Annotated in this window: 108 protein-coding genes and 1 riboswitch (2 of these 109 running past the window's edge); of the genes, 98 read left to right on the plus strand and 10 right to left on the minus strand. The window is 39.5% G+C overall.

Going from position 1 to position 115,343, the window contains the following annotated elements:
* From GN217_RS00510 to GN217_RS00630, 25 genes are all read left to right on the plus strand, one after another.
* Window positions 1-493: the 3' portion of a methyl-accepting chemotaxis protein gene (locus GN217_RS00510; RefSeq protein ID WP_156854249.1), read on the plus strand. 797 nt of this gene lie to the left of the window's left edge; 493 of the gene's 1,290 nt are visible here — the last part of the coding sequence; its start codon lies beyond the left edge, outside the window; its stop codon occupies window positions 491-493.
* A gap of 21 nt (window positions 494-514) precedes the next feature.
* Window positions 515-955, plus strand: coding sequence for a ribose 5-phosphate isomerase B (gene rpiB / locus GN217_RS00515; RefSeq protein WP_156854251.1), 441 nt, complete (start codon window positions 515-517; stop codon window positions 953-955).
* Between the two features lie 43 nt (window positions 956-998).
* Entirely contained in the window at window positions 999-1,571 is a 573-nt protein-coding gene (locus GN217_RS00520) for a TIGR01440 family protein (RefSeq protein WP_156854253.1), read from the plus strand.
* 66 nt (window positions 1,572-1,637) lie between these two features.
* Window positions 1,638-2,891 carry a serine hydroxymethyltransferase gene (locus GN217_RS00525; RefSeq protein ID WP_156854255.1) on the plus strand — a complete coding sequence of 418 codons (1,254 nt, stop codon included), beginning with the start codon at window positions 1,638-1,640 and terminating at the stop codon, window positions 2,889-2,891.
* A gap of 176 nt (window positions 2,892-3,067) precedes the next feature.
* Complete coding sequence (upp, locus tag GN217_RS00530) at window positions 3,068-3,697, plus strand: uracil phosphoribosyltransferase (protein WP_156854257.1); 630 nt, start codon at window positions 3,068-3,070, stop codon at window positions 3,695-3,697.
* 430 nt (window positions 3,698-4,127) lie between these two features.
* The gene (locus GN217_RS00535) at window positions 4,128-6,272 is read left to right on the plus strand and encodes a S8 family serine peptidase (RefSeq protein ID WP_156854259.1); all 2,145 of its coding nucleotides are present in this window, start codon (window positions 4,128-4,130) and stop codon (window positions 6,270-6,272) included.
* A 570-nt stretch (window positions 6,273-6,842) separates the two neighbouring features.
* A complete protein-coding gene (locus tag GN217_RS00540; RefSeq protein ID WP_156854261.1) occupies window positions 6,843-7,226 on the plus strand; it encodes an ATP synthase subunit I in 384 nt (127 codons plus the stop codon).
* Window positions 7,227-7,368: 142 nt separating this feature from the next.
* Entirely contained in the window at window positions 7,369-8,118 is a 750-nt protein-coding gene (gene atpB / locus GN217_RS00545) for a F0F1 ATP synthase subunit A (RefSeq protein WP_156854263.1), read from the plus strand.
* Window positions 8,119-8,162: 44 nt separating this feature from the next.
* Window positions 8,163-8,375: a F0F1 ATP synthase subunit C gene (gene atpE / locus GN217_RS00550; RefSeq protein ID WP_156854265.1), complete on the plus strand. Its 213-nt coding sequence runs from the start codon at window positions 8,163-8,165 to the stop codon at window positions 8,373-8,375.
* Window positions 8,376-8,670: 295 nt separating this feature from the next.
* The gene (gene atpF / locus GN217_RS00555) at window positions 8,671-9,198 is read left to right on the plus strand and encodes a F0F1 ATP synthase subunit B (protein WP_156854267.1); all 528 of its coding nucleotides are present in this window, start codon (window positions 8,671-8,673) and stop codon (window positions 9,196-9,198) included.
* On the plus strand, window positions 9,195-9,740 hold the full coding sequence (locus tag GN217_RS00560) for a F0F1 ATP synthase subunit delta (protein WP_156854269.1): 546 nt from the start codon (window positions 9,195-9,197) through the stop codon (window positions 9,738-9,740). The genes atpF and GN217_RS00560 overlap by 4 nt, the downstream gene beginning before the upstream one ends.
* Before the next feature lie 18 nt (window positions 9,741-9,758).
* Window positions 9,759-11,270 (plus strand): F0F1 ATP synthase subunit alpha, encoded by a 1,512-nt coding sequence (gene atpA / locus GN217_RS00565; RefSeq protein ID WP_156854271.1) that lies wholly within the window; start codon window positions 9,759-9,761, stop codon window positions 11,268-11,270.
* 81 nt (window positions 11,271-11,351) lie between these two features.
* A complete protein-coding gene (gene atpG, locus GN217_RS00570; protein ID WP_156854273.1) occupies window positions 11,352-12,212 on the plus strand; it encodes an ATP synthase F1 subunit gamma in 861 nt (286 codons plus the stop codon).
* 32 nt (window positions 12,213-12,244) lie between these two features.
* Window positions 12,245-13,648 carry a F0F1 ATP synthase subunit beta gene (gene atpD, locus GN217_RS00575; RefSeq protein ID WP_156854274.1) on the plus strand — a complete coding sequence of 468 codons (1,404 nt, stop codon included), beginning with the start codon at window positions 12,245-12,247 and terminating at the stop codon, window positions 13,646-13,648.
* Between the two features lie 69 nt (window positions 13,649-13,717).
* A complete protein-coding gene (locus tag GN217_RS00580; protein WP_156854276.1) occupies window positions 13,718-14,116 on the plus strand; it encodes a F0F1 ATP synthase subunit epsilon in 399 nt (132 codons plus the stop codon).
* A 174-nt stretch (window positions 14,117-14,290) separates the two neighbouring features.
* Window positions 14,291-14,521 (plus strand): DUF1146 family protein, encoded by a 231-nt coding sequence (locus GN217_RS00585; RefSeq protein WP_156854278.1) that lies wholly within the window; start codon window positions 14,291-14,293, stop codon window positions 14,519-14,521.
* 420 nt (window positions 14,522-14,941) lie between these two features.
* Entirely contained in the window at window positions 14,942-15,658 is a 717-nt protein-coding gene (locus tag GN217_RS00590) for a YwmB family TATA-box binding protein (protein WP_156854279.1), read from the plus strand.
* Window positions 15,659-15,694: 36 nt separating this feature from the next.
* Window positions 15,695-17,029: a UDP-N-acetylglucosamine 1-carboxyvinyltransferase gene (gene murA, locus GN217_RS00595; RefSeq protein WP_156854281.1), complete on the plus strand. Its 1,335-nt coding sequence runs from the start codon at window positions 15,695-15,697 to the stop codon at window positions 17,027-17,029.
* Between the two features lie 250 nt (window positions 17,030-17,279).
* Complete coding sequence (spoIID, locus tag GN217_RS00600; protein WP_232334280.1) at window positions 17,280-18,431, plus strand: stage II sporulation protein D; 1,152 nt, start codon at window positions 17,280-17,282, stop codon at window positions 18,429-18,431.
* 152 nt (window positions 18,432-18,583) lie between these two features.
* Window positions 18,584-19,504 carry a stage II sporulation protein SpoIIQ gene (gene spoIIQ / locus GN217_RS00605; RefSeq protein WP_156854283.1) on the plus strand — a complete coding sequence of 307 codons (921 nt, stop codon included), beginning with the start codon at window positions 18,584-18,586 and terminating at the stop codon, window positions 19,502-19,504.
* A gap of 381 nt (window positions 19,505-19,885) precedes the next feature.
* Entirely contained in the window at window positions 19,886-20,164 is a 279-nt protein-coding gene (gene spoIIID / locus GN217_RS00610; protein WP_156854285.1) for a sporulation transcriptional regulator SpoIIID, read from the plus strand.
* Window positions 20,165-20,389: 225 nt separating this feature from the next.
* Window positions 20,390-21,391 carry a rod shape-determining protein gene (gene mreB / locus GN217_RS00615; RefSeq protein WP_156854287.1) on the plus strand — a complete coding sequence of 334 codons (1,002 nt, stop codon included), beginning with the start codon at window positions 20,390-20,392 and terminating at the stop codon, window positions 21,389-21,391.
* A gap of 364 nt (window positions 21,392-21,755) precedes the next feature.
* Window positions 21,756-22,559 (plus strand): flagellar hook-basal body protein, encoded by an 804-nt coding sequence (locus tag GN217_RS00620; protein ID WP_156854289.1) that lies wholly within the window; start codon window positions 21,756-21,758, stop codon window positions 22,557-22,559.
* A gap of 26 nt (window positions 22,560-22,585) precedes the next feature.
* The gene (locus GN217_RS00625) at window positions 22,586-23,425 is read left to right on the plus strand and encodes a flagellar hook-basal body protein (protein ID WP_156854291.1); all 840 of its coding nucleotides are present in this window, start codon (window positions 22,586-22,588) and stop codon (window positions 23,423-23,425) included.
* Between the two features lie 18 nt (window positions 23,426-23,443).
* The gene (locus GN217_RS00630; RefSeq protein WP_156854293.1) at window positions 23,444-23,806 is read left to right on the plus strand and encodes a DNA-directed RNA polymerase subunit beta; all 363 of its coding nucleotides are present in this window, start codon (window positions 23,444-23,446) and stop codon (window positions 23,804-23,806) included.
* 134 nt (window positions 23,807-23,940) lie between these two features.
* Here GN217_RS00630 and GN217_RS00635 read toward each other — a convergent pair whose 3' ends face one another.
* A complete protein-coding gene (locus GN217_RS00635) occupies window positions 23,941-24,087 on the minus strand; it encodes a lmo0937 family membrane protein (protein WP_156854295.1) in 147 nt (48 codons plus the stop codon).
* A gap of 182 nt (window positions 24,088-24,269) precedes the next feature.
* On the opposite strand from GN217_RS00635, the gene fabZ reads away from it, so the two are divergent.
* Window positions 24,270-24,689 (plus strand): 3-hydroxyacyl-ACP dehydratase FabZ, encoded by a 420-nt coding sequence (gene fabZ / locus GN217_RS00640; protein WP_156854297.1) that lies wholly within the window; start codon window positions 24,270-24,272, stop codon window positions 24,687-24,689.
* 114 nt (window positions 24,690-24,803) lie between these two features.
* Window positions 24,804-25,082, plus strand: a complete 279-nt coding sequence (locus GN217_RS00645; RefSeq protein WP_156854299.1) for a hypothetical protein — start codon at window positions 24,804-24,806, stop codon at window positions 25,080-25,082.
* Window positions 25,083-25,320: 238 nt separating this feature from the next.
* Here the strand turns inward: GN217_RS00645 and zwf are convergent, their stop codons facing one another.
* The 4 genes from zwf to GN217_RS00665 all read right to left on the minus strand — a co-directional run bounded on the left by zwf (window position 25,321) and on the right by GN217_RS00665 (window position 28,932).
* Complete coding sequence (gene zwf / locus GN217_RS00650; protein WP_156854301.1) at window positions 25,321-26,796, minus strand: glucose-6-phosphate dehydrogenase; 1,476 nt, start codon at window positions 26,794-26,796, stop codon at window positions 25,321-25,323.
* A 280-nt stretch (window positions 26,797-27,076) separates the two neighbouring features.
* On the minus strand, window positions 27,077-27,514 hold the full coding sequence (locus tag GN217_RS00655; RefSeq protein WP_156854303.1) for a threonine/serine exporter family protein: 438 nt from the start codon (window positions 27,512-27,514) through the stop codon (window positions 27,077-27,079).
* A 12-nt stretch (window positions 27,515-27,526) separates the two neighbouring features.
* Window positions 27,527-28,279 carry a threonine/serine exporter family protein gene (locus tag GN217_RS00660; protein WP_336251691.1) on the minus strand — a complete coding sequence of 251 codons (753 nt, stop codon included), beginning with the start codon at window positions 28,277-28,279 and terminating at the stop codon, window positions 27,527-27,529.
* Window positions 28,280-28,527: 248 nt separating this feature from the next.
* Window positions 28,528-28,932: a hypothetical protein gene (locus tag GN217_RS00665; protein ID WP_156854305.1), complete on the minus strand. Its 405-nt coding sequence runs from the start codon at window positions 28,930-28,932 to the stop codon at window positions 28,528-28,530.
* A gap of 277 nt (window positions 28,933-29,209) precedes the next feature.
* Between GN217_RS00665 and GN217_RS00670 the strand changes: the two genes are divergently transcribed.
* The 5 genes from GN217_RS00670 (at window position 29,210) to GN217_RS00690 (ending at window position 37,597) form a co-directional block, all read left to right on the plus strand.
* Window positions 29,210-30,331, plus strand: a complete 1,122-nt coding sequence (locus tag GN217_RS00670) for a glycosyltransferase family 4 protein (protein WP_156854307.1) — start codon at window positions 29,210-29,212, stop codon at window positions 30,329-30,331.
* Between the two features lie 189 nt (window positions 30,332-30,520).
* Complete coding sequence (locus GN217_RS19340; protein ID WP_156854531.1) at window positions 30,521-30,826, plus strand: cell wall-binding repeat-containing protein; 306 nt, start codon at window positions 30,521-30,523, stop codon at window positions 30,824-30,826.
* Window positions 30,827-31,001: 175 nt separating this feature from the next.
* Window positions 31,002-33,611 carry a cell wall-binding repeat-containing protein gene (locus GN217_RS00680; RefSeq protein ID WP_156854309.1) on the plus strand — a complete coding sequence of 870 codons (2,610 nt, stop codon included), beginning with the start codon at window positions 31,002-31,004 and terminating at the stop codon, window positions 33,609-33,611.
* A 264-nt stretch (window positions 33,612-33,875) separates the two neighbouring features.
* Window positions 33,876-35,666: a hypothetical protein gene (locus GN217_RS00685; RefSeq protein WP_156854311.1), complete on the plus strand. Its 1,791-nt coding sequence runs from the start codon at window positions 33,876-33,878 to the stop codon at window positions 35,664-35,666.
* The gene (locus tag GN217_RS00690) at window positions 35,663-37,597 is read left to right on the plus strand and encodes a glycosyltransferase family 4 protein (protein WP_156854313.1); all 1,935 of its coding nucleotides are present in this window, start codon (window positions 35,663-35,665) and stop codon (window positions 37,595-37,597) included. The genes GN217_RS00685 and GN217_RS00690 overlap by 4 nt, the downstream gene beginning before the upstream one ends.
* A 58-nt stretch (window positions 37,598-37,655) precedes the next feature.
* On the opposite strand, the gene GN217_RS00695 is transcribed toward GN217_RS00690, so the two are convergent.
* Window positions 37,656-37,934 carry a hypothetical protein gene (locus tag GN217_RS00695; protein WP_156854315.1) on the minus strand — a complete coding sequence of 93 codons (279 nt, stop codon included), beginning with the start codon at window positions 37,932-37,934 and terminating at the stop codon, window positions 37,656-37,658.
* 163 nt (window positions 37,935-38,097) lie between these two features.
* Here GN217_RS00695 and GN217_RS00700 point away from each other — a divergent pair, with 163 nt between their 5' ends.
* The 26 genes from GN217_RS00700 to GN217_RS00825 all read left to right on the plus strand — a co-directional run bounded on the left by GN217_RS00700 (window position 38,098) and on the right by GN217_RS00825 (window position 74,482).
* The gene (locus GN217_RS00700; protein WP_156854317.1) at window positions 38,098-38,817 is read left to right on the plus strand and encodes a glycerophosphodiester phosphodiesterase; all 720 of its coding nucleotides are present in this window, start codon (window positions 38,098-38,100) and stop codon (window positions 38,815-38,817) included.
* A gap of 647 nt (window positions 38,818-39,464) precedes the next feature.
* Window positions 39,465-40,484, plus strand: coding sequence for an Rpn family recombination-promoting nuclease/putative transposase (locus GN217_RS00705; protein ID WP_198042539.1), 1,020 nt, complete (start codon window positions 39,465-39,467; stop codon window positions 40,482-40,484).
* A gap of 300 nt (window positions 40,485-40,784) precedes the next feature.
* Window positions 40,785-41,573, plus strand: coding sequence for a carbon-nitrogen family hydrolase (locus tag GN217_RS00710; protein WP_370459682.1), 789 nt, complete (start codon window positions 40,785-40,787; stop codon window positions 41,571-41,573).
* 25 nt (window positions 41,574-41,598) lie between these two features.
* The gene (locus tag GN217_RS00715; protein WP_305080901.1) at window positions 41,599-42,765 is read left to right on the plus strand and encodes a pyridoxal phosphate-dependent aminotransferase; all 1,167 of its coding nucleotides are present in this window, start codon (window positions 41,599-41,601) and stop codon (window positions 42,763-42,765) included.
* 79 nt (window positions 42,766-42,844) lie between these two features.
* Window positions 42,845-42,956: riboswitch (SAM riboswitch) on the plus strand.
* Window positions 42,957-43,361: 405 nt separating this feature from the next.
* Window positions 43,362-44,378, plus strand: coding sequence for a methionine ABC transporter ATP-binding protein (locus GN217_RS00720; protein WP_156854323.1), 1,017 nt, complete (start codon window positions 43,362-43,364; stop codon window positions 44,376-44,378).
* A 5-nt stretch (window positions 44,379-44,383) separates the two neighbouring features.
* Complete coding sequence (locus GN217_RS00725; protein WP_156854325.1) at window positions 44,384-45,046, plus strand: methionine ABC transporter permease; 663 nt, start codon at window positions 44,384-44,386, stop codon at window positions 45,044-45,046.
* 33 nt (window positions 45,047-45,079) lie between these two features.
* Entirely contained in the window at window positions 45,080-46,222 is a 1,143-nt protein-coding gene (locus GN217_RS00730) for an alpha-hydroxy-acid oxidizing protein (protein WP_232334281.1), read from the plus strand.
* A 30-nt stretch (window positions 46,223-46,252) separates the two neighbouring features.
* Window positions 46,253-47,338, plus strand: coding sequence for an iron-containing alcohol dehydrogenase family protein (locus tag GN217_RS00735; RefSeq protein WP_156854327.1), 1,086 nt, complete (start codon window positions 46,253-46,255; stop codon window positions 47,336-47,338).
* An 18-nt stretch (window positions 47,339-47,356) separates the two neighbouring features.
* Window positions 47,357-48,169, plus strand: a complete 813-nt coding sequence (locus tag GN217_RS00740; protein ID WP_156854329.1) for a MetQ/NlpA family ABC transporter substrate-binding protein — start codon at window positions 47,357-47,359, stop codon at window positions 48,167-48,169.
* Between the two features lie 349 nt (window positions 48,170-48,518).
* Window positions 48,519-49,634: a glycosyltransferase gene (locus GN217_RS00745; protein WP_156854331.1), complete on the plus strand. Its 1,116-nt coding sequence runs from the start codon at window positions 48,519-48,521 to the stop codon at window positions 49,632-49,634.
* A gap of 32 nt (window positions 49,635-49,666) precedes the next feature.
* Window positions 49,667-50,821 (plus strand): glycosyltransferase, encoded by a 1,155-nt coding sequence (locus tag GN217_RS00750; RefSeq protein WP_156854333.1) that lies wholly within the window; start codon window positions 49,667-49,669, stop codon window positions 50,819-50,821.
* On the plus strand, window positions 50,822-51,595 hold the full coding sequence (locus GN217_RS00755) for a glycosyltransferase family 2 protein (protein WP_156854335.1): 774 nt from the start codon (window positions 50,822-50,824) through the stop codon (window positions 51,593-51,595). It abuts the gene before it with no gap.
* Between the two features lie 47 nt (window positions 51,596-51,642).
* Entirely contained in the window at window positions 51,643-52,437 is a 795-nt protein-coding gene (locus GN217_RS00760) for an ABC transporter permease (protein ID WP_156854337.1), read from the plus strand.
* A gap of 26 nt (window positions 52,438-52,463) precedes the next feature.
* The gene (locus tag GN217_RS00765) at window positions 52,464-54,035 is read left to right on the plus strand and encodes an ABC transporter ATP-binding protein (RefSeq protein WP_156854339.1); all 1,572 of its coding nucleotides are present in this window, start codon (window positions 52,464-52,466) and stop codon (window positions 54,033-54,035) included.
* A gap of 24 nt (window positions 54,036-54,059) precedes the next feature.
* Window positions 54,060-55,988, plus strand: a complete 1,929-nt coding sequence (locus GN217_RS00770; RefSeq protein ID WP_156854341.1) for a glycosyltransferase family 2 protein — start codon at window positions 54,060-54,062, stop codon at window positions 55,986-55,988.
* Window positions 55,978-58,134, plus strand: coding sequence for a glycosyltransferase family 2 protein (locus GN217_RS00775; protein WP_198042540.1), 2,157 nt, complete (start codon window positions 55,978-55,980; stop codon window positions 58,132-58,134). The genes GN217_RS00770 and GN217_RS00775 overlap by 11 nt, the downstream gene beginning before the upstream one ends.
* Window positions 58,124-59,539, plus strand: coding sequence for an ATP-grasp fold amidoligase family protein (locus tag GN217_RS00780; RefSeq protein ID WP_156854345.1), 1,416 nt, complete (start codon window positions 58,124-58,126; stop codon window positions 59,537-59,539). The genes GN217_RS00775 and GN217_RS00780 overlap by 11 nt, the downstream gene beginning before the upstream one ends.
* 35 nt (window positions 59,540-59,574) lie before the next feature.
* A complete protein-coding gene (locus GN217_RS00785; protein ID WP_156854347.1) occupies window positions 59,575-61,197 on the plus strand; it encodes an ATP-binding protein in 1,623 nt (540 codons plus the stop codon).
* A 66-nt stretch (window positions 61,198-61,263) separates the two neighbouring features.
* Window positions 61,264-62,877 (plus strand): acylphosphatase, encoded by a 1,614-nt coding sequence (locus GN217_RS00790; RefSeq protein WP_198042541.1) that lies wholly within the window; start codon window positions 61,264-61,266, stop codon window positions 62,875-62,877.
* 32 nt (window positions 62,878-62,909) lie between these two features.
* The gene (locus tag GN217_RS00795) at window positions 62,910-64,496 is read left to right on the plus strand and encodes an ATP-grasp domain-containing protein (protein WP_156854351.1); all 1,587 of its coding nucleotides are present in this window, start codon (window positions 62,910-62,912) and stop codon (window positions 64,494-64,496) included.
* A 61-nt stretch (window positions 64,497-64,557) separates the two neighbouring features.
* Complete coding sequence (locus tag GN217_RS00800) at window positions 64,558-66,135, plus strand: acylphosphatase (protein ID WP_156854353.1); 1,578 nt, start codon at window positions 64,558-64,560, stop codon at window positions 66,133-66,135.
* Window positions 66,136-66,189: 54 nt separating this feature from the next.
* Window positions 66,190-67,935 carry an ATP-grasp domain-containing protein gene (locus GN217_RS00805; protein ID WP_156854355.1) on the plus strand — a complete coding sequence of 582 codons (1,746 nt, stop codon included), beginning with the start codon at window positions 66,190-66,192 and terminating at the stop codon, window positions 67,933-67,935.
* A 146-nt stretch (window positions 67,936-68,081) separates the two neighbouring features.
* The gene (locus tag GN217_RS00810; protein ID WP_156854357.1) at window positions 68,082-70,313 is read left to right on the plus strand and encodes a peptidoglycan-binding protein; all 2,232 of its coding nucleotides are present in this window, start codon (window positions 68,082-68,084) and stop codon (window positions 70,311-70,313) included.
* A gap of 195 nt (window positions 70,314-70,508) precedes the next feature.
* Complete coding sequence (locus GN217_RS00815; RefSeq protein WP_198042542.1) at window positions 70,509-73,451, plus strand: peptidoglycan-binding protein; 2,943 nt, start codon at window positions 70,509-70,511, stop codon at window positions 73,449-73,451.
* A 304-nt stretch (window positions 73,452-73,755) separates the two neighbouring features.
* The gene (locus GN217_RS00820) at window positions 73,756-73,914 is read left to right on the plus strand and encodes a hypothetical protein (RefSeq protein WP_156854361.1); all 159 of its coding nucleotides are present in this window, start codon (window positions 73,756-73,758) and stop codon (window positions 73,912-73,914) included.
* Window position 73,915: 1 nt separating this feature from the next.
* On the plus strand, window positions 73,916-74,482 hold the full coding sequence (locus tag GN217_RS00825) for a hypothetical protein (RefSeq protein ID WP_156854363.1): 567 nt from the start codon (window positions 73,916-73,918) through the stop codon (window positions 74,480-74,482).
* A gap of 40 nt (window positions 74,483-74,522) precedes the next feature.
* Here the strand turns inward: GN217_RS00825 and GN217_RS00830 are convergent, their stop codons facing one another.
* On the minus strand, window positions 74,523-75,596 hold the full coding sequence (locus GN217_RS00830) for an LCP family protein (protein ID WP_156854365.1): 1,074 nt from the start codon (window positions 75,594-75,596) through the stop codon (window positions 74,523-74,525).
* A gap of 324 nt (window positions 75,597-75,920) precedes the next feature.
* Between GN217_RS00830 and GN217_RS00835 the strand changes: the two genes are divergently transcribed.
* Genes GN217_RS00835 through GN217_RS00855 form a run of 5 tightly spaced genes read left to right on the plus strand, consistent with a single transcriptional unit; the run spans window position 75,921 to window position 80,451 of the window.
* The gene (locus tag GN217_RS00835; protein WP_156854367.1) at window positions 75,921-77,147 is read left to right on the plus strand and encodes an NRAMP family divalent metal transporter; all 1,227 of its coding nucleotides are present in this window, start codon (window positions 75,921-75,923) and stop codon (window positions 77,145-77,147) included.
* Between the two features lie 47 nt (window positions 77,148-77,194).
* Window positions 77,195-77,926: a 5-oxoprolinase subunit PxpB gene (gene pxpB, locus GN217_RS00840; RefSeq protein WP_156854369.1), complete on the plus strand. Its 732-nt coding sequence runs from the start codon at window positions 77,195-77,197 to the stop codon at window positions 77,924-77,926.
* Window positions 77,923-78,690: a LamB/YcsF family protein gene (locus GN217_RS00845; protein WP_156854371.1), complete on the plus strand. Its 768-nt coding sequence runs from the start codon at window positions 77,923-77,925 to the stop codon at window positions 78,688-78,690. The genes pxpB and GN217_RS00845 overlap by 4 nt, the downstream gene beginning before the upstream one ends.
* On the plus strand, window positions 78,691-79,635 hold the full coding sequence (locus GN217_RS00850; protein WP_156854373.1) for a 5-oxoprolinase subunit C family protein: 945 nt from the start codon (window positions 78,691-78,693) through the stop codon (window positions 79,633-79,635).
* Window positions 79,636-79,674: 39 nt separating this feature from the next.
* Complete coding sequence (locus GN217_RS00855; protein ID WP_156854375.1) at window positions 79,675-80,451, plus strand: putative hydro-lyase; 777 nt, start codon at window positions 79,675-79,677, stop codon at window positions 80,449-80,451.
* 33 nt (window positions 80,452-80,484) lie between these two features.
* On the opposite strand, the gene GN217_RS00860 is transcribed toward GN217_RS00855, so the two are convergent.
* Window positions 80,485-81,798, minus strand: coding sequence for a nucleotide sugar dehydrogenase (locus GN217_RS00860; RefSeq protein WP_156854377.1), 1,314 nt, complete (start codon window positions 81,796-81,798; stop codon window positions 80,485-80,487).
* A gap of 602 nt (window positions 81,799-82,400) precedes the next feature.
* Between GN217_RS00860 and GN217_RS00865 the strand changes: the two genes are divergently transcribed.
* The 21 genes from GN217_RS00865 (at window position 82,401) to nagB (ending at window position 98,434) form a co-directional block, all read left to right on the plus strand.
* The gene (locus tag GN217_RS00865; protein ID WP_156854379.1) at window positions 82,401-82,772 is read left to right on the plus strand and encodes a hypothetical protein; all 372 of its coding nucleotides are present in this window, start codon (window positions 82,401-82,403) and stop codon (window positions 82,770-82,772) included.
* Between the two features lie 206 nt (window positions 82,773-82,978).
* The gene (locus GN217_RS00870; protein WP_156854381.1) at window positions 82,979-83,713 is read left to right on the plus strand and encodes an Ltp family lipoprotein; all 735 of its coding nucleotides are present in this window, start codon (window positions 82,979-82,981) and stop codon (window positions 83,711-83,713) included.
* A gap of 958 nt (window positions 83,714-84,671) precedes the next feature.
* Window positions 84,672-85,262, plus strand: a complete 591-nt coding sequence (locus tag GN217_RS00875; RefSeq protein WP_156854383.1) for a CalY family protein — start codon at window positions 84,672-84,674, stop codon at window positions 85,260-85,262.
* A gap of 63 nt (window positions 85,263-85,325) precedes the next feature.
* Window positions 85,326-86,924, plus strand: coding sequence for a M4 family metallopeptidase (locus tag GN217_RS00880; RefSeq protein WP_156854385.1), 1,599 nt, complete (start codon window positions 85,326-85,328; stop codon window positions 86,922-86,924).
* 370 nt (window positions 86,925-87,294) lie between these two features.
* Window positions 87,295-87,882, plus strand: a complete 588-nt coding sequence (locus GN217_RS00885) for a TasA family protein (RefSeq protein WP_198042543.1) — start codon at window positions 87,295-87,297, stop codon at window positions 87,880-87,882.
* Between the two features lie 59 nt (window positions 87,883-87,941).
* The gene (locus tag GN217_RS00890) at window positions 87,942-88,250 is read left to right on the plus strand and encodes a hypothetical protein (RefSeq protein ID WP_156854389.1); all 309 of its coding nucleotides are present in this window, start codon (window positions 87,942-87,944) and stop codon (window positions 88,248-88,250) included.
* Window positions 88,243-88,806: a signal peptidase I SipW gene (gene sipW, locus GN217_RS00895; protein WP_232334282.1), complete on the plus strand. Its 564-nt coding sequence runs from the start codon at window positions 88,243-88,245 to the stop codon at window positions 88,804-88,806. The genes GN217_RS00890 and sipW overlap by 8 nt, the downstream gene beginning before the upstream one ends.
* 449 nt (window positions 88,807-89,255) lie before the next feature.
* Entirely contained in the window at window positions 89,256-89,849 is a 594-nt protein-coding gene (locus GN217_RS00900) for a hypothetical protein (protein WP_156854391.1), read from the plus strand.
* A 5-nt stretch (window positions 89,850-89,854) separates the two neighbouring features.
* Window positions 89,855-91,708 (plus strand): DUF6792 domain-containing protein, encoded by a 1,854-nt coding sequence (locus tag GN217_RS00905; RefSeq protein ID WP_156854393.1) that lies wholly within the window; start codon window positions 89,855-89,857, stop codon window positions 91,706-91,708.
* 1 nt (window position 91,709) lies between these two features.
* The gene (locus GN217_RS00910; protein ID WP_156854395.1) at window positions 91,710-92,051 is read left to right on the plus strand and encodes a hypothetical protein; all 342 of its coding nucleotides are present in this window, start codon (window positions 91,710-91,712) and stop codon (window positions 92,049-92,051) included.
* A 510-nt stretch (window positions 92,052-92,561) separates the two neighbouring features.
* A complete protein-coding gene (locus GN217_RS00915; protein ID WP_156854397.1) occupies window positions 92,562-92,786 on the plus strand; it encodes a DUF1659 domain-containing protein in 225 nt (74 codons plus the stop codon).
* Window positions 92,787-92,840: 54 nt separating this feature from the next.
* On the plus strand, window positions 92,841-93,056 hold the full coding sequence (locus GN217_RS00920; protein WP_156854399.1) for a DUF2922 domain-containing protein: 216 nt from the start codon (window positions 92,841-92,843) through the stop codon (window positions 93,054-93,056).
* Window positions 93,057-93,155: 99 nt separating this feature from the next.
* Window positions 93,156-93,290: a YvrJ family protein gene (locus GN217_RS00925; protein WP_156854401.1), complete on the plus strand. Its 135-nt coding sequence runs from the start codon at window positions 93,156-93,158 to the stop codon at window positions 93,288-93,290.
* Window positions 93,291-93,911: 621 nt separating this feature from the next.
* Window positions 93,912-94,256 (plus strand): hypothetical protein, encoded by a 345-nt coding sequence (locus GN217_RS00930; protein WP_156854403.1) that lies wholly within the window; start codon window positions 93,912-93,914, stop codon window positions 94,254-94,256.
* On the plus strand, window positions 94,246-94,569 hold the full coding sequence (locus tag GN217_RS18810) for a DUF3885 domain-containing protein (protein ID WP_232334283.1): 324 nt from the start codon (window positions 94,246-94,248) through the stop codon (window positions 94,567-94,569). The genes GN217_RS00930 and GN217_RS18810 overlap by 11 nt, the downstream gene beginning before the upstream one ends.
* Window positions 94,566-94,775: a DUF3885 domain-containing protein gene (locus GN217_RS18815; RefSeq protein ID WP_232334284.1), complete on the plus strand. Its 210-nt coding sequence runs from the start codon at window positions 94,566-94,568 to the stop codon at window positions 94,773-94,775. Before GN217_RS18810 ends, GN217_RS18815 begins: the two co-directional genes overlap by 4 nt.
* Window positions 94,776-94,884: 109 nt before the next feature.
* Window positions 94,885-95,364, plus strand: coding sequence for a regulatory YrvL family protein (locus GN217_RS00940; protein ID WP_156854405.1), 480 nt, complete (start codon window positions 94,885-94,887; stop codon window positions 95,362-95,364).
* Window positions 95,365-95,390: 26 nt separating this feature from the next.
* The gene (locus GN217_RS00945) at window positions 95,391-95,705 is read left to right on the plus strand and encodes a hypothetical protein (RefSeq protein ID WP_156854407.1); all 315 of its coding nucleotides are present in this window, start codon (window positions 95,391-95,393) and stop codon (window positions 95,703-95,705) included.
* Window positions 95,706-96,065: 360 nt separating this feature from the next.
* Entirely contained in the window at window positions 96,066-96,518 is a 453-nt protein-coding gene (locus GN217_RS00950) for a hypothetical protein (RefSeq protein ID WP_156854409.1), read from the plus strand.
* A 37-nt stretch (window positions 96,519-96,555) separates the two neighbouring features.
* Window positions 96,556-97,455 (plus strand): hypothetical protein, encoded by a 900-nt coding sequence (locus tag GN217_RS00955; protein WP_156854411.1) that lies wholly within the window; start codon window positions 96,556-96,558, stop codon window positions 97,453-97,455.
* Between the two features lie 250 nt (window positions 97,456-97,705).
* Window positions 97,706-98,434 carry a glucosamine-6-phosphate deaminase gene (gene nagB, locus GN217_RS00960; RefSeq protein WP_156854413.1) on the plus strand — a complete coding sequence of 243 codons (729 nt, stop codon included), beginning with the start codon at window positions 97,706-97,708 and terminating at the stop codon, window positions 98,432-98,434.
* A gap of 62 nt (window positions 98,435-98,496) precedes the next feature.
* On the opposite strand, the gene GN217_RS00965 is transcribed toward nagB, so the two are convergent.
* Both GN217_RS00965 and GN217_RS00970 read right to left on the minus strand, forming a co-directional pair.
* On the minus strand, window positions 98,497-98,880 hold the full coding sequence (locus GN217_RS00965) for a hypothetical protein (RefSeq protein ID WP_156854415.1): 384 nt from the start codon (window positions 98,878-98,880) through the stop codon (window positions 98,497-98,499).
* An 85-nt stretch (window positions 98,881-98,965) separates the two neighbouring features.
* Entirely contained in the window at window positions 98,966-100,036 is a 1,071-nt protein-coding gene (locus GN217_RS00970; RefSeq protein ID WP_156854417.1) for a C40 family peptidase, read from the minus strand.
* A 486-nt stretch (window positions 100,037-100,522) separates the two neighbouring features.
* On the opposite strand from GN217_RS00970, the gene GN217_RS00975 reads away from it, so the two are divergent.
* The 14 genes from GN217_RS00975 to GN217_RS01040 all read left to right on the plus strand — a co-directional run.
* The gene (locus GN217_RS00975; protein WP_156854419.1) at window positions 100,523-101,287 is read left to right on the plus strand and encodes a YveK family protein; all 765 of its coding nucleotides are present in this window, start codon (window positions 100,523-100,525) and stop codon (window positions 101,285-101,287) included.
* Window positions 101,262-101,963, plus strand: coding sequence for a CpsD/CapB family tyrosine-protein kinase (locus GN217_RS00980; protein WP_156854421.1), 702 nt, complete (start codon window positions 101,262-101,264; stop codon window positions 101,961-101,963). Before GN217_RS00975 ends, GN217_RS00980 begins: the two co-directional genes overlap by 26 nt.
* Window positions 101,964-102,203: 240 nt before the next feature.
* On the plus strand, window positions 102,204-102,968 hold the full coding sequence (locus tag GN217_RS00985; protein ID WP_156854423.1) for a tyrosine-protein phosphatase: 765 nt from the start codon (window positions 102,204-102,206) through the stop codon (window positions 102,966-102,968).
* Between the two features lie 163 nt (window positions 102,969-103,131).
* The gene (locus GN217_RS00990; protein ID WP_156854425.1) at window positions 103,132-104,961 is read left to right on the plus strand and encodes a polysaccharide biosynthesis protein; all 1,830 of its coding nucleotides are present in this window, start codon (window positions 103,132-103,134) and stop codon (window positions 104,959-104,961) included.
* 45 nt (window positions 104,962-105,006) lie between these two features.
* On the plus strand, window positions 105,007-105,888 hold the full coding sequence (galU, locus tag GN217_RS00995; protein WP_156854426.1) for a UTP--glucose-1-phosphate uridylyltransferase GalU: 882 nt from the start codon (window positions 105,007-105,009) through the stop codon (window positions 105,886-105,888).
* A 27-nt stretch (window positions 105,889-105,915) separates the two neighbouring features.
* Window positions 105,916-106,548 (plus strand): sugar transferase, encoded by a 633-nt coding sequence (locus GN217_RS01000; RefSeq protein WP_156854427.1) that lies wholly within the window; start codon window positions 105,916-105,918, stop codon window positions 106,546-106,548.
* The gene (locus GN217_RS01005) at window positions 106,545-107,414 is read left to right on the plus strand and encodes an NAD-dependent epimerase/dehydratase family protein (RefSeq protein ID WP_156854428.1); all 870 of its coding nucleotides are present in this window, start codon (window positions 106,545-106,547) and stop codon (window positions 107,412-107,414) included. Before GN217_RS01000 ends, GN217_RS01005 begins: the two co-directional genes overlap by 4 nt.
* Window positions 107,414-108,508: a glycosyltransferase family 4 protein gene (locus GN217_RS01010; protein ID WP_156854429.1), complete on the plus strand. Its 1,095-nt coding sequence runs from the start codon at window positions 107,414-107,416 to the stop codon at window positions 108,506-108,508. Before GN217_RS01005 ends, GN217_RS01010 begins: the two co-directional genes overlap by 1 nt.
* Before the next feature lie 185 nt (window positions 108,509-108,693).
* The gene (locus GN217_RS01015) at window positions 108,694-110,025 is read left to right on the plus strand and encodes a lipopolysaccharide biosynthesis protein (protein ID WP_156854430.1); all 1,332 of its coding nucleotides are present in this window, start codon (window positions 108,694-108,696) and stop codon (window positions 110,023-110,025) included.
* A gap of 37 nt (window positions 110,026-110,062) precedes the next feature.
* A complete protein-coding gene (locus tag GN217_RS01020; RefSeq protein WP_156854431.1) occupies window positions 110,063-111,154 on the plus strand; it encodes a glycosyltransferase family 4 protein in 1,092 nt (363 codons plus the stop codon).
* A 46-nt stretch (window positions 111,155-111,200) separates the two neighbouring features.
* The gene (locus tag GN217_RS01025) at window positions 111,201-112,463 is read left to right on the plus strand and encodes a hypothetical protein (RefSeq protein WP_156854432.1); all 1,263 of its coding nucleotides are present in this window, start codon (window positions 111,201-111,203) and stop codon (window positions 112,461-112,463) included.
* A gap of 43 nt (window positions 112,464-112,506) precedes the next feature.
* On the plus strand, window positions 112,507-113,634 hold the full coding sequence (locus GN217_RS01030; protein ID WP_156854433.1) for a glycosyltransferase family 4 protein: 1,128 nt from the start codon (window positions 112,507-112,509) through the stop codon (window positions 113,632-113,634).
* Window positions 113,635-113,670: 36 nt separating this feature from the next.
* Complete coding sequence (locus GN217_RS01035) at window positions 113,671-114,774, plus strand: glycosyltransferase (protein WP_156854434.1); 1,104 nt, start codon at window positions 113,671-113,673, stop codon at window positions 114,772-114,774.
* A gap of 192 nt (window positions 114,775-114,966) precedes the next feature.
* Window positions 114,967-115,343, plus strand: partial view of an acyltransferase gene (locus GN217_RS01040; protein ID WP_156854435.1) — the 5' portion only. The gene runs 193 nt beyond the window's last position; 377 of the gene's 570 nt are visible here — the first part of the coding sequence; the start codon lies at window positions 114,967-114,969; its stop codon lies beyond the right edge, outside the window.

A 115,343-nucleotide genomic window follows, 5' to 3' on the forward strand; every position in this document is an offset into this window, starting at 1 on the left:
CTCTATTGAAGCAGCAAGGGCGGGAGAGCACGGGCAGGGATTTGCGGTTGTCGCAGAAGAAATTCGGAAACTCGCTGACCAAAGTGCCGGGGCTGTTCAGCAAATCTCTCGGCTTATCGGTTCCATCCAAGATGACGTGAAAAATGTTGTCGAAAATATTAATCAAAATGTCGTTTTTGCAAATAATGAAGCAAAGAATGGAAAACAGTCGAATGAGACGTTTGCAGAAATGTCCAATTCAGTCATGGAAGTAGCGTCCGAAATCGAAACAATCTCCGGCCTTGTTGATAAGCAATTACAGTCGATTCAAGATACGAGCCGTGAATCCCAGGAAGTTGCAGCAATTGCGGAAGAAACTTCAGCCGGTGCGGAAGAAGTGAACGCGGCAATTCAAGAACAGGTGGCTAGCATTGAAGATGTGGACCGCCTCGCAACAGAAATTGAAGAACATGCGAATCAATTGAAAAAACAAATACAGCAATTCCAACTTTAAAAAAGGAAAGGAAGAAACAACATGAAAGTTTTAATAACAGGCGACCATGCAGGCTTAACATTAAGGAATGAAGTGGCGGATTTAATGGATGAAATGGGAATTGAGTACGAAGATGCTGGAGCGAGTTGTGCAACCTCTGTCGATTATCCAGACTACGCCCTCCCAGCAGCAGAACGGATTGCAAACGGAGAGTTTGACCGGGGAATTTTCATCTGTGGAACAGGAATTGGCATGTCGATTGCTGCGAATAAAGTAAAAGGAATCCGCTGTGCTTTAGTGCATGACGTATTCAGTGCCCGGGCAACGAGAGAACATAACAACTCCAATGTTCTTGCGATGGGGGAGCGCGTTATCGGACCATCTCTAGGAAGAGAAATTGCCAAAGTTTGGCTTGAAACCGAGTTCCAAGGGGACCGTCATGCAAAAAGAATTGAAAAAATCCATTCCTATGAAGACAAATAAGTAGTATAGTAGAGGCATGGTTATTTTTCTGAAAAAATGTTTAATGGAGGGAAGCCAAGTGACGTTAATCGAACAAGTAAAAGTGGATTTGGAGAAAATCGTCGATGAATGGCTTGCGACTGATTATTTACGTGAAGATGAACTTTTCGTAATCGGTTGTTCCACAAGCGAGGTGGCAGGGAAGAAAATCGGTACAGCAGGTACAGAGGATATTGCCGCCCATATTTTCAGAGAACTGAACCGTTTAAAGCAAGAAGTGAATATCCAGCTTGCTTTCCAATGCTGTGAACATTTGAACCGTGCCCTCGTTGTCGAACAAAACGCAGCAAAAACTTTCGGCCTTGATGAGGTAACAGTCATTCCTGTTCCGGAAGCTGGCGGTTCGATGGCTTCTTTCGCCTACAAGCATATGGAAGAACCGGTGGTCGTTGAATCACTCGGGGCAAAAGCTCACGCCGGGTTGGATATTGGAGAAACAATGATTGCCATGCATTTAAAACCGGTTGTAGTCCCTTTGCGTTTCAGCAAGAAATATATCGGGGAAGCTCGGATTGGCCTCGCACGGACGAGACCGAAATTAATTGGCGGCGAACGAGCCGTTTATCAAGACACTTGAAGCAATTAAATAGAAGGATATATGTCCTTTTCATAATATTTAACAACTTACAGGGGGGACTCTACAATGGAACAAGTGAAGCAAACTGGATTAGAACAAACGGATCCGGAATTATATCAAGCAATTGAGGATGAAAAGAAACGTCAACAAGACAACATCGAACTGATTGCTTCCGAGAACTTCGTATCAGAGGCGGTGATGGAAGCGATGGGATCTGTCTTGACGAATAAATATGCGGAAGGTTACCCGGGAAAACGTTACTATGGTGGTTGTACATACGTTGATGTGGCGGAAGATCTGGCGCGTGACCGTGTGAAACAGCTTTTTGGTGCGGATCATGCGAACGTACAACCACACTCTGGAGCCCAAGCGAACATGGCTGTTTATTCAGCTATTTTACAGCCGGGGGACACTGTACTTGGAATGAACTTAAACCATGGTGGGCACCTTACCCACGGAAGTCCCGTTAACTTCAGCGGTAAACTGTATAACTTTGAAGAGTATGGGGTAGACGAAAAAAATGAACAGCTCGATTATGATGCTGTTTTAGCAAAAGCAAAAGAAGTAAAACCGAAGCTGATTGTAGCTGGTGCAAGTGCTTATTCCCGGACGATTGATTTTAAGAAATTCCGTGACATCGCGGATGCAGTCGATGCTTACTTGATGGTCGACATGGCTCATATCGCCGGCCTTGTTGCGGCAGGTGTTCATCCAAACCCGGTACCACATGCCCATTTTGTAACGACGACAACTCATAAAACGTTACGCGGCCCACGCGGTGGTGTTATCCTTTGTGAACAAGAATTCGCGAAGAAAATCGACAGCTCTGTATTCCCTGGGATGCAAGGCGGTCCACTCATGCACGTTATCGCTGCAAAAGCTACTGCGTTCAAAGAAGCATTATCTGATGACTTTAAAACATACGCAAAGCAAGTTGTTAAAAACGCTGCAGTCTTTGCAGAAGAATTATCGAAAGCAGGCATCCGCATCGTTTCCGGCGGTACAGATAACCACCTCTTGCTCCTTGACGTGAAGCCACTTGGATTCACTGGTAAGGATGCAGAAGAAGTGCTCGACAGTGTATTAATTACAACGAATAAAAACACGATTCCATTCGATACAGAAGGCCCGTTCATTACAAGCGGTGTCCGAATCGGAACAGCAGCTGTCACGACCCGTGGCTTCAAAGAAGAGGAAATCAAAGAAGTCGCAGAAATTATGGTTACTGCACTTAAAAACCACAAGAACAAAGACGTTCTTGAAGAATTAAAACAACGCGTCCTCAATTTGAACGCACGCTTTCCATTATATGCGAAATAATGAATAATCGAGGTTGGAATTTATCCCAGCCTCTTTTTTTCGTGTAATTAGCTGAGGGTTGTCACCACTAAAATGTAGTTCAACATTTTTTCAAAAATATATAATCCTGCTTGAATATCTTGTCGTTTTTCCGTATACTTTTAGGGATATGAAAATTTTAAAGGAGTGATCTGCAATTGAGTAGAGTATTCGTATTAGATCATCCGTTAATTCAACATAAATTAACGAAAATCCGTGATAAACACACAGGCACCAAAGAATTCCGTGAACTAGTTGATGAAGTGGCCATGTTAATGGCATTCGAAATCACAAGAGATCTTCCTTTAATGGACGTGGAAACAGAAACCCCTGTAACAGTTGCGAAAACAAAAGAACTCGTTGGGAAAAAAATCGGCCTTATTCCAATCCTTCGTGCCGGACTTGGAATGGTTGAAGGGGTACGCAAATTAATCCCAGCTGCAAAAGTAGGACATGTCGGACTATATCGTGATCCAGAAACGCTCAAGCCAGTCGAATATTACATTAAGCTTCCATCTGATATCTCAGATCGAGAACTGATCGTAATTGACCCGATGCTAGCAACAGGTGGTTCAGCAAACGATGCCATCCACTCACTAAAAAAACGCGGCGCAAAAAATATCAAACTCATGTGCCTAGTTGCTGCTCCAGAAGGTGTGGACGTCATCAAAGAAGACCATCCAGACGTTGATATTTATCTAGGTGCAATCGATGATGGTTTAGATGAGAACGGCTATATTATACCAGGTCTTGGTGACGCTGGTGACCGTTTATTCGGTACAAAATAAATAGGAAGTATGCAGTCTTTTTTGTAAAGAACTGCATACTTTTTTCTTTGGCTTTGGCTGCTTATGCCTGTAATCATTCGAATCCGGTTGTTTGTCGTTTCCTTGTGTGATGAGAGGGCTTGTAATCATTCGAATCCGTTTATTTGTCGTTTCCTTGTGTGATGAGAGGGCTTGTAATCATTCGAATCCGTTTATTTGTCGTTTCCTTATGTGATGAGAGGGCTTGTAATCGCTCGAACTCGAGTTTTTCTCGTACCTTCAAGTGATGAGGCCAGCTGTAATTCCTCGAACCGGAGCATCCCTGCGTTCCCTCGCATGATAAGACGTTGCAATTCTGCCCTAAACACTTACCCCCCACTCACAAAAAAACATACATATATTTACACTTTTATTAAAAACTAACCCTATCATGACAAAAGGAGCGGCCAACATGAGAGGATTTATTTTTTTCCTGATCGCGAGCTTCGTTTATTTTCCCGCCGTTCATGCGGAGGAAGTGGAAACGGTCATTATCGAAGTGGAGGGGAACGTGGAAGCGCACGCGGATTATATCAAAAACTATCATCCATTTATTGAAGTCGTCGCAACTTATTCGACTTTATTTAATGGTATCGCCCTACAAGGAAAACCAGAACAACTCGAGCGGCTGCACACAGCAGAATTCATAACAGGTATCCATGACGTCCAGACGTACAAAGCCGATCCGTTACATTCATCGGGACAACCGAAAACCGAGCCGCGAGACGCCCGGCAAAACTATACTGGGAAAAATATCAAAGTCGGAGTAATCGATACTGGGATTGACTACACCCATCCCGATTTAAAAAGTAACTTTGCTGGCGGGTACGATGTTTTTGATCTTGATGAAGACCCGATGGAAACAATACCGGAAGAAGGGATGCCGACGAGCCATGGAACTCATGTCGCAGGGATAATCGCGGCGAACGGAGAGTTGCAAGGAATAGCTCCTGAAGCCTCACTCTACGCTTATCGTGCTCTGGGCCCGGGTGGTTTTGGCTCGACAGTCCATGTGCTTGCCGCCCTTGAACAAGCGGTAAAAGACAAGATGGATGTCATCAATCTCTCCCTCGGTAATGAAGTCAATGGTCCCGACTATCCGACGAGTATTGCGGTTGATAAGGCAGTTGAGCTCGGTATTCCCGTCGTCATTGCCAATGGAAATAGCGGACCTGAGCCTTGGACGGTCGGGAGTCCAGCGACCGCAAAAAATGCTTTAGCTGTAGGGGCAGTTCAAGCACCTACTGAGGTGCCATATCTTTACCACGCGCCGGATAATAAAAAAATCTCCCTAGCTGCAATGCAGGGAGCGCCGGCCTGGGAGCTCACGAAGGATTATAAAATTGTAAACGCAGATGAAGACAGCACGAATCTTAACGGGAAAATTGCCCTGTTCGAGCGAGGGGAAGTAACCTTCCGAGACCTTGCACTGCAAGCGCAGGAAAAAGGTGCAGCAGCTGTTTTAATTTATAATAACGAACCTGGAGAACTCCATGGAGGCATCGAAAATGAAGAAGACGCGACAGTGGAAATCCCAGTTGCTGGAATTACAAAAGAGGACGGGGAATGGCTTATCGAACAGAATGTAACGTATCTCGATACCGTTTATGAATCCCTCGATACAACAATTGCTGCCTTCAGTTCCCGCGGACCTGTCACTGTCAATTGGCAGATCAAACCGAATGTAACGGCACCTGGAGCAGCAATCAACAGTACCGTTCCTGGAGGATATGAGCATTTGAGCGGAACAAGTATGGCAGCTCCATATGTCGCGGGTGCGGTTGCTTTACTAAAAGAAGCCCACCCGGACTGGGGTGTGGATACGATTTATCATGCATTAGAAACAACAGCAGTACCGCTACAGACAGAGAACGGTGATTTTCACGCACCATCGATTCAAGGACATGGCCTTATCCAACCAGAACAAGCAATCGAAACTCCGACTATTATAAAGAATGGAACACTTGAAGCAGGGAAAATTACAGAACGGCATGAAGCAGAGGAGTTTACCGTACAACTCGAAAATCGCTCATCTGATACCCAATCCTTTTCCTTTGACATTCCAAAGAGTGAACGGGGCATCGAATGGGAGCTTCCCTTATCGTTTGACGTCGCGCCGCACGAGACAGAAGAAATAAAAATCAAACTGAACATTACAAGCACGGAACTGGAAGAAGGGGTCCACGAAGGTTTCCTGACATTAAAGGAACAAACGGAAAATAAGACATATCATTTACCATATCTTTTCGTGAACCAATCGGCCGACCAGCCGAAAATTGCAGGGATAGAATTTAGTCTGAAACCATTTAGAGAAGATGTATACAGCTATAGTCTTTATTCAACAGAGGAATTGCAGCTCGTGTCAGTTGATTTATATGATCCCGACACCTTAACCTACCGTGGAAATTTACTGGAACTGGAAGAACCGACTGTCGGAATGAACGAAGGAGAAATCCCTAGTTACAAATTAACACCAGGCAACTATCTCGGTATCATCACCGCTATCAACAAAGACGAAAGAATAGAAACAACAGAAATCCCTCTCCACATCGAATAAAAACAGGACTTGGGGTCGAAGGCAATACTCTAATGGGACAACGCCTCTGACCCCGATGTCCCACCCTAATGGGACAACGCCTCTGACCCCAATGTCCCACCGAATATCCGGGATGTTTGAAAAACCGTTCACAGAAACGTCATATTTATGATGCTTGATTTCCTTTATAATAGTGGTGGATTAGAAGTGGTATGGTAGGTTTAACCTGTGATGAATTGATGGATAAAAGTGTTACGAAATGAATGTCATTTATCTATGGATTCTAATTGACAATGACCGTTCCAGTAAGGTACACTATCTTAGTGTGAGTATGGACATTTTTCGATAATTATTCGTTATTTATTCGAAAATTCGTCTGACTTTGTTAAAAAACATACAAATAGAGTAAACGATTCTGTTGGAGGTTTTTAGCAAGACTCATAAGTACATAAGTATAGGTCGCTGATTCTTGCAAGTTTCTGGCAACTGGAGGTACATCACCTTCTGCTATCGGGTAGAAGAACTGCGCCTCGCAAGTGGGAAGTTCATTGCCTGCCTGCGAATGTTTCACAGTAGGAGCGTAGAATACAAATGAACGAATTTGAAAGTATGATAACGCGCCAACGTAAATGGATGCTCTATTTACTGGCACTTATAGTGCTCGGAGTTGGGTTTCTTCCTTATACAAGGATTCTTAATGGACTCCTGTTAGGTGGAGCAATCAGTTTCTACAACCTATGGCTGCTCCAGCACAAGACAAAGCAGCTTGGTGATAGAGTAGCAGAATCAGGTGAGGCACGTGGAGGTTTGGGAACGTTCTCTAGAATGGCGGCAGCAGTATTAGGTGTGCTTATCGCAATTCGCTTTGAGGAAAACTTTCATATTATTGCTGTAGTAATTGGTTTGATGCTTTCTTACATCATACTCGGTCTTGATGGAATGTTTCGTTTTGTAATCAACAAAAAGTCAAGATGAATTCTGCACTACATACTACCTGCAGCTGTAATATGTAGGTTTTAAGGTGGGTATCTAAAATATCCACACAACCGCAATTTGACTGTTATCGTAGAAAAACAGTCAAATGTTCGAAAACCATCGATGTAAAGGGGTGATAATTTTGGATCATACAGCTCCAATAGTTGAAGATGTTTTTGGGATATCCTGGCTCGACTTTAACCTCGCAAACGTATTTATGATTGCAGTAATTTCCACACTTGTATTCATCGTCTGTGTATGGGCAAGTCGCAACCTCCAAATGAAGCCGACAGGAAAACAGAACGTCATGGAGTGGGCCATTGAATTTGTAAGAGGTATCATCAGCGACACGATGGACTGGAAGACAGGGAAACAATTCTTGCCACTCGGTCTCACACTCGCGCTCTACATTTTATTCAGTAACGTTGCAGGACTCGTCACCGTTGTTACAATTGGGGACGACCTCTGGTGGAAATCACCAACAGCTGACGCAACACTAACCTTAACATTGTCAACCATGGTTGTTGTGTTAACACACTATTACGGAATCAAACTACGCGGGACGAAACATTATCTCAAGACTTATGTCAGTCCAGTTCCTTTGATGCTACCGTTTAAGATTATTGAGGAATTTACCAACACCTTAACACTTGGTCTCCGTCTATTCGGTAACCTCTATGCAGGTGAAATTCTCTTAAGTCTACTTATTGGATTAACAGCTACAGGATTTGCAACTGGAATTGGTTCCGGGATCCTTAGTTTCGTACTATCAGCAGTTCCAACACTTGCCTGGATGGGCTTCAAGCTATTCATTGGTGCAATTCAGGTATACGTATTCGTTATGTTAACAATGGTGTACATGTCTCATAAAGTGAGCGTAGAAGACCATTAAATAAAAAAACAATAGCTTTAAGATAAAAAAGGAGGAAATTTTTAATGGAAGCTTTAGCAGCAGCAATCGCAATCGGACTTGCAGCATTAGGTGCGGGTCTAGGTAACGGAATGATCGTTAGTAAGGCACTGGAAGGTATTGCAAGACAGCCAGAACTCAAAGGTTCACTACAAGGTACAATGTTTATTGGGGTAGCACTAGTTGAGGCGATTCCAATCATCGCAGCGGTTATCGCATTCATGGCTATTTTCTTGTAAGAACACGTTCTTAAATAAGTTGAAAATGGCGAGGATCGATTTGTGGAATCTTCGCCATTCCTTTATTGCGGTGTAACTGGAGGCAGGACCTATATCAAGAATGGACGAAAAATGGAAGTTCTAAGTGGGATATCCTCGCGTCCAGTAACGGCCGATTGGTTTTACTAACATTTTTAGGGATGAAAAGAACACCCCTAAAATTAAGTTTTACTTTATGAAATGAAAAATCACTTGATTGTAGTATAAATGGAAGCGGGAAGCCGTTTCCGAAAGATCCGTGAAAGGAGTGAAAGCAGTGCATTCATACATCGACTTTATGTCTGTAGGTGCAGCTGTAGGAGGATTACGAGTGGGCGATATGCTTGTTCAATTAATCTTCTTCCTAATTCTACTTGCATTACTGAAAAAGTTCGCGTGGGGACCAGTCATGAACATGATGGAAAAGCGGGAAAACTATGTTGCTAATGAAATCGATGCAGCAGAAAAAAGCCGCGCGGAAGCTGAAAAGGCCGCAAAAGACGCAGCCGACCAGCTTAACAACGTAAGACAGGAAGCACAGAAAATTATTGAAGATGCAAAAACTGCCGGTGTAAGACAAGAGCAGGACATCATTGAATCTGCACGCGCGGAAGCTGAACGTATCAAAGAACAGGCGCAAGCGGATATCCAAAATGAAAAAGAACAGGCAATCCAAGCGCTTCAAGCACAAGTTGCTTCCCTATCTGTGTTAGTGGCAAGTAAAGTAATTGAGAAAGAAATCAATGAACAAGACCAAGCGGAATTCATTAATGACTACATTAAAGAGGTAGGAGAAGAGCGATGAGTGAAGTCGTAGTAGCCAAGCGTTATGCAGATGCTCTTTTTCAACTAGCTTTAGAAAAATCCACACTGGACCAATTTGTGGATGATTTAAAAGTCGTCCGTGACGTCTTTCAAACAAATGAAGATTTAAACGCATTCCTATTGCATCCAAGAGTGAATGGGGAACAAAAAGAACAGCTTGTAACAAAAAGCTTCAAAGGCTTACATACAGATGTCGTTAATACAGTAAAACTCCTTGTACAACGCCATCGTACAATGCTTATTCCATCCATTGTTGAAACGTTCATTAAACGGGTGAACGACGCAAAAGGAATTGAAGTTGCAACTGTTTATTCTGTTCGCGAACTGACCGCTGATGAGAAACATAATTTGAAGATATCTTTTGCCAAACGAATCGGTAAAACGACCCTCGAATTTGAGAATGTCATTGATCCGTCTCTTGTTGGCGGCATTAAAATTCGCGTCGGGAACACGATTTATGACGGTTCAGTCAGTGGGAAATTGCGCCGGATTGAGCGGAAAATTGCAGTAGCAAACAAATGATGATAGGGGTGAAATGGTATGAGCATTAATGCGGAAGAGATTAGTAAGCTGATAAAACAGCAAATCGAAAACTTTGAAACAGATATCGAAGTTTCGGATGTTGGAACAGTTATTGAAATCGGGGACGGGATTGCACGTGCACACGGCCTTGAGAATGCAATGGCTGGAGAACTACTCGAATTTGAAAATGGAGTCATGGGACTCGCACAGAACCTTGAAGAAAGTAACGTAGGTATCGTTATTCTTGGTGAGTTTACAGACATCAAAGAAGGCGATGAAGTTCGCCGTACAGGAAGAATCATGCAAGTACCAGTTGGAGAGGAGCTTCTGGGACGCGTTGTCAACACATTAGGTCAGCCGATTGATGGTCAGGGCCCAATTAACACAACGAAAACTCGTCCAATTGAAGCGGCTGCTCCAGGAGTAATGGACCGTCAATCGGTATTCGAACCATTACAGACAGGTATTAAAGCGATTGACGCGCTTGTACCAATTGGACGCGGACAGCGTGAATTAATCATCGGTGACCGTCAGACAGGTAAAACAACCGTAGCAATCGACACGATTATTAACCAAAAAGATCAAGATATGATCTGTATTTATGTTGCAATCGGACAAAAAGAATCCACTGTACGTTCTACAGTAGAAGTCCTTCGCCGTTACGGCGCATTAGACTATACAATTGTTGTATCTGCTGGTGCATCTGACCCGGCGCCATCCCTCTACCTTGCTCCATATGCAGGTGTAGCGATGGGTGAAGAATTCATGTACAACGGAAAACACGTACTCGTCGTTTATGATGACTTATCAAAACAAGCGACAGCATATCGTGAACTTTCCTTGCTATTACGCCGCCCGCCAGGACGTGAAGCTTTCCCAGGAGATGTATTCTACCTCCACTCACGTCTACTTGAGCGTGCAGCAAAACTGAGTGACGCAAAAGGCGGCGGATCTTTAACCGCACTGCCATTCGTTGAAACACAAGCAGGAGATATTTCTGCATATATTCCAACAAACGTAATCTCCATTACAGACGGACAAATTTTCTTACAGTCCGACCTCTTCTTCTCCGGCGTACGTCCGGCGATTAACCCAGGTCTATCTGTATCCCGTGTAGGTGGAGATGCACAAATTAAAGCGATGAAGAAAGTTGCAGGTACATTACGTCTTGACCTTGCTTCATTCCGTGAGCTTGAGGCCTTCTCCCAGTTCGGTTCCGACCTTGACGCAGCAACACAAGCCAAGCTGAACCGCGGGGAGCGAACAGTTGAAGTACTGAAACAAGGGCTGCATAAGCCACTCGCTGTAGAAAATCAAGTGATGATTATCTACGCACTTACGAAAGGCTTCCTCGATGATATTCCAGTGGAAGATATCGTCCGCTTTGAAGAGGAAATGAATATCTGGCTCGCTACAAACGAGAGCGAACTACTAGAAGAAATCCGCACAACCGGACAACTTCCAGATGCAGAGAAGATGGATGGAGCTGTAACAGCGTTTAAGAATACTTTCTTACCATCAAATGCGTAAAAATTAATTAAAAAACCCGAGGTCCGGTGTTCTTTTATACCGGTCCTCTCCCATATCACTGCGAAAGGGTGGTGAAATAGCTTGGCATCACTTAGAGATTTGAAAGCACGAATTGACTCTACAAAAAAGACGAAGCAAATTACTGGTGCGATGGAAATGGTATCTGCCTCTAAAATGGGAAGAGCAGAACGTAACGCAAAAGGTTTTGTCCCTTATAGCGACAAGATTCAGCAAGTTGTCGGCAGTATTGCTAACAGCCATACTGATGTCTCACACCCAATGCTGACAAAACGCAAGGTAAACAAGACTGGTTACCTGATTATCACATCAGATAAAGGACTTGTCGGAGCGTATAACAGTCATGTTTTGCGAGACCTCATGAAGACAATTGAAGAGCGTCATAACGACCCATCTGAATATACCCTCATCGTCATGGGATCAAAAGGCTTTGAGTATTGTAGAAGACGTAATTTACCAATTGCCAAAAGTATCCTTGGTGTAGCAGATCAACCGGAATATGCCGAAATTAGAGAACTGGCTTCCGAGACGGTGCAAATGTACACAGATGGAGAAATTGATGAATTAATCATTTTCCATAACCATTATGTCAGTGCAATTTCACAGGTCGTTACACAGAAGCAGTTACTACCGATAGAAGATATCGCAGATCTAGGAAATGCGAACAGTGAATACGAATATGAACCAAATGAACAGAAGATTTTAGATGTATTGCTCCCACAATATGCTGAGAGTCTAATTTTCGGTGCATTATTAGACGCAAAAGCGAGTGAACATGCGGCAAGTATGACTGCAATGAAGAGCGCTACTGATAATGCGAATGAATTGATCGATGACCTTTCACTTGCATATAACCGTGCACGTCAAGCAGCAATCACGCAAGAAATCACCGAAATTGTTGGTGGAGCGGCTGCACTTGAATAGCAGATTGGAGATTATTGTTAGGAGGGAAATCCATGAGTAAGGGACATGTTACACAAATAATGGGTCCTGTTGTCGACGTTAAGTTCGAAGACGGCCAACTTCCTGATATTTACAACGCTCTTGTAGTAGATATCAACGTAAATGGAGTGGAAAGCAAGCTTACATTGGAAGTTGCACTTCACCTTGGTGACAACAGTGTCCGTACGATTGCAATGTCATCCACGGATGGCGTTCAACGCGGCGCGCCTGCTACAGACCTAGGCAGACCAATCTCCGTACCAGTAGGAGATGTGACATTAGGAAGAGTATTTAACGTATTAGGTGAAAACATTGACCTGGACGAGCCACTCGCTTCAGACGTTCGTTTAGATCCAATTCACCGAAATGCTCCTGAATTTGAAGAACTGTCAACAGAAACAGAAATCTTGGAAACAGGAATTAAAGTTGTTGACTTGCTCGCACCTTATATTAAAGGTGGTAAAATTGGATTGTTCGGTGGTGCGGGTGTAGGTAAAACCGTACTGATCCAGGAACTAATCAACAACATCGCTCAAGAACACGGTGGTATTTCCGTATTTGCCGGAGTTGGAGAGCGTACACGTGAAGGTAATGACCTTTACTTTGAAATGAAAGACTCTGGAGTTATTGCTAAAACGGCAATGGTATTCGGTCAGATGAACGAACCGCCTGGAGCACGTATGCGTGTTGCTTTGACGGGTCTAACAATGGCTGAACATTTCCGTGATGAACAAGGCCAGGACGTTTTACTGTTCATCGACAACATTTTCCGTTTCACACAAGCAGGTTCCGAGGTTTCCGCGCTATTAGGCCGTATGCCTTCAGCGGTAGGTTACCAGCCGACGCTTGCGACTGAAATGGGACAGTTACAAGAACGAATTACATCAACGCAAAAAGGTTCCGTAACATCAATTCAAGCGATCTACGTACCTGCGGATGACTACACGGACCCGGCTCCGGCAACGACATTCGCACACCTTGACGCGACAACAAACCTTGACCGTAAACTTTCAGAGCAAGGTATCTACCCGGCGGTGGATCCACTAGCATCCACATCTCGTGCCCTTGACCCGGAAGTAGTAGGGGAAGAGCATTACCGCGTAGCAACGGAAGTACAACAAACACTTCAGAAATATCGTGAACTACAAGATATTATCGCAATTCTTGGTATGGATGAGTTGAGTGAAGAGGACAAACTGACGGTTTCTCGTGCACGTCGTATTCAGTTCTTCTTATCACAAAACTTCCACGTTGCTGAACAGTTCACTGGTCAGCCAGGTTCATATGTGCCTGTAAGCGAAACGGTAAAAGGATTTAAAGAAATTCTAGAAGGTAAATATGACGATCTTCCAGAGGATGCATTCCGTCTGGTAGGAAGCATTGAAGAAGTTGTGGAAAAAGCAAAACAATCACAATAAAAAATGGAAGAAGTGAGTAGAGATGAGGAATTTCTACTTGCTTCTTACCAATATTAGGAGGGGTTTATCCTGAAAACACTAAATGTGAGTGTTGTAACTCCTAGTGGTACAGTTCTGGAAGAGGATTATGAAATGATCGTCTGTATGACAGAAGATGGAGAATTAGGTATTCTACCAGGTCATATCCCTTTAGTAGCTCCATTAGCGATAGGTGTCGCTCGTTTAAAGAAAAATGACGAAACCTATAAAGTCGCAATAAGTGGCGGTTTCATGGAAGTGCGACCGGATAAAGTAACTATCTTAGCGCAAACTGCCGAAAAAGCAAGCGACATTGACGTCGCCCGCGCAAAAGAGGCGAAAGAACGGGCAGAACGTCGCTTACAAGCGAAACAAGACGATACCGACTTCCGGAGAGCTGAATTAGCACTCAAACGCGCAATGAATCGCCTCAGCGCAGGCGGAAAATAAAAAACAAAATCTCTTATGACACCACAGGTTATAAGAGATTTTTTTCATTGGGACAGGGGGTCAGAGCATCTGTCCCACTAAAAGTAGGACAATCGCTCTGACCCCCTGTCCCGGTTTCCGGAAATCATTTCCCGGGAAATATCGACAATAATATTCCTTATGGGAGGTCGTTTTATGTTTTCAATTGGACAGTTTGCGCTAATTGGAATGATTTCGCATATATTTTTCATTTGGCTCACATGGAGAGTCATGCTCAAGTTGAATTTTGATCCGATTATTCGAAAAGGTCATCCACAAGATGGCAGGATTTTCCTACTCTTCCTTGCCATCATGATTGGAACAGGAGTCAGCAGATTCGTCCTCGACATCTTACAATGGTCACAGGATCTGATCTATCTGTTTTAACGTTAACGAATGGAAAGGTTATTCAATGAAGGGGAGGAGCATATATACTAATATGGATTAAATCCGAACAAATTATCTTTATTAGCTCCGGGAATATACGCTAGACTTTAGACTTCATTGGTCCGGCAAGTACAGTCACGTCCTGTGACCAGCACCGGCACGAGAGCTTCTTATTCATCGGGATTTAGATGGGAAGCCTAGGTGAGAAGCGACAGAATGCTCTGTTCGTTGCGGCTCGCCAGTCGCCCACGGCTAAAGTGAAGTATTTTCAAGCTTTAATGCTCCATTTATAACTTGTTCGGATTTATTTCTCCACTCTTTACTTCAGAATCTTAGTCAATCTCTCATTCTACCAATCTATGAATAAATTTCTGCCTTCTGTCCATACTGGAAATAACCAAATGGAGAGGGGTAACGACTATGCAACAGTTCATTATATCTTTTCTAATCGCAACCTTTATAACGCTGACAGGATCAACTCCTGCACATACAGAAATAGACCCACTACACACGCTGACAGAAATTACAACTACGAACCAATTACCACTAACAGGCTGGGAAGTAACCCTGAAAGAAACAATCCACACAACTGACTTTGAACAAATTGTGAATGATAAAAAAAATAGTTATTTCGTATCTAGAACAGAAGATGAAAATAGTATAATATTTAACTTTGTTAGTGCCGATAAACCGGCATTAATTACAACCCAAAAACGAATGATTATAGCGAAGGAAAATCCAGGGCAAATAGAACTAATTGCCGTCCTAAAAGGAGACTCATGGAACGAATCAGTCCAGCAGGAATATGACGAGACACGTAAAAATCTTCTGAATAAACTTTTCCACGCAAATGTCAAATCATTTACTTGTATTGAAGTGATAGAAGATGATACAATAGGGAATAGGGCGATTATGGAGAATTTGACAGAATCGCTACAGCTGGTACATATAGAAGAACAGTATGATTCATACGAAATGTCCAAGCTTAAAAAGTTGATTTACGGGTATACACCACTATGGAATGACAAATTCATTCTGGAAGGTATACCTTATAATGTGCAAATTGCCACAGCCGAGAAGGAACCAGGAGAGCTTGTCTACACGATAGGAACACCTATCCTAATTACTGAATACTAATATCTAGAAATAAGGATTTGAAGGAGATTTATAAATATGGAAAAAATCATCGTAAGAGGTGGACAGCAACTACGCGGCACAGTAAAAGTAGAGGGTGCCAAAAATGCCGTATTGCCAGTTTTGGCTGCGAGCTTAATTGCCAGCGAAGGCAAGAGTGTCATAACAGACGTACCTGTTTTAGCTGATGTCTATACAATTAATGAAGTACTGAGAAATCTAAATGCCGATGTAGAATTTAATGCAAATACGAATACCGTGGAAATTGATGCTTCCAAGGAATTACTTACAGAAGCCCCATTTGAATATGTACGAAAAATGCGCGCATCTGTGCTTGTTCTGGGACCATTACTTGCCCGCTACGGCCATGCCAACGTCGCAATGCCAGGTGGATGTGCCATCGGATCCCGTCCCATCGACCTTCATCTGAAAGGCTTCGAAGCTATGGGAGCAGACATTCATGTCGGCAATGGGTTCGTTGAAGCACGAGTGGATGGTCGTCTTCAAGGTGCAAAAATTTATCTCGACATGCCAAGTGTTGGCGCAACCGAGAACATCATGATGGCAGCATCCCTTGCAGAAGGAACGACGATTATTGAAAATGCTGCGAAAGAACCTGAAATAGTTGATTTAGCCAATTATTTGAATAAAATGGGTGCTGATATCGTTGGAGCAGGTACAGAAACCATCCGTATTTACGGAGTGGAAAAGCTTTACGGCACAACGCATACGATTATTCCTGACCGGATTGAAGCAGGAACCTTCATGGCTGCAGCTGCAATTACAGGTGGAAATGTTTTAGTGGAAAATGTGGAAAGCGAACATCTCCGTTCCGTTATTTCCAAGATGGAAGAAATGGGTGTATCGATTGAAGAAGAAGGCACAGGACTCCGTGTGATCGGCCCGGAAACCTTTACATCAACCGATGTCAAAACACTTCCATATCCCGGATTCCCTACCGATATGCAATCCCAGATGATGGCTTTGATGCTGAAAGCAAATGGCACAAGTGTCCTCACCGAGACGGTTTTTGAAAATCGCTTCATGCATGTGGAAGAGTTCAGAAGAATGAACGCTAAAATCAAAATTGAAGGTCGCAGTGTGATCGTAGAAGGGCTAAATGATCTGCAAGGTGCTGAAGTTGCAGCAACCGATCTACGCGCTGCTGCTGCGCTTATTTTGGCTGGTCTTGTAGCAGAAGGACATACCCGCGTCACTCAATTAAAGCATCTTGACCGCGGCTATGTGAATATTGTTGGAAAGCTTGCTGCATTAGGTGCTGACATTGTCCGTGTTGATGAGTTCAACAATGTAATTGAAACAATTACAGAAACAAACGAATTAAGCGAAGAAGCAATTGCAAAGTTATTATAAAAAATAAACCGTCGGGCAGTTCGGACGCCCGGATACAAAATTAAACACCCCTATTTCAGAAAAAACAATTCTGGTAGGGGTTATTTGTATTTATAGCCTTTAAACCGTTATATTTTTTCCTATAAACTGCAATTCACAGGTCTATTTCTAACTTTTTCGTATAAATATAATAGTAGATTGCAATACTAGGCTGTGCATAAGGGGAAGTGAAACTCCTCTTCACGGCAAATCAGCGACGAGGAGGGAATTTGTGAAAAGTCCGAAGAAAAACGCCCATATCCAGAAACTACTCAAGAAAAAGACACAATTGAAATCAGTATCCAGCAAGCCGAAGTTTAAAACAATGAAACGAAAGCCACCCCCTTTCATTAAACGTAAGGGTTCTGCTTATTTCCAACATCACCAGCTCTCTTACCGGCTGCCGCTCATCCTGCTGGTTGCTTCCCTGTTTATCCTTATTATTGCCATTCCGAGCCTGATCGTGCTGCCACAGAACAAAAATAATGAAGCAACAGAGCCGGCGGATGATTTTACAATTATGAATGAACAACAACAGGAATCCATATCCGTCGCGGTCATGCGAACGAAAGCAGATGTCGTTGAAGATGTTTCTCTGGAGAATTATATTGTCGGTGTCGTTGCTGCGGAAATGCCTGTAACCTTCGAAATGGAGGCACTGAAGGCTCAAGCCATTGCAGCTCGGACGTATACAGTTAACCATCTCCTCACAAATGATGAGGATTCCTACGATATTACAGATACCGTGCAAGATCAGGTATATAAGAACAATGACGAATTAAAGCAGCTATGGGGCAGTGCCTATGAAGACAATATTAAAAAAATCAAAGCTGCGGTGGAATCGACGCGTGGAGAAATTTTAACGTATGAAGATGCTCCGATCATGCCTGCCTACTTTTCGATGAGTAATGGCTATACGGAAAACTCGGAGGACTATTGGGAAAAAGAGCTGCCCTATCTACGGAGCGTGCCAAGCCCATGGGATTTAGAAAACCCGAAGCTCGTTAATCAGGAAACATTTACGAAAGCCGAACTGGAAGAGCGTCTTGGTATTACGTTATCCAGTGATGCGGCTGATCATATTACGATTGCCCGCTCAGACAGTGGCCGCGTCAGTCAATTTACAATGGATGAAAACACATTCACAGGAAGGGAAATCCGCGATAAGCTTGAGCTCCGTTCCACGGATTTCTCCGTTAAACAAGCAAATGATCATTATATTTTCACGACGAAAGGAAATGGTCACGGCATCGGCATGAGTCAGTACGGTGCGGATAGTATGGCGAAGGAAGGAAAGAACTATGAAGATATCGTGAAGCATTACTATCAGGGAATAGATATAAGTACGCTTGATGAAGCAGCTCCGACCCTCGTCTCGAAATAGACGAGGGTTTTTCCTTGATTACTGATAATATTGGCAAGTAACAGCTTAATTTCCCCTTAGCAACCAAAATAATACATGTTTATGAAAAATATTTCCTTGCAGATGTATAGATTTTCTATTTTCTGAACAGAATGGTTGTTGAGGTGATGAAGATGAATGAGGAAAACAAATTCGGTCCAAAAAAAAGTTGGACACGCATTTTCCGTAAAAAGTGGTTCTTCCCTAGTCTTTATTTGGTTCTAGCAGCTCTATTAATCTCAGCAGTTGTCTGGTACCAAAATAATGGAGACGATCAGGAAATTGTCGAGGAGCGGGAACAGTCCGAAGAGTATTCCCCGGTTCTAAATGAAGAGGAAGCAGAGCCTGTCATGGAACAACAAGAAGTCGTACAATTACCGATCGAAAACAGTGAAGAAGCGCAGATTGTAACGAAATTTTTTGACTATAACGCAGACGAATCAGAGAAGGTAAATGCCCTAATCCATTACAACAATCGTTATTATCAAAGCACAGGTATTGATATTACAACAGAAGATGGGGAAGGCTTTGAAGTAGTCGCTGCGTTAAGTGGTACAGTCGCTGAAGTGAAAGAGGACCCGCTTTTAGGGAATGTTGTCGTAATCGATCATGGTGACGATGTGAAAACCTATTATGCGAGTCTTGGCGATGTGAAGGTTGAAGCAGATGCAAATGTAAAACAAGGAGAAGCAATTGGTACAGCCGGGAAAAATAAATTCGGAACAGAGCATGGCAACCATGTTCACTTCGAAGTCCGAAAAGGTGATACACCTGTGAACCCGGAAGCATTGCTGAACCAACCGCTTGCAAGCATTGATGAACTCATGGACTCAGCTGAATCAACTGAGGATGTAGCGGAGGATGCGGACGAATCAGAAGGTGTAACAGAAGAAGCGGAAGAAACAGAACCAACAGAAGAAACGGATGCAGTCGAGCAGCCAGAGGAAGCGGATGAACAGGATGAAGACGCTGATGCTGAACTAGATGAATCCGACGCTGACTTGGAAGTTGAAGATGAACAACCAGAAGAAACGGAAGACGACACAGAAGAATAAACACACAAGCAAACACCTTGGCATTTCAGGCCAAGGTGTTTTTGCGTGGTGGGACAGTGGGGTCAGAGGCATTTGTCCCACTGGGACATCGCCTCTGACCCCACTGTCCCACAAGCCGTCTCAAAAACTGGGACAAATGCTCTGACCCCTAGTCCCAAAAAGATTTATTCATATTCGGTTGGTGCTTGTAATAAAATGTTACAAACCAACCAAGATTTTAGTGCTGAGGTGAAGGAGCATAGTAGTGACTTTTTCCGTTCCCGCAATGATGCAAATTACATAGACTCACTTTTCGGTTCAGTTGACAGCATTAAATAATGAGCCCCGGTTGAAGAGATAAGAGATGACACCTCAGAACGATCAACTTAGGAGGCGAACGGTGTGCATGATTACATCAAAGAAAGAGCAATCCGTATTGGACAGCATGTGATTGAAACGAGAAAGACAGTCCGGAAAATTGCCAAAGAATTCGGGGTCTCCAAAAGTACTGTCCATAAAGATTTAACTGAACGTTTACCTGAGATCAATCCCGAACTTGCCGGACAGGTGAAAGAAGTGCTGGAATATCATAAAGCAATCAGACACCTGCGTGGCGGGGAAGCAACGAGACAGAAATATAAAAATGAAGGCCGCCTGAAGGTAAACCCCTCCCGGAATTAATACCCCCAAGCTACTAGTCGCCTCCCGGGATTAGTAGCCCATTTTTTTACAGAACTTCCCAGAATGAACCCGCATCCCTATCTGCCGTCAAGCACAACAAAAATTTCATAAAATAATTATCAATAAAAGAAGTTAAATGTGACAAACTGTGATAAAATATGTTAATAGTAGCATTGTGTCTAAATCACGATGTAAGACAAGTTAATTTGGGAGGACCTAGATAGAATGTTTTCTAGAGATATTGGAATAGACCTTGGAACCGCCAACGTTTTGATTCATGTAAAAGGAAAAGGAATTGTGTTGAATGAACCAGCTGTAGTAGCGATGGACCGAAATACTGGAAGAGTACTGGAAGTCGGAGAAGAAGCCCGTCGCATGGTTGGTCGGACACCTGGAAATATAGAAGCAATCCGCCCGCTTAAAGATGGGGTAATTGCTGATTTTGATGTGACTGAAGCGATGTTAAAGCATTTTATTAATAAAATCAATGTTAAAGGCCTGTTTACAAAACCGCGCATGCTCATTTGCTGCCCGACGAACATTACCAAAGTCGAGCAGAAAGCGATTAAAGAAGCGGCGGAAAAGTCAGGCGGAAAGAAAGTGTATCTGGAAGAAGAGCCCAAGGTCGCAGCAATCGGTGCTGGGATGGAAATTTACCAGCCGAGTGGAAACATGGTTGTCGATATCGGTGGAGGAACGACAGATGTAGCCGTTCTTTCTATGGGTGGCATTGTAACCTCTGAGTCCATTAAAATGGCAGGGGATAATTTTGATGCAGAAATTCTACAGTATATTAAGAAAAAATATAAGCTCCTAATCGGTGAACGGACTGCCGAAGAAATTAAAATCAATGTCGCAACCGTTTTTGAAGGTTCACGCGATGAATCCCTTGAGATTCGTGGTCGAGACATGGTGAGTGGCCTTCCGCAAACAATAACGGTAAACTCCAAGGAGATTGAAGAAGCGCTTCGTGAATATGTTTATGTAATTGTACAAGCTGCGAAAATGGTTCTTGAGCAGACTCCACCGGAACTATCTGCTGACATCATCGACCGTGGTGTCATTCTCACTGGCGGAGGGGCGCTCATCCACGGTATGGACCAATTGCTTGCTGAAGAGCTGAAGGTGCCTGTATTTGTGGCGGAAGAGCCAATGAGCTGTGTTGCTAAAGGAACCGGAATCATGCTTGAAAACATTGATAAGATCGAAGGTAAAAAGATTGGATAAGATTGAAAGGTGCTAAGCGACCCTTACAGTAAGTTGGGCGAATCGTTTCGCGGGCTTGGGACTGCTTTTACTTGTCCCACCGAAGAGCGTTTGTACCAGCACATAGCAGTAGTCGCGGCAACGCAACGTAGAAACTGTGTCTCCCAGGACGGGAAGCGGTTCTTCCGAGGTAGTTTTTCACGGTAGAGAAACATTCGTTGCAAAGTCGCAAGAAGCTTACTTAAGAAGAGAATTCATCTTGTTTGTGCTAGGTGCAGTACGGAAAAGGTTATTGCTAGCAACTTTCAGTTCATAATCCACAGATTTTTATTAGTAATTCAATAATTTTTCAAAATATCCTGAACGCTAAAAAGGAGGAAATCGCGTGTTACGAGGATTCTACACTGCTGCAAGTGGCATGATGACCCAGCAGCGTCATCAGGAAGCATTAGGGAATAATCTAGCAAATATAAATACACCAGGATACAAGGCGGATCAAGCAACAATCCGGTCATTTCCTGAAATGCTGATTCAAGCCCAAGGGAAGAAACAGTTACCGGTGAATCGGAACGTGCATCTCCCAATAAGTGAGACAATCGGTTCGCTTAATACCGGAGTCTATGTCCAGGAATTCGTACCTAATTTTGCGCAGGGCGGCATCCGCGAGACGAATATCGGAACAGATCTTGCTATAACGCAAGATGCAGTACCGGACGAGACAGGTGGCATCTTTTTCCGTGTACAAAATGAAGCAGGGGAAGAACGCCTCACTCGCAACGGAAATTTCACCATTGACGGGAACGGCTTTCTTGTGACGAATCAGGGCTATTACGTGTTAAATAACGCTGGTACACCGATTGAGACAGGTGGCAGAGATTTTACCGTGACGGATACGGGAATGCTTCAGACCGATACGGAAACGATTCCGCTAGGACTAGCCTACGTAAACGATGTGAATGAACTAACAAAAGAAGGCGATAACCTGTACGACGGCGAATCAATTGCGGTACCGGCTGATGCTGAATTTACTGTTTTGCAAGGCTTTCTAGAGCAGTCGAATGTGGACGCGCAGGCGACGATGACAGACCAGTTGAATGCTTACCGGATGTTTGAACTGAATCAGCGCGTGTTACGGGCTTATGATGAAAGTTTAGGAAAAGCAGTGTCAGATATCGGCCGCCTCGGTTAAACAAGATTTAGATTGGAGGTTTATAGATGTCACGGACGATGATTCAGGCAGCTGTGACGATGAATCAGCTGCAACAGAAATTGGACTTGATTGGACATAATATGGCGAACAGCCAAACACCTGGCTATAAAACACGAAACTCGGAATTTTCCTCCCTTTTAACCCAGCAAATCAATAATCTAAACACCCCGGAAAATGCGGTGAATCGACTAACGCCAGAAGGAATTCGTGTTGGGTCTGGAGCAAAGCTTGGAGCAATTAATAATGATTTTTCTATCGGATCTCTACAGACGACAAACCGGGCACTCGATCTTGCCCTTCGCAATGAAAGGCATTTTTTCCAGATTCAAACGGGGGAACCGGGAGCACTCGAGACGAATTACACACGCGATGGAAGTTTTTATTTACAGCCGACGAGTGCAGGGGCGGATGCAGTGATGCTGACAAATGGCGATGGCGAACCCGTCCTTGGGCAAAATGGTGAGCGAATTATAATTGCAAGTGGCTTCGAGGGAATCGAGGTTCGCGATAATGGGCAAATCGTCGTTGAACGGAATGGTGAGCTGCAGGTAGTTGGTGCAATTGGCATTGTCGAAATTACGCGGCCACATTTACTGGAAGCAGCTGGTGGCAATCTTTTCCGTCTGCCTGATGCTGGTGAGTTGGGCTATGTGATGGATGAAGTTGTGGAGCAAATCGGAGTTACCAATTTATTAGTTGAAAGTGGGATGTTGGAGCAGGCGAATGTTGATTTGGCAACTCAGATGTCAGAATTAATGGTGGCTCAGCGTGCCTACCAGTTTAATTCCCGGACGATTTCAACGACCGATCAGATGATGGGACTCATCAATCAACTGAGAAGTTAAGATTAAGGAGAACAAACGATGTCAACAAAGCAATTAAGACTAGCTGGAATAGGAAAGAAACAAGAAAAATCCAGCGAAGCAGAGGATAAAAAGCTAAATAAACGTGCAAAAAAAGCGGAACTTGCCGCCGAGAAAAAACAATCGAAGGCAAAAAGTCCTGAAACAAAAGAGCAGCAAAGGCGAAGTGAACAGCGGGACAAGCAATCGAGAGTACGGATTTTCCCGATTTGGCTGCGCATTATTATTGTTGCGATTCTCGCCGTATTTGCCCTTGTAGCAGGGCTTATGATCGGTTACGGAATCATTGGCGACGGAACCCCGACAGACGCACTTAAGGTGGAAACCTGGCAACATATCATCGACATCGTTACAAAAGAATAAAGTGGCACTTCTTCTCGTATAAGAGCCACACGTACAAGTTATATTGTGGTAAATGAAAAAGGACATAGGTGGAAATCCTATGTCCTTTTTGTGAGTGTATTAGCTTTTGTTAGGCTGCAATTTTTAATTAAAAGTTAATCGACTCGTCTTCCAGTTATTAAACGGAAAATAAGCACGATTAAGGCGATAACTAAAAGTATGTGGACAAGACCGCCGCCAACATCAAATGAAAAGCCTAATAGCCATAATACGAGCAATAGAACAATAATTGACCAGAGCATATTGTTTTCCTCCTAACTACTTCTAAGGTTGATTTTTGAGAAATGCACTTGCCTTTCTTTTTCCGTTTTCGATTGGAGTCAAACATGCAAACTTGATATAATCAAAACTAGCAAGCAAAAGGATATGGAAGCATCATTTTAAATATCCCTGCTTTATCATGGTGAAAAGAGGAGGTTAAAACATGAATACGGAAGAAATTAAAGCAATTATCCCGCACCGTTATCCATTTTTATTAGTCGATAAAATTGTAGAGATGGACGAAGCGAAACGCGTGGTAGGCATTAAAAATGTAACAATCAATGAACCGTTTTTCCAAGGACATTTTCCCGAATATCCGGTCATGCCAGGCGTGCTGATTGTTGAGGCAATGGCCCAAGTTGGTGCAATTGCAGTGCTGAATAAGGAAGAGAATAAAGGGAAAATCGGCTTCCTCGCAGGACTGGATAAATGTCGTTTTAAACGTCAAGTAAAACCAGGAGACCAACTGCGGCTTGAAGTGGAAATTACACGGATGAAAGGGCCAATCGGGAAAGGGAAAGGCCGGGCAACCGTCGATGGTGAGCTAGCTTGTGAAGCGGAGATTACATTTGCGATTCAGTAGGTGAGTGTGTTAGGAGGAGTGATATCGTCTTTTATGTGTATAATGTATGACTTTCGGGTAAAGTGGTTATGCTAAATTCGAGCAACTACTTTAAGGAAAAGGAGGCATACACAGATGATGAATAAATGGCTTCTCCGTATTGGTTCACTTGCATTAGCACTTACATTGATCACAGGGTGTGCGACAAATAACGACAACAATGACAATAATGATAACGAACCAATTGACGAAACACCACGTGACCAAAATGATGACAACCAAGGTAACATCGACGACGGAACCAATGGTAATAATGACGACAATGGCGACAACAACGACAACGAAGACATAATCGAAAGAGACGACACAGAAAGAGAAAAAGAACTCGACAGAGACGACACCCGCCAGAGATAATGAGCGCGGCGGGACATGGGGTCAGAGCAACTGTCCCAGATAGAACGCAGATGGCGGGACATTGGGGTCAGTGTAATTGTCCCACTTAATAAGAGTCCCATCGTCATCGCATATATAATAAAAAAAATGGGTCATTCAAGAAATCATCTTGAATGACCCATTTTTATAGTTGCGGGACAAAAGCTCTGACCCCGCGTCCCGCTAAATCTGGGACAAGGTCTCTGACCCCGTGTCCCAGCTAAACTTCCCACCAGTGGTTGCCGTCTTGGTTGAGGAGTTCGTCTGATTTTTTCGGTCCCATCGAGCCGGATTCATAGTTCGGGAAGTTCGGCTGTTCATCTTCCCAAACTTTTAAGATCGGGTCGATGTATTGCCAGGACAACGCAACTTCATCCCAATGTGTAAAGTTTGTCGCGTCACCAATCATGCAATCATATAGAAGTTTTTCATACGCTTCTGGCGTGTTTATTGCTGGCATCGCGCCTTGTTTATAACTAAGCTCAATCGGCTCCGCAAGTGCCTCAGAACCAGATTTTTTCGCATTCAGATAAAGGGCGATTCCTTCATCCGGCTGGATATTAATGACAAGCAAGTTCGGATGATGTTCCCGCTCACTCTTGAAATACAGGTTCATCGGGATATCTTTAAATTCAATGACAATCTTCGTCCGCTTTTCTGGCATTCGTTTTCCAGTTCGAATATAGAACGGAACCCCAGCCCAGCGGTAATTATCGATTAAAATTTTCCCAGCCACGAACGTCTCTGTATTGGAAAAGATGAGATCCTCCGATTCTTTTCGATAACCAGCGACCTCTTTATCATTTACAACACCGTGTCCATACTGCCCGCGGACATAATACTCATGAACCTGATCTAAGTCAAGTTCCCGAAGCGCACGCATTACTTTAATTTTCTCCGAACGAACTTCATCCGTTGTCAGACTGATCGGCGGTTCCATCGCAAGCAGCGCAACCATTTGCAGCATATGGTTCTGCACCATATCCCGGATCGCCCCTGAATCATCGTAATAGCGCGACCTGTCCTCCACCCCGAGCGTTTCACTCGACGTAATTTGGATATTGGAAATAAATCGGTTGTTCCACAAGTGTTCAAAAATTCCATTCGCAAACCGGATAACTTCAATGTTTTGTACCATCTGTTTTCCAAGATAATGGTCAATCCGATAGATTTGCTCCTCATCAAACGCTGCCCGAATTTGGTTATTCAACTCTTTTGCCGAATCCAAATCATGACCGAACGGCTTTTCAATAATCAAGCGTGTCCAGCCCGGCGTTTCTTTCAAGCCGTATTCCTGCAGGCTATTTGCAATCTGTCCGAAAAATTCCGGCGCCATAGCCAAATAGAATAACCGATTTCCTTCTGTGTCGTATTGTGATTCAAGCTGTTCCACTAATTCTTTCATGCGGTCGTAAGCTGTCTTATCCGTCACATCAAAGGATTGATAGTGGAAATGTGACGCGAAATCATCCAACTCCTCGCACTCACCAAATGCTTGTTCAACCGATTCCTTTACATTATCGCGGAACACCTCATTGGACCATCCTCTACGTGCAAGTCCAATTACGGCAAAATCTTTACTAATCGTATTATTCCGCAAAAGGCGGTATATGGAAGGGTATAGCTTACGTTTAGCTAAGTCACCTGTTGCTCCAAATATTGTAATTAAAACTTTTGGCTTTATTTGTTCACTCATCAAACTTCCCTCACTTTATTGGAATAAAAATTATCGCAGTGTAACTGGCTGTAAGACTCCTACTTCAAACTTTAAAGTGGGAGATCCGCCCTTCCAGTAACGGCTCGATTATTTTATTAAACATTCCGTTAGGTTAAAAAGTAAACCCCGCAGAATGAAGTTTTATTTTATTGTAATGGAGTTTAGAAATTTAGCAATAGATACGAACTGAAAGTCAGTGAATTGTTTAAAAGAAAAAATATTCAGAAGTGTGTACTGTTTCAAGCTGAAGTTATTTATCTTATTTATGAACCGACAGTTTCACGACAACTTGCCGGATGACCTCTGAAAACATTAATCCAATCGCAATTCCACCAGCAAGCAATGCAACCTCAACCGATAGCTCAATTGCTGTCGTATAATCATTTTCGACAAAATGACGCATCGCATTATATGCAAGCCCACCTGGCACGAGCGGGATGATTCCGGAAATATTGAAAATGATAATCGGCACTTTAAACAGGCGGGCACAGAAATAACTGAGCACCGATACAAGCATCGCTGCAAAAATCGTCGCTGGAACATTATTCATAACCGCTGGTGTCAGAAAATAATAAAGCATCCAGCCGGACATCCCAACGAATCCGCATTGAATGAGGGCTCTTTTCGGGGCGCTGAATAAAATTCCGAATCCGCTTGATGCAATGAAGCTTGTAATAAGTTGTGCAAGTATCGTCAAAAGAACCCCCTCCTAGACAAAAGCGAATAGCAGCGACACACCAGCACCGATCGAGAACGCGGTCAATGTCGCTTCGACACCTTTAGATATTCCAGAAAGCAGATGTCCCGCTACCATATCGCGAATGGCATTCGTAATATGGAGCCCAGGAACGAGCGGCATCACTGCTCCAATAATCACTTTATCGAGTTCCAAAGCAAATCCATAATGAATCAACAGATAAGAACTGATTCCAATGACGAAAGCACCGAAGAACTCCGCCAAATAACGGATTTCAAGAAGACGGTCCATCCCAGCCATTACCGCAAAGCCAAGCCCACCGGCAATACAGGCTGGAAGGAAATCAGTCCAGGTCCCCTGAAACATTATGACAAAACAGCCGCTCACGAGCGCAGCAATTATAATCTGCAGCCAAACCGTATAAACAGGAGGGGCCGCTTCAATTTTTAGCAGTTTGCGGTATGCCTTTTCCGGGCTTAATTCCCCGGCGATGATTTTCCGGGAAATACTATTCACTTCGGCTATTTTATGCAAATCAGTCGGGCGCTTTAAAATCCGCACAAAGTTATTCACTTCGGTCATCCCAGCTGAGAAATTAATCCCAGTAGGTGTAGCATGACTCTGCGCACTCTCGACGCCAAAGGCATGCGCCATCCGATTCATCGTATCCTCCACCCGATGCGTCTCCGCCCCGCTCATCAACATAATCTTCCCAGCAATCATACAAACCTTCACAACACTATCCCGATCACCCGAACCAACCACCAAACCACCCCCCCTCAAAAAAAACACCTATCCAAATCATACACCGGGACACAGGGTCAGAGCAACTGTCCCAGTTTGAGCGGGACATTGGGGTCAGAGGCACTGTCCCAGGGGGGATGCCTTTTTGGGTTCAGTGCTGTTGTCCCAAACTTCAGTGGGACACAGGGGTCAGGGCATCTGTCCCGCACAGAACAAAAAAGACACTCATCGGAACGAGTGTCTCCTTGTGTAGCCATCTATTCCACATATTATCCTTGTACCGACAAAAATAAAAACACAAGCGCAATAATAGGAATGGCATTCGACATCATGATCGCAATCATCGAAAAGCTAGTTACAACCTGTTTGCTGTCCTCATCCGTACCTACAGCTCGCTGCAAGAAGACAAAGAAGACCGAGAACGCGATTAGCATAATAACAATAATAACAGGTAGATAAATCTGATCGACCGGTACCGGTTCGACATTGACGAATCCTAGGATAAGTAAAACAATCGGTAATGCTTCAATGAGTGCCGTACTAATGAAGAAATTTTTATGTACTTCAGCAACTTGACTCGGATTTTCCTTGAGTCGTTCTACATTTTTCTTATACATCATTAAAATACCAAATACTGCAATAGCGGCTGCTATTACAAAAATATACAGTCCCATAGAAATCCCCCTATTTTTATGAATCGTTGTCTCCCATCCTTATTCTAACAAAGCGATTGCCCCAATAATAGTCCCCAAATTACTCAAAATTCAATTGAACTGGGTGATATACCGGGACAAGAGCTCTGACCCCATGTCCCGCTCCAAATCGGGACAACGCCTCCGTCCCCATGTCCCGGTATCCTCACGGTTAAATTTGCCCAATCAACCTTTCTTTCGTTATAATTTAATCGATACGTGTAAATTGTTTGTTGAATATGTTAATTAGGAGAATATTATGTTTAACTTTGTCGATCTAGCTATTGCTTTTACGATAGCACTTTTTTCGAGCTTCCTGCTTACTTACGCGGTAAAGAAGTTTGCCGTGAAGGTCGGAGCTGTGGACTTTCCGAACTATCGTAAAATCCATAAAGAAGTCAAACCCAGATTAGGGGGCATTGCCATATTTTTAGGTGCACTGCTTGGTATGGTATATTTACAGCCTCAGCATGAGCACCTGCCGGAAATATTCGCCGGAGCTCTCACTATCATTATAACTGGCGCACTAGACGACCGTTTCAGCATTAAACCAGTAGCAAAATTAACCGGCCAACTCATCGCCGCATCTTTTATCGTCTCATCCGGTCTTATTATCGAGCGGGTTACAATCCCCGGTATCGGAATGATCGATCTTGGCTTTTTCAGCGTTCTCATCACCGTCCTCTGGATTGTTGGGATTACGAACGCCATTAACCTCATTGACGGACTGGACGGGCTCGCAACCGGTGTAACGACGATTGCCTTAATCAGTATCTTTATTATGGCTGTCACGGATGCTCAGGTGATGGCAGCTTATCTTGCTATCGTACTGATCGGTGCGAACCTCGGATTCCTTTATCATAACTTTTACCCGGCGAAAATATATATGGGGGACACAGGCTCAAATTTTCTCGGTTTTATGATTGCCGTCGTCTCGATGCTTGGTCTATTTAAAAACATCGCATTCTTTAGTTTCATCGTACCAATCATCGTACTTGCTATACCAATATTCGACACACTCGTCGCCATCATCCGCCGTGCCTATAATAAGGAAAGCATCATGGCAGCTGATAACAAGCACATCCATTATCAGCTAATCAATGCCGGCTACAGTCACCGGAAAACTGTAATAATCATCTATTTGTTCAGCGCTGTATTTGGCGGCCTTGCGATTTTGTTTTCGGAAGCTAGTCTAAAATTTGCTCTCCTTATCAGCGTCTTCGTATTTTTTTTCTTGCATATCTTTGCCGAACTTGCAGGGATTGTTATGGGAGGAAAGCGTCCAGTAGTTGACCGTTTAAGGAAAATTCGCTGGAAATATAAAAAGCCAAAAGTAAAAACGAATAAAAAGAATGATAAGCAAGGTTATCAGGACAATTGACATGTTCAATTGTCCTTTTTAAATAGAAAAAAATGATAGTTAAAAACTCGCCGCGCGATGTAATAGTCCTGCCAATTAATAGTTCCAATTACTTGCATATATATAATATGAGCTAAAGGAATCGTAACGGAGTGATATTCCAACAAAAAAGGAGGAAGTTAAGCTTGCAAAAAGAAAACAACAAATAGCATTCATTGCAATTATTTTAGCAGCGACGGTACCGACCGTTATAAAACGAATATCTCCCATGCAGATCACTTCAATGTAAATAATAAACATCTCTATGGTGCAACAGGAACAGGCTTTGCTGATGCACGATCAGGAGCAGTTCTTACAGCGAATAACGACAGTGCGATTGTCGTCGTGCCCCACCGTGTGCCAGATGTGGTTCCCAACTACATCAAGAAAAATAAACACGAGGAAATCTCCATTATCGGTGGAACAGGTGCAGTCAGTGATTTAATCGTCAAAAATCTAAACAAAATAATAAAATAAAACTCCAATACAAAAAGGGAGACCCTTATGGATAAATTCATAAAGCCTCTTTTTTTACTTTGTAATCTATAATAATAGCATTATATTAAATGTTTTTAACAAAACCTTCCATCAAATGTAACACTCGTTTCGTATAGTAATAGTAGAGTTAAAAAGTTGAGGAGGAGAATGCATAATGTCTTTTAAAAGAAAAATGGTAGCAGGATTATCCGCAGCAGCAATCGTTGCTTCGGGAACAATGTCACTCAATGTGCTCGCAGACCCAATCCAACCCGAGCAACCCCGAGCCGAGGCCCAATATAAGGCAGAAATTATCGAACGAATTTACGGAGCTGATCGTTACCGCACCTCCATTGAAATTAGCCAAGCAGGCTGGGCAGATGGTTCAGCTGAAAAAGTGATTATCGCAAACGGTTTGGAATTTGCTGATGCACTTGCAGGTGTGCCACTTGCTTATGCTTGGGATGCACCGATTCTATTAACACCGAATGATTCTTTTCTAAATGACACTTTAGAAGAATTAGAGCGCTTAGGAGCCTCTGAAGTACATATTCTCGGAGGAAAAACAGCAGTAAGCGACGAAGCGGCTGAGGTAATCGAAAAAGCTGGATACAACGTTACCCGGATTGCTGGAGATACAAGATATGAAACCGCAGCTCAAATTGCAGCAGAACTGACTGACGGTAAAGCGGAAAAGGCAGTAGTCGCAAGCGGCCAGTCTTTTGCGGATGCATTGTCGATTGCTGGTATTGCAGCGCAAGAAGGAATCCCAGTTCTCCTAAGCCTTTCAGACCGTCTACCTGAAGCAACAAATGTAGAGTTGGAAAAACTTGGTGTTAACGAAACAATTATCATTGGTGGAGAAAATGTTATATCTAAAGATGTTGCAAACGAGCTTCCAAGACCAGAGAGAATTCGAGGAAAAGACCGTTATGAAACAAACATTGCCTTACTTGAAGCATTTAATGTAAACCCAGAAAATGTCTATGTTGCATCTGGTAAAGATTATGCCGATGCTCTCACTGGTGGAGTGCTTACAGCGAAAGAAGGCGCAGCATTAACACTGGTTCATGACCGGCTACCAGCATCCCTTGCAACTTATTTGGAAGAAAACGAACCAGAAGAAGTTTCTATCTTCGGTGGGCAAAGTGCAGTCAACTCATCTATCTACGAACAATTGCAAGGATACGTGAAACCAGAAGAAGAGAATTTCAACTTAACGATCATGCATACGAACGACACCCATGCTAATCTAGATGAAGTCGCAAAACGGGCAACTGCTGTAAATAATGTGCGGGCCGAAAATCCCGAAGCATTACTCCTTGATGCAGGAGATGTTTTCACAGGTACATTGTACTTTAATGAATTTCTTGGACAAGCAGACTTGGAATTCATGAATTATATGGAGTATGATGCGATGACATTCGGAAACCATGAGTTCGATCTTGGCTCATCACCAGAAGGTCACCAAGCGCTTGTTGACTTTGTAAAAGGTGCGATGTTCCCATTTGTCAGCAGTAATGTCGATTTCAGTAAGGATGAGAAATTCACTGGTCTTTTTAGTGATCTCCTGTCCTCTGATCCAGCCAACGGGAAAATTTACAATGGAATCATTAAAGAGGTTGAAGGAGAACAAGTTGGAATCTTCGGCTTGACAACTGTCGATACAGTCGGTATTTCAAGTCCAGTAGATATCGAATTTGAAGATTATCTGGAAGAGGCGGAAAAAGCGGTACAAGCATTTGAAGATCAAGGTGTCAATAAAATTGTTGCGATTACTCATATCGGTTTCGATGATAACCCTGCAGTGGACAATGATTTAGAATTAGCAAAGCAGATTGACGGCGTCGATGTCATCGTTGGTGGGCATAGCCACACCGTACTAGAGGAACCAGTCATCGTGGATACAGATGAATCTGGGGCAGCGAAAGACCCCACCATTATCGTACAGACAGGGAACGGCAATGCGAATCTTGGATTGCTTGACGTTGAATTTGACGAAAATGGGGTAGTCGTTACACAAACAGGTAAATTAATCCCAGTCAGCGAACAAGAAGAAGATCCGGAAGCAGCGCTCTTGCTTGAAAAATATAAAGAGCAAGTAGAAGAAGTTGCTCAGGAAGAAATTGGTGTAACTTTAGAAGAACCGCTAACAAACCCACGAACTGGGGACAAAGGCAGTGAAACAGGTGAAAGTGTACGTAAAAACGAAACGATTCTTGGAAACGTTATTACCGATGGCATGCTGCAAGCTGCAAAGGTTTATGATGAAAATGTAATAATGGCATTGCAAAATGGTGGCGGAATTCGAGCGCCAATCGATGCCGGTCCAGTTACAGTAGGGGAAGTCATCGCAGTTCTTCCATTTGGTAACACACTGGCAGTCATGGATGTAACAGGTGCTGAATTGAAGGAGGCCTTTGAAATAAGTGTAGGTAACTACCCAAGCGAGAATGGCGGGTTCCTGCATGTCGCCGGTGGTAAAGTTGAATTTGACGCATCTGAGCCAGCTGGAAGCCGCGTCATATCTCTCAAGTATGAAACAGCAGATGGCAGTTTCCTGGAAGTGGAAGATAAAGAAACCTACACGATTGCTACAAATGCATTCACTGCAAAAGGCGGAGACGGGTTCACTGTTTTTGAAGAGGCCTATGCGGAAGGCCGTGTAACGGACCTTGGACAATCGGATTGGGAAAATTTCAGAGACCAACTCGTACGCCTTGGCAGTGATAACATTCCAACTGAAAAGGAAGGAAGAATTACCGTAGTGTCGGAACAAGAATAAATGGAAAAACGGAAAAAAACTGATGGTAATGAAAAATGCCCTAGAAGAAGGGGAGAAATCACGCTCATAGAAAAAATCACCATCGAACTTATGAAGTAATAAAAATGGACCCCGAAATAAAAAGAGATGATCCAGTAGCATTCTGAATCATCTCTTTTCAATTCGTGAAAACCTCAAAAATACCTATCTTTTCCCTCTCATTAAATATATTTAAATCACATTTCGTGATATAATTTAAGTCAATATATAAGGTGAGGGATTGCTATGATGCTGTTTATCGAAAAGATTAAAAACAAACTGAAGAAACCAGAGTCGATACACATCGATTTTCTTCCGACCAAGTTATTTGACAGTAAAAATTGGTTCCATCAACCGTCACTCATCAATCTTTCTATTGAAAATCATACAATACATCTACAATCAAAAACAACAGAAAGTGCATATGTAAACTTTTGGGAATCAAGTTCCAGTTATTCCAGGCTGGGAGAACGTCATAATAAAATCATCCTTCATTCCCAAAACTCAATCTTCATCGAAGGTCATACGACAAACTCGCTCAACTATCAGATCTACCTAATTGAATACGATGAAGAAAATCAGCAGACGAAGAAACATACGATTCAGTTAAATCAATTACATCAAATTATTCCAAGCCCGTCAACAAAGGCTGCCCGTTTAGCCATACGTATCAATGGGGAAGGAGAAATGGAGATACACAATCTTTTCACGTCACCATTTTTACCGGTAGAGCGAACAGAGAAGACTTCTATTCGTCACTTGAATAATTTGAAATTCGCAGGCGCCCTGCCGCAAAGTGCTGTAACAAGCCTAAATGCTGTTACTCAAGTAACCCGCTTGTACGCACATAATTGGGGAAAAACACTCGCAAAAGCTGTCCCTGATTTTCTTTTAATGGAAGCAGGCGAACTGCATGAAGCTAAATGGGGCGACATACAAGACCGGACATCGCCAATCGGCAGGCTTATACTTTGGTGCCAGACGTCTGATATCCCGATGATTCTTTGGCACAAACAAACTGAGGCACCATGCGACAAACTACTGACGCGGCTTGCTGATTTCAAGTTCGTACTGACTCACGATCCCGTAGTCTTTAACATGTACAAACAAGCACCCGGAGAAACACCAGTATATCTCATCCCGTACACAACCGGTGTACCGTCCATCGATGTTTTTAAAAAACATCCCTCAGTAACGGTGCTAAGCGAGACTACAGCAGAAGCAAACGCAGAATCCAAAACGGAAACAGAAGCGCAACGAATACAGCAAAAGCCACCGAACAAGCAGCCAATCACCATTGAAACCATCCAAGCTGCAAATAATACGGAAAAACAAATCGAGGAGCTGCTTGCAGAAGGACATCTCGTAATCTGTGAAAAACTTGCCTTGGACGGTAGTATTTACCAGAGTTTAGTCCGAATCTATGAAACAGAATCAGAGCTCGAGCAAGTGATCCAAGCCTATCAAAACAATCCGGATCAAGCTGCGGACGATTACCGGTCGATTAGCCGCACGATTTATTGGAAGCATAACTATCGTGATTTCATGCATTTTATTACGAAAAGTCTCCATATTGAACATGCGACAAGGCTGCCGTCCGCTACAATTGTTTTCTCAATACGTACGGAACAAGAGTACCAAAATGTCATCCGCACAATTGAAAAACAGACAGCGAGTCGTGTTAACTGGATCGTATTCATTACACCGTACCCTTGCTTCGAGCAAGCAATGAACGCTCTCCTTGCCCGGGACAATATCCAGGTTTATATCGCTAGTTTTGCAGCTAAGAATTATGCGCTTGACCAGCTGACGAAAAGCACGTACGTTGGAGTTGTGGACAGCAGTAGGGAATACGACGCTTTTTACATCGAAGACTGCATCAACACGATGTATTATTTCCGAATGACTTCTTTTGTTGACCGTTCCATTACGAATAACAAACCTGTTATTGCCAGATTCTTTTTAACGACAAAATATAATCATCATTCGCTCGTCAGCTTGATGGAAGCTTTCATTCCAAAGGAGAAGGTTATGTGAAACGATTAAATATTCTAATCTATATCGCTGAAAGCATGCATACAGGCCATCACGATGCATTTCTTTCACTTTTGCAAATAACTTCCAATGATACAAGAATAAAAATCAACGTTCTGACCGAAACAACCGAGCTCTATGACGTGATCAAGGCATCGATTTCTAAAAATCAAGAAGTTAAACTATTTGCAGTGGAAAAACTTATGGAAGAAAAATCAGCCGCCATCAACACGAATGAAAAAGCGATCACTTACTTAAAAATCACCGAAAAATTCGATACGCTAATTTGGATGGGACCACTTGAGGAATTGGATAAGCTTACGAAACTACCGGCAGCAAGAGTCATCCCATTTCTGCCAGTCGAATCGAATCTGGTGCAAGACAGCCTGAAAGCTTATCCGTTCATCCTTACTGATTCGATGCAACAAAAGGAAAATATAAGACGCATCGAATCATTACAGGAAAAAATAATCTACCTTCCACCGTGGAAGGAGAAAGTCTCAGCCCAGATTCCTGTCATCGTCAACAGACGCGGAATTACAGAGGTTTACCCGAATTCAATTACAGAAGCGGACGACACGCTCACGGAAATCATGGAAACAATCAAACGTGAAACTCCGAGCTTCGATTGGCGTTACAAGGACAATGAAACGGATTATTATAGTTTAGACACAGAAACTGATATTGCAGTAGTATTGGAAGCGGATTTCCGTTCCTACCTCCACTATGCAAAAGCAGGAAAGCCGGTTATCTTGCCGGAAAATGAGCAATTCAGCGATCTGCTTGGAAGGGATTACCCATTATTCATCCAACAACCAGATGATTTAATAACTCTCCTTCCAGAACTACTCGCGAACGAGGAGATGTACTACACAGCAGCGAAAAAATGCTATGTCTTAGCGAGGGAATTTGATTACGAAAAAAACGAACAGCAATTGCTTGATGCACTAAGATCATTTAACGCCAAACAAGAAACAATTTTATTTGCCGGTCATGATTTCAAATTTCTTTACCCGTTCATCGAGCGTTGTGCGCGGACCGGGAAAAAAGTATTGCTTGATAACTGGAAGGGGCATACAAAGCATAATAAAGAAAAAAGCCTGAAGCTATTGCAAAAAGCAGATATTATATTCTGTGAGTGGGGACTCGGCAACTCAGCTTTCTATCAAAATTATGTAAAGCAAGGTCAGAAGCTGTTCATTCGTGTTCATCGTCAGGAATTGCAGACGAAGTTTTTGAAAAAGGTGGACTTTAAAAAGGTTAAGAGCGTCATCACGATCAGCCCGCAAATGCTCGAGGAATTCCACCGAGTTCACCGGATACCGCGCAAAAAGCTGAAGTTAATCCCAAATATGGTTGATACAAGAGCGTTCCAACACCCGAAGAAGGAGCATGCCAAATTTCATCTCGGAATCATTGGAATTATTCCGAAGTTAAAGCGAATTGACCGCGCAGTCGAAATTTTTGAGAAACTATGGCAAGAGGACGAACGTTACGAGCTCCACATTAAAGGGAAAATGCCACAAGACTTTCCGTGGCTGCAGGATAGGAAAAAGGAAATCACCTATTTCGAAGGGGTATTTGAAAAAATTAATAATGCACCATGGAAAGAAAATGTCGTCTTTTCCCAATTTGGCTCCGATATCCCGGAATGGCTGACAAACATTGGAGTCATTCTTTCCACGAGTGATCTCGAGGCATTTCACCTTGCACCAATGGAAGGAATGGCAAGCGGAGCAACGCCGATTGTGTTCAATTGGGAAGGGGCAGATCTTATCTATCCACATGAATTCATCGTCTCAAGCGTTGATGAGGCGGTGGAAAAAATTAAAAACCTGGAAAAGAGTGGGCAGCTATCAGAGTATCAACACATCTATGAACGCTATGACACCGGGAAAATCACAACTGAACTCATGCGACTCGTTTTCGATTAAAAAAGAGTGTATGTAGCCTAGTGTGGCTACATACACTCTTTCTTTATGCAAAATTCACCTAAGACCACGCAAGATATATAATTACACCAATATTAAGTAACGTGATAATGAGCGCTATACTAGGAATCAATTTCTTTTCCCGCTTCGAGACAAACGTAACAATGCTCATCACAATAGACACGATTAGTCCAACAATAATAAAAACTGCGATGATATCTGTCACCGTTTCACTCGTAGATTGCGCAACCGGACCAAGCAAGATCATGGACAAACTTGTTACGATGCTCGCAATCAGGAAAATATAACTTTTCCATGAAGTAACTTTACTATCCCACACCGTCACTTCCTCCTCTACTAGAATCTCCTTTTATTTTATACCGTTTTTCTTCTCCATTTACAAACATTTATTCTCCAATTCATCCAAAATTAACATTCCCTGGGTATAATCAAAAGTAATGATGCATAGAATCGATATGTAGCCCAATCGAGAGGAGAATTTAATGAAAATACAGGCTGTTGCGGAGCGCGGTTATCCAATAAAATTTCCCGAGAATACATTGTCTTCTTTTCAGGCAGCAATCGATTTGAACTTTACCCATACAAAATTTGAGGTGCATCTTACGAAAGATGGTATCCCCGTCGTCATGCGTGATACGACCATCGACCGTGTAACGAGCGGTCGTGGTGAAATCAATCAATTCACCTATGCGGAATTGCTTGCTTTCCCGATCAATCATGACGAACGAATTCCCACCCTCGCAGAAGTCATCCATTTAACAAAAGGCAAAATAAAAACTGCCATCGAAATTAAACAGAGCGGTTTCTATTACGGTCTGGAGGAGAATGTGTATGATATCATCCGCCAGCACCAAGCAATGGAAGATGTTTTCATTATTTCGGAAAATCATCATTCACTCGCTAGACTGCGCATATTATCGAAGCAGATCAAACTCGGCTTACTTAGGGAAAATCCAGGAATTCATGATTTCTTCTTACTGAAAGAACTCATGGCATCTTATTATATGCTTAAGTTCGATTTTCAAACGGTTCAACAGCTCGATCTCGCTGTTCTTAAACGAATGGGCATCCAGCCGATTGTCGGTACCGTCCAAACGATTGAAGAAATGAAATTCATGCAAAACTATCCAGAAATCCTCATATCCACAACCGAACTGGAGAAATACCAAACAATCGCCCACCCCAAAACAATCACTATTTAATCGGGACATCGGGGTCAGAGCACTTGTCCCAGCTTGGTGGGACATTGGGGTCGGAGGCATTGTTCCAGTTTGGTGGGACAGAGAGGTCAGAGGCATTGTCCCAGGTTAGATTTTATAGAGGAAGGGCGGGCTCCTATGTTTCTAGAAGAGATAATTCGTCGTGAAGGAAACCTTGTGCCTTAGAACAACTACCATTTACAGTGAAGGCCATTCTATCTTCCATTTGCCGTGTTCGTTCGCTATAAAAGGACTGATCCACCCGCTCTCCGCCCTGCAATAACATTCAGCCGCTAGAAAGTGCTCTGACAACTCCATCTTCCCGAATGCACTACCATCATATAAAATTGGAACTGCCTCCCGTTTGAATCCCCAATAATCTGAATTTTAACTAATAAATAGAAATCCTCCCTGAAATCATTGCCCTCTATTTGAAATGGAATGGAACGAATTGTGAAAAAATGGGACAGGTACACTGACCCTAATGTCCCAACTGGGACACTTGCTCTGACCCCGATGTCCCGCTCACCAACTGGCGCAGTTGCCTGACCCTCTGTCCTACGATTGTTTATCGTGGACAATATTGATATAATATGCTTAGAATCTACATTATTAATCTCATCATTATATCCTCGGAGGAAGTGAAGAATTTGGCGAACTTATTATTGGTCAATGAGGAAACTTCCCATTACCCCCAACAGAAGTTTAGAAAGGTGGAAAGTCCCCATGATAAGCTTTTTAAAGAAACATTTAGTCATATTAAAGTGACGAGAAGTTTCTTACACCATTATTTACCACCTGGCGTTATGAAGTTTCTTAATACGGACACATTGAAACTTGAGAAGGACAGCTTCATCAGTAAAGAACTAGAAGAAAGTTACTCTGATTTACTTTTCAGCGCAGATATTGACGGGAAAGAAGGTTATGTATATTTCCTTTTCGAACACAAAAGTTATGCTGACAGAACCGTTACCTTTCAAATATTGAAGTACATGGCGGAATTTTGGGACGCAAAGATGAGGAAAGAGAATTTAAAAACTGTGCCACCCGTTATTCCTTTAGTTATGTATCACGGAAACACAAGTTGGAATACTTCCGATATGCTTCGTAAGGCAATTGCAAAATATGATGACTTGCCGCGGGAAATACGTCAATTTATTCCCAACTACAAATTTTTGCTTTTTGATTTCACTAATTTTCCAGATGAAGAAATCAAGGGTGAAGCTCGTATCCGGATTTTAATTACGATGTTCCGCGATATTCGTAAGGCGGAATCGGTTCAAGAATTGCTTAGGATCCTTGAAAGAAGTATTTCTTATTTGCAGGAGTTGGATGATAAACAGACGGGTATGGAATACTTTGAGACGATGCTGTACTATATTTTCAGCGCGGCGACGAATGTCACACGAGGAAATACGGATGAAATTACGGAAAAAATTAAGAACAGTTATCCAGAAGGGAGCAAAATTATTATGAGCCTGGCTGATATGTTTCGTGAGGAAGGTAAAGAACTAGGTAAAGAGGAAGGTAAAAAACAAGGTAAAAAGGAAATGGAAGAAATACTGGTTAAAAACTCGATAAAAAAAGGCTTAGATCCTCATATCATCGAAGAAATAACTGGTCTATCACAAGAAGAAATCCAAAAAATCGCCAGCAATGTTAAAGAATAAATTTTACTGCGTACCAAATGGTATGAAGCCGACCTGATCAAGCGTAACCAAGCGTTCCATACTATCTTAATCATAACTGGGACACTTGCACTGACCCCGATGTCCCGCTCATAACTGGGACACTCGCTCTGACCCCAATGTCCCACCGATGTCCCGCTCATAACTGGGACACTTGCTCTGACCCCAATGTCCCACCAACCCCAATGTCCCAGCGGAAACATGGACGATATTCTGTCCATGTTTTTTATGTATGATAGGTGGAAGTGTGCTAATATGATATATATTTGAAAGGGGATGGATATGATGAAAGTTGCTGTTTACCAAATGGAACTTGTACCAGGTTCCCCGCATGATAACAGGGAAAAGGTGAAGCATTGGGTTGGATCAGAAGTAAAGAATGATAAGCCAGACATCATCCTATTGCCGGAAATGTGGACAACATCCTATGTGCTGGAAGAGCTCCAAACAATTGCAGATGATGCATTAGAGCCTACTAAATCTTTTTTAAGTGAATTGGCGAAGGAATACAAGATTAATATTGTCGGTGGCTCGATTGCGAATAAAGTGGATGACAAATTATATAATACGAGTCTTGTTTTTGACCGCGCCGGCAACCTTGTTTATGAATATAGCAAGATGCACCTCGTACCGATGTTGAACGAACCAGCATACTTGACTGGTGGCAAGGAAAAAGTGCAAACTTTTGAACTCGATGGGATTCGGATGGGTGTCATTATTTGCTATGACCTGCGTTTTCCAGAACTCACGCGCAAGTTGGCGTTAGACGGGGCGCAAGTATTATTTATCCCTGCCGAATGGCCGAAACCGCGGACCAATCATTGGGTTAACCTGCAAATAGCCCGCGCAATTGAAAACCAAATGTATGTCGTATCTGCAAACAATGTCGGCACCCTGAATGAGGTTAAATACACCGGAACTTCTTTAATCGCAGACCCTTGGGGAGATGTTCTCGTAAAAGGTTCAGAAGATAAAGAAGAAACATTACGAGGCACAATCAATCCGGACAGGGTAATTGAAGTCAGAAAAAGTGTCCCAATCTTTGAAAGCCGTGTCCCAGAGTTATATTAAATATACAAATAAAGAGGTTATGTCAATGGAATTTTCGAATCGCCTAAAGGAGTTGCCCGTTCAATTTTTTGCAACTCTCGTAGAAAAAGTGACAAAAGCATACGCAGAAGGTCGCGATGTCATTAATTTGGGGCAAGGGAACCCGGATCAACCAACTCCACCCCATATTGTGCAAGCTTTGCAAGAAGCTGCCGCAGACCCAAATTCACATAAATACTCGCCGTTTCGTGGCACAGCGGAATTGAAACGAGCAGCAGCCGATTTCTATAAGCGGGAATACAATGTCGATTTAGACCCGGAAGCGGAAGTAGCTGTTTTATTTGGGACGAAGATTGGCTTAGTCGAACTACCCCTCGCCTTAATGAACGAAGGCGACATGCTGTTACTGCCAGATCCAGGCTACCCGGACTATCTATCTGGCGTCAAGCTTGCGAATGTTCGGCATGAAGTAATGCCATTACTTCGAGAAAATGCATTCTTACCAGACTATGACAAGCTCACGCCGAAACAATTAGAAGAAGCGAAATTACTTTACTTAAATTATCCGAATAATCCTACAGGAGCCATCGCTTCCAAAGAATTTTTCGAAGAGACGGCACAGTTAGGCAAGGAGCACGGTATCGGTATCGTCCATGATATTGCTTACGGTGCAATAGGCTTTGACGGGAAAAAACCGGTTAGTTTCCTCGAGGTAGAGGGCGCTAAAGATATCGGGATCGAGCTTTATACCTTATCGAAAACATACAATATGGCCGGTTGGCGAGTAGGCTTTGCTGTTGGGAACGCGAAAATGATTGAAGCGATCAATCTCCTGCAAGATCATTTATTCGTTAGTCTGTTCCCCGCAGTCCAACATGCGGCGGCTGTTGCCTTAACTGCAGAGCAATCAAGTGTGGAGGAATTAGTCGAGCTGTATGAAGGGCGCAGGAATGCATTAATCGCGGCATGTAAACGGATTGGTTGGGAAGTTGAAGCTCCTAGTGGCTCGTTCTTTGCATGGCTGCCGGTTCCGAGTGGGTATACAAGTGAGCAATTTGCTGATTTGCTACTGGAAAAGGCTGATGTTGCTGTCGCCGCCGGAAATGGCTTCGGGACGTACGGGGAAGGTTATATCCGGATCGGTTTACTAGTTGATGAAGCCCGTCTTGAAGAAGCAGTCGAACGGATTGAAAAACTTAAACTTTTCTCTTAGTCTGAAAGATTACTAAAATAAGAGTTGACGACACGTAACTTTTGCTGTAGTCTATATCAATATAATTAAATAGTTTTATCTCTTATCAAGAGTAGCTGAGGGACTGGCCCGATGAAGCTCGGCAACCTTTTTATGTCAACCATAAAAGAGGTGCTAATTCCAGCAAAACGTGATGTTTTGAAAGATAAGAGAGGACCTCTGAATACATACAAAGCCTCTCTTTCTTTAGAAAAGAGAGGCTATTTTTATTGTATAAGGAACTATAAAGTAAAAGTGTTGTGATAACTTAGGTGTCCAGGGCCAGCCACGTCCGCTCTGCGCCCAGCAACTAGCAGATCTTTTGGTGGGACGAGCAGTGCGCAGTCCCAAACTTCACACTCCTCCAATCGATAAGTCAACATCGGCTCTCTACGTTCGCCGTGTTTCCTTTATCTCATTCCGGAGTGCTCCAGTTTGTACGTTGCTACGACGCACAGGATGTGCTAGTGCAGGTGTTGCGACAGGACGTCGCGTTTTTAACCTGCAAGGGCGCTTCCGCCTTTGTTTATACCAACTATTTCTTAATCTAAAGACAATTGGAAGGGAAAGGTAGATAGATGATCAAATTAGAGAACATCACGAAGGTATTCCCATCTAAAAATGGGGATGTTACAGCGGTAAACAATGTTAACCTTCATGTAAAAAAAGGTGAAATCCACGGTGTCATTGGCTACAGTGGTGCCGGTAAAAGTACCTTGATCCGGCTCGTCAATTTACTAGAAAAGCCGAACAGTGGAACGGTAACGATCAATGGTACAGAGCTAACAGCCCTATCAAATGAAAATTTGCGGAAAATGAGACAGAAGATCGGAATGATTTTCCAGCATTTCAATCTCATGAAGACTGCAACCGTTTATGAGAACGTAGCAACACCACTAAGACTTCTAGGGCTTAACAAAACAGAAGTGAAAGAACGTGTAGAAAAATATTTGAAAATTGTTGATTTAGCAGACAGAGGGGACAGCTACCCTTCTCAATTATCTGGCGGACAGAAGCAGCGGGTCGCCATTGCACGCGCATTATCACAGGAACCGGAAATCCTGCTGAGCGACGAGGCGACAAGTGCCCTTGACCCCGAAACAACGAATTCAATTCTTGATTTACTCCTTAAGATTAACGAAGAACTGGGGATAACCATCTTACTCATTACCCACGAAATGAGTGTCATTCAGAAAATTTGTGATGACGTTTCGGTTCTAGAAAATGGAGAAATCGTTGAACAGCGCTCCAGTATCGAATTGTTCACCGATCCCCGTCATAAGACGACAAAGAAGTTTTTAGATACGATTTCCCAGCGTAAATTATCCGCATCACTCATCAACCAATTGAAACTAAATGGTACGGTGACAAGCCTAACATTTATTGGAGAGAGTGCCGGGGAGCCTTTACTTGCACAAGTGATTGAGAAGTTTAAAGTGAAGCCGAATATTTTAACGGCGAATATTATGGAATTGAAAAACGGGATCGTCGGAAATCTGATCATTCATCTTGTTGGTGAACAGGAACAAATCAATGCCTCCTTAACGTTCTTAAACGATCAAGGGGTCGTGACAGAAGAAGTGGAGGGTGAATAAATAAAATGGAAAACTTTATCGAACAATGGCTGCCTATTATTGGCCAAGCTATCATTGAAACGTTTCAAATGGTCATCATTTCCTTATTTTTTGCGATTTTGATTGGGGTGCCTTTAGGCATACTTGTTGTACTGACACGCCCGGGACAATCATTGGAAAATAAATTCGTCTATCAATTATTGAATCTCGTTATAAACATAGTCCGCTCGATTCCGTTTATTATTCTATTATTCTTTATTCTGCCATTTACGAAATTCTTGGTCGGCACAACGATTGGCGTGCAAGGTGTTATCGTTCCACTCGTTATTTACACCGCGCCATATCTTGCACGCTTACTGGAAAGTTCTCTACTCGAAGTGGATAGCGGAATTATTGAAGCATATAAAGCAATGGGGATTAAAACACATAAAATCATCTGGAGTGTCATGCTTCGAGAAGCACGCCCATCCATCGTTTTAGGCTTAACAATTGTTACAATCAGCTTGATCGGCGCGACCGCAATGGCCGGTCTAGTCGGTGCAGGAGGACTCGGAGATCTTGCGTATCGTTTCGGACACTTGCGTTATGAAGTAGATGTCATGTATGCAACGGTCTTTATCTTAATCATCCTCGTCCAAGGAATCCAGTCCCTTGGTAACCGGATCGCTGCACGTTTGAAAAAGGATTAAACGGAAGAAAGCCAACTTTAGGAGGTAGAAGTCTTGACGACTACAAAGACGAAAGATGCATTCATTACGAACCTAGAAACAACGGAGACTTTTCCTTTTCGTGTAGAAGAATTAGAGGCAAAAGCGAAAGGAAAAATGTCGAAAAATGCATTTGGATACACCCGCTCTGGAGGCGGAGGGGAGGAGACGTTGCGGAAAAACATCGCTTCATTCGAGAAATATTCTATTCTGCCCCAATATTTAAATGATGTCTCCAACGTGGATACAAGTATTGAGCTATTTGGTCATACGTATCGCCACCCATTTTTGCTCGCTCCGATCGGAATGCTGAAAACTACGCATGAAGAAGCGGAACTTGCGGTTGCAAAAGCAGCTGCGAAATTGGATGTACCTTATATACAAAGCACGGTTTCCAGTTACGCAATCGAGGAAGTGGCAGAGGTTTCAGAAGGTAGTCCAAAATGGTTCCAGTTGTACTGGTCCAATAACGAAAATATTTCCTTTAATATGGTAAAGCGTGCAGAAGAAGCAGGCTATCAAGCAATCGTCCTTACTATCGATACAACAATGTTCGGCTGGCGCGAGGAGGACATGACGAACCGATTCTCACCGCTGAAAGCAGGCTACGGAAAAGCGAATTATATTACAGATAGTGCCTTTCTATCCACATTAAAGCAGGACGACGAGGCATCTGTCGTAGAAGAAATTTTGCAAAACATTTACCATCCGAAGTTAAGCTGGAAGCATGTTGCTGAACTGAAGAAACGCACATCTCTCCCGGTTTTATTAAAAGGAATCCTACATCCGACAGATGCAAGACTCGCGATTGAAAACGGGGTCGATGGCATTATCGTTTCCAACCATGGCGGTCGGCAGTTAGATGGTGTCATCTCTAGCATTGACGCGCTCCCAGCAGTTGTAGAAGAGGTTGGAGGGGAAGTCCCGATTTTAATCGATAGTGGCATTCGCCGCGGAGCAGATGTCGTTAAAGCACTTGCGTTAGGTGCCGACGCGGTTTTACTCGGCAGACCTTACGCATATGGGCTAGCCCTCGCTGGACAAGCCGGTGTTGAAAAAGTACTCACAAACTTTATGCAGCAGACAAGATCCTCCCTTGCGCTTGCCGGAGCGTCGAGTGTCAAGGCAGCGCGAAATATTCATATTTTGAAAGATTAAGCGAAGTAGGCGAAAAAAGGAGCACGTTAGATGGCAACAGCAATTGTAAAAGGAGCACCAGGCCATTACCGGACCGGTTCCGGTGTTTTAAAAGAATTACCGACGCATCTGGCAGATTTAGGTGTAAAAAATATTCATATTGTAAGTGGCAGAAAGGCATGGCAAGCGACATCACCTTATCTTCCGGAAGAATTGGATCACCAAGCATTAACATTCGTCGATGGTCCTTGCACATTAGAAACGAGCGAACAATTAGCAGCAATGTGCGAAAAAGAAAAAGCGGATGCTGTCATCGGTATCGGCGGAGGGACTGCACTCGATATTGCAAAAGCAGCAGCCGTCCAAGCTGGAATCAAGTCGGTTCTAATACCGACAATCGCAGCGACCTGTGCCGCCTGGACACCGCTTAGCGTATTCTATGAAGCGGACGGAACTCATTCCCACTATACCGAGTTCCCGGTAGCGAACACGCTCGTCCTGATTGAACCAGCAATCATTGCAGCTTCACCGATTCGATTTTTGAAGGCTGGAATCGGTGACACTTTGGCAAAATACTATGAAGCAGACGCGTTAGTTCGCAGTTTTTACAAGAATCAAGAATTCCCAGTTTGGTTGCAAGTTTCCCAGTTCGCTGCAAGAGCATGCCGCGATATTTTATTAAAAGACGGAAAAGCGGCACTTGAATCGGTTTCGAAGCAAGAAGTTACCGACGCACTTGTCCGCGTCATCGAAACGATTATTATGACAGGCGGCATGGTCGGTGGCTTCGGTGAAAAAGCGGGCAGGATTGCCGGGGCCCACTCGGTTCATAACGGTTTAACGGAGGCACCTAGTGTCAAAGATTTCTTGCACGGATCGATTGTTGCTTACGGTACGTTAGTCCAACTTGCGATAGAAAGAAAAGAGGAAGAACTCGACAAACTGCTGCAGTTTTATAAAGAATGGGAACTTCCAACATCATTAAAAGATTTATCCGTAGATGTAAAGGACACGGAATTACTAGGAAGGATCATTAAAAAGATTTCACTTCCACAAGAATCAATCCATTTAATGGAAGAAAAAGTGACAGAAGACATGTTAGAAAAAGCAATCTTCTATGTCGAAAATAAAATATGAAAGAATGAGGGGAAATAAATGAAAAAGACATTATTAACAGCAATACTTGCAAGTGTATTAATTCTATTCGCTGCTTGTGGCGGCGGCTCGGATGAAGGGGAAGGACTGCTCGAAGATGGAAAACTCGTTGTTGGAGTAACAGCAGGACCGCATGAAGAAGTTTTAGAAAAAGTGAAAGAGCTTGCGGAAGAGGAAGACTTGACGATTGAAATTGTGTCATTCAGTGATTATGTAATGCCGAACGTGAGTCTATCGGAAGGGGAACTCGATATCAACAGTTTCCAAACGGAGCCATTTTTTGATCATATGAATGAAGAACGTGGCCTGGATTTAGTAAAAGTTGCCGATACGATTACTTTCCCAATGGGAATTTATTCTGAGAAAGTTACAGATATAGCTGATTTAGAAGACGGTGCAAGTATTGGTCTTCCAAGTGACCCGACAAATAGTGGACGTGCATTATTATTATTTGAACAAGCTGGCTTAATCACGCTAGAAGAAGGACTTGGCGTAAACGCTACTGTCAATGATATCGCAGAAAATGAACATAACTATGAATTTATTGAGCTCGATTCTGCACAAATTCCGCGTCAGCTTGGCGAAGTGGATATCGCAGCAATCAACTCGAACTTTGCAATGGAAGCAGGACTTGTACCTGGAGAAGACTCGATTTTCATTGAACAAGATTCCACTTTCGTTAACCTAATCGCAGTACGCAAAGAAAACGAAGACGATCCAGCCGTTCAACAGTTCATTGATATTTATCAATCGGATGAAGTGGAGCAATTCGTTGAGGAAACGTATGGGGGATCGATTGTTGTAGGATGGTAAAAATATTTGACAAATGGGACAGCGAGTTACATTCTGCTGTCCCAAACTTTTTTAACGAAATGTTCACAACTTCACAAATACGCAAGCTGATTATTCAAGTTATTATATAGTAGCTGCGGACATCTATTAATTTGATAGTTTACATTAGAGAAAAGCAACAGGACAACTTGAAAAATTTGATAGGTATATACAATATGTTAAACTATAGAGTGGGCTTGCTGTATCGATCAGCTGTTTTTATAGCAAGCAAACCACCAGGGATAATTTATTAATTGGTGTTGCTATGGTATAATTACCAGAGTGTAAATTCGCTTTACAATGAGATACTAAAGATAAGGATGAAGCTTTAGTGGAGAAGAAAAGAATTATATTTTTTATCTATCAAATGGGTGCAGGAGGGGCTGCACGTACATTATTAAATATATTGAATAACATCGATCAGTCGAAGTTTACCCCAATACTTGTAACATTAAACTATAACGGGAATTATGAGAAGTATTTAAACTCAGATATTAAATTTATTAAGTTAGATACGAAACAGTTACGTTCAGCGATATTCCCGTTAGCAAAAGTAATCAGACGGGAAAAAGCAGATATTGTATTTAGCACGATTCCGAATTATAATACAGTCGCGATTCTTGGCAGGCTTTTTTCTTTTACACGGGCAAAAAATATAGTAAGAGAAGCTGCCTACTTGGGTGGCTCGCGCAAAGCGGATCTAAAATTAAGATTATATGGTCTATTATACACATTTTCCAGCCGTGTAATTGCGTTATCACAAGGTGTGAGAAATAATATTATTTCCCGATACAAGGTAGATAAAAATAAAATTGAAGTAATTTATAATCCAGTTGATGTACAAAAAATCAAAACAGGTATCGAAAAGGGAAAATTAAAAGAAGAACATAAAGCCCTATTTAATGGAAGCGAAAAGATAATCATTACAGCTGGAAGACTTGTTGATGACAAGGATCAGCAGACACTAATCAAAGCCTTTGCTAAGATACGTGATAAAATGAACGTAAGGCTGATTATCTTGGGTGAAGGGGAACGGGAAACCGAATTAAAAGAACTTGCAAGCAGGCTTAATTTACAGGATGTCATCCATTTCCTAGGATTTCAGGAAAACCCTTATATTTATTTTTCACAGGCGGATGTATTTTGCCTAACTTCAAAGCGAGAAGGATTTGGCCATGTACTTGCAGAAGCACTGGCAGCAGGAGTACCGGTCGTTTCAACAAAAGCAGAACCAGGTGCCGTTGAAGTATTAGATGAAGGTAAATTTGGCCTGATGTGTGAAATCGGTAATGAACTGGATGTAGCAGATAAAATAATACAAGCATTAGCATGGACAGATGCAGAAAGAAATACTGTCATTGAAAAAGGCTTAGAACGCGTGAAGACTTTTCATGCGAAAACGATAGTAAGACAATACGAAAAAATGTTTTTGGAAACACTAGATTGAAGGAAAGAGTAAATACGAGGAGTTGAAGGAGTATGACTGCTCCAAAGCGTGTAGCACATCTGACAACTGTACATCATCCTACAGATCCGAGGATTTATCATAAAGAATGTAAGTCACTGAAGAAAGCAGGATTTGATGTTACGCTGATTGCACAATCGAATGAAAACGACGATATACAAGATAAGCCAATCAGACATATCCCATTAAAGAAATATAATAGCCGCCTTAAGCGAATGACTTTAGGGGTTTATGATGCTTATAAAAAAGCAAAATATTTAAACGCGGATGTGTACCACTTTCATGACCCAGAGCTCTTGCCTGTCGGTTGGCTTTTAAAACGAAAAGATAATGTCGTTATTTACGATATTCATGAAGATTATCGTACAAGTATTTTGCAAAAAGATTATGCAAGCATGCCAGTGAAAAAGCTTCTTGCCAGCTTTTATAAATGGATGGAGCGCTTTTTTGCCAGGGATGCAGCCTTGTGTTTGGCAGAAAAATACTATAAAGATATCTATCCAGCCGGAGTATGCATTTTAAATTACCCAACAATAAATGATTCATTTTTAAACAGTAAACGTGAAGGCCAGGTAGAATATAAATTATTGTATACAGGAAACGTAACTTTCGAAAGAGGAGCTATGGAACATGCTAGAATTCCGTTGCTTGATCAAGACATCGAAGTACATGTGGTAGGGAAATGTCCGAGCAGCATTGCTGAGAAGATGTATCAGGCAGCAGGGGACAACAAAGATAGACTATTCATAGAAGGGATCAATCAATTTATTGAAAAAGAAGTAATCGAGGCCCGCTATTTGAATACGAATTGGCTTGCAGGAATTGCGCTGTTCCCGCCAACAGAGCATTATATGAAAAAAGAACTGACAAAGTTCTTTGAATACATGAACGCTGGACTGCCAATTATTTGTTCCGATTTTCCAGTTTGGAAAGAATTCATGGAAACGTATGAATGTGGTATTGCTGTGAACCCTTACGATGATGAAGCAATCAAAGATGCTATCTTGTATCTGAAAGATAACCCAGAGGAAGCAAGACGAATGGGGGAAAATGGTAAGCGCGCAGTACAAGAAGAATTGAATTGGGGAACAGAAGAAAAGAAATTAATTGCTTGGTATAACAAACTGTTAGGACAAGCCACAAGGAAGCAAGAAGGAATCGATGTATAAATGAAACAACAACCACTAATATCGGTAATTACACCAGCGTATAATTCAGAACGCTTTATAGGAGAAACGATTTCCTCTGTATTAGAGCAGACATATACGAACTGGGAAATGATTATCGTTGATGATTGTTCTACGGATCATACGAGAGAAATTGTTAAAGAATATCAAAGCAATGACCCACGAATTAAGCTCTTAACACTCGAAAAGAATAGTGGATCAGCTATCGCTCGAAATAAAGCGATGGATGAAGCAACCGGCCAGTACATTGCATTTCTTGACAGTGATGACCGCTGGCTTCCTGAAAAGTTGGAGAAACAACTGCAATTTATGCAAGAAAAGGATATTGCTTTTTCCTTTACTACCTATGTCCGCATGCAAGAAGATGGAACGAGAACGAAGGCAATCAGTAACACTCCCGAATCAGTGAATTATGATGATTTAATGAAGCGTTGTGTTATTGGATGTCTGACAGTAATGCTCGATATGGATAAAATAGGTGATATGAGAATGGTTAATATCCGGACAAGACAAGATTACGTATTCTGGCTGCATATTACAAAAAGAGGCTTCTTAGCGTATGGACTGCCAGAAGTTCTCGCTGAATACCGGCTTGTCGGTAATTCAATTTCCAGTAATAAATGGAAAGCAGCAAAACGAAATTGGTATGTATTCCGAGAAATTGAAAAGCAGAGCTTACCAAAAAGCATTTGGTACTTTGCTCATTACATTGTAAGGTCCATTAGAGATTTGATTAAGTGGAAAACGAAGCGATAATGTTCTTGAAGCAAGCTTCGTTTGAATAGTAGGCGGTGTCAAAATTAATGAAGAAGTATATACAAGAAATGCTGAAGAGAAAAGATTTGCTTTACTATTTAGTAAAGTCAGGTCTGAAAGCAGAGCACAGGAATAGTTATTTAGGCTATTTCTGGTGGCTCCTTGATCCATTATTGAATGTGCTAGTTTATTACTTTTTGGTAGTAATTGTTTTAAACCGTGGTGGGGAAGACTATCCACTATTCCTAGTCGTTGGATTAGTTGTCTGGCGCTGGATTAGTACAACGATTAACTCATCGTCCAGATCTATTTTAAGATATAGTTCAATTGTGAATCAAGTCGCCTTGCCGAAAGCTATATTTCCTATATCGTTTACATTGACCCAGTTATTTAACTTTATGTTTGGACTCGTTGTGATTGCACTATTTCTTGCAGTCTATGGTGTCAAGCCAACATGGTTCATGCTATATTTACCGGTGCTGATTGTACTGCAATTAGTTGTTCATATTGCACTTGGACTTGTCCTTGGTTATATCACGATTTTTGTACGAGATATTGAGAATTTGATGACGTATATCACAAGAATATTTTTCTACGCATCACCAATTATTTGGGAAGGGGCTCGATTACTCCGCAGCGAAAAGGTTCCCGATTGGCTAATTCCACTCGTCGAATATAACCCGGTAGCCATTCTTGTCACAAGCTACCGAGATATTTTAATTTACCACCAGCAGCCGAACTGGATTGGGCTTGGCGGATTATTTGTCATAGCAACAATTGTTGTGATCTACATGATGAATTACTACAGTAAGAATGAACATAAGATTATCAAAGCATTATAATGTCAGGAGATAAATGAGGGAAAAGCATGCAAGAACAAACGAAGGACCAAAGAGAAGAAATAATCAAGTCGAAGGATATCGGTGTTTATTTCGATAATCAATCGTATAAAGATGATATTAAATCGCGTGTCTTTAGCATGTTCAAAAAGAAAGAAAAAAAGGAAAAAGAAAAAATCTGGCCATTAAAGGATATTGACTTTACAGGCTATCAAGGGGAAATCCTTGGAATTATCGGTTCAAACGGTGCCGGTAAAACGACGCTGAGTAAAATAATTGCTGGAATCCTCGCGCAAGATAAAGGAACAATGCATGTGAACGGAAAAGTAACAGCATTGTTCTCTTTTGGCATGGGGTTTAATAAAGAATTAACAGGATTAGAAAACATTTACTTAAATGGTATGATGCTCGGTATTGATAAGAGTGTCATAGACCGTTACATGGCTGATATCGAGGAGTTTGCAGATATTGGAGCATTTATCAATCAACCAATGAAGTACTATTCAAGTGGAATGCGTGCAAGACTAGGTTTTAGTGTTGCAGCACACTTAGAACCAGAAGTTCTCATTTTAGACGAAGCGCTTAATACGGGTGATGCCCGCTTTAGCAGGAAAGCTGCGCAAAAGATGAAAGAACTTGTAAAACATGCGAAAATGGTTATCATTGTCACACACAGCCTAAGATATGCAGAGCGGAACTGTGATCGCCTGATGTGGATTCATAATGGAGTTGTGCGAGAAATTGGTGACCCGAAAGAAGTTGTTGCAAGCTACCGGGCAACTGTCCCAGCGCCAGTGAGAAGGAAGCGCAGTTTGAATCTGAAGAAAACAGAGGCAGATGTTAGGGATAAAACAATCGTCCGTGCCAAAAATGTTGGACTTTCTTTTGAATTAAATACAGGAGAGTTTTGGGCCCTACGAAATCTGGATTTCGAAATCAAAGAAGGCGAAGTTGTTGGGATCATCGGTCATAATGGAGCAGGGAAATCTACCCTATGTAAAGTGTTAACGAATATTTTAAAACCAGATGAAGGTGATATTGAGATTAACGGAGAGACGTCTTCCCTCCTCGGTTATGGAACTGGCTTTAATGCCCAGCTCACAGGGCGAGATAATGTTTTCCTCAATGCTATGCTTCTCGGTATCCCACGGAAGAGAATACAGGATAAATTTGATGAAATTGTAGAATTCTCGGGTATCGGAAAAGCGATTGATAAGCCAGTTAAACAATATTCAGCAGGTATGAAATCCCGTTTAGGCTTTAGCATTGCAGCAACATTAAAACCGGATATATTTATTGTTGATGAGGCTCTCTCAACGGGAGATATTGCCTTCCAGCAAAAAGCGAGTGAACGAATCCAAGAAATGATGTCTCATGCAAAAGCCGTTATCATCGTTTCCCATAGTATGAACTTTGTAGAAAAGGTATGTACGAGAGGGATCTGGATGGAGCGAGGCCAGATTCGTTTTGATGGGACAGCGGAAGAAGCTGTCGCTGCATATCGGGAATCACTTGGAGTTGGCAAGGAGACGAATAAGAAAGTTGTCGTCCGCAGAAATAAAAAGCGAAAACAAAGGCAACAAACCAATGCGAACAAATAAAGCGATCGGCTTGGTGATGAACAAATGAAACAAACGATAAAAAAAATATTCTTTGGCCCAGTAGATTGGTTTATATACTCCGTACTAAGTGAAACGCAAAGAAAAAATTTGACGGATAAGTTTTCAGCTGAACAAAAGCAAAAGATAAAAAAGGCTCTATTCGGTAAGAAACAGGCCCAAAGAAAAAAACTGAAACAAATTAAATACCAACTATATAATTTAGGATTTACAGATAGAGCGTACGCTGATTTGGTACATTACTATCAGACGATAGATGATCCCCAGCTCAAACGGCTTGCCGCATGGGAATTAACATTATGGCATGCGAATCAAAACACAGAAGCAGGTTCTAAGCATGCGCTGGATTATATAGAGGCAGCAAGAGATAATGAAAAAGATATCCACCAGTTGCGAAGAATAGCAATATTGGAAGCGGAATGCTTGGAAGCAACTGGGCGTATCGAGCAAGGAAAGCAAGTCATTCAGGAAATGCTTGCGCTCCAAAAACATGCAGATCTCTACCTTGCTGCTGCTAACATGGAAGAGAAAATAGAAGAACGGCTCAAGTGGATCAATAAAGCAATGAATACCTATGGGCTTCAATCAATCTATTTTTCCGCTAACGGTAAGCAACCAGAATATGATGATTTAGAAACAAAAGCAATGGATAGACAGATTACGGATGGCCCTAAGGTATCTGTTATCCTTCCTGCATTTAAGGCGGAGGAGGGAGTACGTGTTGCAATAGAATCGATCCTTTCACAAACATGGCAGAATATCGAGTTATTAGCTGTTGATGATTGTAGTCCAGATCGTACAGCTGCTGTTATTCAAGAATATGCGGCTAAAGATGAGCGAGTAAAATTGTTAACGACTCCTGAAAACAGTGGGCCATATATTGCGAGAAATATTGCACTACAGCACGCCACAGGAGAATATATCACAATTAATGATGCGGATGACTGGTCACACAGAGAAAAGATAGAACGGCAAGTAACGCATTTAATGGAGAATCAACATGTCATTGCAAATACTTCGGAACATGCCAGACTAACGGAGGATTTGAAATTATATCGCCGTGGTACACCTGGTAAATATATTTTCCCAAATATGTCTTCCATTATGTTCCGACGTAAACAAGTAGTAGAGAAAATTGGTCATTGGGATAGTGTTCGCTTTGCTGCAGATGGTGAGTTTAAGCGTCGTCTCCTCCAAGCATTTGGTAGGCAGAGTTATGTCGATTTACAGACAGGACCACTATCACTCCCAAGGCAATCTGTTACATCGTTAACTGCAAGTTCGGCTTTTGGCTATAACGGCTTTTTTATGGGAGTGCGCAGAGAATATGTGGAAGCGATGGAGGCTTTCCATCAGCAAGCTGAATCACTTTATTACGACTATCCAATGATGGAAAGACCATTCCAAGTGCCTGAACCGATGTGGCCGAACCGACTAGAGAAGCAAAATGGGTTTAGGCAGTTAGATCTTGTAATTGCTAGTGACTTTAGAGATCCAGATGAGCACTTACTCTCTCTACTCGATCAAGCTTTACAATCGAAGAAAACAATTGGAATTGTGCAATTGAATAAATATATGATAGAGGCGACGAACCTAACAGAAGAAATCAGGAATTTAATTAACGAATCAAAGGTCTCCTTCCTTGTTTATGGAGAGAAGATCAAGACAGATAAACTATTTATAATGGATGCAGCAGTGCTCAAAGATAAACAGCATTATGTTCCAGAAGTGAACGCAACGAAGACGTTTGTTATTTTAACCGCAACGGAAACAAAGGGAAATATCGAAGTGTACAAAGAAAATCTTACAACCTATTTCCAATCGGAAGCTACTTGGCATGCAGTGGATTCTGAAGTGGAAAAAGCTTGTGTTGCACAAGCGGAAACTCCTAAACTCAACCAAGTGTTTCACGAAAGATGGGTTAATGATGAATAAGAACACGAACAACGAAGAGCTGAAAACATACCGAGAAATAATAGATGCGGATATCCTAAGGAAGCAGCAGGAATTAAAGAAGCTTGGAGAAGAGTATGCTCAAGTTGAGCAGGAATTTAGAAAGGCCAAATACCTCACAGACAGCTTGAAAAGGACAAAGCGAAATATAATCTCATTCACCCGTTCTATTCCTGCTTACTTACTAGGTAGAAGAAACTTGAAGCAGCTTTACAGCAAATCTTATAAACTAAAAGATGCTAGCAATAGATTAAAGAAGTATAAAAGCTACTTATACAATTATGGCTTTGAAGAAAAGGTGCTTGCCGATCTTCAAAGCTTATTTCACGAAACATCAAATCGCTACTTACGGAAAGCTGTCGCTTGGGAGCTTTCTTTATGGTATGCAAATAAGTTAAATAAAGAAACAGCAACACTAACCCTTCATTATTTGGAAATAGCGCTAGAGCGAGAGACAAGAAAGGAAGTTATAAGAAAAGGTACCATCCTGCAAGCAGAAGCACTTGATTTATTAGGAAATAAAGCGGACGGTAAAAAGTTAATCCAGCAAATATTAAGAAAGCAAAAACATCCCGATCTTTATCTCGCTTTAGCTAATCTAGAAGACGAAATACAAGCAAGAATTAAGGCATCAAATGAAGCATTGAAAATGTATAAACTAGCCCCAATTGAATTAGCCCCTGAAACAGATTTATCGTTATATGAAAGATTAACGACGCAACAGTTGGAGCAAACAGATAGGAATAGACCGAAAGTAACCGTCATTATTCCTGCCTTTAATGCAGAGGCAGCTATCCATATTGCGATCGAATCATTGCTAAAACAAACCTATCGCAATTTGGAAATAATTGCGGTGGATGATTGCAGTACTGATCAGACCGCTCGTGTGCTAAAAGAATATACAGAACAAGATTCCCGGGTCCAATTTTTATCCGCGAGAGAAAATGGGGGTCCATACATTGCTAGAAACCTTGCCTTACAACAAGCAAGTGGAGAACTAGTAACAATTAATGATGCAGATGATTGGTCCCATCCAGAGAAGATTGCCGTACAGGTAGAAGACTTTCTGAAGAATCCGGACCGAATTGCAAATACGAGTGAGCACGCAAGGGTAACGGAGGAATTAAAGTTCTATCGGCGTGGAATGCCTGGTCAGTATATTTTTTCCAACATGTCGTCCCTTATGTTTAAGAAAGATCCTGTGCTTAATAACGCCGGCTATTGGGATAGTCTACGTTTTGCAGCAGATAGTGAATTTAAAAAGCGTTTAATAAAGATTTTTGGGACTGATAAAGTGATTGACTTACAGACAGGCCCTTTATCATTCCCAATGCAGTCAGCAAATTCTCTTACAGGAAGTTCTGCATTCGGGTATAACGGCCATCTGAAAGGAATAAGAAAGGAATATGCAGAGAGTCAGCACTGGTTCCATAACCATGCAGCATCTTTGTATATACCATACCCTCAAACAGAACGGCCCTTCCCTGTACCAGAACCAATGTGGCCGCAACGTGAGATAGATATAAATGGCGAACGTCAAGTTGATTTTGTTATTGTATGTGATTTCCGTGAAGAAATTGAAGCGCATCTGGGACGCTTTCTCCAGCAAATGAAGGAGCGGGATAAGCGAGTAGGTCTTGTGCAAATGGGAGTATATGACCTAAAAGCAAAGCAACAAATCCATCCATCCGTCCGAGAATATATCGATGGAAATAACATTCAAATGCTCGTCTACGGGGAATCTATCAACTGCGATATTCTTCTTGTGAATCACCCAGGGATTTTCAGCGAGGAGCAGAAATATATTCCTGAAGTGACAGCAAAGGTAATTCATGTAATTGTAACACAAGCGCCAAGGGATGCTAAAGTTAAATATAGATTGCGTCCTTGTGCACGAAAAATTGAAAGTTATGGGAAGACAACGAGTACATGGTATCCATTAAATAATAAAGTAAGAGAAAATCTATTAGAAAATCATTTGAGAGAATTACGATCCATCCGCTTATCAAAGGAAAATTGGTTTGAAGATGATATAACGGAGACAACCATCGCAAATTATATCGACGACTGGCAAACGGAACAGAATCAATATAAGCTAGGGAACCGAGGGGATTACGATGACGAATGAGCAGGATAAAGAAACAACGCACACACCGGTAAAGGATGAGCATATTTCCCCTGTGACAAAGGAGTTCATTGAAGAGCTAATAAAGCGAGAAGCTGAAGCGGACAAGCTCGAAGCAGAAATTCAAGGCTGTGAAAAGAAAATCAAACAGATGAAAAATAGTAACTCCTGGAGGAAAACAAGGAAGGCAAGAAAGTTCATCTCTGGCAAAACGGAAAGAGAAGCATATATAAAGGAACTTGAACTCCAAACTGCGATGCTTGAAACCGAGTTGCATCATATCAAAGAGAAACTGAGAAATATGGAGTTCAGTAATCAAAAAATAGATTACCAAACTATCTGGCGTATGGCTCAGGAAAAGAAACAGGATGGATCTTTAATCGAACATCTCGATAAGATGATTGCAGCGAAAGAGTTACGGGATATGAATCACCAACAATTTTTACAAGCTGCGGCCAGATTATTTATAAATGAAAATCCGATTTATAAAAAAACAGTATATGAAAAAATTTTAACAGGTCTGAATCAAGAAGATATACCCGAATTCATGGTACGGGCTGCTTTATCAGATGAGCAAGTTTCTTTACATCAAGCTGCTTCCTTTCGGGGGAGTTTAACAGCAAGAATGCGGAAATTACAGCTTACAGGTTCACTGCCTGAAATGATCCTTGACGATAAAAAGATTGCCTACCAGTTCATGGATATGTTACACATCAGCTCACCAAGAATAGATGAAAAAGAATATAAGCTAAGTGAAATAGAAGAGAGGGAAAATATAGTCATTAAACCGGTTGACGGGGCTGGAGCAAGGGGAGTATACCTTGTCTATCGAAATGATGATATAATTGATGTACGAGAAGCAAAGTCCGTGCCAAACTTTACTGTGCTGCGTCGAAATATGGAAAGGGATCTAGAAGCAGGTAGAGTGGATAGGGATGCTTGGCTAGTGGAAGAACTAATTACAGAAGATGCCAAAGCACATACACCTGCTCGAGATGTTAAATTCTATTGCTTCTATGGAAAAGTAGGGATTGTCTTAGAAATTGTCCGTTATCCAGAACTGAAGTATTGTTGGTGGACGGCAACCGGCGAGCGAGTATCTACCGGGAAATACGAATACAGCAGCTTCAATGGAAAAGGGATTACCGAAGAGGAAATAAAGATGGCAGAAGAAATCAGCCGGGAAGTACCCGCGCCATTTATTCGAATTGATTTCCTAAGAGGCGAAGAGAAATTGGTCTTTGGAGAATTGACGCCAAAGCCGGGGAATTATGATGAATTTGACACCCCAACAGACAAATGGCTTGGTGACTTCTACTTAGAAGCAGAAGCCCGTTTGGAACAGGATTTACTAAGTGGAAAAGAGTTCCACTATTATAAGCAACTACTCAAAAATATCAATGAATAACAGGAACGTGTTCTTATATATTAGGAGGAGAACCGATGGAAGAGAATCATGCAGAATGGCTTTCACACTTGTCCAGCGATATTGTAGCAGACGCGCATGGCAACTTATTGGATGCATATGTTATAGCGCTTGAGGGCTGGAGAAGAGGACTTACACTTAGATGGCATGTGAAGGACTCGGAGAAATTTAAAGATATGACAACCTGGTTTGTGGAACGGCCGGGACAGCTATTTTCTTTAAGTTCAAAGGAAAGAACACATTATTTTTTCCGGACTCGAGGAGATAAAGTGTCTAATGAAGCCGTTATGATTGGGAAAGATAAGGAACGGACAAAGCAAGTGCTAAGAACGGCAAGTATAAGTACTCCTGAAGGTGAAAAGTTTTTAGAGCATGATTCTGATGAAGTGATTAGAGAATATGTGAAATCTATAGGATACCCAGTAGCGATTAAACCTTTCGATGGAAGTTTTGGTAATGGTGTTATTACAAACATAACTGAGGATGGAAAGTTAAATGATGCAATTTCCTATGTCAGGAATGAGTTGGGATACAAAGAAGTTCTTGTTGAAAGGCATGTATTTGGAAAAGAGTTTCGAATTTACGTCGTTGGTGATGAAGCTGTAGGGGCTATCAATAGAATTCCTCCAAACGTGTTAGGCGATGGAAAAAGTACTATTGCAGAACTCATTCAAAAGAAAAATAACGAAAGAGCTAAGAATCCTCGTTTAGTGAGTTGTCCTATTCAAGTTAATGAGGAAATCAAAAGGTTTTTATCCTATAGTGGGTTAGATTTAGATTTTATTCCTGTCAAAGATCAGTTACTATATTTGAGTGAAAAAAGTAATGTATCTTTAGGTGGTGATCCTATCGACATTTTAGATGAATTACCTGAAAAAATCTTAGATATTGCAGTCCGCGCTATAAAGGCGATACCGGGTTTAGATCATGGGGCTGTGGATGTTATATGGGATGAAAATAACGAGGACTCCACGGGAGTTGTAATAGAAGTGAACCCGACTGCACAACTTGGTGGTATATTGTTTCCTATGGTTGGAAAGTCGAGAGATGTTCCATCAGCTATAATAGATTATTATTTTCCTGAGTCAAAAGAAAACAAAAGCCTAAAGCCAAATCTTTATTTTGATTTGGAAGAAGCATTAGAACCTTTGAGAAAGAAAATAGCAACATGTACAAGAGTGGCGTCTATAAAAAGTGGAGATTACTATTGTAATAAAATTGTCATTCATGAACAATTTAAAGAGAAGAACTTAACTGCAGAGATAAAAAAAATAGCAATCGAATATGGTTTATATGGCTATGTAAAAGAAAGTAATTTAGATCATTTATTAGAAATTGTAATAACAGGTTTGGATAGAAAGTTGATTAATGATTTTTTGTGTTCGCTATATAATTTGGGTATTGATAAAACAAATATATTACTATCCGAGTGCGACCAGCCAGTGAAAGTTGGATTTTATGTACAGAATAGTAAAGAAGAATTAATACACAAAATACATCAATCCGAAAAGAAATTGAGTAATATGGTGAGAGAAAAGAACAAAGCTTCCAAATTATACAATGATATGTTGAATAGTCGACTTTGGAAAATAACGAGACCTGTGAGACAATTAAGTTATTTAATGAAGAAAATATTTTAAAAACAATTAACGACAATGTTATTTAATAATGATTTACAATTACTTTTATACGAAGGGAAGATACAAATGAAGTCGACTAAAGATAATTATGAATTAGAATTATTATATCAATTAAAGGATATTGTCCCTCGGAGTGCATATGGGCCGAATTCGACCATGTTTGCAATTGCTTTAGAAGGTTGGCGAAGAGGCCTTCAGCTTAAATTTTATACAAAACTGATTAAAAACCGTGTCAAAATTAGATACGCTTTAGCAAGTGAAGAGAAAGAAATACCATTTCAATTATCTCTAGCAGAAATTGTACCTAAGAAAGCAAGGAGAATAACAAGAAGTAAAGCAGATACAAAAGAAGTTTTAATTCGAAATAAAGTCTCAACTCCTCAGGGAGGGAGTTTCAATGAGAAGGATACTGATACGGATATTATGGAGTATGCACAAAATTTAGGATATCCATTAATAATAAAACCTACGAATGCTAGTCTTGGAATAGGTGTTATTACCGATATTCAGAATAAGGATATGCTTGAAGAAGCATTAAAAGAACTGCGTGGACGAATGGGATATAAAGAAATCATATTAGAGCAAGAAGTTACAGGAGATGACACTCGCTTATTTGTAATTGGCGATGAGGTTTTTTGTGCGTTTAAACGAATTGCACCAAATGTTACAGGCAATGGAAAAAATACTATTAAAGAATTAATTTCTGACAAAAATGATGAGAGGAAAAATCACCCTCACATGAACGGATCAAGGATACCAATTAATGATGATGTCATTGAACATCTTGCGAAACAAAACTTAACTCTAGATTCAATTTTAGAAGAAGGTAAAAATATAACCCTAGATACACATACCTTTCCTTCAAACGGAGCGGAAATAGCTGAAGTAACTGAAGAATTAACAGAGGAAGATAGAAAACTAGCTGTACAGGCAGCTAAAACTTTACCAGGACTAACAGTATGTGGTGTAGATATAATGATAGATCGAGAAAAAGATACTCGCTATGTTTTGGAGTTAAACTCCCGTCCAAATATTATTGGCAGCTTATTTCCATGGGTTGGTACTCCAAAAAATATAGCAAAGGCAATAGTGGATTTTTATTTCCCTGAAAGTCTTGAGGAAACCAAGAGACGCGAGGGCGATAATTTTTATTTTGATTTTGATGAAATCTCAAGAATATTAAAATCTGGAATTGCAAAAGAAATCATTGTGCCGCCCCTAACTAAAAAGGAAATAATCATGAAAAAACTAATTGTTACTGGAAAAGTGCAGGGAGTAGGATTTAGAAAATGGGTTCAAAGAACAGCTACAGGTTTTGCGTTAAATGGTTTTGTTAAAAACCTTAAAAATGGGAATGTCCAAATAGTTATTGCTGGTACAAGTCAGAATGTCAATAAATTTATTGAAAATGTTGAAACTAAAAAGTCAAAAAAAATAAGGGTAGAAAAGGTACGTGTCACTAAGTGGGATAATCCTGTAAAAGCTGCTTTTGAAATAAAAACTTCTACAGGCAATATTGATAAATTAAAAAAAGAGCTTAGCAAGGTAAAAAATAGAAATAATGAATTAGAAACAAAACTTAAGAAAACTCAGCAAAAGTTAAGCTGGATGGAGAAAAGCAAGAGTTGGAGATTAACGCTACCGGCAAGGAAATTGTTAAAAACAATGAAACGAAATTAATTATTTGGTAAAAACCAAGGGAAGTTTTAGATATGGGAAAGAATTATCATGTATGGTTACCGCAATTAATCGATACCATACCAAATGCAGCTAAAAGAAATAGAATAAGTATGTATTCGCTGGCTCTTGAAGCTTGGCGCCGAGGTTTATTAGTTAATTTTTACACAGCAAAAGTTGATGGTATTTTTGATATTAAATATTCAATATCCGACAGTTTTAAAACCCATCATTTTTTTGGATCTTGTGGGGATCTGAATACCGAAGAAGCGGTACAGATATGTCATGATAAAGTTAAAACAAAGCAACTGCTAAATAAAAGTGGAATAAATGTTCCGATGGGTAGACAATTTAATATTCAAACCGATTCCCATAAAATATTAGATTATGCTAACGAGGTAAATTTTCCTGTCGTTTTAAAGCCACTCAATGCAAGTGGAGGAAGAGGAGTATTTGTAAACCTAGCAAATGAAAAAGAGCTTTTAGATGCCCTTACATTTATCGAAAAAAAACTTCCTTATCAAGACATTATTATGGAAAAATACGTAGAAGGAAAAGAGGTACGGGTTTATGTTCTTGCAGACAAAGTTCTCAGCGCTGTTCATAGAAAACCCGCTCATATTATTGGGGACGGAATAAAGAACATATCGGAACTAATTGAAGAGAAAAATGAAATCAGAAAAAAGACACCAACACTATATTACAGACCTATTAAAATTGATGCGAGTTTAACAAAACGATTAAAAAAAATGGGATATTCTATGGATGATATACCTAAAAATAATGAATTAATTTATTTACGTGAAACGAGCAATATTTCAACTGGCGGAGAACCTTTTGAGGTTACACATTTATTGACTGATTCACACAAAGAAACTGCAGTTAACGTTATTAAATCAATACCTGGTCTTGTTCATGGTGGTATTGACATGATTATTAATAATGAAAATTGCTCCATACTTGAGGTAAATGCACAACCAGGCCTAGGCTCCCATTTATTTCCGTTAGACGGAGAAGCGGTTGATATACCGAAGTATCTAATTGATTATTATTTTCCTGAAACGCTGAATATAAAAACAGCAGATTCTAATATATATTTCGATTTTAATACAGTTTTAGATGTCTTGAATAACACTGGTTTAAATGAAGTAACTATTGGACAGATAAATAGAAATGTATGGCAGACAAAGAGATACTTGGTTAAAGCTATATTTGAACCTATACGATATTATAATTGGATAAGGAATAAAATGTTTGAAAAAAAACTGATAGGCTCTATGACTAAGCTTGATCAAGACTGGATTGAGTTTGTAGTCGCTGGAGAGACTATTGAAGAAATCGCAAGTTTTTATGAAATATTAAATGATAACATTCTTAAAAAATATATTATGCAAGTAAAAGAAGAGCCTTGGAATAGACCAATTCAATATGGATTCGAGTTTATTGATGGATATCACATGCTCAGTAAAAGAGAATTAGAAGAAAAAATAAAGGATTTAGAAAAAGAACTATCCATTGCTGAGAGAGAATTGAATAGGGTTTCTTCTCAAATTACAAAGATGAAAAACAGCAATACATGGAGACTGTTAACGAGAATAAAAAGGGTAATAAAAAGTAATTGAATCTAGATTAAAGTTTAATGAGCTATAAAGTTGGATCTAAAGCAGTAGGAGGAAGAACATAATGAAAGAAATTAAAGAGAATTGGTTACCCCATTTAATTAATGCGGTACCGGCTGCTGGTTTTGGAAAAAGATTAAGTTTGTATACAATCGCTCTAGAAGGATGGAGAAGAGGATTAAAGTTGAAGTTTTTCACTTTGGATGATCCTGAGAATAAATTACGGATTCGCTATACACTGAGCTCCGATGAAAGGGAGCATACATTCGAGTCCTCGAAAGGTGATAAAACAACAGATTTAGCATACAAAATTTGTGATAATAAATATCTTACAAAAGAATACCTTCAAAAAGCTGGTGTTCCAGTTGCTGAAGGAAAGAGTTTTTCGGAAGATGTGAGTAATGATGAAATAATTGAATATGCAAATAAATTGGGTTACCCTTTAGTTATTAAGCCAATTAGTGCAAATGGAGGAAAAGGTGTAGTTTCAAATATTGAAAACCAAAAAGAACTAGAAGATGCATTATCTTATGTTCGGCATGAATTAGATTATCCTGAAGTAATTGTAGAATCATTTGTTCAAGGTAATGAATTCCGGTTTATAGTGGTTGATAATGAAGTAGTGGGCGTATTGAATAGAGTTCCAGCTCATATTGTTGGAAATGGAAAAAGCACAATTAGAGAATTGATAAGGGAAAAAAATGAAGAAAGAAGAAAAAATCCACATTTAAAAAGTAGAATGATTAAAATTGACCGTACTGTAACTGATCTATTAGATGAATTGGGATATACTTTGAAATCAATTCCAAAAGAAGGAGAAGTGGTTCAATTAAGGTTAACAAGTAACCTTTCTACAGGTGGAGATTCTATAGAATTAACGGATGTAATTTCTCCCGAGCTAAAAAAAATTGCGATTGAAGGTACAAAGGCTATTCCTGGATTAACTGTAAGTGGTATGGATATCATGGTAGACAGCGATAATAAATCAGGTGTTATCATTGAAGCTAATACACGACCAGGTTTAGGAGGCCATTTATTCCCTGTTGAAGGAACACCAAAAGACATACCAAAGGTTATTGTTGATTATTATTTCCCCGAAACGAAAGATGTTGAAAAATCAAGTTTATACTTTGACTTTAATAGCATTCTAGAGCCATTAATAAATAGAACTGCTAAGACGGTCTATGTGAGTCCAGCGCCTACGGGAAAAGTCTTTGGCAAAAAGTATATTGTATATGGAAAGTTGCAAAAAGTTGGTTACAAAGTTTGGATAAAGAGGCAAGCTTTACTTCATAGACTGAATGGTTTTATGGAGGACTTGGAAGATGGGGGTATTGCCATTGTTGTTGCATCACCTAAAAAGGAAGATGTAGTCAATTTTAAGGAGATTTGTGAAAAGGGTAATGGAAGAGCTAAAATAACTAATATTATTGAAGAAAACTTTGATAAACCAGTAAAAATCGGATTCGAAATCAATAAAACTCTTAGTAAAGAGGAAATTAAAGAACTTGAAGAGGATACAATTGTTTTGGAAAAAGAGAGAGATTATTTTAAAAAGAAATTTACTCAAATTGAAACAAGCAGAATGTGGAGATATACATCTCCTGTTCGAACTGTGCTTGATAAGATAAAGGGGAAATAAGAGAGAAGAGTAATGAAAATATAGGAAGTTTATAGATACGGAGATGATTTGATAATGGATGAAAATAGGACGTGGCTAAATCATTTGGAAGAGGCTGTCCCATTGAAGGGGTATGGGAACAGACTTAGTATGTATCTAATCTCACTCGAAGCTTGGCGTAGAGGAATAACTATAAACTTTTTTAATAAAGATAATCCGGATAATAAAAACCTAATAAGGTATTCACTGAATTATGGTGGGAAAGAATACCAATTTGAATCATCCAGAGGCAATAAATTAAGCAAGGAAGCATTTGAAATCTGTAATAATAAAGATTTGACTAAACAGTTTATGACAAAATTAGGTGTGAAAGTACCACAGGGTAAGAGATTTTTTAAGGACGTGAAAGAAGAGGATGTGGTATCCTTTGCTGAAACAATAGGCTATCCTGTGGTCTTAAAACCTAGTGATCAAAATGCTGGAAAAGGTGTATTCTCCAATATAGCCGATGCGAAAGAGCTAAAAGAGGCTTTATGGCATTTGACGGAAGAATTGAATTATAAAGATTTTATCGTTGAGGAATTTATCCCAGGGACGGAATATCGGGTCTTCCTAATAAATGGTAAAGTATTGGCTGCTGTTAATAGGATTCCTGCTAACATAGTTGGAAATGGAAGAGATACTGTTGAAACCCTAATAAACCAAAAAAATAAAGCGAGAAAAGATAATCCGGCACTTTCTTCCAAGACTATTAAAATAGATAGAGAAATAATAAATAATCTGAAAAGCTGTGGTTATAATATGCAAAGTATCCCATCAAAGGGAGAAAAGATTTTATTGAGAAACAATAGTAATGTATCCACTGGGGGAGATTCCATTGATGTAACGGATAGCCTAACAGACACGCAGATAGACATGGCTCAAAAGGCTGCTAAATCAATACCTGGTTTAGATATTTGTGGTTTAGACATGTTAGTAGACATAGAAACTGGGGCTCCCACGATTATAGAGATAAATACAAAACCTATGATAGGATTACACGTGTTTCCAATGGAAGGAAAATCTAGAGATGTCGTTAAACACATTGTAGATTATTATTTCCCAGAATCTATTGATGGAGAAAAGTCAAATCTTTATTTTGATTTTGAAAATGTTATAGGAGCCTTAAATAATATCACTACTAAAGAATTACAATTACTCCCTCCGAATAATCTAAAAGAATACTTTGGAAAAAAGATTAGCATAATAGGAAAAAACTTAAATGCAACATTTATGGGGAATGTTAGAAGAATATCAATGCAGAATAGCGTATATGGCTATATTAAAAAGTTAGAAACAAACTCAGTGGAAATTGTTTTAGCGCACTACGATCTTGATATCGTAAAGAGGGTCATGGATCATATTTATTCTCTTAACAACGTTGAAATTGAGAATGTTGAAGAAGAAGATTGGAGAAAGCCTGTTAAAGTTGGATTTGAAATTAAAAGAGATGGACTGCAAGAATTATATAAATCTCTAGCAATAGAAAAGTCTACTAATAAGTCCTTGATTAGAGATAAAAATAATCTAAATCGATTACAAAAAAAGCAAAAAGATGATTTAAATAAACAAAAAGAAAAAAATAAAAGAATACAACAAGAACTAGATTCACTTTTAGAAAGACAAAAGAAATTAGAAAAAAGAAATAAAATATTGCAAAAAGAATTAAGTGATGAAAGACTCACCAGAGAGCAATTTGAGAGAAAGTATGAAAATATCTTAGAAAGTAAATCATGGATTGTAACGAAACCATTTAGAAATTTAAGAAGGCTATTTAAGTAGCATAAATTTAAAGCCATATAAGGACTTATGACTCAGATAAGTCCTTTTTTTATTGGAATAAAGTGAAAAAAATGGGTAAAACTGTTGATTTTTGATGCTTTATCACTGATACTAGATAATGTAATAGAAATTTAGGAGGTGAAAAGTTGAGAAAAATAAAAACTACTACTTTTGCACTGGGACTTATCTTGGTGTTTTCGTTTAATCCTACCATTCAAAATGTGTCTGCAGAAGAGGTTGAACAAATAGAAAATCCAGCTAAAGGTGAAATAGCTGAAGAATCTACTCTACAAAATCAGGTTGATCAGGAAGAGGACATAGTTGATAAAGCGACTTCAGAAGAGAAACATGAACAAGAAATCATTGAAGATAAAGATTCGATTGATCCGAATAATGAAATAGAAGAAAAAGAAAATATTACGGAAACGAATATTTACGAAGAAGAAAAAAAGAGTGATCAACAATCTGATATGGAACAAGAAAATAAGGAAGTTGTCAGTGATGAAGACGAAAGTGAAATAGATGAGTCTGCGGTTAAATCTGTAAGTGCAAAATCATTGTATGATATTGGTGATAGTGGCCCTCATGTGAAGGAGCTAAAGCAAGAACTTGTTCGTCTAGGTTTTGCAAAGTGGTCTAATCCTACTGAAGTATATGGCCAAATAACAGCAAATGTTGTAAAAGATTTCCAAAAATACTATGGTTTAACAGAAACGGGAAAAGCAGACGCAGCGACAAGAAATAAGATGAAAGCAGTCTTAAATCCACCATATCAAAACAGAGATAGAGGACAGCCGGTTATAAAATTAAAAGAAAATCTAGTGAAGCTAGGTTATGCTAACTGGTCCAATCCAAGTCAATTCTATGGTTCTGCAACGGAGAAGGTGGTAAAGAAATTTCAGCGAGCTAATGGTTTAATAGTCGATGGAATAGCTGGTTCTAGCACGTTATCTAAAATAAATGAATTGTTAACCTCTCGATATATGAATGGAGATAGAGGTCCTCACGTAGTAGAATTAAAGCTGGACCTAGTGCAGTTGGGTTTTGCAAAGTGGTCTAATCCTACTGAAGTATATGGTCAAATAACAGCAAATGTTGTAAAAGATTTCCAAAGATACTATGGTTTAACAGAAACGGGAAAAGCAGACGCAGCGACAAGAAATAAGATGAAAGCAGTCTTAAATCCACCATATCAAAACAGAGATAGAGGACAGCCGGTTATAAAATTAAAAGAAAATCTAGTGAAGCTAGGTTATGCTAACTGGTCCAATCCAAGTCAATTCTATGGTTCTGCAACGGAGAAGGTGGTAAAGAAATTTCAGCGAGCTAATGGTTTAATAGTCGATGGAATAGCTGGTTCTAGCACGTTATCTAAAATAAATGAATTGTTAACCTCTCGATATATGAATGGAGATAGAGGTCCTCACGTAGTAGAATTAAAGCTGGACCTAGTGCAGTTGGGTTTTGCAAAGTGGTCTAATCCTACTGAAGTATATGGTCAAATAACAGCAAATGTCGTGAAGGATTTCCAAAAGTACTATGGTTTAACAGAAACAGGAATAGCTGACTCAGCGACAAGAAATAAGATGAAAGCAGTCTTAAATCCACCATATCAAAACAGAGATAGAGGACAGCCGGTTATAAAATTAAAGGAAAATCTAGTGAAGCTAGGTTATGCTAACTGGTCCAATCCAAGTCAATTCTATGGTTCTGCAACGGAGAAGGTTGTAAAGGACTTTCAGCGTGCTAATGGTTTAACGGTCGATGGAATAGCCGGATTAGCGACGCTTAAAAAGATGGAGGATGCTCTATCAGACACAGTAAAGGTGTTTATCGATCCGGGGCATGGCGGTCTTGATTCAGGTGCCACTGCTTATGGGCTATATGAAAAAGATGTCGTGTTATCTATTGCATTAAAATTAGCACAGGAGCTTAGTAGTTATGCTGGTATAGAGATTATGTTGTCACGAACGACAGATGTATCAATATCCTTAGAAGAGCGAACACGAATGGCTAATAATTGGGGTGCGGATTTCTTTATAAGCTTACATACTAACTCTCACAACTATAATGCAAATGGATTTGAATCATTTATATATAACGGTGTAGTTTCAAAAGAAACCAGTGATAGGCAAAATGATATCCATAACCACGTTGCTAGCTGGCTTAAGTCCAACAATGGGATTAATGATCGGGGAAAAAAACGTGCTAATTTTCATGTGCTCAGGGAAAGCGAAATGCCATCGTTACTCCTTGAATATATGTTCATAGATAACAGTAAAGAAAACAATCTATTGAAGAGCAAAAGTTATCGTGAAAAATTAGGAAAAATAACAGCAGATGCAATTGTTAAATCTTTTAACTTAAAGAAAAAATAATACTAAAATATCTTACTAATTTAACTCGACAATGCTTAAAACCATTGTCGAGTTTTTATAAGAAGTTAAACAAAATGCGATAGGGTAATAGAATTTATCAAAACTATTGAAAATATCCTTTGAGTTGCCGATAATAATATAGAATAGAGAAAATTATAGGGAGGTGAATCTAAAGTGGTAAAAAGAAGTCTAATAATGTCAATTGTTTTCTTAGTCTTTTTCAGCTTTAGTTCAATAGTAGGTGCAGAAGAAAAGGCGGAAATACATAATGAGGGTTTGACCGAGGAACAAACTCCTCTATTAGATGAGAATGAAATTAAAGTCAAATCTGAGAAAGCAGATAGTGAAGAAGAAACTGCCAGCGATAATGAGAGTTTAATAGAAGAATCAGCTAATGAAGAAACAAATGAAGTTCAGGATGAGGAAATAAATGCTGAACCGGTAGATGAGGAAATGAAAGAAGAAATAACAGAGAAAGAATCGACTGAAGAGGAAGGACCGAATGAAGAAACAACAGGGGCAATTTTAAACACAGTTCAACAATATGCACCAGGAGATTATGGTGATCACATTGTTGAATTGAAGAGTAAATTAGTACGGTTGGGCTTTGCAAAATGGAGTTCTCCGACCCCTTCCTATGGTCAGATTACATCAAAAGTTGTGGCAGAGTTTCAAGCCTATTATGATTTGTCACCAACCGGAATCGCCGATGAAACAACTAGAGCTAAAATTGAGGAGGTCCTTAATCCTCCATATAAAATAGGGGATCGTGGTGTACAGATTGTTGAAATAAAAGAAAATCTAGTGAAATTAGGCTATGCGAATTGGAAGAATCCTAGTCAATTTTATGGACAAATTACAGCGAATACGGTAAAGAAGTTTCAGTCTGATTATGGTCTACCAATTGATGGGATTGCTGGTACACAAACACTAAATAAAATACAGACGGCTCTAATAGAAGGAAATGAGTATAGAAATGGTGATAGTGGACAGCATGTCGTAGCATTAAAACAGGATTTAGTAAAGTTAGGCTTTGCTTCTTGGAAAAATCCTAGTCAAGTTTATGGAAATATTACTGCTAACGTAGTACGCGAATTCCAAAGTTATTATGGACTTCCTGCTACAGGACAAGCTAATGAGACTACACGAAATAAAATTGCCGAGGTGCTAAACCCGCCATATAAGAATCGTGATCGTGGAGAACCAGTTGTAAAACTTAAAGAAGACTTAGTAAAATTAGGCTTTGCAAATTGGTCAAATCCTAGTCAATTTTATGGTACTGCTACAGCAAATGTTGTAAAGAAATTTCAAAAAGAAAATAACTTGACGGTGGATGGTATTGCGGGATCAAGCACGCTTGCTAAAATTGAAGAGTTATTAACTTTAGAAAGTAAATATAAGAATGGTGATAGTGGGCAACATATAGTGGAGCTAAAGAAAGACTTAGTAAAGCTAGGCTTTGCTTCTTGGAAAAATCCTAGTCAAGTTTATGGAAATATTACTGCTAATGTAGTACGTGAATTCCAAAGTTATTATGGACTTCCTGCTACAGGACAAGCTAATGAGACTACACGTAATAAAATTGCTGAGGTGCTAAACCCGCCATATAAGAATCGTGATCGTGGAGAACCGGTTGTAAAACTTAAAGAAGACTTAGTAAAATTAGGCTTTGCAAATTGGTCAAATCCATCACAATTTTATGGTTCCGTCACAGTGAATGTGGTTAAAGAATTCCAGTCGTACTATGACTTAAATGAAACTGGTGTTGCGGATAATGAAGTATTATCTAAAATTGAACAAATTTTATCAACAGCTTATCAACCTGGTGATAGTGGACCACATATCATAAAAATAAAAGAAGGATTGACACTACTTGGTTTTGCAAATTGGTCAAATCCTACCTCTGTATATGGTTCTATCACAGCGAAAGTAGTTTCAGAGTTCCAAAAATATCACAATTTAAAAGTCAATGGAATGGTAGATGAAGTTACATTAAATAAACTAGAAATTGAAGTGGAGAAAAAGCTTGAATCTATGCAGGTTTCTCACTATAATATTACACTGGAAGAAGCCTTAAGGATACAAATGGCAGCAAACCCTCAAACAGATAAATATCGAAACGAACCTGCATATATTTCAAGCAGCTATGTCAATCTTGGCCATAAAGGAACAACGATTTCAAGCTCCAATGTTAATTTAAGATCTAAGGCAAATACAACGGCCACAATTAACCATAAAGTAGGACCAAATACTACATTGGTCGTACTCGAAAAAGTAAAAGGTTCGACAGTAAATGGAAGTACAGAATGGTATAAAGTTTGGTATAACGGTAAAAACAGCTATGTTCATAATTCTCTTGTGAACGAACAGAAAGTTCAAATGGCCATCGTTACAGCAAGCAATTTGAATGTAAGAGCACAAGCTACTGCAAACTCTCATAAATATGGTTCATTGAGTAAAGGAAAAGTACTTGAGGTAATTGGGAAAAAGGGCACATGGTTACAAGTTCCTTATGATGCTTGGAGAAACGCTACTGAATCGGATACGTTAGAGTTTCTTGATCCCATGAATAAAGATGTTGATGAGTTCCAGCACTTAGACTTATCGTCAACAGTTGGTGCTACAGCTAAAGAACTGAATAAATATCTCCAAGGAAAAGGTATTCTCGCAGGTACAGGGCAAGCATTCATTGATGCAGCAAAAAAGCACAATATCAATGAGCTATATTTGCTGTCCCATGCATTATTGGAAACTGGCAATGGAACATCAAAGCTCTCCAATGGAATTACCGTAAATGGTAAGAAGGTTTACAATATGTTCGGTATTGGCGCGGTAGACTCTTGTCCAGAAAAATGTGGTTCAGAGAGAGCGTATGAAGAAGGATGGGATACACCTTACAAAGCAATTGTAGGCGGCGCGAAATTTATAGGTGATTATTATATTCATAACGACTATAATCAAAATACCTTGTATAAGATGCGCTGGAATCCAGAAGGTATGGCTCGTCACGGATCTGCAACGCACCAATACGCTACAGATATTCGATGGGCTGAAAAGCAAATTAGCAATTTAAAGAAATTACATCGAGACATATTAGTTAACCCTGTACTTAAGTTTAATTTTGTACAATATAAGTAAATAAGTAAATCTAAGAATCTAGCCATCTAGTAAGGCTAGATTCTTTAGTGTACAAGGACTAATACATAATAGATTTAAGATAGAATCGAAGACTGCAGTAGAATTTGCGAATAACCTCCAGCATTTTATTGATCTCATTGTTATCTTCCCATTACTGTACAAGGGAGGAACTGAAAAGAAGAAAAATATTGAACGGATAGAAGCACTCCTCGATCAAATCATTAGACGAAAGAATAAGCTGACAGAAATCAGTCGAGGTAATTTGAATTTAATTGAGGAGACAGTTAAATTAATCACTGCTGTTATGAAATATCAGCAGTTGATCGCCATCGAAAAGACAGATAATACAATTCCCTTGCTCTCCGTACGTGGTTCCATGTTGAAGAATGCCGTAACGAAAACAGTTTACTACAATTATTTAGGTTTATTTTACAATAAAAAAGGCGATGAAACTCATCCGTGAGATGTTAGATATTGTAGAATATGATCTATTATCTATTCAATCTTTACGTACATTACATAAATATTCAAAAGAAAGCCTGGACGAAAGAAATATAGAGTTGCTTTCCATCTATCTAGAAGAAGCGTTGGCATCTTTTGACCAAGCAATAGAATCTAGTGGGTCTGATATGATCTGGGAAGGATTTATCAAATATAATCAAGCGAGAACGTTGTATTTTTATGAACTCCTTTTGGGTGAACATGCTGGTAGGTGGGAAGAAGTTATGGATGAAGCGATAACGGCAAGGGCTAAGCTAAATACTATCATTAATGATCCAACGGGTGAACAGCGGAGTTATTTGCAAGAAGAGTTCATTGATCTAGAAAACGTTGCGAGGCTAGTAAAGATAAATATAAAACTTGCTGCAAATGAAAACATAACAGATATAAAAAACACCATTATTTATAATTATCCCGGTTATGAAGGTTTGCTTGAGACTCCTGTTCTTAAGGAACCATATCATGGTCAGTCCGAAGCAATCCGAAACTATCAACAAATGATTATAAGGGAATTAACAAAGGAAATATAAAAAATGCAGCCAATCATCCAAGTGATTGGCTGCATTTGTCTTAATAACTTTCATTCGTAGCTGCATCTTCCTGTATCCAGCCATCGTCATTATCGTCATTATCGTCATTATCGTCATTATCTACAATGGCATTTGGGAGCTCTAGATGATCTTTTAACAGCATTTTTGTTTCTTCCAATGCTGGGTAATCCAGTGCCCAGTAATAAACACCGCCTGGTTGATAGTCGGTCCCTTCTAGTGTATAGGTATCGACTTTTAGCTTACCTCCACTTGTTCCGTAAGTAATAAATGTTTTTATATCGCTAAAGGTCATATTCGTTACAAGGTTATCTCCAACAGCTTCGAGTAAATCATCATAATTTAAGATTGAGTTGACAGATGTTGCTTTATCAATGACAGATTTTATAATCTCTTGCTGTCTTATACCACGTTGAATATCATTATCAAGCTTTCTTGTTCTTGCGAGTGCAAGTGCTTCTTCCCCGTCTACATTTTGGACACCTGGATAGAGGTGGATTGAATCTCGTTTATCCATGGAATTGGATTCCTTGAATTCGTAAGGTACATCTACGGTAATTCCATCTAATGCATCAACTACATCAACAAATGCATGGAAATTTAATTTTACATAATAGTCAACTGGGATATCCAACAGATTCTCGACTGTTTCAATAGCTGCTTCTGTACCGCCGAAATAATGTGCATGATTAATTTTATCTTCGTAACCAACTTCAGGAATATAAACTAATGAGTCCCTAGGAATACTTACAATATTAATACTTTTATCATCTTTATTAAATGTTGCAACCATTAAAGCGTCTGTGCGCGCACTTTCTGCATTGTCACGGTGATCATTAGAATCCACACCCATGATGAGTACGGAGACATTATCAATATTCGGATCAATTTCAGCGTCTCTTAATGGGGATTTTTCCCTTTCAACTTCTACATAGGAATCAGATAAAACGGTGTCTGCTTTTGTATATAAATAAGCACCGTAGCCAACTATACTTAGGAAAGCAATGAGAAGAGGGATTAAAACAAATAGAACTTTTTTCCGTAATTTCTTTTTCTTTACCCTGACAATCCGGACATTCTTATTATTATGAGACATGTTCATTTAACTCCTTATTATAAATGTGGCATTAGACATGTTTCTCTCTATTTTACTATAAAACCGACATCTCGTATATTAAATTCGCGTTACAAAAATGCGGATATGCTGAATCCCAATCCACTCTCTCTATCATATCATAGATTACAAGAATTACTATCATTTTTTCGGGAGATATAATGATAATTTTTTCCAAAAATAGACAAACTAATTGTATACATTAACCAAGATTTTTATATGCATTTCGTGTTATTATAGTAAATCCGTACAAATTAATTATATAAAAAGAAATAACTGTCAAATGACAGAACTGAGGAGGAAATTATGTCAAAGTCAAATAAACATAATGAATTACTTTCTATAAAGGACCAAAAGTCACGCAGGAGATCACTTTTAGGAGCTGCCTTTTTAATGGCTACATCTGCAGTTGGTCCTGGATTTTTAACACAAACGGCGGTGTTTACGGAAACACTGTTGGCGAGTTTTGGATTTCTAATTTTGCTATCCATTATTCTTGATATAGGAGCACAGCTTAATGTGTGGCGGATCATCAGTGTCTCGGGCTTGCGGGGTCAAGAGATTGCGAATAAAGTACTACCTGGATTGGGATATGTCGTTGCGATATTTATAGTCATCGGTGGTCTTGCATTTAATATCGGGAATATTGGTGGTACTGGTCTTGGGATGAATGTAGCTATTGGACTCGATCCGAAAGTTGGAGCGATTATTTCCGCTGCATTGGCGATATTTATTTTCTTATCGAAAGAGGCCGGAACGGCGATGGACCGAGTCGTGAATATTCTAGGAGCAATGCTGGTTTTATTAATTGCTTACGTCATGTTCGTTAGCCAGCCACCTGTAGGGGATGCAATTTATCGTACCTTTGTTCCGCTAGAAATTGATGTATATGCCATCATTACGATTGTCGGTGGTACAGTTGGAGGGTATATCACTTTTTCTGGTGGGCATCGTTTGCTTGATGCTGGGATTAGCGGAAAAGATTCCATATCAGAAGTAAATAAAACTTCTTATTTGGGAATTGGTGTTGCTTCCCTTGTACGGATTTTGTTGTTTTTAGCTGTGTTAGGCGTTGTTATGCAGGGTGTGGCCCTTGACCCGGATAACCCGGCCGCAACCGTGTTTCAATACGCTGCAGGAGATATTGGTTACCGTATGTTTGGTATCGTACTCTGGATTGCAGGGATTTCATCAGTAATTGGAGCGGCTTATACATCAGTCTCATTCTTACGATCCTTCCATAGCATTTTTGATAAATATCATAAGTACTGGATTATTGGGTTTATTTTATTCTCGACAATTGTATATCTTGTTGTAGGTCAAGCAGCGACATTGCTTGTGCTTGCTGGTGCAGTGAATGGTTTAATTCTGCCGCTGACGCTTGGTTCCATGTTATTTGCTGCCCATAATAAGAAAATAATGGGTGATTACAAACATCCAATCTGGTTAACGGTGTTTGGAGCGATTGTTGTCATACTAACGGCAATACTAGGAATTAGAACGCTATTCCAGATGGTTCCTCAGATCTTCTAATATGATATGATAGAAGTATTATAAGCAGGATAGAAGTGAGGAAATAAATGTTTGTAATAGAAGCTTATGGCGACAGAGGCTTAAGAATTCAATTGGGCGATTCCATATCAAAGGAAACGAACGAGAGAATTCGCAGCCTCTCTGCATTGTTGGAAAAGGAGAATAATAACGGGATCATCGAATGGATTCCGACTTATACGGCCATTACTATTTATTATGATCCTGTTCAGACGACATATGAGGATTTAAAAGCACGCATGACTTTTTTATATAAGGGTCTATCAGATATTGAAATCCCACCTGCAGAAATAATCACAATTCCGGTATGTTACGGCGGGATATATGGACCAGATATAGAACATGTAGCGACTGAAAATCAGATTACAGAAGATGAAGTAATCAAGATTCATTCTGAACGGGACTATCTTATTTATATGATGGGCTTTGCGCCTGGATTCTCTTATTTAGGAGGCATGTCGGAAAAAATTGCAACACCACGACTTGCATCTCCACGAACCAAGATTCCTGCCGGCTCTGTCGGTATTGCCGGTTCACAAACAGGTGTTTACCCATTAGAATCTCCAGGTGGCTGGCAAATTATCGGAAGAACGCCCTTGAATTTATATGACCCGGAGAGCGAGACACCTATTCTACTCCGGACGGGTAATTATGTCCGCTTCAAACCAATAACGGAAAAAGAGTACGATAATATTGCCCAAGAAGTTTCTAGGAATACGTATCAGGTAATGAAGGAATTCTATCAGGGGGTGGGGAGATGACAAAGCATGTTGTTGACTTAAACAGTGATTTAGGGGAGAGTTTCGGTACTTATCGGATTGGTCAGGATGAATTGGTGATGCAATATATTACCTCTGCAAATATTGCTGCAGGTTACCACGCAGGTGATCATAATGTGCTTCGTGAGTCTGTTGAGCGTGCTGCTCTGAATAACGTGGGGATCGGAGCACATCCAGGATTCCAGGATTTGCAAGGATTCGGAAGACGCTCTCTCCTTCTTGATCCGGAAGAAATTTATAACATCGTCGTTTATCAGATTGGCGCGGTTCAGGCTTTTGCTAAGCTATTTGATAAGGAACTCAATCACGTTAAACCACATGGCGCTCTTTATAATATAGCAGCACGTGACAAAGACCGAGCTCATGCGATAGCGAAAGCGATTTATGATGTTAATGAAGACCTGATTCTTTTTGGTCTCGCTGGCAGTGAACTCGTTAAAGCTGGGGATAAGATTGGTTTAAAAGTTGCACAGGAAGTTTTTGCGGATCGCACGTATCAGCCTGACGGAACACTAACGCCAAGAACCGAATCAAATGCATTGATCACGGAAACGGAAGAGGCAGTTTCCCGTGTAATCCGCATGGTGAAAGATAGGAAAGTTGTAGCGGTGGATGGTTCAGAAATCGAGATGCAAGCTGATACAATTTGTGTTCATGGGGATACACCGCAAGCACTCGAATTTGTACATCACCTGAAAGAAGGTCTTGAAGCAAACGGAATTCTGATAAAAAGAGTGGGGAGTTAATTGGAAAATGCAGTAATTAAAGTAGTGAAGCCCGGTCTTTCCACATCGATTCAAGATTTGGGACGTGTTGGCTATCAGCAATTTGGCATGGTTGTAGCGGGAGCGATGGACCCTTTTGCTTTACAGGTTGGAAATATTCTAGTTGGCAACCCACGAGAAGCAGCTGGAATAGAAGTGGTTATTATGGGACCGAAGCTTAAATTTTTACAGGACACGGTTATCGCAATCTGTGGCGCTAATCTTTCTCCCAAACTAGATGGAAAAGCCATTTCAATGTGGCACTCCGAGATAGTAGAAAAGGGACAAGAGCTTTCTTTCGGAAAACCGATTGATGGTTCGTATGCTTATATTGCGGTCGGCGGTGGTATTACTACGGATAAATTGATGGGGAGCCGATCGACATATGTGAAGGCGAAAATTGGCGGACTCACTGGTGATTACTTAGCTGAAGGCGATCGATTGCCAGCTGGAGAGCCCAAGTTTGATAAAGCAGGACGCTCGCTACTCCCTCATTTAATTCCGAATTATACAAAGTCAAAAAGAATGCGCGTTATCCTTGGTCCGGACCAACATGCGTTTACAAAAGCGGGACTGCATACATTCTTATCAGAAACATATAGAATTACAACAAAAACGGACAGAATGGGAACGAGGCTCGAAGGAAAGGCAATCGAGCATGTGGCAGGAGCAGATATTATTTCAGATGCAATCCTACCAGGAACCGTGCAGGTGCCAGCTAGCGGACTGCCAATCATTCTTCTGGCTGACAGGCAACCAACTGGAGGATATACAAGGATTGCAACGGTAATCTCTGAAGATATTCCTCGAATCGCCCAGAGTTTTCCGGGAAAAGAAATTAGCTTTGAAGCTGTTAGTCTTACCTTTGCCCAGAAACTTTATAAAAGAAGAGAACGCCTATTAAGGATGTTAAGTAAGATTGGGTGACATCTTGTAGTGATATATTTATCAGGGGGAGATTATAGGATGGAAACAGTGGAACAATTGAGAGGAAAAATCAGGACGGGAGACTGGACTCAGCCGACGACAGGTCAGGCATCAGGATATACACAGGCTAACCTTGTTATATTACCTAAACAGTATGCATATGATTTCTTGCTGTTCTGTATACGCAATCCAAGAACTTGTCCATTAATCGAAGTAACAGATGCTGGTTCCCCGGTACCGAAGAAGTCGGCCCCGACTGCAGACTTACGTACCGATCTTCCTAAATATCGAGTTTACAAAAATGGTGAACTAATAGAAGAAGTAACGGACGTCACGGCGTATTGGCAGGATGATTTGGTATCCTTTTTAATTGGTTGCAGTTTTACATTTGAAAAACCTTTGCTCGAAAATGGAATTCCGATTCGCTATATCGAGGAAGGCCGTAATGTTTCGATGTACAAAACCAATATCCCTTGTGAATCTGCTGGTGTATTTCAAGGCCCGATGGTTGTCAGCATGCGCCCAATGAAGCCTAAAGACGCAATACGAGCAGTGCAAATCACTTCCAGATTCCCATCTGTTCACGGCGCGCCTGTCCATATTGGTGATCCTGCACAAATTGGAATTACAGATATGAATAAACCTGACTTTGGTGATCCGGTCACGATCGAAGACGGAGAAGTTCCTGTGTTCTGGGGCTGCGGCGTCACACCACAGGCAACGGTAATGGCAAGTAAGCCGGAGTTCGTAATTACACATGCACCTGGGCATATGTTTATTACAGATATAAAGGAAGAGGAACATGCTGTAATTTAAAATACAGGAAGCGATCGCTTCCTGTATCTCGACTTATAAACTCCAGTATTGGAATCCTTTGGCTTCACATTCTTTTCTATCTAATACGCTCTTAATATCGATGAATACTTTCTTATCGTTTCGATATAGCTTATCGAGCTCTTCAAGCGTGAAATCCTCAAGAATTTCTTTATGTGGAACAGCTAAAACAATACAATCTACATTCTTAATACCTTCTTTATCAGATAGACGGACATTAAATACGTTGTAAACTTCTTCTGGATCTGCATGAGGATCGTAGACAATTGGGTCTATGCCATATTCCCTCAATTCCTCAATCACATCGATAACCTTCGAATTCCGGACATCAGCAACATTTTCTTTGAATGCCAGCCCTAGAATGGCTACTTGTGCACCATCAATATCCTGCTTCGCTTTGATCATTTGTTTAATGACACTATTACCGATAAACTGGCCCATATCATCATTCACTTTTCTCCCGGAAAGAATAATCTGGGAATGGTAGCCAAGCTGTTCCGCTCTATAAGTGAAATAGTATGGATCAACACCGATACAGTGACCACCAACTAAGCCAGGGGTAAAGTTAAGGAAATTCCATTTCGTTCCTGCTGCTTCAAGCACAGCTTTTGAATCAATGTCCATTTTATCAAATACCATGGCAAGTTCATTCATAAAAGCAATATTGATATCTCTCTGGGAGTTTTCAATTACTTTAGCAGCTTCAGCAACTTTGATGGATTCCGCTTCGAACACCCCAGCTTCAATAATGGCGCCATAAATCGCTGAGATTTCTCTAAGTGCAACTTCATCTGAGCCAGATACAACTTTTGTGATTTTAGTTAATGTATTAACTTTATCACCTGGATTGATCCGTTCAGGTGAATACCCAACTTTAAAGTCTGTTCCATACTTCAATCCGGAGACCTCTTCTAATATAGGAATACAAATCTCTTCTGTCGTACCAGGATAGACGGTGGATTCGTAGACAACAATGGAGCCTTGCGTTAAATTTCTGCCGATTGCTTCACTTGCACCAATTATCGGTTTTAAGTTCGGTGTTTTGTCGGTATTAATGGGTGTTGGGACTGCTACAACATGAAATTTACAATCTTGCAGATCGTGTTCTTCGCTTGTAAATTGCAACGTTGTCTCCTGAACTGCTTGATCGCCCACTTCATCTGTCACATCAATCCCACTTCTATATTTAGCTAACTTATCCTTATTCAAGTCATAACCAACAACATCAAACTTTTTAGCAAATTCAACCGCTAACGGCAATCCTACATAACCTAATCCAACTACTGCAATCTTTTCTTCCTTTGCTAGCAACTTTTCATATAAATTCATGGTACTGCTACCTTTCTATAGTGAATTCAATTACTTCGAGTAGTTATATTATATGACTTTCAACAGTTGATTACAACAATATCGAAATCGGGGACAGGGACAACGGGGTCAGAGGAACTGTCCCAGTTTGGAGAGGGACAATGGGGTCAGAGTAACTGTCCCACTTTCTAGGACTGATCCTTTGCGTACCTATTCTGAAAAGGCCTGTTCGTATCCTTTAACAAACATACCCTGGTGAAAAACAGGCCGCGGAGCTACGCTAGAATTGCTACAGTGATCTCGTAAAGGTATTCCTTGAGTCGCCCAAAGCTTTTCAGGAAAGAAATTGCCCTTGAAGTCCTTAGCCTTACGCTTGCCCAGAAACTTTATAAAAGAAAAGAACGTCTTTTGTGAAAATGCTCAAATTCACAATTAGATATGCCGTGCAGTTTCCAAAACTACATCAAACTCTAGTAAATACTGAAGATCACTGTGAGTATACTGAGGTTAACAAATGAGTTAACTGGGACAGTTACTCTGACCCCAATGTCCCTCAAACTGGGACACTTGCTCTGACCCCAATGTCCCACCTTCACGTTTCATTTAACTAGGAGTTGGTTAAAATGGAACTAAGGGAGGTTTTTCACATCGGATCAATTACGGTACTAGGTGCGATCGTTATACTTACCGGGTGGTTTGCGCTCGTGGAATACGATCAATATCCTGAATCAGAATGGAAAGAAATTGTAGACCGAATTAAAGGTAGTCCTGCAGCCATAATCGCTGTTGCTCTAATGCCTGTTGGAATTGTCATCAATATGTTAGGAAACGCAATTGGCTCTTTATGGATGGTTATTATCGGGGCAACGCTCATATTTGTGCAGAGTATCATCGTCTCCCTCTTGTTCTGGAAAAGAAAACGTTGGAAAAGTATTGTGCTGCTATTTACCATGATCGTGCTAGGAGTTTTCCTATATATGCCATTATTTATGTAAATTCAGCTTGTAAAATTGGGACATGGGGTCAGAGCATTTGTCCCAAATCCGCCCAATTAAGCGCACATTGGCTCACGCGTAGCAACTGATCAATAGTCCAGTCATGAAGTATTTCGAATTATTATACAATTCCATCAAAAGTTATTGCATAATCCATCCACTTCTAGGATAATAGAATCATCGTATATGATCAGGGGGATGGATGTATGAGAAAATATCTAATACTATTGTTGTCTTTCATCTTCTTAGTTGCTTGCTCAGAAGAAACAGTAGATATTGATGATGAGGCAATTAATTATGAGGAATTACAGACTAAGATTTCCGAATCTGAACAAGAATTAAAAACAATTCAAGAAGAAATTGATTCAGTAAATGAGGAATTAAAGGAAGCAAATACTGAATTATCAAAAGTTAAAAATGCAATTGATGAAAACAATGATAAATATGAAGGGTTAGAGGAGCTTGCTGCCAACCGAGAGAACATAACAAAGGAGGTTGAAGAAGCAGAAAGTGAATTGGAATCGCTTCATGCTGAAATCAGTGAACTCGAAGAAGAACTTATTGTAAAGACAGAAGAAGATGAAGCGGAGGAAGTAGAGGTAGAAAAAACGGCAGAGACATCCGAAGAAGCTTCTAAATCTAATTCTGGAGCTACTCTATCACAGCAAAATGCAGTCGATTCTGCTAAAAGCTATTTAGATTTTACATCCTTTTCCAAGAGTGGTTTAATAGAGCAATTGAAATTTGAAGGTTTCAGTGATGAGGATGCTACTTATGCAGTCAACCAGGTTAATGTTGATTGGCGAGAACAAGCGGTAAAAATGGCGCAGGATTACTTAGACTTTTCAAGTTTCTCAAGAAGTGGCTTAATAGAACAGTTAATATTTGAAGGTTTTAGCAATGAAGACGCTACTTATGCGGTAGATGAGATAGGTTTGTAAACAACTTTCTCGGGTTGATTATTTTAGCAAATTGATAATTTAATAAATGTAAAAGGCCTGTCCGTGCCTAGTAACAGCAATAGCTGTGAAGGGTGCTGAGGGGTCTTTTTGTTTTAAATGCAGGGGGGGATGCTCTAGGTGTTGTGCGTTTTAGGGTCTGTCTATTTGATAGCATGTTCATTAATCCAAACCGCACGGCCATCTAGAGATTGCACACCCACTAATCAAAACAGCACCACCAGCCGTAAATTGCACACTACACCTTTAAGGATACTACAAAAGGTTCTGGATGGACCTTATTTGTTGCGTAACTCAACCTATTACCAATGAAATAAGAGAACTATAATAGCAAATAATATGTCATTTACTGTATAATTATAGAAACTTGTATCGAATTTTATCAGAAAATATGAAATAGAAACAATATTAGGAATTATGGTTGACTTTTTAAATTATTTTTTATACTATCAATTTAGAGTGCCTAGATATCAATGCTTTGGCAACTGAACAAGATAGGCAAGATTATCAACAACTAAACTAGAAATAGAAATTCATATTGAAAAATAACTTGTCACCATAGATAATTCCTTTGAGCAAAATGTAACTAAATATTAATCATCTTAAACGAATCAAGAAATACTACTCCCAGACCCTCTCCTTATGTTATTAAAAATATACTTTTCTAGTTAAACTCCATGATAATAAATTTAAATTCGATCTTTGCTTTTACACAATCATCTTGTGCTTCATACACTCAAGCTTTAATTCTTTAAACATAGGTATCTACTTATGCCCTCCATCATGAAAACCTATTGATTAAGATAGTAAAGGAGGTGAATCCATCTTGTTTTTACTATGGATGAAAGAAAGGAGCGTGACCCTTTAGAGATTCTAACGTAAATTCTAGAATTACGATACTATGATACGCACATGATTTGAAAGAGGAGATGAAGAAAAGATGAATATAAAGAAAAAGATAGGTCTAAATTTAGCAACAGCAATAATAGGGGTCACTCTATTTGCGGGGGGTACGTTTGCATATTTTAGTGACCAGGAGGTAACGAATAATACATTTGCAGCAGGTACACTGGATTTATCTATTAGTCCAGAGGCAGTCATTAATATAGAAAATATAAAACCTGGCGATTCCATGGTAAGAGAATTTGTACTCACAAATGATGGGACTTTGAAGATAGAAAATGTCGATCTTGAAACGACTTATTCAGTAATTGATGCCGACCTTAATAATAATGATGACTTTGGAAAGCATATTCAAGTAAATTTCTTGTGGAATTGGGATAAAGAAAGCGAACCTATTTTTGAAACCACACTTTATGAATTGAAAAATATGGATCCGGACGTTGTAAAGAGAGATATCTGGGATCCATTATGGAAACAAAAAGGTGGGCTTGAACCTGGAGCTACAAATGACTTTTGGGTAGAGTTTGAATTTGTAGATAATGGGAAAGATCAAAACATTTTCCAAGGGGATAGTCTTAATCTCACGTGGAAGTTTAATGCAACGCAAGGCGAAGGGGAGGACCTCTAACATTTAACATCACATATGCTTAACCACGAATGGAACCATCAATTTTATTTGGAGGATGAGAAAATGGAAAAAAATAAACGAGTCCTTTCGTCTGTTTTAGCTTTTACGATCGGTATGGGAGCATGGATGGCAGGCGGTTCATATGCTTTCGCCGACGAATACAAAATAAATTATGATGAGGACTATGATACACCATCCTATATTATTGAGAACTGGGAAGCTCCCCAAGAGTTGAGTAAGGAAGAAATTGTTCACGCTTACATGAAGCGGAATAGTGCCAAATTCAAATTATCCCAAAGCGATGCAACAGAAAGCTTTGAGATTGTAGAGGAAACAGCTGATGAAAACACAGGAACCCACCATTTTAAACTTGAACAGGTTTATGAGGGGATACCCGTATTCTTAGGTGGCCAGACAATAGCGTTAGATGAAAATAATAATGTTACTTCCTATTTTGGTAAAGTAGTTCCTGGTTTAGACGGAGAAAATATAAATACAGATTCTACTATCTCAGAAGAAGATGCAATAGAGCTGGCGAAAAATGCGATTGATGAGAAAATAGGAACAGTAACTGAATATGACAGTGAACTGGGTGTTGAACAATATATCTATGAACATAACGGAGAATTCTATAACACTTACCTTGTGACAGCCTCTACCTCAAAACCTGAAATTGGGTTTTGGCATTATTTTATCGATGCTACCAATGGTGAGGTCGTAGATAGTTATAATGCAGCCCATAATGTAACGGCTTTTGGAGTCGGAGTATTCGGCGAAAGACAGATGTTTAAAGCATCGTTACTGGATGGTTTATATGGCCTTCATGACCAAACAAGAGGTAATGGGGTATTAACTTTTGATAATAATGATAACGATGCGCTAGTAACAAGTGTTAGTAAGATGTTTAGTGATGGAGCAGCTGTTGATGCTCATGCAAACGCACAGAAGACATATGATTATTATTTAGATACGTTCGGTAGAGATTCGGTCGATGATAAGGGACAACAATTGCTTTCCAGAGTCCACTACGGAACAAATTGGAATAATGCATCATGGAATGGCACCTACATGTCTTATGGTGATGGAGATGGCATCCGTTTCAACAATCTGGCTGGTGGATTAGATGTTGCTGCACATGAAATGACCCATGGCGTAATCCAACACTCTGCAAACTTAATATATAGGGATGAATCCGGAGCATTAAATGAATCAATTGCTGATATATTCGGTGCCATGGTTGATCGGGATGACTGGATCATTGGTGAGGATATAATGGCCGATGGCACATTAGGATTACGTTCGTTGGAGGACCCAGCTGTTCTGATTGAAAATAGAACTCAAGCTCCTTATCCAGATCATTGGAGTAAGAGATATGAGGGACCATTAGATAATGGTGGCGTTCATATCAACAGTAGTATCAATAATAAAGCTGCATACCTTGTATCTGAAGGTGGAGAGCATTACGGTGTAGCGGTTGAAGGTGTTGGACGGGAAGCAACAGAACAAATTTTCTACCGTGCATTAACACTTTATTTAACACGTAGCTCTGACTTTTCGATGATGAGAGAAGCAGCAATCCAATCTGCAACAGACTTATATGGAAGTAACTCTGCAGCCGTGGACGCAGTTGAACAAGCATATAATGCAGTTGGTGTGTACTAAAATATAAAGTGAAACTCATTCAGTGGGGTTTCCGTACCTCCTCCACTGAATGTTAGCTGAACAGAATCAGGTATTTACGGGCTGTGTATCCCCGCCTAAACATTTTGGTTTTCCCTCTTGTTTGGTGGTGGGGGTATTACAGACCGTTAATACAGTGAAAACCTCCCATTCTAATTTATAAAAGGAAATACAGTGGGGCAGCGGGCTAGTAAATTCGGTGTCATGTAAAACAAAAAATGGAAACGAGTAGACGGTTTTTTATTTTCGCCCGCTGTACCTCTTTTTTTCAACAAACAAATTTTTTATCTTTCCTTTCATCATAACTATATCAATACATATTAGGAAAAATATAATGCGATTTACTTGTAGCATGACCAACTTTAAAGTGGCAGGGGGTAATGCGGTGCATATCAAAAAGGAAATAGTAAGTAGTTTGATTCTTGCGTTTTTAGGATTAAGTTTGATTGTAGGGGGTACCAATGCCTATTTTAGTGATACAAAAGAAGCTGCGAACACCTTTGAACTTGGATTAATGAATCTCGGGATAAATAAAGAATCTATTATTCAATTGGATGATTTTATTCCTGGAGATACGGTGCAAGGTGATTTTGAGCTTACGAATGATGGTTCTGTAGATATGCAAGAAGTCGTTCTACATTCTTCTTATGAACTTATAGATAAAGGGCAAAACAACAATGGCGATGACCTTGGAAATCATATAATTGTAGAATTTCTCCATCATGAAAGTGTTTTATTTGAAAAGACACTTTCCGAATTGAATGGTAATCCTATAAAAATATTAAATGCATTCACTGCAGGTAGTAAAGCGGAAAAGTTTATAGTTCGCTTTCATTTTATCGATAACGGTGAAAATCAAAATCACTTCCAAGGAGATATATTAAACCTGAAATGGGGATTTGAAGCTGCCCAAAGAGATGGTAAGTCAAGTAATCAGTAAAGGGGAATAGCCCTATTTATTTGTGCATCATCATCTAAGGTTGAAGGGGGGACAACTAGTTGATGAAATATCGTATTAACAAAATGAAAAAACAAACCTTATCTTGGTTTCTAATAAAAACATCGTTTATCTGTTATTTGTTCATTGTTGCTATGGGAGCTTTTACTTTCAACACTGTTGCTTATCTATCTGAATATACGGAAATGAAAGGTTCATTAAAGGTAGGGGTTTGGGAGGAAAAAGATGCGGTATTAGATGAATATGAAAAAGATATATCAGAAAATGAAACAGATACATTAGAAAATGAAAAAGATACCTCAGAAAATGAAACAGAAGGAGAAGACATAGAAGAGAATAGGAGTGAATGAAATTATGGTTAAATCACTATTAAAATGGATGTATCGGATCTTCTCAGGGCTACTTATTGTTCTTCTGATTGGCGTAGGATTTATTGTACTTTCAACAAAACTTTCTAGTGGGGATCCTGAAGTCTTTGGTTATCAGTTGAAGACAGTTCTTTCCGGATCAATGGAGCCAGAGATAAAAACAGGGTCTATTATTGCAGTGCGATCTGTAGAAGATGAGAATCATGACTTTGCTATAGGAGATATTATCATGTTTATGGAGAATAATAACATGCTAGTTACACATAGAATTACGGACGTCAATGAAACAAAAAGTGGTGTTCTCTATACAACGAAAGGTGATAATAATAATGCAGAAGACAGTAACCCTGTACTTGCTGAGAATGTAGTTGGAGAATATACCGGTTTTACCCTTCCCATGATTGGTTATTTGATCCATTTCCTACAATCACCAAATGGAATTATTCTATTTTTAATTGTTCCTGGATTTTTGATGATCTGCTATTCAACGTTTAATATTTGGCGAGTACTGAGTAAGGTTGAGAAGGAAATGAACTAGGTACAGCGTGAAGAAATGAAGGGATAGTAGTCTACTTACTATCTCTTTTTATTTATCTAAAATTACATCGTTGAATGCAGTTACTAAGCCCACTTCAAATTCGGGAAAATGTCGAAGTTCACCGAGAAACCGCTGAAGTTAACAAAAGAAATCCCGAAGTTCAAAATAGATTCGCCGAAGTTCACAATTAAAATGCCGAAATTCACAACTAAACTGGGACAGTTGCTCTGACCCCAATGTCCCACCAATATGAGTATGATAGACTGAGTCATAAGGTGTGAATTTGTTAAAAATTCAAATCTCCCTTTCGATTTTCGTTTATTCTCATTATACTTGTTGAAAGGGCTGAATACTTTGATCGCTGAACAGGCGGTATTGGAGGCTGGATTGTGAAGTATTATAGATATTTGCTTTTATTCTTCTTCATCATACTGTTAGGAGGTTGCCAAATGACTAATGAGGAACAAACGAAAAAACCATCCGAAATGAATTCGGATGAACTGCCCGATGGCGCAGCTTTTGAGGATGAATTTACGCGCGGATTTCTGCAATCGACGGAAGAAACGAGACCTGGGTATTATCCATTTTTATCCGGGACGGGGAAGTATGAGATGGACTTTCCGATTGGAGGGATTATTGGTGAAATTGGTTATTCAAAAGAAAATGAGAGATTTGAAAGTTTTATAATAGGTGTTGGTCATTCTGATTTCGAGTCCTCTATTGATTTTAAATACATGCCAGACGAAAAAGGAAATGAGCAGCTAATTTTAGAAACACTAAGCACAAGTATTGATAAAAAGCTGGATTTTGAAAACCTGGAACTAGAAGGTAGGACTTTATATTTCGCTCCGTTTAAATTAGAAAATGATGACTTTGGCTATGTAGCGTATATTCAAAATGCTACGGATACAGGTGGTATTCATATTTTTTATCAATCGGATTGTATCGCAGAAGAAGCCAAGTGCTCTCGTCTTAGGGAAGAGGAGAACTCAAATATCATCGATTGGCTAAAAACAATTGAATTCATAAATGAAAGCGAATGAGAGATATGGCAGAAAAAATTGTTATAAGTGAAGAATTTCGTCTTAGACTTATAGACTTAGGGTATAAAAACTTATCAGATGAGGAAATGACTGATCGAATTCGCCAATTATACATTGAAGAATATGGAGAGGATCTAAAGGCTGAAGTACAAATATATAATTCGTCGGAGGCTAAATCTCTAGATGGAGAGTCAGGGTACGATGGGACAGCAATTTATTTTCATTCAGATGAAAGTGATGTGAATGAGATTTATGTCATTTCACAAGGAACGCAAGGATTAAAGGATTGGGATTACAATTTAAAATCTATGTTTGCTGGAATAGATTATTCACAGGCATTAGACACACATAAGTTTACGGAAGAAGTTATTAATGAATTTGGGATAGATCAAGAAAACAAACCTATCCCTATTATTGGATTATCGCATTCATTGGCCCACAATAATAATACTACCGCCTATTTATCATATGAAACATTTGATAAAATTTACAGTGTAAATGGCGCACAAACTAATTATTATCAGCTGTATCGAGCCGATAATGATTTCATGATTAATGTAAATGAACATTTTTCGCTATCTAAAACCAACCCCGATGCCATCTACAACCTAGACCCATCCCAACTCGAAGCATTCGCAAAAGACTATTACAAAGACAAAGCAGACAACATTCACCAAATCATCTCCCTCGACGACCCGCTCTATGGCGTGAGCGGAGCGCGTGGATTTTTTATGCTAGGTGAGGTGGAATATTTGGATACGAATCCAGATTACCCTGGGTTGCGTTCGATCATGGATGATATTCCAGACCACATTGTTCAGGATTTTCAAGAGTTAGCGATTCAATACACGGTGGCTTCTAAAGAGGGAGGGATGAACGAGGCCATTTACGCTATTCTTGGCGTGGATATGAGCCTCTTTGAGGATATCGACGGGGCAGGAAGTGTCGCTAAGTTGTATGTCACCAAGCAAGAGGAACTGGATACGATGATTCGGAATTTAAACGATAACGTGCCAGCATTACTCACGAACATCCAAACGATCACAAGCAATGCAGATGTGATTTTCGGCCGATTCGAGGAGGCAGGATATATCACTGGGGAGCAAAGGGAATTGCTTGTTACGGAAATAACGAAGATCGAGAACGAATTGCTCGGGATCCAACAGGCGATTGCAAGTAACGTAAGCGTTCGAGATAGAGGTGATTTTTTTGCGCAAATAGGTGGAGATATTGGGGCGTTTTTAAAAATTAAAGGGCATTTTGACGCCATTCAAGAAAGTTTAGGGACTTTAAATCAAGAAGAACTTCTTGAAATATTGAATGTAATTGGAGAAAGTCATAGTATTCAAGAATTGTTAGAATCCCTATCAGGAGGAAAAAAATCATATCTTGGACCAGATATGGTGCTTACAGCAAGCGTAGGTAATAAGGAAATTAGAGTGAATCTATCCGCCGCCCTTCAGCTGTACCAACAAGGAACAAGCATATTGGAAGAAAGGGAAACTGAAATAACCCAATTTTCTAAGGCGATAGAAATGGAGATTATAGATGGTTACAAGGATGAAAGAAGAAAGGTCCTCCAGAAGATAAATGAGATGGAAGGAAGCCCGCAATCGTACCATTATCTACTCGCCAAGCATGGGCAATACCCGACTTTTACGAAAAAAGTCACGAGCATCCGAGTCCACGAGGTGTTTTATCCACTCGAGCAAGCGGATCTCGGTCAAGAAATACACATATTAAGAGAATCGGTAGAAGAAGCCCGTTTACAAATCGAAGGCTATCGTAAAGCAATTGAATCTTTGTTTGAAGAGGATGAACGTATTAGTAAACAGTTTGATCTCATAAGGGGTGTATAAAATGGAAGAAACGCATTCAATCACTGTTACGGAAGAATTACTTCCAAGGGAAGACTTTTCTTATAAAAAAGATGCGCTACGAAAGCATCTCGATCAGATTGAAAAAAGTGACACAGAATTCTTCACGCTTGTTCATAAGATTTTCATTGATGAAGGACAAAAGGGAGAAATCGTCGACGAGATGGTTCAAAAAACAAAAAGATTAGAAGTTCGAAATAGAAACCTGCTGTCGGACACTCATTTTAAAATTGGGCAGATAGTTAACCGCTTCAATGAGCAAGTAGATGAAATGAAACAACAGCAAGTTACGATAACCTATGAAAATATGTTCGCAATGAAGTAACTGGGAAAGGAGCGAACGAATAAGGCGCGAACAGCGCGGCCGGCGCTGTTTGCTACGCTGTTCTTTTTGCTGAGATGAACGCAGGATTCGCACGCTATCGGGGATTAGCGCACGTAACCGTACAAACTCGCACGTCACTCTAGAATTACGCTCCATCACCGTATAACCTCGCACGTCACTCGAGAATTGCACACCATAACTGAAAGAATTCGCACGATTCCGGGGAATAGCATACGAATCAAGCGTGCGACTTATTTCATTCAATCTATATCGTTCACCGAGCAAGCAGCTCATGTTCACCATTTACATGCTTCGATTCTCAATTCGGCAAAACCCGCATCTCCTTTAAAAAAATCCGCTACATACTGAAGTTCACCGTAAAACAACCGAAATTCACAACTAAACTGGGACAATTGCTCTGACCCCAATGTCCCTCTACAAAAAAATCGACACGAACACCCCCAATCCCCACCACCTTTCGATTATAGAGGTGAAAGGGAGGTGAGGCACATGGCAGTACAAGACTTAACACAGTCCACGCTGCAGCTTGTTTTTCTAACAGGGGTTGATCCGGAATCGGGGAATTCTACCTACAAGAATAAGAACTTCAACAATGTGAAGCCGGGCGCAACGGCAGATCAGTTGTACGAGATCGCCATCGCGTTCGAAGGCTTGCAGCAGCACTCGCTCACGCTAATCAACCGTCGTGACAGCTCCGAAATTCGTGAAGACTAAGCAGCATGTAGCGTAGTACTCACGAGGCAATGAACAGAAGAAAGGAGGGGAACCATGAAGAAGTTACAATTGCAGTTTGAAAACCAAGAAGGGAAACTTGTCACGTACACATTGGATGACCCGGTCGAACCGATCGATCACGAGGCTGTAAACGAAGCAATGGACACCATTATTGAACAGAACGCCTTTAACTCCAGCGGCGGTGACTTAGTTGCGAAACGAAGCGCTCGCGTTGTGGAGCAGATAACAGAAGATATCGAGATTTACTAAAATCTTAAACCAGAGGCCCCAATTGTTCATCTAGACGATTGGGGCCTCTAGCCTATCAAATGAAACCGATCATTCGCTTTCTAGAAGGAGGGATTAGACATGGATGCATGGTATTCGTTTATCGCGGAAGTTGGCTTTCCGATTGCGGTGACTTTTTATTTGCTCTACCGGATTGAAGGTAAGCTCAATCTGCTTATCGATTCCATCCACCAGCTACCGGAAAAAATGAAATGAAAGTGTAAGAATGAAAAGAGTGTAATATAATCAAATCCATCCCAACCCAACCCCTTTTCCCAGTGGAGAAGGGGTATTTTTCATGAATCATAAAGTGAAACTTCATTCAGTGCGGGTACTATAGACCGTTAATGCGTGATAAAGTGAAACTTCATTCAGTGGGGTTTCCTCCCCTCCCGCACTGAATGTTAGTTGAACCGAATCAGGTATTTACGGACTGTATAACCCCCGCCTTCACATCTTGGGCTTCCCTCTTGCTTAGAAGTGGGGGTATCACAGACCCGTTAATACGTGATAAAAAATATTCCCAAGCCGAAACTTTCACTTGGATAATATCGTATTACGGATTAATATGAAATGACAAAGAATAGTAAAATAGAATTCTGTAATTGGATAAAAAACCACCCTTTGAATAGAAATTGTATCGAATACTACCAGCAACACAAGCGAGATTATAAAATGACATATTACTATTATTTAGCACCCAAGCAGAAAAAGGTACTAGGGAATGGAACGCCTAGATTTAACGGAGACGGATGAAAGAATATTATTACTGCCAGCGGGGCATTTACTCACGATCAAGAAAGAACCAACTTTTATTTAAAACGGAGGTCATCTACCTTGAACTGTTGTTGTGATAGTGGAATAACAAATGATTTAAAAATCGAAGGAGATGTCGGGGCCGATCCGATTTGGTGTAATCGGTGCGGTTGCAATCTTGATATAGAAGACGTTCCCGTTTCCAATGAATTAGCAGAGGAATTGTCGGATTGGGCAAGGAGCTACGGGACATGGATAGATTGGGGACTAGAAAAGTTGCTTCCCCACGGCACCCAACTGGAAAATAAGTTTAATCAAAGAGGACATTTTATAACAGGAAAAGTGAAACAAGAACTCGGTAGAAACTATAAAATAAAATTCATACCATCCGCGAGTGCAAGAGTTTATAGTCATCATGGAAAATAATCTTGCAAAAAAAGAGGAGAAAGAAATGCACTTAAATAAATACATCCAAACGAACTTCCCAGGCCTAACTCTAAAGCCAAATCTCACCTCCCAATGGAGTACAAGTATCCATCTCAAACTAGCCAAAGGATTCTATCCATTTAAAGAGGAGAGTGATGAGCTGAATCCTGATTATTTTCATACCGTTTATCATCAAGCTATCTCCCTATTTCATGACCTATTCTCAGCCGATGAGGAAATTATATTGGTAACGAATAGCTATCGGTATAAAAATGATAGAAGAAAGTTTGCAACCAGGATTTTCCGCCAATGAAGCCAAGAATACATAATCCATTTAACTTAGATGCGCCGGATATATTTTTTATAAATACGACGAGAAATATTATATTTTACATTTATGATGATAGAGGGTGTAAAGTGATTGCAAGAAATAGTGAAGCGATTCGCCCTATCTATGAAAAATATGCAGACTGGATGGATGAAAGTTACCGGGAAGAGATCAATCAACACTTTACGTGAAAATTGAATAGGAAGCCCTCGCTCGAATGAGTGGATGTTTTCACGTGAAGATAAGGCTACCATTTAAATACTACATAAAGTTATTGAAAAAAGAAGGGGAACCAAAGTTATGCCAGAATCTAATGATGAATCCTGCCGTAATATGAATAAAAAAGAAAAAATAGTTACAGTCGTAGGAATCGCGCTTCTAATTATCGTGGCGGTGGGTTTTGTATTTGGGATTTATTTTTTCGGTCTCGCAGGCGTTTTTAAAGTGCTCGGTGTTCAGTATGATTCAAACTGGTCATTAGTTATTTTTGTTTTCAATTTGTTTGCGATCGGCCTCATTTTCGAATTGTTTTCCAAGGTAATATTCAAATTGTCTGTCCGAAATATGACAGGAAAAGCAAAAGTGCTTGTTATCCGATTTCTCATCGAGAGCACATCGAATTGGCTCGTCCTCTTCACGGTGGATGAGTTTATGAGCAGTATCACGCTATCTCTTAAAACAGAGATTATAATTGCAATCTTTATTGCCTTGTTCGAAATTGTTTTGGAAGATAAAGATGATGAAGATGAGGAAGAAACAAATAAAAATACCGAGGATTAAATTAAAAACACAAAGGGGAATTACATATGATGGGTTTGCTTAATGTTGCTAGTTTTGTTCTTGGACTCACTGCTTGGATTCTTCCTGCAATGAATCTAATGAGGTATAGAAGTAATAACAACAAGAATTGGATTACGCTTTCCATGCTTAGTTTGAGTGCTTGTGCTATTTCGCTATGTTTCCAGATGTTTTACACCTATCATCTGGTGAAAATCGAAGACTGGACTGCCCTGATGGATACAGCTGGGGCGGTAGTTTTTGCTGCCACGGTTCTGCTTGTTGTTACCATTCTATTAAATGCAATTACGCTGTTCGTATTCCGTAATAAGACAGCAAAGTAGGGCAATAAAAAAATAAATTATGTTGAGGAGCACCATAACTTGCATTATTTTAAGTTTTTAATCCAAGAGTCTATATTATTTGGATTAATTATAATAGTGAATTACTTTTACGATATTAACCTTGGTCCACCGTTCACAAAGACAGATGTAATAGCGAGCATCATATGCCTACCTATTCTTGGGTATTTATTGTTTTTAGCGTTTACGTTATTTAAACGTTTCGATAATATAGTATTAAAAAATAAAATCATACTTTCTATCCCAAATTTTATTATAACGGCACTCGTTATTGGAATTATATTCTCGAGTGTTGGTATAAAGTGATGGCAACTCTAAAAAAGGTAAGAGAGGAATACAGCTATGACCCAATATATATACCTTGCTTCACCCATCAGATTACCACAAGGTTCATTTGGACAGTCACCTTTGTCTCCTGAACAACCGAATGTCTTTAACAGTGAGTTAGATTTCGCCCATTTATATTTTGAAAACAATTATGATAGCCAATTAAAACAGCGATTCTCATACAGTCAGCACTTTTCATTCAAGCATCAAGTAGCGGCAGATGCTCGCGACGTCCCATTGAAACTTCAACTACAAGGGACTGCAGAGGAAGCTAAATGTTTAAGCATCCTGCATGCTTATATAGAAGAAGCCCTCCAGGAAAGCGGGATTGTAGAGTACTTTACTAGTCAGAGTGGTAAAGAGGACTCAGGGCTTGCGAAAAAGCGCCACATCCGCTGGTCAGATGTGAAAGACCCATATGATTTAGTCATTGATGATCTTGAGTTTTGGGAGATCACTTTATCATAATATTTCGATTCAATAAATGTATTTTTTAGTCAGGGTGATGAAAATAGAGAAATTAATATTAGAAAAACATATAGACTATTCCTCAAGCCTAAACTTCATATCCGGCCAAGTAGCAAGAGACGGCACATTAATTTTAATCGAAAGTGATATAGAAGAACTCGATTTCTTCAGTCGACCGGTTGCAAAAAATAACTGGATCATCAAGCTGATAAAAGATGGCGGGATAGAAACAGTCGAATTAAAAAATGTACCGCTTATCCCGACGGAAGTAGACATCTTCTCAGATGGTACGTTGCTTCTCGTCCAAAGCCGTTGCCTAAAGGAAGATGCATCTATTGAACGAAACGCGAGAAGATATAATCACAGCGGGCAATTAATTGATGCTTTCACGTTGGGTGACGGCATAGAGAGTGTTCAAGTTGATGAAACAGACACGATTTGGGTAAGCTATTTTGATGAAGGGATATTTGGAAACTTTGGCTGGGAAGAGCCGATGGGCAGCGCCGGTGTTGTTGCTTATACAATAAACGGTGAACGGTTGTGGGATGCAAGTGATTATGGAATTATTGACTGTTATGCACTAAATGTTGCGAGCTCAAAGGAAGTATACTTCTATTATTATGATGACTTTTTTCTCGTGCAACTAAATGAGCGGAAGGAATCGATTCGTTATCGTGTTGATAGCCGCCAACATACGTTGCAGCAATTTGTGTTAGACGAGAAGGGATTAATTGGTCAAATAGATGGGCAAAAGCTGATGCGTTTCCGAAAAACAATACGGAGCTATACTCCAAAGGAAAAACTGCAAGTCGTGGACGAAAAAGGGAAGCGTATTATTGGACCAGTATTTATGCGCGGGGATTACATTTATGCATATGGAAAAGATGGGATATACAAAAGAAGGGTATCTACAGTAAAGAATGCTTCGCTAAAATAACTGGAACTGCCAGTAAAAGAACGAAACCCAGCCCAGCGCCTTCTCCGGATAGGGAAGTAACATTTTTTACAAAAAAAGCCCACAAAATATCTAGGCAAATATTAAAATTTCGTGTACACTTAAAAAGTATTTTTTCATATGTATAACAAAAAAGATTTTAAATACATGATGAATTAGATATAATAGTAATGATGTTGGTTGAAATCCAATGTATAGATGTTAAGACTCATCCTTTAGGAGGAATGAAGAAATGAAAATTGTGAAAGTGAAAGATTATGAGGAAATGAGCAGAAAAGCTGCTGAAATCGTAGCCGAGCGTATGAACGCTATTGAAAATCCGGTCATTGGCCTTGCAACTGGCTCGACTCCAGAGGGTATGTATAAGATTCTGATTGACAAATATAACAAAGGTGAAATTGATTTTGCGAATACAACGACATTCAATTTGGATGAATATGTTGGCATTACAGACGATGATCCGAACAGCTACCATTACTTCATGGATAAGCATCTGTTCGAGCATGTCAATATACCAAAAGAAAAAACACATGTTCCAAGTGGTATGGCAGATAACTTAGAAAAAGAATGCCGTGAATATGAAGAAGCTATTAAAGCTGCAGGTAACATCGATCTTCAATTACTTGGCATTGGCAATAACGGCCATATCGGCTTTAACGAGCCAGGTACTTCCTTTGACAAGCGAACTCATATTATCGGTCTTAAAGAGGAGACGATTCAAGCGAATGCCCGCTTCTTTGACTCCATTGATGAAGTTCCGACAAAAGCAATTACAATGGGGATTGGCACCATTCTTGATAGTAAAGAAATCCTCATGATTATCTCTGGTGAAAACAAAAGAGACGCTGTGACCAGCCTTCTTAAAGGTACAATCTCAGAAGACATCCCAGCATCCGCTTTACATAACCATCCGAATGCAACGGTTATTATAGATGAAGCGGCTTGGGGAGACAATGAATAATAAATAATACTATGAAAAAAGGCTATTGTCCAGACAATAGCCTTTTTCTTACCCCGAAAAAGTTAAACACGCTTAGCGATTAACACCTTTGAATACTGCCGCACGACTAAATCCTCCAATTGATCTGACCGAAGTAAACCGAGCTCAATCGCTGCTTTAATCTTCGCTTTATCCGGCCGCCGCACTGTCTCAATCAAATCTTCCATTCGCAGCTCCTCCAACCGTTGAACTGTTCGCTCTTCATCAAACTTCTCCGTTTTCCGTATCTGTCGCTTCAATTGATACCCATCTCGAATAAACTCTCCAGTTTGATTCTCACCAACCGATTCGTCAAAAGCTTTATTGAACTCCTTTTTCAGTTCACCTAATTCCTGCTCGATTTCTCGTTTCATTTCCTGTAGGTTATAAAACCGCACCAGCTTGTCTACATTTAGCTTATTATCCATTTGACATGCCCCCTGTCATCATTCTATTGATAACAGGTGTAGAATATTCCACAAAAAAAGACCTCCCATTTGGAAGGCCAGTTTTTTAATAAAATCGCTTGTAGCTATCGAAGTGCTTACTCCAATAAGAGTCATTCAAGTTTGTGATGGTGACACCAGTTGATGATCCTGCGTGGATGAACTGGTTGTTTCCAATATAGATTCCCATATGGGAAATTCCCGCTTTATACGTACCGGAGAAGAAGACAAGGTCGCCAACTTGTGGTGTGTTTACATAAAATGAGCGGTCAAAGTAACCTTGAGTCGATGTCCGGCTAATACTCATCCCAGCATTTTTGTATGCATAATAGATGAATCCACTACAGTCGAATCCGCTAGGTGAGGAGCCACCCCACACATACGGTACGCCCATATGACTACGAGCGGTACTAATCAGCTTGTCCACGTTATAGCTTACATTGCTACTTGCTTTGCCAGAAGATGAACTTCCTTTAGAAGGTGAACTTGCACTACTTCCGTTAATATTCAATTTCTGTCCGACATAAATCATGTCAGAAGATAAGTTGTTCCATGACTTCAAGTTCGAAACGCTGACGCCATGCTGTTTCGCGATATGTGATAGTGTATCTCCTGATTTAATGACATAAACAGTGGCACTTCCGGTCGCCGGTTTATTCGGCTTGCTTTTTCCAGCATTTGAATTTTTCGGTGGTGTTGAGTTGCTAGAATTACCAGGATTGGTTACATGGAATACATTGCCTGGATAAATTAGCGTCGTATTCAGATTGTTCCACTTCATTAGGTTCTGTAAAGAAATACCGTGACGAGATGCAATTCCGCTTAATGTGTCTCCTGCTTTTACCGTATATGTACTTGCGGAACTACTTTTATTGTTTGAACTTGGTTTATTTGACTTCGCTGGGGTTGATGATGATCCAGATGTTTTAAGTACCTGGTTAGGATAAATAATATCGGAAGTTAGGCTGTTCAGTTTCTTCAATGTTGTTACATTTGTACCGTGCTTCTGGGCAATGGTCCATAGAGAATCACCTGATTGTACCTTGTACGATGCCGCCGACGCTTCATCCGCTCCGAATAGTGCTGCTGCAATCGCTGCTCCCGCTGTTACTGACATAAAGATTTTTTTATTTGCCAACTAAAAAATCCTCCCTCTCTTATGTTGAATTAATACAAGATTCGTAGTTGAAAAGTTTGTCATATTTATTTGTGAAATGTTGCCTCGTTATTAAAATTAGAAATAACTACCATCTATTATAGCGCAAAAAGACTAGTTTACTAGAATATTAATGGATTTGTAATCTCTTTGTAATATAAGTGAGAAACTTCGACAAAAGATTGGATAAAATTGGGTTAGCAACGTGCTCAAATGTGCATTTGGTGAGTTTTTCCAGCCTCAAACGTGATTCAAACGAACTAGGATAAAAGGGCGCCGCTTCTACATATTTCCATTCTTATCTTCTAAATATCTCGTAAACTCTTGAACATTTCTAAAAAACCCCCTACTATTTCCATGGGTTTGTGTTATAATCACATATTGTAAAGTGCAATGATAAAGAATATAAATATAGTATATTTAGACTGAAACAAATAAAAATTACATAAGGAATATGGAGGTAACACCATGGAAGAAACAATTTCCTTAAAGGAGATATTTGAGGTAATCAAGCAGCGCATACTGCTTATTCTAGCCATCACACTTGGCGCGGCTGTTGTAGCGGCAGTTGTAAGCTACTTTGTTCTTACTCCGACTTATCAATCCAGTTCGCAGTTCATTGTGAACCAAAGTACTCAGGAGCAAGAAGTCCCGTACAACGTTAACGATATTCGGGCAAACGTCGAAATAATAAATACATATAACGTAATTATCAAAAGTCCAGCTATCTTAGAAGAAGTCATCAGTCAACTGAATCTACCATATACAGTAGGGGCGCTGAGTGAGAACATTGCGGTTGCTAATGAACAAGATTCACAAGTCGTAACGGTGACTGCAACCGATGAAAATCCAGAACTTGCAGTGGATATTGCGAATACTACTGTTGCTGTATTCCAAGATAAAATTCAGGAGTTTATGAACGTAGATAACGTAGGTGTGTTAACAGAGGCTCAGCTAAGCGCGAACCCATCACCAGTCGCACCTAACCCAATTTTAAACATTGCAATCGCGATCGTTCTTGGTTTAATGATCGGTGTCGGTTTAGCTTTCCTACTCGCCTATCTTGACAACTCCATTACGACAGAAGACGATGTAGAAAAACATCTTGAACTACCGGTACTTGGTGTTATCTCACATATGAATTCAGAAGATATCCGGTCGAATCAAATGAATTTCCAACTGGACAGACAGAAGAGAGGTGGATTTAGTGGCGCGCAAAAAGAATCAGTCTAAACTAAGTAATAATATCCGTCATCTAATTACAAAAATAAATCCTAAATCACCAATTTCAGAGCAATTTCGTACAGTAAGAACGAATATGCAGTTTTCTTCGGTTGACAATGATTTGAAGTCGTTTCTTGTAACCTCCTCTGGCCCAGCAGAAGGGAAATCATCAACGACTGCAAATTTAGCTATTGTTTATGCCCAGCAAGGGAAACGGGTATTACTAATTGATGCTGACTTAAGAAAGCCGACAATGCATTATACGTTCCGGCTTGATAATTTGCGGGGATTAAGCAATGTGCTTGTCGGAGAAGTTACGCTGGAAGAAGCTGTGAATCGTACAGATATCGATACGCTGGACGTGATGACTTGCGGACCAATTCCACCAAACCCTTCCGAATTACTTGGTTCAAGGAAGATGGAGACGCTTTTGAGAGAAGCGAAACTAAGCTATGATCTCGTCGTATTCGATACTCCACCAGTCCTAGCAGTAACAGACGCACAAATCTTGGCTAACCTAGTCGATGGTTCGGTGCTCGTTGTCCGTAGCGGCAGTACAGAAATCGAGCCAGCTCAAAAAGCGAAAGAAGCGCTTGCGCCTGCGAAAGCGAAACTACTCGGTGTAGTTCTAAACGACCGGGAGAAAAAAGCATCCAATTATTATTACTATTACGGTACAAACTAGCAATCAAGCTCCTTCCTTTCGCGGAATCAGCGGTAGAGAGGGGCTCTTTTTGCGTGGGTTTTATAGTTAGCCTAAACCGTTCTTTAAATAGTATAAAGTATGTAAAAATACCTATCAAAACTCTACAAATTTTGCTATAATGGTATATCAAACAATTTATTTTTTTCTAAAAATGGTGATAAGCGTTTATTTCGTTAGTTGTCAAATGGAGTAGAAATATGGAAGGGGAGTGCTTTTAAAATGATTGATATTCATTCTCATATCCTTCCCGGTATTGATGACGGGGCCCAATCTGAAATCGATAGTTTGCAGATGGCAAGAGCTGCAGTGAACGAAGGAATCACAAAGCTTGTTGCGACGCCGCACCACCGGAATGGTAAATATGATAATGAACGGGATAGCATCGTCCGTTGGGTGGATACACTAAATGAATTGATCTTGAAAGAAGGTATCCCGCTTACTGTTCTACCAGGTCAGGAAACAAGGATAAATGGCGACATGATTGCTGAACTGGAAGATGAAGTCATTTTACCAATCAACCATACCAAGTATGTGTTTGTAGAATTTCCTTCCGACCATGTTCCGCGTTATGCAAGTCAGATGTTATTTGACATTCAAGTTGCTGGATATATCCCGATCATTGTGCATCCAGAACGAAACCAAGAATTGATTGAACATCCAACGAGGCTCTATGAATTTGTAAAAAAGGGTGCTCTTACGCAAGTTACAGCAGCGAGTGTCGTAGGAAAGTTCGGGAAAAACATTCAGAAATTCAGCGGACAAATCATTGAAGCTAACTTGACACATTTCATCGCATCTGATGCCCATAATACGTCATCACGAGGATTTGCAATGAATGAAGCATTTCAATTGATCCAGAACGATTATGGTGATGATTATGTGAACATATTCCTTGAGAATAGTGAATTGCTAATCGATAATCAGAACGTGAATCGAATGGAACCCTCCAATATAAAACGAAAAAAGTTCCTTGGTCTCTTTTAGTGCAGACCAGGGAACTCTCCATGTGAATGTAGTAGATAAGTATCAACTGTTGAACTAACAGCGCAATTTCTTTACCATTATATGGAGAAAAAGTACTGTATCGCTATACATAAGAAAAATAATTACTACATGAAGGCTTAACCCTCATGAGAAAGGAGAACTCATGTCCTATTCAAAACGTTTATCATTGCTCTTCTTACTAGATACGATAATCGTTGCAACAGCAATATTTGTTGCAGCATGGATAGTATATCCAGCGTATACAGACATACTAACTTCTACTGCAATTATTTCATCTGCTATCGCACTCGTTATCTTTCATCATTTATTTGCAGCTATTTTTAAACTTTATAAAAAAGTGTGGTCCTATGCTAGTGTTGGGGAATTAATTGCCATTGTTAAAGCTGTGACACTATCCGTCATCTCTGCTGGAGTAGTACAGCTTCTGTTAAATGACTTTACAATTCTTCGCCGCGCTTTAGTCGTTACGTGGCTATTACATATTGTATTAATTGGAGGATCTCGTTTTATCTGGCGAATGTATCGAGATCGTTATATCAGCAACAATAACAAATCGCAAAAACGGACACTTATCGTCGGGGCCGGAGCTGCCGGCGCAATGATTGTTCGTCAATTACAAAATGAACATAATATAGAACTCGAGCCAGTTGCGTTTGTTGATGATGACTTAAGTAAACAAAAAATGGAGATGTATAACCTCCCAGTTGTCGGAACAGTCAATGATATCCCAAGAATTGTTGATGAATATGGTGTTGAACATATTGTAATTGCGATTCCCTCATTAAGAAGTGGGGAACTGAAAAATATTGTCGAGGCTTGCGCGAGTACGCCAGCCCAGGTGCAAATGATTCCGAAAATCGAGGATCTCATGACAGGAAGAATTACGGTAAGTAGTCTGAAAAATATCGAAGTAGAAGACTTACTTGGGCGTGAACCCGTTAAACTTGATATTAATGCCATTTCGGAATATGTAACGGGAAATACGGTGATGGTTACGGGCGCTGGCGGCTCAATTGGTTCTGAGATCTGTCGTCAACTGATGCGCTTTTCGCCGAAGAAGATTCTCCTAGTCGGACACGGAGAATACAGCATTTACAAAATCGATATGGAACTACGAAAAGCATATGGGGAAGAACAGATCGAGATTGTTCCGGTTATTGGTGATGTGAAGGACCGAAAACGTATTTTTGAAATTGTCGGGGAACATCTGCCGGCAATTATTTATCATGCAGCGGCACATAAGCATGTTCCATTGATGGAGTATAATCCGCACGAGGCTGTGAAAAATAATATTATTGGTACGAAAAATGTCGCTGAAGCTGCGGACAAGTTCTACGTTAGGACGTTTGTTTTAGTTTCCACGGATAAAGCAGTAAACCCAACGAATGTGATGGGAGCTTCTAAACGTGTTGCTGAAATGGTTGTACAGAATTTAGCTAAGCAGAGTGATACGAAGTTTGTAGCTGTCCGTTTTGGTAATGTGCTTGGAAGTAGGGGGAGTGTTATTCCGCTTTTCCGTAAGCAAATTGAAAATGGCGGGCCAATAACGATAACTCATCCTGATATTACGAGGTATTTTATGACGATACCGGAAGCATCGAGGCTTGTTATTCAGGCTGGAACATTGGCACAAGGTGGAGAAATTTTTGTGTTAGATATGGGTGAGCCGGTGAAAATTGTTGACTTGGCTAAGAATTTAATCAAGTTGTCGGGCTATACTGAAGACGACATCAGAATGGAGTATTCTGGTCTGAGACCTGGTGAAAAGATGTTTGAGGAGTTATTAGGTGAGGACGAGGTTCTTCCTGGTGAGGTTTATGAGAAAATTTATGTTGGGAGAACGGTTGAGGTTCATCCAAGTTTAATTGAAGAATTACTTGAGCATTTCATGGAGTTTGATCGTGTGGAGTTAAAAGAAGAATTGATGAAGATTGTTTATTTGGAGCGGGAGCAGTTGGCTGTTCAGGCTTAATTTTAAGTAATAAATATAATTATAATACAAAGCGGAGGACTTGATATGAAAAAAGTAAGAAAAGCGATTATTCCGGCGGCTGGACTAGGTACAAGATTCTTGCCAGTAACTAAGGCGATGCCGAAAGAAATGCTACCAATTTTAGATAAGCCAACTATTCAATATATTGTGGAAGAAGCAATTGAATCTGGAATAGAAGATATTATTATTGTAACAGGTAAAGGAAAGCGGGCTATTGAAGATCATTTTGATCATAATTATGAATTAGAGCAAAATCTATTAAATAAAGAGAAATATGATGTGTTAGAAAAAGTTAATCATGCCTCCAACATTGATCTACATTACATCCGTCAGAAAGATCCAAAAGGATTGGGACATGCAGTATGGTGCGCGCGTAAATTTATTGGGGATGAACCTTTTGCGGTGCTTCTTGGAGATGATATCGTACAGGCTGAGACCCCAGGATTGAAACAATTGATTGAACAGTACGATGAAACAGGTAGCTCTGTTGTGGGTGTTCAGCAGGTTTCAGAAGATGAAACAGATCGTTATGGCATTGTTGATCCAGGAGTAAAAGAGGGCAGAAGGTACAAGGTTAATAAATTCGTGGAAAAGCCAGCAAAAGGAACAGCACCTTCAAACCTGGCAATTATGGGACGTTATGTGTTTACACCTGAAATATTTACCCTCTTAGGCGAGCATGAAATTGGTGCGGGTGGAGAAATACAATTAACGGATGCGATTGAGAAGTTAAATGAAACTCAAAATGTATATGCTTATGATTTTGCAGGGAAGCGATTTGATGTCGGGGAGAAAATGGGATTTGTTAAAACAACGATAGATTTTGCTCTAGAGGATCCAGAAATGAAAGAGGAATTGTATGGTTACCTTGTAGAGAAAGTTAAAAAACTTAAGATGCTGAAATAAACAATTGGTGATGGGGGTCACTTTTATATGTTTTACTCGAAAATGAAAAGATTAATAGACATTATCCTTTCCCTTGCAGGGCTAATTATTCTATCACCAGTATTTATCCTTTTGAGTCTTGCTATTAAGTTAGAATCTGAAGGACCAGTTTTTTTCAAGCAAAAGCGAGTTGCTATACATAAAACACATTTTAATATATTGAAGTTCCGAACGATGAGGATTGATACCCCGCAGGATACTCCTACACATCTTTTAGGGAATCCAGATCAATATATTACGAAAGTAGGAAAATTCTTAAGAAAAACTTCGCTCGATGAACTTCCGCAAATCCTTAATATTTTAGCAGGACAGATGAGCGTGATAGGCCCACGCCCAGCATTGTGGAATCAATATGATTTAATCAAAGAAAGAGATAAGTATGGCGCAAATGATGTGAAACCTGGGCTTACAGGCTGGGCGCAGATAAACGGAAGGGATGAACTGCCAATAGCTGTAAAGGCTAAACTTGATGGGGAGTACGTGAAACGGAGGAGCTTTGGTTTCGATCTAAAATGTTTTATTGGCACGTTTATTAGTGTCGTAAAAAGTGATGGAGTTGTAGAAGGTGGAACTGGAGTAATTGGGGAAGAGGCTGCCAGTAAAGAGGAGACGACAAAATGAAGAGAATATTAATTACTGGAAAAAATAGTTATGTCGGCAATTCTTTTGAAACGTGGCTCAAGAATTATCCAGGGGAATATGAAGTGGAAAAGATTAGCTTGAGAGATGGCTTGTGGAGGGAGTATGACTTTTCTAAATATGATGCTGTATTACATGTAGCAGGGATTGCGCATGTCTCCAAAGATCCAAAAATGGAAGAACTTTATTACAGAGTAAACAGGGATTTGACGATAGAAGTTGCTGAAAAATCCAAAGTTGAAGGTGTTCGTCAATTTATTTTTATGAGTAGCATTATTGTATATGGCGATGGTAGTAGTGACAGGAAAGTAATTGATAAGAACACAACCCCTGAACCAAGTAATTTCTATGGAGATAGCAAGCTTCAGGCTGAAAATGGGATCAAATCATTAGAAAATGATGATTTTAAAATTGCAATTATTCGACCGCCTATGATTTACGGTAGAAATTCAAAAGGAAATTATCCGAAACTCTCAAAAGCGGCTCAAAGGCTACCTTTATTCCCTAATATAGAGAATCAGCGTAGCATGTTACATATTGATAACTTATCAGAGTTTCTTAAATTAATGATAGATAATAAAGAAAGTGGAATGTTTTTCCCGCAAAATACAGAGTTTGTCAAAACTAGCGAAATGGTACGTTTGATTGCCGAAGTTCATGGAAGATCAATACGACTCGTTAAAGTATTTAATCCAGTTTTGAGATTTATGAGTGGTAGAATTGAAATCGTGGATAAAGTATTTGGCAATTTAGTTTATGATAAAAGTCTATCAACCTATAAACAAAATTATCGAGTGCATACATTAAAAGAGACAATAATAGAAACAGAACTGGAGAATAATAAGTAATGAAGAAGAAAGTGCTCATACTAGTAAATCACGATGTTGTCATTTATAATTTCAGGTTAGAAATTGTACAGCGTTTACTAAAAGAGGGTTATGAGGTATATATATCTTCTCCCTATGGAGAGCGAATAGATGATTTAATTGAACTTGGGTGTAATTATGTAGAAGCGAAAATAGAAAGACATGGCACAAATTTAATAGAAGAAGCAAAGTTATTTTTCTACTATAGAAAAATAATGAAAGATATTCAACCAGATATTATTTTAAGTTTTACAATCAAGCCTAATATATACGGTGGAATAGCAGCCAGAATAAGTGATATTCCATATATAGCTAATATAACAGGTCTAGGATCGGCTGTAGAAAATAGGGGAGTGTTGCAAAAAATTTCAATTATGTTATATAAGTTTGCATTTAAAAAGGTTAGTTGTGTTTTTTTTCAAAATGAAGAAAATCAGCAGTTTTTTATAGATAATAAAATAGCTATAGAGAAACATAGACTTATACCAGGATCCGGTGTAAACTTAGAACATTTTCAAGTGTTGGAATATCCATCTAATGACACTGTCGAGTTTGTTTTTATATCTCGAATCATGAAAGAAAAAGGTATTGAGCAATACTTGGAAGCAGCGAGATATATAAAGGAAAAGTATCCAAAAACTATATTTCACATATGTGGTTTTTGTGAAGAAGACTATGAAGATAAATTAGCAGTACTTCAAGAGAAAGGACTTATAATATATCATGGAATGCTTCGTGATGTTAGGCAGATTATTGAAAGAACACATTGCACAATTCATCCTACATATTATCCTGAAGGAATGTCGAATGTTTTGCTAGAAAGTGCTGCATGTGGACGGCCTCTTATAACAACTGATCGAAGTGGGTGCAGAGAAATTGTAGATCATAATATCAATGGTTATTTAATTAAAATAAAAAGTACCGAAGACTTAATTGGAAAAATTGAGTCATTTTTAAAATTAGATTATAAAAGTAAAATAAAGATGGGAATTGCAGGTAGAAAGAAAATAGAGAAAGAGTTCGACCGACAGATTGTTGTGGATGCTTACATAGATCAAATTGGACAAGAAATATAAAAATATGATTATAAGGCTAATCTAACTTGTGTAAGTTTTATTGAGCAGTGCATCCATGAATTAAATAACGTAATGATCAAAGTCTTATTAGAAAAACCAAAAGTAATATGGAACTGGAAGAAATTTGTTAGAAAAAAGTAAAATAGGTTTTGAGGTTTTTTTATTCAAAAAAGTAGGTAATTACAATGAACTTTATCAAAAAGATTTTTAATGATGGTTTATTAAAAAAACTATTAAAAAACGCTTCAGTTTTATTAAGTGGAAATATAGTTAGTCAAGTAATTGGAATGATAACTTTAGTATTTTCCACAAGGTTATTAGGTCCAGAGTTATTTGGTGTATTAGTGGTAATCCAAACCTATATTTTGATTGTCGATAGTATAGTTAACTTTCAGTCATGGCAAGCATTAATAAAATTTGGTGTGGAAGCATTGGAGAAAACTGACCAGGAAAAATTTAAGGGCTATATAAAGTTTGGTACAATATTAGACGTATCAACAGCTATAATTGCAACATTAATCGCTATAGTAAGTATTCAGTTTGTCGGACCATTAGTATTAGGTTTAAATTCCGAGCAAACACTAATGGCGAGTGTTTACAGCCTTACCATCCTATTTCACCTTTCAGGCACACCTACAGCAGTATTAAGGATTTATAACAAATTTAAGATGTTTGCATATCAACAAGTGATATCTGCTTTAATTAGATTAATAGGTATAATTATAGCTACTTTAATAGGTGCAGATTTATGGGCTGTACTTATGGTATGGATGCTATCGGAAGTAGTAGGGCATATTATTTTACTTGTATTAGGTCATTTGGTTTTACATACAAAAGATATAAGAAAATGGTGGTCAAGTCCGATTGTTAATGGTAAGGAGATATTTAAGTTTACATGCTGGACTAACCTAACTTCTATGCTTGATGTTCCAGTAAAACAGTTAGATATAATAATGGTCTCTACTGTAATTTCTTTCGAGGCTGTTTCAATATATAAGGTTTTTAAGCAAGTTTCTAATGTAATTGGAAAAGTTGCTGATCCTATTTTCCAAGCTATCTATCCACAATTAGTACAGTTAATTACAGCAAAGAAATATAAGCGTTCATTAAAGTTTTCTTTAAAATCAGGCTTCATTATATCAGCTATATTAACGCCGATAATAATAATTATAGTTAGTTTATCACCAATCTGGTTAGATATCCTTTTTGGTGAGCTCTATGCTAGTGCATGGCATATCCTAGCAATTTATCTGACTTTAAGACTACTTTCAGTTGCATTTATCTGCATTCACCCATTATTTATTGCTATGGGATTAGTGAAGAAAAATGTATTGATCCTTTTCTTTACGAATTTAATTTATATAGGTGCAGCTTTGTTGTTAGGCGCAGTATATGGATTACTAGGTATTGTATTAGCTTACGGAATTCAGTTTCTATCTGTTGTTATTTGGAAGCTTTATTATATCTTTAAGGATATCCAAGAAAAGAATAATTATGTTTTTGAACATTTAAAATAACATATATACTTTTGTTAATTGATTGTGGAGGTTATTTATGAAAGTGTTAATTATGAATCAACACATTGAGGATGTAGTTGGTGGAAGCGAACGGCAGTGTGATCTAATAGCCAAACATTTAACTGAATTTGGGCACGAGGTTATATACGGAGCAATTAAAGCAAAGAAAAATAATTACGGAACTTCGTATCGAGTATATCCCTTACCTTCTATTACTATAAAAGCATTTGGTGATTTATTAAAGGAAGTAAAACCTGATGTAGTATACTGGAGGTATAATAGAAAGTTTTTATTTAATGCGGGTATGTTATGTAAAATCAGAGGATGTAAGATTGTATTTGCCGTATCAAGTTTAAAAGACATTACTAAATGGAAATACAGTCCTATTAATAAGAATACTGGTTTTTTGAAATACTTTAAAAGCATACTATCATCTTTAAAAAACACATTAATTGATAGAATAAATTATCTTGGCTATAAGTTTATGGATGGAGTGGTGTTACAAAAAAAGGATACTTTGCATGCAGTACCTAAAAATATAAAGCAAAATAGAAAAATCCATATTTATAATTCAATGGAAGTGTCAAAAACCAATAGCTTTAATTGGAAAAAACCTTATATAATTTGGGTTGCCAACATAAAAAAAGGTAAAAATCCGGAAAAAGTAATAAAAATTGCTGATAAAATAAAGCATAAGAATGTTGATATCTTAATGATTGGGAAGATACAAGATAATTCTTATAATCAAATGTTACGGAAGGAAAATCTACCATCAAATGTTCATTATTTGGGTCCCAAAAAGGTAGATGAAGTTGATAATATAATTGCTAACTCTTTATTTTTGATTCATACATGTAATCCAGAAGGTCTACCTAATAATCTAATTCAATCATGGTTATTAGGAAAGCCTACTATTAGTCTTTATTATGATCCAGATAGTCTTATAGAAACAAATAAATTAGGTTATTTATCAAAAAGTGAAGAATTGATGATAAAACAAATTATTGAGTTAATAGATGATACTGAAGTGAGAAATAGAATTGGGAATAATGCTCGGGAAGTCGCTAATTGTTTATTTGATCCAAAACAAAATATTAGAAAGCTTGAGAGTTTTTTGTCAGAAATCTAATTACCTGCACGAGTAAATATCTCCGTTAATACAGAAGGAGGGTTTTATGAAGATACTTTTTTATCTCATAGTTATTATAGGATTATGTTACTTTCTACTTAAAAATAGAAAGTTTGACTTTTTTACAATTGGTTTTCTTTCAGCTGTTGTTTATTTTCTCCCGGGTTTTTATGGATATGCATACTATAATATGTCTCTAGATATAAGATCGTACCTTGCTGATGAAACATATCTTATAATGATTACTTTATTAATATTAATACTCATAGGTGCATTGCTTTTTGATTTGAAAAGTAATGACAATGTAACTCGTAAAACGCTACAAGGTACAGAAAAAGTAACGGAAATTACTACTTTAATAGCCATAATTAGTTTTATTTTGACGATTTATACAATTGGTTGGGATACGCTAACACAGTTAGATAAAAGAACAATGTTAGAAGAGCTAAATATATGGCATTCGATGATGCGTGCATCAACTGCTCTGGCAGTGGTTCTAAGTTTTAATTCGAAAAAGTGGAGACTCTTTGTAATATCGTTGGTTATTTTGTTATTTAATACCTATATTGGTTTTAGATCAACCACTGCATATACAGTAATAGCCTTGTTTATGATATACCTTTCTGATAAAGGAAAGCAGAGACTGTTATTAAATAATATAAAAGTGTTGATAATTGGTGTTATGGCTGCTGTATTCTTTTTTAGTTATAAGTCAGTTTATATATTAGTGAAGGCAGGAGAATATGGGGAAGCATTGGCGACATTTTTCTCTATAGATAACCTGATTTATAGTATAAGTCACTCAGAACCTTTTACAACACAAGCTATACTCAATGAGGTAATAATCACAAATTTTAAATCGGGCTATGACCATTTAATTGAAGTATTTATTGATTTAATTATACCAGTTGGAAAAAGTACTTTGGCTGGTCAACATATTGGGGTTACAAACTTTACAGATTTAATAAGTACTAATGTATTTAAAGATAGAACTAATATAGCGAGTAATATTTGGGCAGAATTATGGAGTGCCGGTGGTTGGATATTATTAATTACTTCTATGGTGTTGTTTGTTCTTATTTTATTTATTTCTTCTAGACTGTTGTTTAAAACCAAAAATGAAATACAAAGTGGGATAGCTCTGATTATAAGTATATGGGCTTTCTATATCCACAGAAATACTGTAAGTTATCAACTCGAATTATCTAGAGAGTTTATAGCGATATTTATAATAAGTATGCTAATTTCACTTTTTATAATGAAAAAGCCATCTAAAATTAGAAGGAAAAGTTTGAGGAGCAGTAATTAATAGCAATAATTCTTTTGTGGTTAAAATTAAGGAGGGATGAGAAATGCGTATAGCTTACATATCAAATTCAATTATTCCTTCACGCTCCGCTAATAGTATTCATGTTATGAAAATGTGCCAAGCTTTTAGTGAAAAAGGACACCAGGTCAATCTAATAGCGCCAGATTTTACTAATACTGAGCCTGATATTGAAGATATATATAGCTATTATGGAGTGAAAAATAGTTTCGAAATAACTAAATTACAATGGAAATCCATAAAAGGTGGGGGATATTTATATGGATGGAATGTAGCTAATTTAATAAAAGAGATGAAACCTGATTTAATATATGGAAGGTTTTTAACAGGGTGTTATTTTTCTAGTAGAGCTACAAATTATCCCGTAATTTACGAATCTCATAAACCAATCATGGATGCTGGAAGGATTCAACAGAGTTTATTCAACAAAACAATAACAAAAGAGAACTTTAATCATTTAGTTGTAATATCCGAATCGTTACAGGATCATTATCTTAAAAACTATAACCTTTTGAGTAATAAAGTAGTAGTTGCTCACGATGGGGCTGATAAACCGCCAAAGAATATAGAATCTGTGAGACTGTTGTTAGATGATTCGCAAAAGGTAAACGTGGGATATTTAGGTCATCTATATTCAGGAAAAGGTATGGAATTGATATCCAAAATTGCGAAAGAATGTAGATGGGCGAATTTTCACATTTTTGGAGGAACCGAAGAAGATATTTATTACTGGAAATCACAATTAAATAACATAGAAAACATTAAATTTTATGGCTTTATTCCACACTCAGACACCCCTAAATATATAAAGTCATGTGATATACTATTGGCACCTTATAATAAAAAGGTCCAGGGACATGGAGGTAGTGGTACTGACTTATCTCTGTGGATGTCACCGCTGAAAATTTTTGAGTATATGTCACTAGGAAAAGCAATAATCTCTTCCGATTTACAGGTTTTACGAGAAGTGTTAAATCATGGAGAAAATTCATTACTGTGTGACCCAGAAAATATTGATGCATGGATTCAAGCTATAAAGATTTTGTCAAATGATAAAAAACTAAGAGCAAAAATTGGTGAGAATGCATTTAAAGATTTTAAAACAGAGTATACTTGGAATTCAAGAGCCACAAAAGTGCTTAATACAATTTAGATTTATAATTAATACCAAATAGGTGGGAAATTCAAAATGAAAGTTCTTCATATATTTGCACAAATGAATCGTGGAGGTGCGGAGGGTCGCACATTAGACGTTATGAGATCTATTGAAAATAGTGGAATACAATTTGACTTTTGCTCACTTTCAGGCAAAAAAGGTTCTTATGATGAAGAAATTGAGAGTTTGGGAGGAAAAGTACACTATTGTAATCTAAAGTCATTTAAGTTTGAAAAGTTATTTAGAGAAATTTTAAGAAAAGAAAAATATGATGTAGTTCATTCTCATGTACACTATCCCTCAGGATATATTTTGAGACTAGCTCATAGAGAGAATATTCCAGCTAGAATAACACATTTTAGAAATTCTAATGATACTGGAGGTCAAAGTTTAAAAAGGACTTTCCAAAGAGTACTATTAAAAAGATGGATTAATAAATATTCTACTGATATTATATCGGTTAGTAAAGGTGCGATGGAAATCGCTTGGAATGAAAATTGGGAGTCAGACGTAAGATGTAAGGTGATCTATAATGGTATACCAAAAGTTAACCCTAAAATCCATAACGATATAAAAAAAGAATTGGGTATTCCTCAGCAAAATAAAATCTATATTAATGTAGCACGGATGTCAAAACAAAAAAATCATATGAAATTAATTGATATATTTTCCGAGATAGTAAAAAAAGATAAACAGTCAACCCTATTATTAGTTGGAAAAAAACACAATGAAATTGAACAGCAAATTACCCAAAGGATTAATGAGTTAAATTTAAAAGGGAATGTTATTATACTAGGGGAAAGAACAGATGTAGCAAGAATATTAACTGGGGCGGACTTATTTCTATTTCCTTCACTTTGGGAGGGTTTGCCGGGGGCTGTACTAGAGGCGGTATCGCTTGGTATACCAGTTTTAGCAAGTAGTATCCCAGGTGTTAAAGAAATCGCAAATGAATTTAATATAGTAAAATACTTTTCGGTAGATGAACCTTCACAAATCTGGGCAGATCGTGCTTTATATATGATTAATGATAAGAACTTATATAATATCGCAAAAAAAGAGTCTACAACATTTGAGCAATCAATATTTGGAATGGAAAATTGCATTAATCAGTATAAACAATTATACAATAAGTGATTAATATTAATATAGACTCTTCTTTAAAATAACCTTTTATTTTAGATTCAAATAGCATTCATAAAAAGCTATCTAATAGTAATGATTTCTAACAATAAGATTAAATGATAAAGCTTATTTCACAACTGATTTAAATTTAGTTATGTGTACTTTGATAACTATTAATATCGTATAAGATAAAGGATTGATACTATGAGTGGTAGAGACTTAATAAGAAAGTTTAATTATATACTTAGATTGTTGGAAGGAGTTAGTAAGCTTATTCCTCAAAGTATTTTTTCTTTCATATGGAATACTTTTGATAGATCAGAATCCAAGATATCCTTATTGCTAAGGTATTTATACGTAAAAAAGTATGCTGCAACTTGTGGTGAAAACATTTTTATTGGAAAAGGTGTTATATTAAAAAATATCCATAACTTAAAGTTGGGTTCAAATATAAGTATCCATGCATATAGTTATATCGACTCTTATGGAGGTATAACTATAAAAGATAACGTTTCGATTGCTCACCATTCTAGCATCATTTCTTTTGAGCACACCTGGGATGATAAGGAACTACCAATTAA

Origin of the sequence: Oceanobacillus sp. AG (genome assembly GCF_009746545.1) — a bacterium.
Lineage (GTDB): Bacteria > Bacillota > Bacilli > Bacillales > Amphibacillaceae > Oceanobacillus > Oceanobacillus indicireducens.

Bases quoted from the DNA above. Each gene is read 5' to 3' on its own strand.
- rpiB (WP_156854251.1), top strand. From the start codon at position 515: ATGAAAGTTTTAATAACAGGCGACCATGCAGGCTTAACATTAAGGAAT.
- GN217_RS00520 (WP_156854253.1), top strand. From the start codon at position 999: ATGGAGGGAAGCCAAGTGACGTTAATCGAACAAGTAAAAGTGGATTTG.
- GN217_RS00525 (WP_156854255.1), top strand. From the start codon at position 1,638: ATGGAACAAGTGAAGCAAACTGGATTAGAACAAACGGATCCGGAATTA.
- GN217_RS00535 (WP_156854259.1), top strand. From the start codon at position 4,128: ATGAGAGGATTTATTTTTTTCCTGATCGCGAGCTTCGTTTATTTTCCC.
- GN217_RS00540 (WP_156854261.1), top strand. From the start codon at position 6,843: ATGAACGAATTTGAAAGTATGATAACGCGCCAACGTAAATGGATGCTC.
- atpE (WP_156854265.1), top strand. From the start codon at position 8,163: ATGGAAGCTTTAGCAGCAGCAATCGCAATCGGACTTGCAGCATTAGGT.
- GN217_RS00560 (WP_156854269.1), top strand. From the start codon at position 9,195: ATGAGTGAAGTCGTAGTAGCCAAGCGTTATGCAGATGCTCTTTTTCAA.
- atpA (WP_156854271.1), top strand. From the start codon at position 9,759: ATGAGCATTAATGCGGAAGAGATTAGTAAGCTGATAAAACAGCAAATC.
- atpD (WP_156854274.1), top strand. From the start codon at position 12,245: ATGAGTAAGGGACATGTTACACAAATAATGGGTCCTGTTGTCGACGTT.
- GN217_RS00585 (WP_156854278.1), top strand. From the start codon at position 14,291: ATGTTTTCAATTGGACAGTTTGCGCTAATTGGAATGATTTCGCATATA.
- GN217_RS00590 (WP_156854279.1), top strand. From the start codon at position 14,942: ATGCAACAGTTCATTATATCTTTTCTAATCGCAACCTTTATAACGCTG.
- murA (WP_156854281.1), top strand. From the start codon at position 15,695: ATGGAAAAAATCATCGTAAGAGGTGGACAGCAACTACGCGGCACAGTA.
- spoIIQ (WP_156854283.1), top strand. From the start codon at position 18,584: ATGAATGAGGAAAACAAATTCGGTCCAAAAAAAAGTTGGACACGCATT.
- mreB (WP_156854287.1), top strand. From the start codon at position 20,390: ATGTTTTCTAGAGATATTGGAATAGACCTTGGAACCGCCAACGTTTTG.
- GN217_RS00625 (WP_156854291.1), top strand. From the start codon at position 22,586: ATGTCACGGACGATGATTCAGGCAGCTGTGACGATGAATCAGCTGCAA.
- GN217_RS00630 (WP_156854293.1), top strand. From the start codon at position 23,444: ATGTCAACAAAGCAATTAAGACTAGCTGGAATAGGAAAGAAACAAGAA.
- GN217_RS00635 (WP_156854295.1), bottom strand. From the start codon at position 24,087: ATGCTCTGGTCAATTATTGTTCTATTGCTCGTATTATGGCTATTAGGC.
- fabZ (WP_156854297.1), top strand. From the start codon at position 24,270: ATGAATACGGAAGAAATTAAAGCAATTATCCCGCACCGTTATCCATTT.
- GN217_RS00645 (WP_156854299.1), top strand. From the start codon at position 24,804: ATGATGAATAAATGGCTTCTCCGTATTGGTTCACTTGCATTAGCACTT.
- zwf (WP_156854301.1), bottom strand. From the start codon at position 26,796: ATGAGTGAACAAATAAAGCCAAAAGTTTTAATTACAATATTTGGAGCA.
- GN217_RS00665 (WP_156854305.1), bottom strand. From the start codon at position 28,932: ATGGGACTGTATATTTTTGTAATAGCAGCCGCTATTGCAGTATTTGGT.
- GN217_RS00670 (WP_156854307.1), top strand. From the start codon at position 29,210: ATGTTTAACTTTGTCGATCTAGCTATTGCTTTTACGATAGCACTTTTT.
- GN217_RS00680 (WP_156854309.1), top strand. From the start codon at position 31,002: ATGTCTTTTAAAAGAAAAATGGTAGCAGGATTATCCGCAGCAGCAATC.
- GN217_RS00685 (WP_156854311.1), top strand. From the start codon at position 33,876: ATGATGCTGTTTATCGAAAAGATTAAAAACAAACTGAAGAAACCAGAG.
- GN217_RS00700 (WP_156854317.1), top strand. From the start codon at position 38,098: ATGAAAATACAGGCTGTTGCGGAGCGCGGTTATCCAATAAAATTTCCC.
- GN217_RS00710 (WP_370459682.1), top strand. From the start codon at position 40,785: ATGATGAAAGTTGCTGTTTACCAAATGGAACTTGTACCAGGTTCCCCG.
- GN217_RS00715 (WP_305080901.1), top strand. From the start codon at position 41,599: ATGGAATTTTCGAATCGCCTAAAGGAGTTGCCCGTTCAATTTTTTGCA.
- GN217_RS00720 (WP_156854323.1), top strand. From the start codon at position 43,362: ATGATCAAATTAGAGAACATCACGAAGGTATTCCCATCTAAAAATGGG.
- GN217_RS00725 (WP_156854325.1), top strand. From the start codon at position 44,384: ATGGAAAACTTTATCGAACAATGGCTGCCTATTATTGGCCAAGCTATC.
- GN217_RS00735 (WP_156854327.1), top strand. From the start codon at position 46,253: ATGGCAACAGCAATTGTAAAAGGAGCACCAGGCCATTACCGGACCGGT.
- GN217_RS00740 (WP_156854329.1), top strand. From the start codon at position 47,357: ATGAAAAAGACATTATTAACAGCAATACTTGCAAGTGTATTAATTCTA.
- GN217_RS00750 (WP_156854333.1), top strand. From the start codon at position 49,667: ATGACTGCTCCAAAGCGTGTAGCACATCTGACAACTGTACATCATCCT.
- GN217_RS00755 (WP_156854335.1), top strand. From the start codon at position 50,822: ATGAAACAACAACCACTAATATCGGTAATTACACCAGCGTATAATTCA.
- GN217_RS00760 (WP_156854337.1), top strand. From the start codon at position 51,643: ATGAAGAAGTATATACAAGAAATGCTGAAGAGAAAAGATTTGCTTTAC.
- GN217_RS00765 (WP_156854339.1), top strand. From the start codon at position 52,464: ATGCAAGAACAAACGAAGGACCAAAGAGAAGAAATAATCAAGTCGAAG.
- GN217_RS00770 (WP_156854341.1), top strand. From the start codon at position 54,060: ATGAAACAAACGATAAAAAAAATATTCTTTGGCCCAGTAGATTGGTTT.
- GN217_RS00775 (WP_198042540.1), top strand. From the start codon at position 55,978: ATGATGAATAAGAACACGAACAACGAAGAGCTGAAAACATACCGAGAA.
- GN217_RS00780 (WP_156854345.1), top strand. From the start codon at position 58,124: ATGACGAATGAGCAGGATAAAGAAACAACGCACACACCGGTAAAGGAT.
- GN217_RS00785 (WP_156854347.1), top strand. From the start codon at position 59,575: ATGGAAGAGAATCATGCAGAATGGCTTTCACACTTGTCCAGCGATATT.
- GN217_RS00790 (WP_198042541.1), top strand. From the start codon at position 61,264: ATGAAGTCGACTAAAGATAATTATGAATTAGAATTATTATATCAATTA.
- GN217_RS00795 (WP_156854351.1), top strand. From the start codon at position 62,910: ATGGGAAAGAATTATCATGTATGGTTACCGCAATTAATCGATACCATA.
- GN217_RS00800 (WP_156854353.1), top strand. From the start codon at position 64,558: ATGAAAGAAATTAAAGAGAATTGGTTACCCCATTTAATTAATGCGGTA.
- GN217_RS00805 (WP_156854355.1), top strand. From the start codon at position 66,190: ATGGATGAAAATAGGACGTGGCTAAATCATTTGGAAGAGGCTGTCCCA.
- GN217_RS00815 (WP_198042542.1), top strand. From the start codon at position 70,509: ATGTCAATTGTTTTCTTAGTCTTTTTCAGCTTTAGTTCAATAGTAGGT.
- GN217_RS00820 (WP_156854361.1), top strand. From the start codon at position 73,756: ATGAAATATCAGCAGTTGATCGCCATCGAAAAGACAGATAATACAATT.
- GN217_RS00825 (WP_156854363.1), top strand. From the start codon at position 73,916: ATGTTAGATATTGTAGAATATGATCTATTATCTATTCAATCTTTACGT.
- GN217_RS00830 (WP_156854365.1), bottom strand. From the start codon at position 75,596: ATGTCTCATAATAATAAGAATGTCCGGATTGTCAGGGTAAAGAAAAAG.
- GN217_RS00835 (WP_156854367.1), top strand. From the start codon at position 75,921: ATGTCAAAGTCAAATAAACATAATGAATTACTTTCTATAAAGGACCAA.
- pxpB (WP_156854369.1), top strand. From the start codon at position 77,195: ATGTTTGTAATAGAAGCTTATGGCGACAGAGGCTTAAGAATTCAATTG.
- GN217_RS00845 (WP_156854371.1), top strand. From the start codon at position 77,923: ATGACAAAGCATGTTGTTGACTTAAACAGTGATTTAGGGGAGAGTTTC.
- GN217_RS00855 (WP_156854375.1), top strand. From the start codon at position 79,675: ATGGAAACAGTGGAACAATTGAGAGGAAAAATCAGGACGGGAGACTGG.
- GN217_RS00860 (WP_156854377.1), bottom strand. From the start codon at position 81,798: ATGAATTTATATGAAAAGTTGCTAGCAAAGGAAGAAAAGATTGCAGTA.
- GN217_RS00865 (WP_156854379.1), top strand. From the start codon at position 82,401: ATGGAACTAAGGGAGGTTTTTCACATCGGATCAATTACGGTACTAGGT.
- GN217_RS00870 (WP_156854381.1), top strand. From the start codon at position 82,979: ATGAGAAAATATCTAATACTATTGTTGTCTTTCATCTTCTTAGTTGCT.
- GN217_RS00875 (WP_156854383.1), top strand. From the start codon at position 84,672: ATGAATATAAAGAAAAAGATAGGTCTAAATTTAGCAACAGCAATAATA.
- GN217_RS00880 (WP_156854385.1), top strand. From the start codon at position 85,326: ATGGAAAAAAATAAACGAGTCCTTTCGTCTGTTTTAGCTTTTACGATC.
- GN217_RS00885 (WP_198042543.1), top strand. From the start codon at position 87,295: ATGACCAACTTTAAAGTGGCAGGGGGTAATGCGGTGCATATCAAAAAG.
- GN217_RS00900 (WP_156854391.1), top strand. From the start codon at position 89,256: ATGACTAATGAGGAACAAACGAAAAAACCATCCGAAATGAATTCGGAT.
- GN217_RS00905 (WP_156854393.1), top strand. From the start codon at position 89,855: ATGGCAGAAAAAATTGTTATAAGTGAAGAATTTCGTCTTAGACTTATA.
- GN217_RS00910 (WP_156854395.1), top strand. From the start codon at position 91,710: ATGGAAGAAACGCATTCAATCACTGTTACGGAAGAATTACTTCCAAGG.
- GN217_RS00915 (WP_156854397.1), top strand. From the start codon at position 92,562: ATGGCAGTACAAGACTTAACACAGTCCACGCTGCAGCTTGTTTTTCTA.
- GN217_RS00920 (WP_156854399.1), top strand. From the start codon at position 92,841: ATGAAGAAGTTACAATTGCAGTTTGAAAACCAAGAAGGGAAACTTGTC.
- GN217_RS00925 (WP_156854401.1), top strand. From the start codon at position 93,156: ATGGATGCATGGTATTCGTTTATCGCGGAAGTTGGCTTTCCGATTGCG.
- GN217_RS18810 (WP_232334283.1), top strand. From the start codon at position 94,246: ATGGAAAATAATCTTGCAAAAAAAGAGGAGAAAGAAATGCACTTAAAT.
- GN217_RS18815 (WP_232334284.1), top strand. From the start codon at position 94,566: ATGAAGCCAAGAATACATAATCCATTTAACTTAGATGCGCCGGATATA.
- GN217_RS00940 (WP_156854405.1), top strand. From the start codon at position 94,885: ATGCCAGAATCTAATGATGAATCCTGCCGTAATATGAATAAAAAAGAA.
- GN217_RS00945 (WP_156854407.1), top strand. From the start codon at position 95,391: ATGATGGGTTTGCTTAATGTTGCTAGTTTTGTTCTTGGACTCACTGCT.
- GN217_RS00950 (WP_156854409.1), top strand. From the start codon at position 96,066: ATGACCCAATATATATACCTTGCTTCACCCATCAGATTACCACAAGGT.
- GN217_RS00955 (WP_156854411.1), top strand. From the start codon at position 96,556: ATGAAAATAGAGAAATTAATATTAGAAAAACATATAGACTATTCCTCA.
- nagB (WP_156854413.1), top strand. From the start codon at position 97,706: ATGAAAATTGTGAAAGTGAAAGATTATGAGGAAATGAGCAGAAAAGCT.
- GN217_RS00965 (WP_156854415.1), bottom strand. From the start codon at position 98,880: ATGGATAATAAGCTAAATGTAGACAAGCTGGTGCGGTTTTATAACCTA.
- GN217_RS00975 (WP_156854419.1), top strand. From the start codon at position 100,523: ATGGAAGAAACAATTTCCTTAAAGGAGATATTTGAGGTAATCAAGCAG.
- GN217_RS00985 (WP_156854423.1), top strand. From the start codon at position 102,204: ATGATTGATATTCATTCTCATATCCTTCCCGGTATTGATGACGGGGCC.
- GN217_RS00990 (WP_156854425.1), top strand. From the start codon at position 103,132: ATGTCCTATTCAAAACGTTTATCATTGCTCTTCTTACTAGATACGATA.
- galU (WP_156854426.1), top strand. From the start codon at position 105,007: ATGAAAAAAGTAAGAAAAGCGATTATTCCGGCGGCTGGACTAGGTACA.
- GN217_RS01000 (WP_156854427.1), top strand. From the start codon at position 105,916: ATGTTTTACTCGAAAATGAAAAGATTAATAGACATTATCCTTTCCCTT.
- GN217_RS01005 (WP_156854428.1), top strand. From the start codon at position 106,545: ATGAAGAGAATATTAATTACTGGAAAAAATAGTTATGTCGGCAATTCT.
- GN217_RS01010 (WP_156854429.1), top strand. From the start codon at position 107,414: ATGAAGAAGAAAGTGCTCATACTAGTAAATCACGATGTTGTCATTTAT.
- GN217_RS01015 (WP_156854430.1), top strand. From the start codon at position 108,694: ATGAACTTTATCAAAAAGATTTTTAATGATGGTTTATTAAAAAAACTA.
- GN217_RS01020 (WP_156854431.1), top strand. From the start codon at position 110,063: ATGAAAGTGTTAATTATGAATCAACACATTGAGGATGTAGTTGGTGGA.
- GN217_RS01025 (WP_156854432.1), top strand. From the start codon at position 111,201: ATGAAGATACTTTTTTATCTCATAGTTATTATAGGATTATGTTACTTT.
- GN217_RS01030 (WP_156854433.1), top strand. From the start codon at position 112,507: ATGCGTATAGCTTACATATCAAATTCAATTATTCCTTCACGCTCCGCT.
- GN217_RS01035 (WP_156854434.1), top strand. From the start codon at position 113,671: ATGAAAGTTCTTCATATATTTGCACAAATGAATCGTGGAGGTGCGGAG.